The 95,441-nt window shown below is 63.3% G+C and carries 86 protein-coding genes and 1 riboswitch; of the genes, 44 read left to right on the top strand and 42 right to left on the bottom strand.

Going from position 1 to position 95,441, the window contains the following annotated elements; all coding sequences use genetic code 11:
- On the top strand, window positions 1–348 hold a 348-nt coding region (locus BN1134_RS20010), incomplete at its 5' end, for a substrate-binding periplasmic protein (RefSeq protein WP_042047165.1).
- 29 nt (window positions 349–377) lie between these two features.
- Here the strand turns inward: BN1134_RS20010 and BN1134_RS10310 are convergent.
- A complete protein-coding gene (locus BN1134_RS10310) occupies window positions 378–1,646 on the bottom strand; it encodes an O-acetylhomoserine aminocarboxypropyltransferase/cysteine synthase family protein (RefSeq protein ID WP_042047070.1) in 1,269 nt (422 codons plus the stop codon).
- A gap of 85 nt (window positions 1,647–1,731) precedes the next feature.
- Complete coding sequence (locus BN1134_RS19710) at window positions 1,732–1,890, bottom strand: hypothetical protein (protein WP_156991736.1); 159 nt, start codon at window positions 1,888–1,890, stop codon at window positions 1,732–1,734.
- 88 nt (window positions 1,891–1,978) lie between these two features.
- On the opposite strand from BN1134_RS19710, the gene sgrR reads away from it, so the two are divergent.
- Window positions 1,979–3,673: an HTH-type transcriptional regulator SgrR gene (sgrR, locus tag BN1134_RS10315; RefSeq protein WP_042047071.1), complete on the top strand. Its 1,695-nt coding sequence runs from the start codon at window positions 1,979–1,981 to the stop codon at window positions 3,671–3,673.
- Between the two features lie 355 nt (window positions 3,674–4,028).
- On the opposite strand, the gene spfP is transcribed toward sgrR, so the two are convergent.
- From spfP to bioH, 4 genes are all read right to left on the bottom strand, one after another.
- Window positions 4,029–4,076 carry a small protein SpfP gene (gene spfP / locus BN1134_RS20390; RefSeq protein WP_462101308.1) on the bottom strand — a complete coding sequence of 16 codons (48 nt, stop codon included), beginning with the start codon at window positions 4,074–4,076 and terminating at the stop codon, window positions 4,029–4,031.
- 289 nt (window positions 4,077–4,365) lie between these two features.
- On the bottom strand, window positions 4,366–5,127 hold the full coding sequence (locus tag BN1134_RS10320; protein ID WP_042047072.1) for a putative metalloprotease CJM1_0395 family protein: 762 nt from the start codon (window positions 5,125–5,127) through the stop codon (window positions 4,366–4,368).
- A 1-nt stretch (window position 5,128) separates the two neighbouring features.
- Complete coding sequence (locus BN1134_RS10325) at window positions 5,129–5,362, bottom strand: flagellar basal body rod C-terminal domain-containing protein (RefSeq protein ID WP_042047074.1); 234 nt, start codon at window positions 5,360–5,362, stop codon at window positions 5,129–5,131.
- Between the two features lie 70 nt (window positions 5,363–5,432).
- Window positions 5,433–6,200, bottom strand: coding sequence for a pimeloyl-ACP methyl ester esterase BioH (bioH, locus tag BN1134_RS10330; RefSeq protein ID WP_042047075.1), 768 nt, complete (start codon window positions 6,198–6,200; stop codon window positions 5,433–5,435).
- 39 nt (window positions 6,201–6,239) lie between these two features.
- On the opposite strand from bioH, the gene BN1134_RS19280 reads away from it, so the two are divergent.
- The gene (locus BN1134_RS19280) at window positions 6,240–6,965 is read left to right on the top strand and encodes a ComF family protein (RefSeq protein ID WP_084214775.1); all 726 of its coding nucleotides are present in this window, start codon (window positions 6,240–6,242) and stop codon (window positions 6,963–6,965) included.
- Between the two features lie 96 nt (window positions 6,966–7,061).
- Entirely contained in the window at window positions 7,062–7,640 is a 579-nt protein-coding gene (gene nfuA, locus BN1134_RS10340; protein WP_042047077.1) for a Fe-S biogenesis protein NfuA, read from the top strand.
- Window positions 7,641–7,702: 62 nt separating this feature from the next.
- On the opposite strand, the gene gpsA is transcribed toward nfuA, so the two are convergent.
- The 3 genes from gpsA to BN1134_RS10355 are packed head-to-tail and all read right to left on the bottom strand — an operon-like array spanning window position 7,703 to window position 9,664.
- Window positions 7,703–8,707 carry an NAD(P)H-dependent glycerol-3-phosphate dehydrogenase gene (gene gpsA, locus BN1134_RS10345; RefSeq protein WP_042047078.1) on the bottom strand — a complete coding sequence of 335 codons (1,005 nt, stop codon included), beginning with the start codon at window positions 8,705–8,707 and terminating at the stop codon, window positions 7,703–7,705.
- Window position 8,708: 1 nt separating this feature from the next.
- Entirely contained in the window at window positions 8,709–9,179 is a 471-nt protein-coding gene (secB, locus tag BN1134_RS10350; protein WP_042047079.1) for a protein-export chaperone SecB, read from the bottom strand.
- A gap of 53 nt (window positions 9,180–9,232) precedes the next feature.
- Window positions 9,233–9,664 (bottom strand): rhodanese-like domain-containing protein, encoded by a 432-nt coding sequence (locus BN1134_RS10355; protein WP_042047080.1) that lies wholly within the window; start codon window positions 9,662–9,664, stop codon window positions 9,233–9,235.
- Between the two features lie 207 nt (window positions 9,665–9,871).
- On the opposite strand from BN1134_RS10355, the gene gpmM reads away from it, so the two are divergent.
- The 4 genes from gpmM (at window position 9,872) to BN1134_RS10375 (ending at window position 15,165) form a co-directional block, all read left to right on the top strand.
- Window positions 9,872–11,401, top strand: coding sequence for a 2,3-bisphosphoglycerate-independent phosphoglycerate mutase (gene gpmM / locus BN1134_RS10360; RefSeq protein WP_042047082.1), 1,530 nt, complete (start codon window positions 9,872–9,874; stop codon window positions 11,399–11,401).
- 9 nt (window positions 11,402–11,410) lie between these two features.
- Complete coding sequence (gene envC, locus BN1134_RS10365) at window positions 11,411–12,700, top strand: murein hydrolase activator EnvC (protein WP_042047083.1); 1,290 nt, start codon at window positions 11,411–11,413, stop codon at window positions 12,698–12,700.
- A gap of 173 nt (window positions 12,701–12,873) precedes the next feature.
- Window positions 12,874–14,094 carry an ammonium transporter gene (locus BN1134_RS10370; protein WP_198133167.1) on the top strand — a complete coding sequence of 407 codons (1,221 nt, stop codon included), beginning with the start codon at window positions 12,874–12,876 and terminating at the stop codon, window positions 14,092–14,094.
- A gap of 60 nt (window positions 14,095–14,154) precedes the next feature.
- Window positions 14,155–15,165 carry a substrate-binding domain-containing protein gene (locus BN1134_RS10375; RefSeq protein WP_042047085.1) on the top strand — a complete coding sequence of 337 codons (1,011 nt, stop codon included), beginning with the start codon at window positions 14,155–14,157 and terminating at the stop codon, window positions 15,163–15,165.
- Between the two features lie 49 nt (window positions 15,166–15,214).
- Here BN1134_RS10375 and BN1134_RS10380 read toward each other — a convergent pair whose 3' ends face one another.
- The 3 genes from BN1134_RS10380 to BN1134_RS10390 are packed head-to-tail and all read right to left on the bottom strand — an operon-like array spanning window position 15,215 to window position 18,190.
- Window positions 15,215–15,856, bottom strand: coding sequence for a bifunctional 4-hydroxy-2-oxoglutarate aldolase/2-dehydro-3-deoxy-phosphogluconate aldolase (locus tag BN1134_RS10380; protein WP_042047086.1), 642 nt, complete (start codon window positions 15,854–15,856; stop codon window positions 15,215–15,217).
- 31 nt (window positions 15,857–15,887) lie between these two features.
- Entirely contained in the window at window positions 15,888–17,684 is a 1,797-nt protein-coding gene (gene edd, locus BN1134_RS10385) for a phosphogluconate dehydratase (RefSeq protein ID WP_042047088.1), read from the bottom strand.
- A complete protein-coding gene (locus BN1134_RS10390) occupies window positions 17,681–18,190 on the bottom strand; it encodes a gluconokinase (RefSeq protein WP_042047089.1) in 510 nt (169 codons plus the stop codon). The genes edd and BN1134_RS10390 overlap by 4 nt, the downstream gene beginning before the upstream one ends.
- A gap of 232 nt (window positions 18,191–18,422) precedes the next feature.
- Between BN1134_RS10390 and gntU the strand changes: the two genes are divergently transcribed.
- From gntU to BN1134_RS10410, 4 genes are all read left to right on the top strand, one after another.
- Window positions 18,423–19,763: a gluconate transporter gene (gene gntU, locus BN1134_RS10395; RefSeq protein WP_042047090.1), complete on the top strand. Its 1,341-nt coding sequence runs from the start codon at window positions 18,423–18,425 to the stop codon at window positions 19,761–19,763.
- A gap of 165 nt (window positions 19,764–19,928) precedes the next feature.
- Complete coding sequence (gene pssA, locus BN1134_RS10400; protein ID WP_042047091.1) at window positions 19,929–21,281, top strand: CDP-diacylglycerol--serine O-phosphatidyltransferase; 1,353 nt, start codon at window positions 19,929–19,931, stop codon at window positions 21,279–21,281.
- Window positions 21,282–21,379: 98 nt separating this feature from the next.
- On the top strand, window positions 21,380–23,449 hold the full coding sequence (gene recG / locus BN1134_RS10405; RefSeq protein WP_042047092.1) for an ATP-dependent DNA helicase RecG: 2,070 nt from the start codon (window positions 21,380–21,382) through the stop codon (window positions 23,447–23,449).
- Window positions 23,450–23,468: 19 nt separating this feature from the next.
- Window positions 23,469–25,502 carry an AsmA family protein gene (locus tag BN1134_RS10410; protein ID WP_042047093.1) on the top strand — a complete coding sequence of 678 codons (2,034 nt, stop codon included), beginning with the start codon at window positions 23,469–23,471 and terminating at the stop codon, window positions 25,500–25,502.
- 48 nt (window positions 25,503–25,550) lie between these two features.
- Here BN1134_RS10410 and BN1134_RS10415 read toward each other — a convergent pair whose 3' ends face one another.
- Complete coding sequence (locus tag BN1134_RS10415; protein WP_042047094.1) at window positions 25,551–26,453, bottom strand: bifunctional GNAT family N-acetyltransferase/hotdog fold thioesterase; 903 nt, start codon at window positions 26,451–26,453, stop codon at window positions 25,551–25,553.
- 52 nt (window positions 26,454–26,505) lie between these two features.
- On the opposite strand from BN1134_RS10415, the gene BN1134_RS10420 reads away from it, so the two are divergent.
- Window positions 26,506–27,150, top strand: coding sequence for a spermidine synthase (locus tag BN1134_RS10420; protein WP_042047095.1), 645 nt, complete (start codon window positions 26,506–26,508; stop codon window positions 27,148–27,150).
- On the opposite strand, the gene dtd is transcribed toward BN1134_RS10420, so the two are convergent.
- Genes dtd through BN1134_RS10435 form a run of 3 tightly spaced genes read right to left on the bottom strand, consistent with a single transcriptional unit; the run spans window position 27,141 to window position 28,865 of the window.
- Window positions 27,141–27,578: a D-aminoacyl-tRNA deacylase gene (gene dtd / locus BN1134_RS10425; RefSeq protein WP_042047096.1), complete on the bottom strand. Its 438-nt coding sequence runs from the start codon at window positions 27,576–27,578 to the stop codon at window positions 27,141–27,143. The two genes, BN1134_RS10420 and dtd, sit on opposite strands and share 10 nt — an antisense overlap.
- 60 nt (window positions 27,579–27,638) lie before the next feature.
- On the bottom strand, window positions 27,639–28,583 hold the full coding sequence (gene metA / locus BN1134_RS10430) for a homoserine O-acetyltransferase MetA (RefSeq protein WP_042047097.1): 945 nt from the start codon (window positions 28,581–28,583) through the stop codon (window positions 27,639–27,641).
- 48 nt (window positions 28,584–28,631) lie between these two features.
- On the bottom strand, window positions 28,632–28,865 hold the full coding sequence (locus tag BN1134_RS10435; protein WP_042047098.1) for a hypothetical protein: 234 nt from the start codon (window positions 28,863–28,865) through the stop codon (window positions 28,632–28,634).
- A gap of 64 nt (window positions 28,866–28,929) precedes the next feature.
- Here BN1134_RS10435 and BN1134_RS10440 point away from each other — a divergent pair, with 64 nt between their 5' ends.
- Window positions 28,930–30,069 (top strand): molybdopterin-binding protein, encoded by a 1,140-nt coding sequence (locus tag BN1134_RS10440; RefSeq protein ID WP_042047099.1) that lies wholly within the window; start codon window positions 28,930–28,932, stop codon window positions 30,067–30,069.
- A gap of 48 nt (window positions 30,070–30,117) precedes the next feature.
- Here BN1134_RS10440 and BN1134_RS10445 read toward each other — a convergent pair whose 3' ends face one another.
- Window positions 30,118–30,735: a c-type cytochrome gene (locus BN1134_RS10445; RefSeq protein WP_042047101.1), complete on the bottom strand. Its 618-nt coding sequence runs from the start codon at window positions 30,733–30,735 to the stop codon at window positions 30,118–30,120.
- A gap of 140 nt (window positions 30,736–30,875) precedes the next feature.
- Between BN1134_RS10445 and yihA the strand changes: the two genes are divergently transcribed.
- Window positions 30,876–31,520 carry a ribosome biogenesis GTP-binding protein YihA/YsxC gene (gene yihA, locus BN1134_RS10450; RefSeq protein ID WP_042047102.1) on the top strand — a complete coding sequence of 215 codons (645 nt, stop codon included), beginning with the start codon at window positions 30,876–30,878 and terminating at the stop codon, window positions 31,518–31,520.
- A 47-nt stretch (window positions 31,521–31,567) separates the two neighbouring features.
- Here the strand turns inward: yihA and BN1134_RS10455 are convergent, their stop codons facing one another.
- The 8 genes from BN1134_RS10455 to BN1134_RS10490 all read right to left on the bottom strand — a co-directional run bounded on the left by BN1134_RS10455 (window position 31,568) and on the right by BN1134_RS10490 (window position 40,527).
- Complete coding sequence (locus BN1134_RS10455; RefSeq protein WP_042047104.1) at window positions 31,568–32,533, bottom strand: ABC transporter permease; 966 nt, start codon at window positions 32,531–32,533, stop codon at window positions 31,568–31,570.
- A gap of 3 nt (window positions 32,534–32,536) precedes the next feature.
- Complete coding sequence (locus BN1134_RS10460) at window positions 32,537–33,640, bottom strand: ABC transporter permease (RefSeq protein WP_042047105.1); 1,104 nt, start codon at window positions 33,638–33,640, stop codon at window positions 32,537–32,539.
- Complete coding sequence (locus tag BN1134_RS10465) at window positions 33,637–35,193, bottom strand: ABC transporter ATP-binding protein (RefSeq protein WP_042047106.1); 1,557 nt, start codon at window positions 35,191–35,193, stop codon at window positions 33,637–33,639. The genes BN1134_RS10460 and BN1134_RS10465 overlap by 4 nt, the downstream gene beginning before the upstream one ends.
- 71 nt (window positions 35,194–35,264) lie before the next feature.
- On the bottom strand, window positions 35,265–36,263 hold the full coding sequence (locus BN1134_RS10470; RefSeq protein ID WP_042047107.1) for a BMP family lipoprotein: 999 nt from the start codon (window positions 36,261–36,263) through the stop codon (window positions 35,265–35,267).
- Between the two features lie 429 nt (window positions 36,264–36,692).
- On the bottom strand, window positions 36,693–37,283 hold the full coding sequence (locus BN1134_RS10475) for a sugar O-acetyltransferase (protein ID WP_042047108.1): 591 nt from the start codon (window positions 37,281–37,283) through the stop codon (window positions 36,693–36,695).
- Window positions 37,284–37,338: 55 nt separating this feature from the next.
- Window positions 37,339–38,592: an MgtC/SapB family protein gene (locus BN1134_RS10480; RefSeq protein WP_042047109.1), complete on the bottom strand. Its 1,254-nt coding sequence runs from the start codon at window positions 38,590–38,592 to the stop codon at window positions 37,339–37,341.
- A 61-nt stretch (window positions 38,593–38,653) separates the two neighbouring features.
- Complete coding sequence (locus tag BN1134_RS10485) at window positions 38,654–39,862, bottom strand: sensor histidine kinase (RefSeq protein ID WP_042047110.1); 1,209 nt, start codon at window positions 39,860–39,862, stop codon at window positions 38,654–38,656.
- Window positions 39,859–40,527: a response regulator transcription factor gene (locus BN1134_RS10490; RefSeq protein WP_042047111.1), complete on the bottom strand. Its 669-nt coding sequence runs from the start codon at window positions 40,525–40,527 to the stop codon at window positions 39,859–39,861. Before BN1134_RS10490 ends, BN1134_RS10485 begins: the two co-directional genes overlap by 4 nt.
- Window positions 40,528–40,606: 79 nt before the next feature.
- Between BN1134_RS10490 and BN1134_RS10495 the strand changes: the two genes are divergently transcribed.
- The 13 genes from BN1134_RS10495 to BN1134_RS10560 all read left to right on the top strand — a co-directional run bounded on the left by BN1134_RS10495 (window position 40,607) and on the right by BN1134_RS10560 (window position 53,798).
- The gene (locus tag BN1134_RS10495) at window positions 40,607–41,029 is read left to right on the top strand and encodes a DUF5666 domain-containing protein (protein WP_042047112.1); all 423 of its coding nucleotides are present in this window, start codon (window positions 40,607–40,609) and stop codon (window positions 41,027–41,029) included.
- Between the two features lie 71 nt (window positions 41,030–41,100).
- Window positions 41,101–41,583, top strand: a complete 483-nt coding sequence (locus tag BN1134_RS10500) for a hypothetical protein (protein ID WP_232300626.1) — start codon at window positions 41,101–41,103, stop codon at window positions 41,581–41,583.
- A 100-nt stretch (window positions 41,584–41,683) separates the two neighbouring features.
- Complete coding sequence (locus BN1134_RS10505; protein ID WP_232300627.1) at window positions 41,684–42,154, top strand: DUF350 domain-containing protein; 471 nt, start codon at window positions 41,684–41,686, stop codon at window positions 42,152–42,154.
- Window positions 42,155–42,161: 7 nt separating this feature from the next.
- Window positions 42,162–42,698 (top strand): DUF1190 domain-containing protein, encoded by a 537-nt coding sequence (locus BN1134_RS10510; RefSeq protein ID WP_042047114.1) that lies wholly within the window; start codon window positions 42,162–42,164, stop codon window positions 42,696–42,698.
- A 2-nt stretch (window positions 42,699–42,700) separates the two neighbouring features.
- The gene (locus BN1134_RS10515; protein WP_042047115.1) at window positions 42,701–43,855 is read left to right on the top strand and encodes a glutathionylspermidine synthase family protein; all 1,155 of its coding nucleotides are present in this window, start codon (window positions 42,701–42,703) and stop codon (window positions 43,853–43,855) included.
- Window positions 43,856–43,929: 74 nt separating this feature from the next.
- Window positions 43,930–44,042: riboswitch (TPP riboswitch) on the top strand.
- Window positions 44,043–44,304: 262 nt separating this feature from the next.
- A complete protein-coding gene (gene thiC / locus BN1134_RS10520; protein WP_042047116.1) occupies window positions 44,305–46,347 on the top strand; it encodes a phosphomethylpyrimidine synthase ThiC in 2,043 nt (680 codons plus the stop codon).
- A complete protein-coding gene (gene thiE / locus BN1134_RS10525; RefSeq protein ID WP_042047117.1) occupies window positions 46,344–47,954 on the top strand; it encodes a thiamine phosphate synthase in 1,611 nt (536 codons plus the stop codon). The genes thiC and thiE overlap by 4 nt, the downstream gene beginning before the upstream one ends.
- Window positions 47,944–48,726 carry a HesA/MoeB/ThiF family protein gene (locus tag BN1134_RS10530; RefSeq protein ID WP_042047118.1) on the top strand — a complete coding sequence of 261 codons (783 nt, stop codon included), beginning with the start codon at window positions 47,944–47,946 and terminating at the stop codon, window positions 48,724–48,726. The genes thiE and BN1134_RS10530 overlap by 11 nt, the downstream gene beginning before the upstream one ends.
- Window positions 48,723–48,929 carry a sulfur carrier protein ThiS gene (gene thiS, locus BN1134_RS10535; RefSeq protein ID WP_042047119.1) on the top strand — a complete coding sequence of 69 codons (207 nt, stop codon included), beginning with the start codon at window positions 48,723–48,725 and terminating at the stop codon, window positions 48,927–48,929. Before BN1134_RS10530 ends, thiS begins: the two co-directional genes overlap by 4 nt.
- A 1-nt stretch (window position 48,930) precedes the next feature.
- Window positions 48,931–49,698 (top strand): thiazole synthase, encoded by a 768-nt coding sequence (locus tag BN1134_RS10540; RefSeq protein WP_042047121.1) that lies wholly within the window; start codon window positions 48,931–48,933, stop codon window positions 49,696–49,698.
- Entirely contained in the window at window positions 49,695–50,840 is a 1,146-nt protein-coding gene (gene thiH / locus BN1134_RS10545) for a 2-iminoacetate synthase ThiH (protein WP_042047122.1), read from the top strand. The genes BN1134_RS10540 and thiH overlap by 4 nt, the downstream gene beginning before the upstream one ends.
- Window positions 50,841–51,242: 402 nt before the next feature.
- Window positions 51,243–52,190: a transposase gene (locus tag BN1134_RS10550; protein WP_042047123.1), complete on the top strand. Its 948-nt coding sequence runs from the start codon at window positions 51,243–51,245 to the stop codon at window positions 52,188–52,190.
- A 1,029-nt stretch (window positions 52,191–53,219) separates the two neighbouring features.
- A complete protein-coding gene (locus tag BN1134_RS10560; RefSeq protein WP_042047125.1) occupies window positions 53,220–53,798 on the top strand; it encodes a hypothetical protein in 579 nt (192 codons plus the stop codon).
- Between the two features lie 92 nt (window positions 53,799–53,890).
- Here BN1134_RS10560 and BN1134_RS10565 read toward each other — a convergent pair whose 3' ends face one another.
- Window positions 53,891–54,739, bottom strand: coding sequence for a PhzF family phenazine biosynthesis protein (locus tag BN1134_RS10565; protein ID WP_052449468.1), 849 nt, complete (start codon window positions 54,737–54,739; stop codon window positions 53,891–53,893).
- 434 nt (window positions 54,740–55,173) lie between these two features.
- Here BN1134_RS10565 and BN1134_RS10570 point away from each other — a divergent pair, with 434 nt between their 5' ends.
- Window positions 55,174–56,622: a chitinase gene (locus BN1134_RS10570; protein ID WP_084214776.1), complete on the top strand. Its 1,449-nt coding sequence runs from the start codon at window positions 55,174–55,176 to the stop codon at window positions 56,620–56,622.
- Between the two features lie 71 nt (window positions 56,623–56,693).
- Here BN1134_RS10570 and BN1134_RS10575 read toward each other — a convergent pair whose 3' ends face one another.
- Window positions 56,694–57,458 (bottom strand): helix-turn-helix domain-containing protein, encoded by a 765-nt coding sequence (locus BN1134_RS10575; RefSeq protein ID WP_042047128.1) that lies wholly within the window; start codon window positions 57,456–57,458, stop codon window positions 56,694–56,696.
- 377 nt (window positions 57,459–57,835) lie between these two features.
- Window positions 57,836–58,732: a LysR family transcriptional regulator gene (locus BN1134_RS10580; RefSeq protein WP_042047129.1), complete on the bottom strand. Its 897-nt coding sequence runs from the start codon at window positions 58,730–58,732 to the stop codon at window positions 57,836–57,838.
- 266 nt (window positions 58,733–58,998) lie between these two features.
- Between BN1134_RS10580 and BN1134_RS10585 the strand changes: the two genes are divergently transcribed.
- The 6 genes from BN1134_RS10585 (at window position 58,999) to recD (ending at window position 69,428) form a co-directional block, all read left to right on the top strand.
- The gene (locus tag BN1134_RS10585) at window positions 58,999–59,322 is read left to right on the top strand and encodes a hypothetical protein (RefSeq protein WP_042047130.1); all 324 of its coding nucleotides are present in this window, start codon (window positions 58,999–59,001) and stop codon (window positions 59,320–59,322) included.
- Window positions 59,323–59,368: 46 nt separating this feature from the next.
- On the top strand, window positions 59,369–60,055 hold the full coding sequence (locus tag BN1134_RS10590) for a pirin family protein (RefSeq protein WP_042047131.1): 687 nt from the start codon (window positions 59,369–59,371) through the stop codon (window positions 60,053–60,055).
- Window positions 60,056–60,072: 17 nt separating this feature from the next.
- Complete coding sequence (locus BN1134_RS10595) at window positions 60,073–60,465, top strand: DoxX family protein (RefSeq protein WP_042047133.1); 393 nt, start codon at window positions 60,073–60,075, stop codon at window positions 60,463–60,465.
- A gap of 115 nt (window positions 60,466–60,580) precedes the next feature.
- Window positions 60,581–63,874 (top strand): exodeoxyribonuclease V subunit gamma, encoded by a 3,294-nt coding sequence (recC, locus tag BN1134_RS10600; RefSeq protein ID WP_042047135.1) that lies wholly within the window; start codon window positions 60,581–60,583, stop codon window positions 63,872–63,874.
- Window positions 63,874–67,392 carry an exodeoxyribonuclease V subunit beta gene (recB, locus tag BN1134_RS10605; protein ID WP_042047137.1) on the top strand — a complete coding sequence of 1,173 codons (3,519 nt, stop codon included), beginning with the start codon at window positions 63,874–63,876 and terminating at the stop codon, window positions 67,390–67,392. Before recC ends, recB begins: the two co-directional genes overlap by 1 nt.
- On the top strand, window positions 67,389–69,428 hold the full coding sequence (gene recD, locus BN1134_RS10610; RefSeq protein WP_042047138.1) for an exodeoxyribonuclease V subunit alpha: 2,040 nt from the start codon (window positions 67,389–67,391) through the stop codon (window positions 69,426–69,428). Before recB ends, recD begins: the two co-directional genes overlap by 4 nt.
- A 201-nt stretch (window positions 69,429–69,629) precedes the next feature.
- Here recD and BN1134_RS19715 read toward each other — a convergent pair whose 3' ends face one another.
- Together BN1134_RS19715 and BN1134_RS19720 are read right to left on the bottom strand one after the other, a co-directional pair.
- Window positions 69,630–70,088, bottom strand: a complete 459-nt coding sequence (locus BN1134_RS19715; RefSeq protein WP_156991740.1) for an uL30 family ribosomal protein — start codon at window positions 70,086–70,088, stop codon at window positions 69,630–69,632.
- Between the two features lie 98 nt (window positions 70,089–70,186).
- Window positions 70,187–70,924 (bottom strand): hypothetical protein, encoded by a 738-nt coding sequence (locus tag BN1134_RS19720; RefSeq protein WP_156991741.1) that lies wholly within the window; start codon window positions 70,922–70,924, stop codon window positions 70,187–70,189.
- A gap of 220 nt (window positions 70,925–71,144) precedes the next feature.
- Here BN1134_RS19720 and dbpA point away from each other — a divergent pair, with 220 nt between their 5' ends.
- The gene (gene dbpA / locus BN1134_RS10615) at window positions 71,145–72,524 is read left to right on the top strand and encodes an ATP-dependent RNA helicase DbpA (protein WP_042047139.1); all 1,380 of its coding nucleotides are present in this window, start codon (window positions 71,145–71,147) and stop codon (window positions 72,522–72,524) included.
- Between the two features lie 67 nt (window positions 72,525–72,591).
- Here dbpA and BN1134_RS10620 read toward each other — a convergent pair whose 3' ends face one another.
- Genes BN1134_RS10620 through cstA form a run of 3 tightly spaced genes read right to left on the bottom strand, consistent with a single transcriptional unit; the run spans window position 72,592 to window position 75,989 of the window.
- A complete protein-coding gene (locus BN1134_RS10620) occupies window positions 72,592–73,599 on the bottom strand; it encodes a CobW family GTP-binding protein (protein WP_042047140.1) in 1,008 nt (335 codons plus the stop codon).
- A gap of 12 nt (window positions 73,600–73,611) precedes the next feature.
- Window positions 73,612–73,809 (bottom strand): YbdD/YjiX family protein, encoded by a 198-nt coding sequence (locus BN1134_RS10625; protein WP_042047141.1) that lies wholly within the window; start codon window positions 73,807–73,809, stop codon window positions 73,612–73,614.
- 56 nt (window positions 73,810–73,865) lie between these two features.
- Window positions 73,866–75,989, bottom strand: coding sequence for a pyruvate/proton symporter CstA (gene cstA, locus BN1134_RS10630; protein ID WP_042047142.1), 2,124 nt, complete (start codon window positions 75,987–75,989; stop codon window positions 73,866–73,868).
- 457 nt (window positions 75,990–76,446) lie between these two features.
- On the opposite strand from cstA, the gene tpx reads away from it, so the two are divergent.
- Window positions 76,447–76,950, top strand: coding sequence for a thiol peroxidase (tpx, locus tag BN1134_RS10635; RefSeq protein ID WP_042047143.1), 504 nt, complete (start codon window positions 76,447–76,449; stop codon window positions 76,948–76,950).
- Window positions 76,951–76,994: 44 nt separating this feature from the next.
- Here the strand turns inward: tpx and BN1134_RS10640 are convergent, their stop codons facing one another.
- Window positions 76,995–77,468 carry a hypothetical protein gene (locus tag BN1134_RS10640; RefSeq protein ID WP_052449467.1) on the bottom strand — a complete coding sequence of 158 codons (474 nt, stop codon included), beginning with the start codon at window positions 77,466–77,468 and terminating at the stop codon, window positions 76,995–76,997.
- A 136-nt stretch (window positions 77,469–77,604) separates the two neighbouring features.
- On the opposite strand from BN1134_RS10640, the gene BN1134_RS10645 reads away from it, so the two are divergent.
- Together BN1134_RS10645 and BN1134_RS10650 are read left to right on the top strand one after the other, a co-directional pair.
- Window positions 77,605–78,240, top strand: a complete 636-nt coding sequence (locus BN1134_RS10645) for a ribonuclease T2 family protein (protein ID WP_232300628.1) — start codon at window positions 77,605–77,607, stop codon at window positions 78,238–78,240.
- Between the two features lie 25 nt (window positions 78,241–78,265).
- Window positions 78,266–79,306, top strand: a complete 1,041-nt coding sequence (locus BN1134_RS10650) for an NAD(P)H-dependent flavin oxidoreductase (protein ID WP_042047144.1) — start codon at window positions 78,266–78,268, stop codon at window positions 79,304–79,306.
- Here the strand turns inward: BN1134_RS10650 and BN1134_RS10655 are convergent.
- From BN1134_RS10655 to BN1134_RS10680, 7 genes are all read right to left on the bottom strand, one after another.
- Complete coding sequence (locus BN1134_RS10655; RefSeq protein WP_042047171.1) at window positions 79,303–79,791, bottom strand: NUDIX hydrolase; 489 nt, start codon at window positions 79,789–79,791, stop codon at window positions 79,303–79,305. The two genes, BN1134_RS10650 and BN1134_RS10655, sit on opposite strands and share 4 nt — an antisense overlap.
- 55 nt (window positions 79,792–79,846) lie before the next feature.
- Window positions 79,847–80,365, bottom strand: coding sequence for a cytochrome b/b6 domain-containing protein (locus tag BN1134_RS10660; RefSeq protein ID WP_042047145.1), 519 nt, complete (start codon window positions 80,363–80,365; stop codon window positions 79,847–79,849).
- Window positions 80,346–80,720, bottom strand: coding sequence for a cytochrome b562 (locus BN1134_RS10665; RefSeq protein WP_042047146.1), 375 nt, complete (start codon window positions 80,718–80,720; stop codon window positions 80,346–80,348). Before BN1134_RS10665 ends, BN1134_RS10660 begins: the two co-directional genes overlap by 20 nt.
- 194 nt (window positions 80,721–80,914) lie before the next feature.
- Window positions 80,915–81,091, bottom strand: a complete 177-nt coding sequence (locus BN1134_RS20015; RefSeq protein WP_198133168.1) for a hypothetical protein — start codon at window positions 81,089–81,091, stop codon at window positions 80,915–80,917.
- Window positions 81,092–81,401: 310 nt separating this feature from the next.
- Complete coding sequence (locus tag BN1134_RS10670; RefSeq protein WP_042047147.1) at window positions 81,402–81,917, bottom strand: GNAT family N-acetyltransferase; 516 nt, start codon at window positions 81,915–81,917, stop codon at window positions 81,402–81,404.
- A gap of 101 nt (window positions 81,918–82,018) precedes the next feature.
- The gene (locus tag BN1134_RS10675; protein WP_042047149.1) at window positions 82,019–84,592 is read right to left on the bottom strand and encodes an alpha amylase C-terminal domain-containing protein; all 2,574 of its coding nucleotides are present in this window, start codon (window positions 84,590–84,592) and stop codon (window positions 82,019–82,021) included.
- A gap of 334 nt (window positions 84,593–84,926) precedes the next feature.
- Window positions 84,927–87,512, bottom strand: a complete 2,586-nt coding sequence (locus tag BN1134_RS10680; protein ID WP_042047150.1) for an alpha amylase C-terminal domain-containing protein — start codon at window positions 87,510–87,512, stop codon at window positions 84,927–84,929.
- Between the two features lie 375 nt (window positions 87,513–87,887).
- Here BN1134_RS10680 and ypfJ point away from each other — a divergent pair, with 375 nt between their 5' ends.
- The 4 genes from ypfJ (at window position 87,888) to BN1134_RS10700 (ending at window position 93,214) form a co-directional block, all read left to right on the top strand.
- A complete protein-coding gene (ypfJ, locus tag BN1134_RS10685) occupies window positions 87,888–88,736 on the top strand; it encodes a KPN_02809 family neutral zinc metallopeptidase (protein ID WP_042047151.1) in 849 nt (282 codons plus the stop codon).
- A gap of 290 nt (window positions 88,737–89,026) precedes the next feature.
- Window positions 89,027–90,319, top strand: coding sequence for an L-cysteine desulfidase family protein (locus tag BN1134_RS10690; RefSeq protein ID WP_042047152.1), 1,293 nt, complete (start codon window positions 89,027–89,029; stop codon window positions 90,317–90,319).
- A 119-nt stretch (window positions 90,320–90,438) separates the two neighbouring features.
- Entirely contained in the window at window positions 90,439–91,839 is a 1,401-nt protein-coding gene (locus BN1134_RS10695) for an L-cystine transporter (RefSeq protein WP_042047153.1), read from the top strand.
- A gap of 46 nt (window positions 91,840–91,885) precedes the next feature.
- Window positions 91,886–93,214 carry a CoA-disulfide reductase gene (locus BN1134_RS10700; RefSeq protein WP_042047154.1) on the top strand — a complete coding sequence of 443 codons (1,329 nt, stop codon included), beginning with the start codon at window positions 91,886–91,888 and terminating at the stop codon, window positions 93,212–93,214.
- Window positions 93,215–93,271: 57 nt separating this feature from the next.
- On the opposite strand, the gene BN1134_RS10705 is transcribed toward BN1134_RS10700, so the two are convergent.
- Entirely contained in the window at window positions 93,272–94,027 is a 756-nt protein-coding gene (locus BN1134_RS10705) for an outer membrane protein assembly factor BamD (RefSeq protein WP_042047172.1), read from the bottom strand.
- A 112-nt stretch (window positions 94,028–94,139) separates the two neighbouring features.
- On the opposite strand from BN1134_RS10705, the gene rluD reads away from it, so the two are divergent.
- The gene (gene rluD / locus BN1134_RS10710) at window positions 94,140–95,120 is read left to right on the top strand and encodes a 23S rRNA pseudouridine(1911/1915/1917) synthase RluD (RefSeq protein ID WP_042047155.1); all 981 of its coding nucleotides are present in this window, start codon (window positions 94,140–94,142) and stop codon (window positions 95,118–95,120) included.
- Window positions 95,121–95,441 lie beyond the last annotated feature (321 nt).

A 95,441-nucleotide genomic window follows, 5' to 3' on the forward strand; every position in this document is an offset into this window, starting at 1 on the left:
CAGTGGCGGGTGGGGGTGGTGCGTAGCTCGGCCTATCGCGAGCAACTGGAGCAAGAGGGGTTTGTGCTGCGCACGGTCAATCGGGAGGAGGACAAGTTCCAGATGCTGTTGCTGCGGCGGGTCGATCTGATCGCCGCCCCCGAGGCCGAGGTGCGCTTTCAGATGCGCAGGTTGGGCCGGGACCCTGAGTTGCTGGCGCCGGTCTCTGTCTATAGCAATTACTACGAATACTATTTCGCGCTCAATCGTCGCAGCGATCCCGAGCGGGCCCGACAACTGCAAGAGGCGCTGGAGGGCATGCGCCTGGATGGGGCGCTGGCCCGCCTGCAACAGGAGTGGCTCGAGTAAGGCGGGAGGCTGGAGCCCCCCGCAACGACTCAGGCTTGCAGCGCCTGGTCCAGATCGGCCAGCAGATCGCCGATGTCTTCGATCCCGACCGAAAGGCGGATCATCTCCGGTTTCACCCCTGCCTTGCGCTGCTCCTCTTCACTGAGCTGGCGGTGGGTGGTCGAGGCCGGGTGGCAGGCCAGTGACTTGGCATCACCGATATTTACCAGACGCTTGAAGATCTTCAGCGCATCGTAGAAACGCACACCCGCTTCGTATCCCTCCTTGAGACCGAATGAGAGCAGCGCCGAAGGGCGACCGCCCATGTATTGCTCGGCCAGCTTGTAGTGGGGATGCTCCGGCAGGCCCGCATAACTGACCCAGGCCACCTTGGGGTGCTGCTTGAGGTGATGGGCGACCCGCTGTGCGTTGTCGACGTGGCGCTCCATGCGCAGGCTCAGGGTCTCGAGTCCTTGCAGGATCTGGAAGGCGTTGAAGGGCGAGAGGGCCGCCCCGGTGTTGCGCAGCGGCACGGTGCGCACCCGGCCGATGAAGGCGGCGGCCCCGAACGCCTCGGTGTAGACCACGCCGTGGTAGGAGGGCTCGGGCTGGGTCAGTTGGGGGAAGCGCTCGGCGTGCTCGCTCCAGGGGAAGGTGCCGCCGTCGACGACGATGCCGCCGAGCGAGGTGCCGTGGCCGCCCACGTACTTGGTGAGGCTGTGCACGACGATGTCGGCGCCATGCTGGATCGGTTTGCACAGCACCGGAGTGGCGACCGTGTTGTCGACGATGAGGGGGACTCCCTTGGCGTGAGCCACCCTGGCCAGGGCGCCGATATCGACGATGTTGCCGGCCGGGTTACCGATGCTCTCGCAGTAGACCGCCTTGGTGTGCTCGTCGATCAGCTCGCCGATGGCGTCGGCGCTGTCGTCACGGGCGAAACGCACCTCAATACCCTGGCTCGGCAGCATGTGGGCGAACAGGGTGTAGGTGCCGCCATAGAGCTGGGGCGTGGAGACGATGTTATCACCGACCCTGGCCAGGGCCTGGATGGCATAGGTGATGGCAGCCGAGCCGGCCGATACCGCCAGGGCGGCGACGCCCCCTTCAAGAGCGGCCAGCCGCTGCTCCAGCACATCGTTGGTAGGGTTCATGATGCGGGTGTAGATATTGCCGGGGACCGCCAGATTGAAGAGGTCGGCCCCGTGTTGCGCGCTCTCGAACTCATAGGCAACAGTCTGGTAGATGGGAACGGCTACCGACTTGGTCGCCGGATCGCTGGAAAAACCGTGATGCAGGGCCAGGGTCGCGTCTTTCATGGAACATTCCTTATTCTTTGGACGGATAGACGTCCACTTTATGCTGATGGACTCTATCTGTAAACCACCGCTTCCGGCAAAGCCCTTACATCCGCTGGCGATACTCCTCCTCATCGACCCAGGAGAGATCCCACTGCATCAGCTGGGTCAGGTATTGGGCCGGGTCGCTCGGTGTGGCGTGCAGTCGGGCGCCGATGCTCCTGAAGTAGCGACGCCAGAAGGGAAGGGGGTTATTCAGTGTCATGGTCGTTCCTCCTCTTGGTTGGCATCAGTATTGGTTTAAAATAAGGAAGTTAAAACGGAAGTAATCTCACAGATGGATTTCCCTATTTATGCCGAGCGAACGTCTTTATCTCCACTTCACCCGCCTGTCACAGCAGTTGCCCACTGGTGAGGCGGAGCTGACTCTGCCTGAGCTGGCCGCCTTACTCTGCTGCACGCCACGCAATGCCCGCCTGCTGTTACGGCGTATGGAGCAGGCCGGCTGGTTGTGCTGGCAGGCCTCCGCCGGACGCGGCCACAGGGCCAGGCTCACCCTGCGGCGCAACCAGCAACAGATGCGGCAACAGCAGCTGGCGGCGCTGGTGGCTGAGGGCAAACTGGAGCAGGCGTTGCTCTTGGTTCAAGGGCGAACCGAGCAGCTGCTGCCGCACCTGTTGGCCCATGCCAGCCGCTCGGATCCTGGGGGGCGCCAGATCTTGCGGGTGCCCTATTACCGCCCTCTGCCTTATCTGGTACCGGATGTGCCGCTGCGCCGCTCCGAGGTGCACCTGGTGCGGCAGATTTTCAGCGGGCTGGTACGCAGAAATGAGGAAAATGGGGAAATCGAACCTGAACTCGCCCACCACTGGGAGCAGCTGGAGGCACGGCGCTGGCGCTTCTACCTGCGCCCGGCGGTACGCTTCCAACATGGCCGCCTGTTGCAGGCGGAGGATGTCTGTGAGTCGCTTGGCTCACTCTCGGGTTATCCCCTTTTTCAGCATCTGGAGCGAGTCGAGGAGATCTCGCCACGTGCGGTTGATATCCATCTGCGGGAACCCGACCCCTGGCTGCTGCAACTGTTGTGCGAGGCCCAGGCGCTGATCCTGCCGCGCGAGTGGCGCAGCCTGCCTGATTTTGCCCTGCAACCGGTGGGCTGCGGCCCGTATCGGGTGGTGTGTAACGACCCGCAGCGCCTGCAGTTGGAGGCGTTCGATGACTATTTCGGGTTGCGGGCCTTGCTCGATGAGATCGACATCTGGATGTTGCCCAAGTTGGCGGAGCGGTTGACCTGTCAGTTGCGGCTGGCTCCGGAGCGTGCCGATCTGGGGCAACGTCGGGCGGAGTCGGGTCTGGAAGCGGGCTGCTATTTCCTGTTGAGCGATGATCGCTCCCCCTGGTTGCGGGAGGAGTCATTGCGCCACTGGCTGGCGGCCACACTCGATCCCATTGCGTTGATGGCGGGCATGGCGCGCGAGCTGCAACAAATTCTCACGCCGGCGCTGGGGTTGCTGCCACATTGGCGGGATCTTCCCCTGCCGGCCAAGGTGGAGCGGCCCGCGACGTTGCCGGCCCGGCTGGTGGTGGCCTGTTTCAATCAGCATCTGGAGTTTCGTGAGTTGGCCGGGGCGATGGCCGGGTTGCTGGCATCCCATGGGGTTGCCCTTGAGTTGCGGGAGCTCGACTATTCCCGCTGGGCCAGGGGGGAGGATGAGGATGTGGATCTCTGGCTGGGAACGGTCAATCTGGAGCACGACAGGGATTTTGCCGCCTATTCCTGGTTGCAGGGGGTGCCTTTACTGCGGGCCGCATGGAGCAGCCTTGAGCCACTATGGGCTCAGTTGTCAGACTGGCGTAGCCAGGGGGCACGCCCAGGCCCCCGTCAGTGGCTGCGACAGCGACAGAGTGAGTCCCGTTTCCTGCCACTGTTTCATCACTGGCTGGAGTTGGAGAGTCGTAGCGGGGTACACGGCTTGCGCATGACGGCACTGGGTTGGTTTGATTTCCGACATGCCTGGTTAAAACCTGATAATGGCGGGGATGACTAGCATGATGGTGCGCGTTAATTATATATATTGGTTTTTTATTCGAATAAATAAACTTTTTTAAGAATTAGGTTTTTGGGATTGAGTCGTTACTACGTTTCATTGAAGGCGTTTTTAATTACGGTTTATGTAAGTGAATTTCATATGAGACCGGCAACAAAAAAAGACCGCAGCCTTGGGTGCAGGCTCCGGTCATTAGCATATGCATAAAAGTTTGAAAGAAGCTGAATCCTGAGGGCAAGCGGAGGCTGCGCTCAAGAAACCCATGAATTATAACACCCGGGATAGCTTTTTAAAGTATTTGCTCTAGAGAGGGAATAAAAAATCGCCCCGAAGAGAGACTCTTCGGGGCTGCTATTCAGCCACATTCAATTACGTGAAATAAAAGGTCTGAAAGATAGAACATCTTACCTCTGTACCCTACGCAGCAAAATGTACATCACGGCCATCGAAAATGAAAGTAATTTTTGTAACTTACTTTCACAAAACGTGACTGAAAATATTTTCATTAATATTCAATTAGATAAAAAAGACCCCGGGGGATTCCCGGGGTATGTACAAAGGTGACTTACTAGCACTTCCTCAACTGTAAAGTTAGTCAGCACAACGCAGGCAAAGTTCCGCTTTATCAGAAAAAAAGTTTTTAAAAATACCAAAAATGGAATGGGTTGATAGTAACTATATGATTTATATGGCTATGCTTGCGCCAGCTCATTGGCTGACTGGGGAAGGGCGGAACGCCGATAGTGCCCGGCGATGATGGCACCCCGCTGCTGTAAATAGCTGTCGAGAGCCCCACCTGAGAGCTGGAGGATGTTGCGTTGCTGATGCTCCTCACGGGCTTGTTGCTCTACTCGTGCGGCCTTGCTGGCCACGGCGAGATCCTGTGAGGAGGGGGAGATGGGGGCGAGGGCGGCCCGCTGTACTTGCTGCATCTTAGCGATGGTGGCTTCGAGATCACCGATGACCGCCGAGGTGTCGATACGCACTGAGCCTCCGGTCGCATAGCTTGCACCGTCCGGCCCTCTGGTCATGTCATAATTTGGTGTGCTCGCATAGCTTCCCCCTTGGCGCTGATGGGCCTGTTCGTGCTCGCGGACTTCCTTGTCCCGTTGTTGTAGCTGCCGCAGCAGCTTCTCCTGTGCAAGATCCCGTCTTTCATCCTCCTGAGAGCCACGCTCCTGTCCTTGCTGGGAAGAGCGCCCATCAGGGTTACTGCGGGAGGTGGTCTGGGCTGCGGGTGGTTCACGCGCCTCCCGCGTCGATGTAGAGGACTCCTGTATCGCCTGCCGAGCACCTTCTTGGCGCTCTTGGGTCGCCGCCTGCTGTTTTTCCTGGGGGGTCGCCTGTTGGACCTGCGGGATCAGCTCGGCCCGGCGATTATCACGCTGGGCCGACTCGGTGGGGACGTAGAGGTTGTTGGGGGGGAGGTAGGGGGAGGGGGTTGTGATGTTCATGTCACACCCGGATGTCGATCAGCGTCCCCATCATGTCGCTGGCGGTCTTGATCACCTTGGCGTTGGCGCCGGCTTCGAGCTCTCCGACTTTAAGATTGACCAGCTCGTCGGTGACATTGACCTTGTCACCTTCCGGAGTATTGAGTCGTGCGATGGCATCGGATGACTCTGCCACCCGTTGCTCGGCTCTTTGGTAGCCCATCACACCCGATGTCATGGCTGAATCGATGCGCATACTCTCTCTCCTCTGGCTGGATGGCACAATTATCCATCACGGCCTGAAAGAATTAAAGCGTGCTGGTCATTTATTCTCCTTTTAGACCCGCCAGTAGCTCGACAAAATCATGCGGGTGGGAGATGAAAGGGGCATGGGAGGCTTTGTCGAATACCCGGCTGTGGCTGGCAGGGTAGCGCTCATCAAGCAGGGGAATGACCGACTTGGGGACCAGTGAGTCGAGGCGGCCATAGATGCGTAGCCACTCCCCTTGCCAGTTGTGCATGTCCTCGCGCAGGTCGACGGTTTCCAGCAGTTTCAGCCCCGCGGCCAGCGCAAGGGGAGAGGGATGGGGCCTTTGGGCCAACCAGTGGCGCAGTTGGCGAATATCATTACGGGCATGCTCACTGCCCATGGCCTGAATGGCGAGGAAGCGCTCGATGGTTTGCATGAAGTCGCCTTGCAACATGTGCTGGAAACCGTGCAACACCTTGGGGGCAATGCCCGGCCACTCCTCTCTGGACATAAAGCAAGGGGAGCTGGCGACGGTGATGAGGCGTTCAACGCGTTCCGGCCGGGTCAGGGCTAACTGGCTGGCAACCAGCCCCCCCAGCGACCAACCGAGCAGGGCCGCGCGTTCGGGAATGACCTCGCTCACCGCATCGGCCAGCCAGGGAAGGGTGTAGTCGCATGTGTCGGGCACAGAGGAGGCGCCGAAACCGGGCAGATCGAGGATGTGCAGGTGGTAATGGCGGGCAAGTTCCGGAGCAACCCCATGCCATACCGCGCCGTTCATGCCCCAGCCGTGGAGCAGTACCAGTTCGGGGCCCTGCCCCATCCGTTCGACCGCGATGCTCATCTACACTCAAGTCCTGTTGCCACCATGGGATGGTGCCGCATGGTAAAGGGCTGGCTGGCGAAAGCAAGAGGGTTGCTGGGGGAGCCGCATGATTGGTGCGGAGACTGCCTGCTCTGTCGTCAATCGAGTGAGGAGGCACTGCTCTGCTCCTATTGTCGAATGGCGCTCCGGCAGGAAGGGCGCCATTGTCACGGCTGTGCGGCACCGCTGCCGGAGCTGGTGCCTCTGGATCGGTTATTGTGCGGCCGCTGTCAACGTCGCCCTCCTCCGTGGCAGCGCTTGCAGGTGATCGGCGACTATCGCGCCCCCTGGCCGGTACTGGTGTCTCGCTTCAAATATTCCCGGCAGTGGCAGCTTGCCCCCGTATTGGCCCAGTTGCTGTCCGATCATCTCGATCTCGGTGACCCGCCCGAAGTGCTGATCCCGGTGCCCATGCACTGGTGGCGGCGTTTGCAACGAGGTTTCAATCAGGCCGAAGAGTTGGCCAGAGAGGTCGGGAGGTGCACCGGTATTCCGGTAGATGGCTCGTTGCTGCGTCGCATCCGTCATACCCCGCAGCAGAGCCGGCTCAGTGCCGGCACGCGGCGACGCAACTTGAGAGGGGCCTTTGCGGTCCGCTCCCATCATTACCAGCATGTTGCCTTGCTCGATGATGTGGTGACCACCGGCGCGACGGCGGGCCAGCTGGCCCGGTTGCTATTAAATAGTGGGGTGGCGCGGGTCGAGGTATGGGCGCTTTGCCGTACGCAGCGGCACCCAACGTGATGTGACTTTGCACCCTGCATCGCGTCGCTACCCATCGCCAAACAAGAGGAGTATCATCAATACCCTAGCCATTTGCTCAGGTTTATGAGGACAGTGATGATCACTATTTCCGAAGCCGCCCAGGCTCATTTTCGCAAGCTGCTGGAGAAACAACCGGAAGGAACCAACATCCGGGTGTTTGTCGTCAATCCCGGTACGCCGAACGCCGAATGCGGTGTCTCTTACTGCCCTCCCGACGCGGTTGACCCGGATGATCAGCATCTGCCGTTTTCTGGTTTCGACACCCTGATTGATCCGCTCAGTGCCCCCTTCCTGGAAGAGGCCAGCATCGATTTCGTCACCGACCAGATGGGCTCCCAGCTGACCCTGAAGGCCCCCAACGCCAAGATGCGCAAGGTGAGCGACGATGCCCCTCTGGTTGAGCGCATCGAGTATGTGCTGCTCTCCGAGGTGAACCCCATGCTGGCCGGCCACGGCGGCAAGGTCACCCTGACCGAGCTGACCGAAGATGGTTTTGCCATCCTGCAATTCGGTGGTGGCTGCAACGGTTGCTCCATGGTCGATTACACCTTGAAAGAGGGGATCGAGAAGCAGCTGTTAGAGAAGTTCCCAGGCGAGCTCAAAGGGGTCAAGGACGCCACCGAGCACCAGCGTGGTGACCACTCCTACTATTGATGTGGTTGGTAACAAAAAGGCCCTGCCAGTTGGCGGGGCCTTTTGCATGGGGAGGCGGGCGATCACTCGTCCTTCTTGTCCCGGGAGAGCAGCGCGATGGCGGCGGCTTTCGGGTCTTTCCCCTCGTAGAGCACCTTGTAGATCTGCTCGCAGATCGGCATCTCGACGCCGCAACGGGCCGCCAGCAGATGCACCTCCTTGGTATTGCGATAGCCTTCCACCACTTGGCCAATCTCGCTCATGGCGGTGTCGACCGCCTTGCCGGCGCCAAGCGCCAGTCCGAAGCGACGGTTGCGCGACTGGTTGTCGGTGCAGGTGAGCACCAGATCGCCCAGTCCGGCCATGCCCATGAAGGTCTTGGCGTCGGCGCCAAGGGCCAGCCCCAGTCGCTGCATCTCGACCAGACCGCGGGTGATGAGGGCGGTGCGCGCATTGGCTCCGAAGCCCAGCCCATCGGAGAGGCCGGCGCCGATGGCGATGACATTCTTCACCGCACCACCGAGCTGCAATCCGACGAAGTCCGGATTGGTATAGACCCGAAACGAGCGGTCACAGTGCAATAGGTGCGAGAGATCCTCGGCGAAATCATCATGGGTAGCGGCGACCGAGATGGCGGTCGGCATGCCAGCGGCCAGCTCGCGGGCGAAGGTCGGCCCCGAGATGACGGCCAGCGGTATCGTTTCACCCAGGATCTCGCGGGCCACCTCTTGCAGCAGGCGGCCGCTATCCGGCTCGAGCCCCTTGGTGGCCCAGGCGATGCGGCTGTCAGGGCGCAGGAAGGGTTTGAGACGGGTCAGCACATCGCCAAAGACATGGCTCGGTACGACCAGCAGCAACACAGGGGCAGCCTGCACCGCCGCTTGCAAATCGGAGGTCAGTTGCAGCGCATCGGGAAACGGCACATCCGGCAGGAATGCCGTGTTGCAGCGAGCCTGCTCCAGCTCGGCCACGTGAGCGGCCTCATGGCCCCACAGCAGGGTGGGGTGGCCGTTGCGGGCTAAAGAAATGGCAAGGGCGGTGCCATAAGACCCCGCCCCCAAGACCGAGATTACAGCCTTGTCACTCATCTTAAGCGTCCGCAGTTGCCTGCTGGGCCTGCAATTGGGCCACATGCTGGGCGAACAGGGCGTCGAAGTTGACCGGTGCCAGGTTCAGTTGCGGGAAGGAGCCGCGGTTGACCATGGAAGCCACGGTTTCACGGGCATACGGGAACAGGATGTTCGGGCAGAAGGCAGCCAGGCAGTGAGCCAGCTGTTGCTCGGGCAGGTTACCGATGGTGAAGATACCGGCCTGATGCACTTCGCACAGGAAGGCGGTCTCATCACCCAGCTTGCAGGTCACGGTCAGGGTCAGCACCACTTCATAGATGCTGTCAGCCAGCAGGTTGGTCTTGGTATCCATGTCCAGACCTACTTCCGGTTGCCACTCTTTCTGGAACACGAGCGGGGTATTCGGCGCTTCGAAAGAGACGTCTTTGACGTAGATGCGCTGGATGTTGAATTCCGGTTGGACTTCCTGATTGTTGATTGCTTCAGCCATGTCGATTGATTCCTTGAGTTCAGAAAAAACGGGGCGAATTCGCCCCGGGGTGATCAGCGCTTCTTGGTGACCGGCAGATTGTCGGCGCGCCACTGAGCCATGCCACCCGCCAGGGTGTATACCCGCTTGAAGCCATGCTTGTGCAGGGCCCGTGCGGCGGCATTGGCGCTCATGCCGGTTTCGCATACCACGATAATGGGGTCATCCTTGTGCTTTTCAACCTGGCCCAGGTTGTTCTCCTGGATTTGGCTCATGATGAGGTTGTGCGCACCGGCTAGATGGCCACGACCGAATTCATCGATGGTCCGGATGTCGACCACGACGGCGTTTTCGCGGTTGATCAGCATGGTGGCAGCATGGTTGTTGACTGCTTTTACGGGAGAGAAGCGGGCGCGCATGGTGGTGTAGATCAGCGTGCCAGCCAGGCCAAACCAGGCTGCGGTCAGCAGCGGGTTGTTGGCCGCAAAATCAAGATACTCTTGCATCCTTCCTACAATCCAAATCCGGGACAAGGGCTCGAGTATACATGGGGGAGCCGTGAATATCAGCCATCCGTGGGGCAAAGCGAGAGCCAGCTCGCATCGGAGGGGGCTGTCCTGGCGGCAGATCAGGTGACTATTTCGGCAGATGTAGTAATATTACGGCCAGTTCAGCTTCCCGCATTTCATTCCAATCCGAGAGGACATAGTTTTATGTCAACAGCCAAAAAACCTCTGGTTCTGATCATCATGGACGGTTGGGGCTACAGCGATAAAACCGCGTATAACGCCGTTGCTGCCGCCAAGACCCCGAACCTGGATCGTCTCGCCCGTGACTACACCAGCACCCTCATCTCCGGCTCCGGCCTGGACGTTGGTCTGCCCGATGGCCAGATGGGTAACTCCGAAGTGGGCCACGTCAACATCGGTGCCGGTCGCATCGTCTACCAAGAGCTGACCCGCATCTCCAAGGACATCCAGGAAGGCGCCTTCTTCGACAACGTCGAGCTGGCCAAGGCCGTCGACGCCGCCGTGACCAAGGGCAAGGCCGTGCACATCATGGGCCTGATGTCCCCGGGTGGCGTACACAGCCACGAAGAGCACATCCTCGGCATGATCGAGATGGCTGCCCGTCGCGGTGCCGAGAAGATCTACTTCCACGCCTTCCTCGACGGCCGTGACGTACCACCGCGCTCTGCCCAATCTTCCATCGAGCTGTTCGACGCCAAGTTTGCCGAACTCGGCAAGGGCCGTTTCGCCTCCATGATCGGCCGTTACTACGCCATGGACCGCGACAACCGCTGGGATCGTGTGCAGCAGGCTTATGATCTGATGACTCAGGGCAAGGGCGAATTCACTGCCGCCTCTGCGACCGAAGCGCTGGCTGCCGCCTATGCCCGCGACGAGAACGACGAGTTCGTCAAGGCCACCCGCATCGGCGACGCCGCGCCGATGGAAGATGGCGATGCCCTCATTTTCATGAACTTCCGTGCCGACCGTGCCCGTGAAATCACCCGTGCCTTCGTGGATAGCGACTTCACCGGGTTTGCCCGTGCCGCTACCCCGGCGCTGAACTTCGTGATGCTGACCGAGTACGCCGCCGACATCAAGACCGCCTGCGCCTACCCGCCGACCGCCCTGGTCAACACCCTGGGTGAGTGGCTGGCCAAGCAGGGCAAGACCCAGCTGCGCATCTCCGAGACCGAGAAGTACGCGCACGTCACCTTCTTCTTCAACGGTGGCGAAGAGTCCTGCTTCACCGGCGAAGACCGCGAAATCGTGGCCAGCCCCAAGGTTGCGACTTATGACCTGCAGCCGGAGATGAGCTCCGAAGAGCTGACCGACAAGCTGGTGGCTGCCATCAAGAGCGGCAAGTACGACACCATCATCTGTAACTACCCGAATGGCGACATGGTCGGCCATACCGGTGTGTTCGATGCCGCCGTCAAGGCATGTGAAGCCGTCGACCACTGCATCGGTCGTGTCACCGAGGCCCTGGCTGAGGTGGGTGGCGAGTGCCTCATCACCGCCGACCACGGCAACGCCGAGAAGATGATGGATGAGACCACAGGTCAGGCGCACACCGCGCACACCAACCTGCCGGTACCGCTTATCTACTTCGGTCGCAAGGCCGAGGCGCTCGAAGGTGGCAAGCTGTCCGATCTGGCCCCCACCATGCTGACCCTGATGGGTCTGCCTGTGCCGCCGGAAATGACTGGCAAGCCCCTGATGATTTTGAAATAATTCCTCCCCATGCGGGGACGTGTCTTGATTTCAAAACAGTTACATCGCGTCGGCCTTCTGGCCGGCGCGCTGTTTTATTGCCTGTCTGCCAGTGCTGCCCCCAGTAGTGAACTGGGTAAAGTGCAGGGGCAGATCAAGGCGCAGCAGCAGACCGTCAGACTCGGCAAGCAGGAGTTGGCCAAGCTCGCCGCCCAGCTCAAGCAGGACGAGATGGTGGTGTCGAGTGCCGCCGCCAAACTCGATGAGACGCGCAATCAGCTCAAACAGAGCGAGGCGCGCATTCAGGAGCTGGCCAAAGAGAAGGTGGAGCTGGAGTCTCAGGCCATGAAGCAGAAGGCCCTGCTAGCCAAACAGGCCGAGAGCGCGTTTCGCTCCGGTGAACACGATTACCTCAAGGTGCTGCTCAATCAGCAGGACCCCAACCGCCTCAGCCGCACCCTCGATTTCTACGACTATCTGAACAAGGCCCGCATCGAGGCCATCGAGTCTTTGCGCGCCACTCAGCAGAAAATTACCGCCAACCAGCAGGCGAGTGAGCAGACGCTGGCTCGCCAGCAGGCACTGCTGGACGATCAGAAGCAGCAACACCAGAGCCTGCTGGCCAGTCAGCAGGCGCGTGAGAAGACCCGGCGTGAATTGCAAAAAGACGTGCAAAGCGACGAAGCCAAGCTAAATCAGCTGGTCAAGTCGGAGCAGAAGCTCAAGGCGCGTCTCGAGGCGCTGCGCAAGCAACAGGAAGAGGCCGAGCGGCGCGAGCGCCAGCGCATCGCCAAACTCAAGGCGGAGCAGGAGCGGCTGCGCAAGCAGGCCGAGCAGGCCAAGCGAGAGGAAGACCGTCAGCTCGCCCGCCGCCAGCAACAAGAGCTGGCCCAAGCCGAGGCGCAGACCCGGCGCTACAGCTCAGGTTTAAGCACCAGCCGGGCCCTGCGCTGGCCGGTGCAGGGGCCGATCCTCATCGCCTACGGCTCGCGCCGTACCGCCGAGCTGAAATGGAAGGGAACCCTGATAGGGGCGCCTGAAGGCTCCCAGGTCAAGGCGGTCGCCCCCGGCAAGGTGGTCTACGCCGACTGGCTCGATGGCTTCGGCATGTTGCTGGTGGTTGATCACGGCAAGGGCTACATGAGCCTCTACGGCCACAACCAGTCGCTGCTGCGCCAGGTCGGCCAGCAGGTGGAGCAGGGTGAGCCGGTGGCGCTGGTCGGCAACAGCGGCGGTCAGGAGCAGACCGGCCTCTACTTCGAAATCCGCTATCAAGGGGAAGCCATCAACCCCACCCGCTGGCTGGGGCGCGGCGGCTGATTGCCCCTTTCTGGTGCCACGCACAAAACTGGCGCCCCATCATGACTCGTTGCACGTATCAAGGGCCCGCAAATCGGGCCCTTTTTGCTGGCACGACTCCTGCTCTGTGACCCTCCTGGCAGTTCACCGCGCCCCGCGCGGCACATAACAACGATTCAGGATGGAGACACACAGTGCAGGACACCAACGCAATCGCCATGCTCACCCAGAGCGCGGACACCCTGTTTGTGCTCGGCGGCGCCATCATGGTGCTCGCCATGCATTCCGGCTTTGCCTTTCTGGAGCTGGGCACAGTACGCAGCAAGAACCAGGTCAACGCTCTGGTCAAGATCATCACCGATTTTGGCATCTCTACCCTGGCCTACTTCTTCATCGGCTACTGGATTGCCTACGGCCACACCTTCCTGGTCGATGCCCCGACCCTGTCGGCGGGGCAGGGGTATCAGCTGGTCAAATTCTTCTTCCTGCTCACCTTCGCCGCCGCCATCCCCGCCATCATCAGCGGCGGTATCGCCGAGCGGGCGCGCTTCTACCCCATGCTGCTCTGCTCCGGCCTGACGGTGGGGCTGGTCTATCCCCTGTTTGAAGGGATCGCCTGGAACGGCAACTACGGGGTACAAAGCTGGCTTGAGCACCACTTCGGGGCCCCCTTTCACGACTTCGCCGGCTCCGTTGTGGTGCATGCGGTCGGTGGCTGGATTGCTCTGGTGGCGGTGGCACTGCTTGGCATGCGCAAGGGGCGCATCCGTGGCGGCCATGCGGTGGGCTTTGCCCCCTCCAACATCCCGATGCTGGCCCTGGGTGCCTGGATCCTCACCGTCGGCTGGTTCGGGTTCAACGTCATGTCGGCCCAGAAGCTTGGCAGCATCAGCGGTCTGGTGGCGCTTAACTCACTGATGGCCATGGTGGGGGGCACCCTGGTGGCCATGCTGCTCGGCCGCAACGACCCCGGCTTCATCCACAACGGCCCGCTGGCGGGGTTGGTGGCGGTGTGCGCCGGTTCCGATCTGATGCATCCCATCAGTGCCCTGCTGGTGGGCGGGGTGGCCGGTGCCATCTTCATCGGGGCCTTTACCTGGTTGCAGCGCCGCCTGCCGCAGCTCGACGACGTGCTCGGCGTGTGGCCGCTGCACGGCCTGTGTGGCGCCTGGGGTGGCATCGCCGCCGGCATCTTCGGCCACACCTATCTCGGGGGGATGGGCGGGGTGAGCCTGATGAGCCAAGTGCTGGGCACCCTGCTCGGTATCGTCGTGGCCCTGCTCGGCGGCCTGCTGGTGTACGGCATGATGAAGCGGCTGGTGGGGTTACGATTGAGCGAGGAGGAGGAGTTCATCGGTGCCGATCTTGCCATCCATCACATTGCGGCCACTAACCGCGACAAGGCGCCCATCTGACGGCTGACTTGGGAGGGTAAAACGGGTATGTTACAGGTAACATTCCCCGCAGGACCCCCCATGAACGACACTCGCAAACGCCGCCCGACGCTTCAGGACATCGCCGATCGGGTTGGCGTGACCAAGATGACGGTCAGCCGTTATCTGCGCGATCCGGACGCGGTGGCCGAGGGTACCCGTGAGCGGATCGCCGAGGCGGTCGAGGCGCTCGGTTACATCCCGAACCGGGCGCCCGACATCCTCTCCAACGCCACCAGTCGGGCCATCGGCATCCTGATCCCTTCGCTCTCCAACCAGGTCTTCTCGGCGGTGGTGCGCGGCATCGAGTCGGTGACCCGCCCTGCCGGCTACCAGACCCTGCTGGCCCACTACGGTTATGATCCGGCCCGTGAAGAGGAGCAGGTGGCCTCCCTGCTCTCCTACCACGTCGATGGCTTGATCCTCTCCGACAGCCAGCACACCGAGCGCACCCGCAAGATGATCGCCACCGCCGGCATTCCGGTGGTGGAGATCATGGACTTTCCCGAGGAGCCCATCGACATGGTGGTGGGGATGGATCACCGGGCCGCCGCCCGCGCCATGACCGAGGCCATGCTGGCGCGCGGGCGCACGCGCAGTGTCTATCTGGGGGCGCGGCTAGACGTGCGTACCCGGTTGCGGATGGAGGGGTATTACGATGCGATGCAGGCGGCCGGGCTGGAGGGGCGTCACCTGCTGACCGGCGATGCCTCCACCTTCACCCTGGGGGGCGATCTGCTCGATCAGGCGCTGGCGCGCTGGCCGGATCTCGACGGCCTGTTCTGCACCAACGATGACATGGCGGTGGGGGTGATACTGCGGGCCCAGGCGCGCGGCATACCTGTGCCCCAGCAGATCGCGGTGGCCGGGGTCAACGCCCTCAACATAGGGCGAGCCATCTCGCCGCAACTGGCCAGCATCGTCACTCCGCGCGAGGCCATTGGCTGTGAGGCGGCGACTCTGTTGTTGGCCCGCCTGGCCGGGCAAACGGTGACGCGGCGAATACATGACATCGGCTTCACCCTGTTTGAAGGGGAGAGCCTCGGCGCATAAAAAAACAGGCCACCCAGAGGGTGGCCTGTTGGCATTGGCGCAGTGGCGATCAGCGCTGAGTCAGGGCGACGGCCTCGCGGGAGAGACGGGTCACTTCGTCCCAGTTACCGGCCTTGATGGCATCGGCCGGCAGCATCCAGGAGCCGCCCACGGTGGCGACGCACTTGAGGGCCAGGTAGTCGGCCACATTCTTCGGGCCAATACCGCCGGTGGGGCAGACCCGCACCTGGGAGAGCGGCGCAGTGATGGCGGCCAGCGCCTTGGTGCCGCCGTTGGCTTCGGCCGGGAAGAACTTGATGTGATCGTAACCGGCTTCCAGCGCCTGCATCACTTCGGAGGCAGTGGCCAGACCGGGGATGAGCGGAGCCGTCCCCTTGGCGGCGTGGGCCAGCAGTGCCGGAGTCATACCCGGGGAGATGACGAAGCGGGCGCCGGCGGCAACGGCGGCGTCATACTGCTCGGCGTTGATGACGGTGCCAGCACCGACCATGGCTTCGGGCATCGCCTTGGCGATGCGCTCGATGGCGGCCAGGGCTACCGGGGTACGCAGGGTGATCTCGAATACCGAGATGCCGCCAGCCAGCAGGGCCTGCGCCATCGGAACGGCCTGCTCCAGATCGGAGATGACCATGACGGGCACGACGGGGGAGGCGGCGAACACCTCGGCGGGGGAGACTTTCCAGTTTTTCATGGTGGTTTCCTTATTGCTGCCGGATGGCGGCTTATTCGAAGATGGTGGCGCCACACTCGGCGCTGGACACGGCGCGACGCATCACGCCAAACAGTTCACGACCCCAGCCTTCCTGCTCGGCGCGAAGATCGATGGCCGCCGGCTCGCGGCCAGTCAGATCGCTCAAGCACATCAGGCTACCCTGATCCGCATCCAGACGCAGCAGGTCGCCGTCGCGCAGCAGGCCGATGGCGCCGCCATGCAGGGCTTCCGGGGTGACGTGGATGGCGGCCGGGATCTTGCCCGAGGCGCCGGAGAGGCGGCCGTCGGTGACCAGCGCCACCTTGTGACCGGCCTTTTGCAGGTTACCGAGCACCGGCATCAGCTTGTGCAGCTCGGGCATGCCGTTGGCGGCAGGGCCGTTGTGGCGCACGACAATGATGGCGTCCTGGTTCAGCTCACCCGCCTTGTAGGCGGCTTCGACCGCGTGCTGGGAGGAGAAGACCCGGGCCGGGGCCTCGACCAGACGATATTCGGGAGCCACGGCGGAGACCTTGATCACGGCGCGACCCAGGTTGCCTTCAAGCACCTTGGTGCCACCGCTGACCTGGAACTGGGCGCCGGAGAGGGCCAGAACGTCCGGGTTGCTGCTTTCGCCGACGGTTTCCCAGACCAGCTTGCCGTTTTCCAGATGCGGACGCTTGAGGTAGTCGGCCATGGTGCCGAACACCGGGGTGGCGTCCATGTGCAGCAGCTTCTGCTCGGCCAGACGGCGCAGCAGGCCCGGTACGGAGCCGGCCTCTTCAAAGGCGTTCACATCGGCCGGGCCGTTCGGGTACATGCGTACCAGCAGCGGCACCACGTCGGAGAGATCGCTGAGATCATCCCAGGTCATGATGAGGCCGGCCTGACGGGCGATGGCCACCATGTGGATGCTGTGGTTGGTGCTGCCACCGGAGGCGAGCAGGGCCACCAGACCGTTGACCAGGCTGCGCTCGTCGAGCACTTCGGCCAGCGGGCGGAACTGGCTGGAGCCCCCCACCATGGCGCTGATGCGCTGGGCGGCTTCACGGGTCAGCGCATGGCGCAGTTCGCTGTGGGGATGGACGAAGGCCGAACCCGGCAGCATCAGGCCCATCGCCTCGAACACCAGCTGGTTGGTGTTGGCGGTGCCGTAGAAGGTGCAGGTGCCGGGCGCGTGGTAGGCGCCGCACTCCATCTGCAACAGGGCGTCACGGCCCACTTCGCCGGCGGCGTACTGCTGGCGAACCTTCACCTTCTCGTCGTTGCTGATGCCGCTGGCCATCGGGCCGGCCGGCACGAAGGCGGTCGGCAGGTGGCCGTGGGAGAGGGCCCCCATCAGCTGGCCCGGGGCAATCTTGTCGCACACGCCGAGCAGCAGGGTGGCGTCGAAGGTGTTGTGGGAGAGCGAGAGGGCGGTGGCCTGAGCGATGAGATCGCGCGAGAACAGCGACATGTCCATCCCCGGCTGGCCCTGGGTCACGCCGTCACACATGGCCGGCACGCCGCCGGCGACCTGGGCGCTGTGGCCCAGCTCGGCCAGCGCCGCCTTGATGATGTCCGGGTAGCCCTGGTAGGGCTGGTGGGCGCTCAGCATGTCGTTGTAGGCGGTGACGATGCCGACGTTGGCGCGGGTCATGTCGAGGATGCGCCCCTTCTCGTCGTTGCCACAGGCGGCGACGGCGTGGGCCAGGTTGCCACAGGCCAGGGCGGCGCGGGTCTTACCGGTGGCGGCCATCTGCTCGACACGGGCAAGATAGGCGGCACGGCGTTCCTGGCTGCGTTCGCGGATACGCGCAGTCACCTGCGCAATGATGGGATGGATCATGAGTGGGCCTCCAGGGCGTGAACGGCTCGTTCTACCACTTCATCGAAGCAGCAGTCGATATCGATGCGAATGACCCCGACTTCGCCTTCCGGCCGTTCCAGGGTGTCAAACTGGCTCTTCAGCATGGATTCCTTCATGAAGTGCCCCTTGCGGGCCTTCATGCGTTCGAGAATGAGATCGTAGTCGCCATCGAGGAACAGGAAACGCACCGTGCTGTTGCCGTCGCGGATCTGGTCACGGTACTGGCGCTTGAGGGCGGAGCAGACGATGACCCCGACTTCGTTCTTGTGCTCGAGGCTGTAGGCGGCATCGCGGATGCGCTCGAGCCAGGGGGCGCGGTCGTCATCGTTGAGCGGGTTGCCACCGGCCATCTTCTGGATATTGGCACGCGGGTGCAGGTCGTCTCCGTCAATAAACTTGGCGCCGATCATCTGGGCAATTTTCTCTCCTACAGAAGATTTACCGCTACCGGAGACACCCATCACGATAATGCTCTTTCCCGCCATTGTTTGACCTCTATCTCAATTTTAAAAAAAACATCAGTTGAATGGGTTCTAACTTATCACGTTACCGGTAACATGTTACCGGTAACAACTAGAAGTGTGAAGTCTCCCACAGAGTGACATCGCTCATGACCGTCCCTCCTCTACAGGCTGGCCTTCCCGGATCGAACCGGTAGGGACTCAGAGTAGCTGACGGCTATCATGGCCAATAACCTGGTATAAGGAACGCAATTCAATGTCCGATATGTCTCTGATCATGACGGCGGCCGGCTCCATCGTGCTGCTGCTGTTCTTGGTGATGAAGGCGCGCCTGCACGCGGTCGTCTCGCTCATCCTGGTCTCCATGGTGGCGGGCCTTGCCGCCGGCATGAACCCTGCCGACATTGCCAACACCATCCAGAAGGGGATGGGTGGCACGCTCGGCTTCGTCGCCGTGGTGGTGGCCCTCGGCGCCATGTTCGGCAAGGTGATGGAAGTCACCGGCGCCCTCGACCGGGTGGCCCAGACCCTGCTTGGCAAGTTCGGCGCTGACCGTGCCAGCTGGGCCATGGCGTTGACCGGTTTTGTCTGTGCGCTCCCGCTCTTCTTCGACGTGGCCGTGGTGCTGCTGATTGGCGTGGCCTTCGCCATCGTTCGTCGCGGCGGTGGTACCGTTGTCAAGATCGGTATCGCGCTGCTGGCCGGTATCGCCACCTGCCAGGCGTTCCTTATCCCGGCGCCGGGTCCGATCCTGGTCGCCTCGCAACTGGGGGCTGACTTTGGCTACATGATCCTGTTCGGCCTGATTGCCTCTGTGCCTGCCCTGATCCTGGCCGGCCCGATGTTCGGTTCTTTCATCAGCAAGATTGTCGATGTGCCGCTGCCGGAAGATGCCCAGAACAGCATCCATGACCACGGCGACAACCTGCCCTCCTTCGGGCTGGCCATGGGCCTCATCGGCCTGCCGCTGCTGCTGATCGGCCTCAAGACCATCGTCGGCCGCTTCGTCGAGGCGGGCACCTCCCTGCACAACTGGCTCGAGTTCATCGGTCACCCCTTCACCGCCATTCTGGTTGCCTGTCTGGCGGCATTCTACCTGCTCGGCATTCGTCGTGGTCTCTCCCGTGACGAGGTGATGAACGTCTGTGGCAGTGCCATTCAGCCGGCGGGTGTCATCATCCTGGTGACCGGTGCCGGTGGCGTGTTCAAGCAGGTGCTGGTGGACTCCGGTGTCGGCGCTGCCCTTGGCAACATGCTGGCCGATTCCGGTCTGCCGGTGGTGGCGCTGGCCTTCATCCTGGCGGCAGCGGTGCGCGTGATCCAGGGCTCTGCCACTGTGGCCATGCTGACTGCCTGTGGTCTGGTGCTGCCGATGCTCGAGCCGCTTGGCCTGAACGGCGCCCAGTTGGCCGCCGTCACCGTGGCCATCGGTGGTGGTGCCATCGTGCTCTCCCACGTCAACGACTCCGGTTTCTGGCTGGCCAACCGTTACCTTGGCCTGACGGAGAAACAGACCCTGCAGACCTGGACCGTGATGGAGACCATCATCGGTACTACCGGCGGTATCATGGCCATGATCATCTACAGCTTCCTGTAAGAGACGGCTAGGATCTGACGAAGCAAAGGCCCCGCCAGCGGCGGGGCCTTTGCGTATTTGCCACTTTTGTGATGATTCCTGCTTGGGCCTGCCGGCGCAGGTTGCTAGAATTGCCCATTCCCCGCTTCGAGTGGAACGCGTAACGCAGTGATTTCAGGTTTCTCTATGCATTTACCGGCACATTATCGACAGCAGCTCGATCGCTTGCCCAAGATCGCCGTGGGCGCCGATCATTTTGACGTGCTCTACAGCGCCAAAGATTTCAAGCAGCGCATCCTCGATCTCATCGCCACGGCGCGCCAGCGCATCTACCTGGTGGCCCTCTACCTGCAAGATGACGAGGCAGGCCGCGAGATCCTCGATGCCCTCTACGCCGCCAAGGCGCGTAATCCCGACCTCGACATCAAGGTGTTTGTCGACTTCCACCGCGCTCAGCGTGGGCTGATCGGCAAGGGTAAGCAGGGGGGAAACCACCAGCTTTACCAGGCCAGGGCTGCCGAGCACGCGGAGCACATCGAGATCTATGGCGTGCCGGTCAAGGGGCGCGAACTGCTTGGGGTGCTGCACCTCAAGGGCTTCGTGTTCGACGATACCGTGCTCTATTCGGGCGCCAGCCTCAACGACGTCTACCTCTATCAGCAGGAGCGTTACCGCTACGATCGCTACCACCAGATCGAGAGCCAGGAACTGGCCGCCGCCATGGTGCGTTACGTGGATGACTACTTCCTCGCCAGCGATGCGGTGCAGCGGCTCGACAAGCCGGCGATCCCGACCGCCAAGCAGCTCAAGGGGAGCATCCGCCGCTTTAAAGGGCAGCTGACGCGCAGCCATTACTACTTCAACTCCAGCCTACCGCTGGAGCAGGAGTTTGCCGTTACCCCGCTGGTGGGGCTTGGCAAGCGCAACAACCAGCTCAACCGGATGATCCGCAATCTGGTGCGCAGCTGCGAGCGTGAGATCTTCATCTGTACTCCCTATTTCAACCTGCCCAAGGAGCTGGCCCGCGATATCGAGGGGCTGTTGCGCCATGGCCGCAAGGTGACGATCGTGGTGGGCGACAAGACCGCCAACGACTTCTACATCCCGCCCGAGGAGAAGTTCTCCACCATCGGCGGGCTGCCTTATCTGTATGAGGCCAACCTGCGCAAGTTTGCCCAGCGCAACCAGCATCACATCGACAGCGGTCTGCTTAACCTGATGCTGTGGCGCCATGAGCGCCACTCCTATCACCTCAAGGGGATCTTCGTCGACGGTGGCGAGTGGGTGCTGCTGACCGGCAACAACCTCAATCCGCGCGCCTGGTCACTGGATCTGGAGAACGGGCTGCTGCTCAAGGATGCTCAGCATCTGCTCTCCGAGCGTTTTGAGCGTGAACGCGAGTGCATTTTGCAGCACACCAAACGGGTGGCCAGTTTCAGCCAGGTGGAGCAGATCAGCGACTATCCGGAACAGGTGCGTCGCCTGATGGCCCGCATCCACAGGGTGAAGGCCCACCTGCTGCTCAAGCGCATCATCTGACGCAGCGCTGACCCAAGCCCTGTCCCAAAGGCCTCCCGTTTTCGGGAGGCCTTTGTTATTATCTGGACGTATTTACAGTACTGTCGGGCATCTGGTTGATGAAATTGGATAAAATCCCGCTGGACAGCCTGAAGGGCGTGGGCGGCAAGATGCAGGAGAAACTGGAGCGGCTGGGTCTGGCCACGGTCCAGGACCTGCTGTTTCACCTGCCGCACCGCTATGAGGATCGCACCAAGGTGTGGCCCATCGGCGATCTGCTGCCCGGCGCCACCTGTGCGGTGGAGGGGGAGATCCAGGACAACCAGCTGGTGATGGGGCGCAAGCGGATGCTGGTGTGCCGCGTCAGCGACGGCAGTGGCACCATCACGCTGCGTTTTTTCAACTTCACCGCCGCCCAGAAAAACAGCCTCACCGCCGGGCGCCTGATCCGCTGCTTCGGCGAGATCCGCCCCGGCAAGTTCGGCCTTGAGATCATCCACCCCGAGTACAAGCTGCTGGGGGAGGAGCAGGCCGGCCAGACCGAAGAGGCCCTCACCCCCGTCTACCCCACCACGGAGGGGCTGCGCCAGCTCACCCTGCGCGGCCTCACCGATCAGGCGCTGTTGCTGCTGGCCGAGCACGGGGTGGAGGAGCTGCTGCCCCCCGGTCTCTACCCGACCCAGGTCTCGCTGGCTCAGGCGCTGCGCCTGCTGCACCGCCCCCCGCCCGACGTGGCCCTCGATCAGCTCGAGAGTGGCCGCCATCCGGCCCAGTCCCGGCTGGTGATGGAGGAGCTGCTGGCCCACAACCTGTCGATGCTCAAGGTGCGCGAGCAGGCCCAGACCCAGGCCTCGGTGCCGCTGGCGCCGGCCCCGGCGCTGGTCGACAAGCTGCTCGCCTCACTCCCCTTCGCGCCGACCGGGGCCCAGCACAGGGTGGTGCAGGAGATCAGCCGCGATCTGCAACGCAGCCACCCCATGATGCGGCTGGTGCAGGGGGACGTGGGCTCGGGCAAGACGCTGGTGGCCGCCATGGCGGCCTTGCAGGCGATCGGCAACGGCTATCAGGTGGGGCTGATGGCACCGACCGAACTGCTGGCCGAGCAGCACGCCGTCAACTTCGGCCGCTGGCTGGCGCCCCTTGGCATCCAGGTGGGCTGGCTGGCCGGTAAGCAGAAAGGCAAGGCGCGCGAAGAGGCGCTCAAGGCGATTGCCGACGGCTCCGCCGCCATGGTGGTGGGCACCCACGCCATCTTCCAGGAGCAGGTCAACTTCCATCGCCTCGGGCTGGTCATCATCGACGAGCAGCACCGCTTCGGGGTGCACCAGCGTTTGGCTCTGCGCGAGAAAGGGGAGCGCGACGGGGTGCATCCGCACCAGCTCATCATGACCGCCACCCCGATCCCGCGTACCCTGGCCATGACCGCCTATGCCGATCTCGACACCTCGATCATCGACGAGCTGCCCCCCGGGCGAACCCCCGTCACCACGGTTGCGGTGCCTGACAGCCGCCGTCAGGATGTGATCGAGCGGGTGCGGCTGGCCTGCACCGAGGGCAAGCAGGCCTACTGGGTCTGCACCCTGATCGAGGAGTCCGAGGTGCTCGAGTGCCAGGCCGCCGAAGAGACGGCAACCGAGTTGCAACGGCTGTTGCCGGGGCTGCACATCGGGCTGGTGCACGGCCGGATGCGGCCGATCGAGAAGCAGCGGGTGATGGAGGAGTTCAAGGCCGGCATACTGCAACTGCTGGTGGCCACCACCGTCATCGAAGTAGGGGTGGACGTGCCCAACGCCAGCCTGATGATCATCGAAAACCCGGAGCGGCTGGGGCTGGCCCAGCTGCACCAGCTGCGCGGCCGGGTCGGGCGGGGGGCGGTCGCCTCCCACTGCGTGCTGCTCTACCACGCCCCCCTCTCCAAGACGGCCCAGAGCCGGCTCGGGGTGCTGCGTGAAACCAACGACGGCTTCGTCATCGCCCAGCGCGATCTCGAGCTGCGCGGCCCCGGCGAGCTGCTCGGCACCCGCCAGACCGGGTTGGCCGATCTCAAGATCGCCGATCTGGTGCGCGACCAGCCGCTCATCCCCCAGGTGCAGAAGCTGGCGCGCTACCTGATGGATCAGCACCCCGCTCATGTCGACCCGCTGATCCGCCGCTGGCTGGGGCTGCGGGAACACTACTCCACCGTCTGACTCGAGGAGGAAGGCATCGATGAATTCCTGGCTACGCGCCCTCTTATACACCCTTGCCTTCCTGCTGCTACTGGTCTGGGTCGCCCTCGGCCTGTTCGATGCCGATCGCGCCAAGGAGCCGCTGGCCCGCTGGCTGTCGGCCCAGAGCGGGGTGCCGGTCTCCATCGGCAAGCTGATGTTCAACCCGCTGCACCCCTACACCCTGCTCGCCGAGCAGGTGCAGGTGGGGGAGGCGCTGACCCTCGAGAAGCTCTATGTGGAGGTGGAGTCGGTCGACTGGCTGGAGCGCGACGTGCGGCTGGCCCACCTCGACCTCATTCGTCCCCGGGTCACCCTGCCGCTGCCACAGGGGCTGCCGAGCCTGCCGATCCAGCGCCTCAGCGTGGTGGACGGGCGCATCGATCGCCTCTCGCTGACCGGCCCGCTCGGCAAGGTGATGGGGCTGTCGGCCGGCATCCGTGACTGGCAGTTGATCGACCCGGTGCGCCCGCCCCAGGCCAACCTGACCCTCAACATCAATGCCCTCGAGACCCCCTGGTTGACCCTGTCGCGCCTCAGCCTCAACGGGCGATTGGAGGGGCAGAAGCTGTCGGTCGAGCGGCTGGTGGCCAACGCGTTCGACGGTCTGGTCGAGACCGACATGGTGCTCGATTGGGGCGAGCGTAGCTTGCAGCTCGACCGCTTCAAGGGCACCGGCATGAACATCGAGCTGGGCGACATCCAGCGCCTTGAATTCCCCCTGCGCCAGGTCACCCTCAGCCATGGTGAGTTGGCCCAAGTGAGCCTTAACGCCCTGAGCCAGGAGCTGGCCTTCAACGACATCAACGTCAGCCTGGGAGGGATAGTGTGGCGTCAGGGGCAGGCCCCGACGGGGTTTGTGCATGGCCGCCTCGGTGAGATCGGTCGCGGCCTGTTCCAGCTCGAGGGGATCGACACGGATCTGGCCATGTACCCGGATCGCATCGATGCCGAGCTCAAGGGCAGCGCCTATGACGGCCACTTCAATCTGGAGCTGAGCCTGGCCCCCGCCCGCAGCGAGTGGACGGTCAAGGATCTCTCCCTGAGCGGCATGGAGCTCTCCCTGCCCGAGGGGTGGTGGCAGAGCTGGCTGGGGTGGCAGCCGGCCCGCCTCGACGTACGCCGGGTGGCGCTCGACAAGATGCGGGTGCTCTCATTTGATGACGCCATTCCGCTTTCGCTGATGAACTGGCAGCTCTATCTCAACGATCTCAGCCTCAAGGGGCGCGAGGTGGCGCCGCTCATCGGCCGCGCCCGCCTCGAGAGCCACTGGGAGGAGCTGGTGTGGGATGGCCTCTCCAGCCGCAAGGGGGAGCTGCTGCTCGAGCTCTCCCCCGAGCAGTGGCAGCTGCGCAACCTAGAGAGCCGGCTGCCCGATGATGGGCAGCTCACGCTCTCTGGCAGTTGGGGCGTCGTGGCCGGGCAGGCGGGGGCCGTCACCCTGGCGGCGAGCGGGCTCGACCTGGCCCAGTGGGGCAAGATCCTGCACGCCCCGGTCTCGCTGGTCGGCAAGGGGGATCTGACCGCCACCCTCGGCACAGCGGACAGCAGCCGCTGGCGCGAGACCCTCACCGGCCCGTTTGCCCTGACGTTGACAGAGCCGTTCTGGGACGGGATCAAGATAGATCCGCTGCTCGACGCGTGGTTTGCCGCGGCGCAGCCGCCGACCCTCGATGCCGGCGGGCTGTGGCAGGCGATGCAGGGGGGAGACACCCCCTTCTACCGCCTTGCCCTCAAGGGGGAGGCGAAAGAGGGGACGCTGACGCTGGAGGGGGCCGCGGCCAGCACCATCACCCACCTCATTGCCGCCCGTGGCGGGGTGAACCTGGTCAAGGAGGAGTGGGCGCTCGATCTCGGCGTGCTCGACAGCAAGGGGTGCAGCGAGCTGACCGGGCTGTGGCGCGGGCCGCTGAGTGCGCCCTCCCTGGATTGGCGCTTCCCGAGCGAGGGGAGCGAGTGCGACTGGCAGGTGCTGGACGTGGGCTATCCGGCCCAGGGGCGCACCAGCCGGCTGCGGCAGACGCCGGCTCCGTGAATGCAAAGAGGCGCCCAAGGGCGCCTCGTTCATGAGCGGGATGCGGCCTCAGCGTTTTTTCGGGGGCTGCACCACGTACTTGCCGGTGAACTCGGCGGCCAGCTTGCCACCGCTGTAGAGCTGCACCGACAGCTGGAAGCGGGCCGACTCGTTGTTGCGCAGTGGCAGCAGGGCGGCCGGCATCCCCTCGCGGGCGACCCGCGCCTCCGGCGAGGCCTTGACCGGCCGGTAGTAGCGGATGCTGCCCTCGGCCAGTACCGTGTCGCCGAGCAGCCCCAACTCCTTGAGTTGCAGCCAGATGAGGCCCCAGCCGGCCAGCACGCACTGGCTGTAGATGCTGCCGGCGAACATGGTGTCGTGCACGTTGAGGTTGGCGGCCAGGTTGGCGCCAAGGTGGAAGGAGTGGCCGTCGTAGTGGGTGATCTGCATCCCCATCTTCTCACTGATGGGAATGCCGCGTGACCAGCGGGTGGCCAGATCCTGGCACCACTCGGGGCGGTACTGGATGGTTTGCAGCGGGGCGAGCGACTTGATCATCTGGCGGTGCGGGATGCGGCCGAACGAGACCGGCCCTTCCCCCACCTCGAGGAAGCCGCACTTGCGGTAGAACTCCACCGCCTCCTGACGGGCGTTCATCACCAGTCGTTTGACCTTCTCGCTGCGGGCCAGCGCCTCGAGATCCTCGACCATGCGGGCGCCGAGCCCCTGGCCGCGGTACTCGGGCAGCAGCCCCATGAAGCGGATCTGCGCCTCGTCCCCCCCGACAAAGAGCCGGCCGACGGCGATGGGGCGCCCGTCCGGGTCGAGCATCATGCGGTGCAGTGCGACCGAGTCATACTCGTCGCGTTCCGAGCCAAGGGGCAGGTTGAAGGGTTTGCGCAGCAGCTCCCAGCGCAGCTGGTAGTAGGCGTTGAGTTCTGACTCGGTTTCTGGGGTGACCACCCGGTACATGGGTCATTCCTTGGGTTACACTGGTGTCACCCCATCTTGCCCCATCCACCTCATGAACTTCAATCTGGAAGGACGCCACGCCGACACCTTGCTGCACCTCTCCCAACATGGTGGCCGCCGCCTGAGCGTGCTGCAAAATGCCACCCACCGCTGGCTCGAGATCGATGGTGTGGTGCAGTCGGTGCAGAGCCTGAGCGAGCCGGCCCGCTTGTGTCTGCCGCACCAGCAGGTGTTGTGCCGTGCCCTTCCAGAGCGTGCGCAGCGCATTCTCGAGCTGGGGTTGGGGGGCGGCGACATGACCCGCCACTTGGCGACCCGCTGGCCAGGCGCCACCCAGTGGTGTGTCGATCTCGACGGTGAGGTGATTGCGCTCTATCGCGACTTTTTTCAGGGGGAGGAGCGGCCCCAACTGCACCATGGGGATGCGCTGGCGTTTTTACAGCAGGGGGAGGGGTGCTTCGATCTGGTTCTGCTCGATCTCTTCAGCCAGGATGGCAATCCGCCGCTGCTGTTCCAGCCCGCCCTCTATCAGGCGCTGGCGGCGCGCCTTGAGGGGCGGCTCATCATCAACCTGCTGCCGCGAACCCACCTCGAGCTGGAGCGGGTGCGCGAGCTGTGCCGCCAGTGGCTGGCGCCGGGGCGGCTGTGGCCGGTGCCCGGCTACTGCAACCAGATCTTGATGCTCGACTACACCTGAAGCCAGAAGGTGACCGGGCCGTCGTTGACCAGCGAGACCTTCATGTCGGCGGCGAAGCGGCCGGTCTCGGTGTTCAGGCCACCGGCGCGGGCCTGTTCGACGAAGTAGTCGTAGAGGCGCTCGGCCTCGCTCGGATGGGCACCGCCTGAGAAGCTCGGGCGCATCCCCTTTTTGGTGTCAGCGGCCAGGGTGAACTGGGACACCACCAGCAAGCTGCCGCCCGTCTGCTCCACGTTGAGGTTCATCTTGCCCGCCTCGTCACTGAAGATGCGGTAGCCGCGCACCTTGTGCAGCAGCTTGTCGGCATGGGTTTCGGTGTCGCCCTGCTCGACCCCGAGCAGCACCAGCAGGCCACCTTTGATGGCGCCCACGACCTCCCCCTCGACGACGACACTCGCCTCGCTCACCCGTTGAATCAATGCAATCACGAATCGGCTCCTGCTGGCCTGAAAAGAGAGGGCCGAGCATAACAGCCCGGCGCTCGCCGGTCAGTTCTTGTGGTCGTAGGTGAAGACTTTGCCGATATCCTCGAGCCGATAGCTGGTGAGCTGGTAGACGTAGTAGTTGAGCCAGTTGCTAAACAGCAGGTGGCCGTGGCTGCGCCAGGTGGCGCGCGGGGGGTTGGCCGGGTTGTCGTCCGGGTAGTAGTTCACCGGTACGCTGGGCGCGAGACCAGCGTCGAGATCGCGACGATACTCCTGATCCAGGGTCAGCGCATCGTATTCGGGGTGGCCGGTGACGAACACCTGGCGACCATCGCGGGTGGCGGCCAGATAGACCCCCGCCTCTTCGGATTCGGCGAAGATCTGCAGATCGGTATGGGCGCGGATGAGATCCCCATCGAAGGCCGCATAACGGGAGTGGGGGGCGACGAACTCGTCATCGAAGCCGCGCAGCAGCGGCTCGTGTTCCACCAGGCGCTGATGGCGGTAGACGCCGGAGAGCTTCTCGCCGTGGGTCTGCTTATCCATGCCGTAGAGCACCTTGAGGGCGGCCTGCACGGCCCAACAGAGGAACAGGGTGGAGGTGACATGCTCGTGGGACCAGCGGATGATCTCGCCGATGCGCTGCCAGTAGACCACGTCCTCGAACTCCACCAGGCCGAGCGGGGCCCCGGTGATGATCATGCCGTCATAGTTATTGCTGCGTACCTGCTCAAAGTCGTTGTAGAAGTTCTCGAGGTGGGCGCGCGGTGTGTTGCGTGAATCCCGATCATCGATGCGCAGCAGATCCACGTCGACCTGCAACGGGGTGTTGGAGAGCATGCGCAGCAGCTGGATCTCGGTTTCGATCTTCTTCGGCATCAGGTTGAGGATGAGCACCCGCAACGGACGGATGTTCTGAGTCACGGCGCGTGACTCGCTCATGACGAAGATGTTCTCTTCCCCCAGCACGGCGGCGGCGGGCAATTGATCCGGAATCTTGATGGGCATGCTTACTCCCTGTACTGCATCGGTAAATATGTCTGGACATCCAGAAATCTATAATAAACTGAGGCGAGTGTCATCAATCCCTTTGAGTTCGCCCTGCCCTTTGTCTAGCATAACGGCCAATCTGGCTGGGGATGGCTGGTTGTGGCGCTCGCCCAGCGCCGGCAGATTGACCACCTCATCCGGTTTGCTCCGCCCTGTTTGCTCATCAGAAGCGACCCATCCATGGCACTGGCTCAGCGTGATACCGGGGAGTGCAAGAAAGGGGCGGTTGTGGTCGGCCATCTGCGAGCCTCTCAATATCCACCCGGCAGGGTGACGTCGAACATCTTCCACGCTGAGGTCTTTCATGCATATCGAACTGGTGAGTACGGGCGATGAGATCGTCACCGGCCTGGTGGTCGACACCAATGCGGCCTGGTTGTCGGCCCTGCTGCTTGAACAAGGGTGGCAGGTGCGCCGCCGTCATACGGTGGGCGATGATCTGGAGGCGATCACCCAGGTGCTGGCCGAGGCGGCGGCCCGCAGCGATGTGGTGCTGGTGTGCGGTGGCTTGGGTCCCACCTCGGACGATCTCACCGCCGAGGCGGCAGCGCGGGCCTTTTCGGCCCCGCTTGAGCTGCGTGAGGCGTGGCTCGAGGTCATCCGCGCCCGCTACGCCAGCCGTGGCCGCGTCATGGCCGAGAGCAATGCCAAGCAGGCCTGGCTGCCGCGCGGCAGCAGGCTTATCGACAATCCGGTCGGCACCGCCTGCGGCTTTCGCGTCGATGCCGGTGCTTGTCGCCTCTACTTCACGCCGGGCGTGCCATTCGAGTTCAAGCAGATGGTGCAGCAGCAGATCTTGCCGGAGCTGGCGGCGGGGCAAGATACCCGGCTGCGCCGCTTCTACACCTTCGGCGTGCCCGAATCGACTCTGAGCGATGCGCTGGATCGGCTCGAGTGGCCGCAAGGGGTGGTGCTCGGTTATCGCTCCAGCATGCCGCTCATCGAGCTCAAGCTGATCGGTCACGAGGTGGATGACGGCGCAATGGGGCTCGCCGAGGCGCAGTTGCTTGCCCATATCACCCCCTGGTTGGTGGGTGAGGGGAGTGAGCCCCCTTGGGCGCACATACTGCGTGGCCTCAAAGGGGAGCCGCTTTACCTGTTGGAGTGTGCCAGTGGGGGCGCCTTGCAGCGCATGTGCCGTGACTATCCACACCTGCATGCCCGCTTCGAGGCGACGTTGGGGGCCGATCCGGCGGCGCTGGTGCCCCAACCGGGGCGGTGGGCGCTGCTGGTGGGCGAAGAGAGCGAGCAAGGGGTGGCGCTGGTCTTGCAAGATGGCGAGCGGCGCTTCGAGCAGTTGGTGCTGGTGCGCCATCCCGATCGGCCGAGCCGCGAGCGCATCCTGGCCTTCTGCGCCCTCGACATGCTGCGCCGCCATCTGGCCGGACACTCCCCTTTTGGCGAGTATCAGACCCTGACGCGCACCTTGTCGCGGGCGTCCTGAAAACAACAGCGGGAGGCCTTGGCCTCCCGCGTCATTGATGGGATGCGATCAGTGCAGGCCGACCACGTATTGCGCGAGCACCTGGATCTCTTCGTCGGTCAGCTTCCTGGCAACGTCGCGCATCATGCCGTTCGGATCGTTGTCGCGGGTACCGGAGCGGAAGGCTTCCAGCTGGGCCTTGATATAGGCCGGGTGCTGGCCGGTCAGGTTGGGGTACTTGGCCTGTGCCAGCCCTTCACCGCGGGGGCCGTGGCAGGCGATGCAGGCCGCCAGTGAGCGGGAGGTATCCCCTCCCATGTAGAGGGCGCGGCCCTTCTCCACCACGTCATCGGGAACGGCCACGGGAGTGCGCTGCTGCTCGGAGAAGTAGGCGGCCAGATCGTCCATGTCTTGCTCAGAAAGCGGCAGTGCCATGGGGCCCATGACCGGCGCGACACGTCCGGTTTTACCGGAGGCGGCGGCTTTGAGTTCAAGCAGCTGTTTCTTGAGGTAAGCGGGGTGCTGGCCGGCAATTTTGGGATAGATGTCGGCAGGGCTGTTTCCGTCAGCCCCGTGGCAAGCAATGCAGGTCGCAGACTTGGCCTGGCCTGCGGCGGCATCGCCAGCAGCCTGTGCCATGCCTGTCGCACTTGCCAGCAAAGCAAGCGTGATGGCGAGGTTCTTCATGGCGCTCCAACTTCTCGTTATAAGGCTTCCAGATCCCATGCCGCGGAAGGCATGTTAAACTACGCGATTAAGCGACGTCATTTTACACCGTTTTACAAAAAAGTAACGCCATAACCCGCTCTTTCAATGGGGAATTTACCTTGGATAAACAAGTTTTGAATTTTCGCAAGGTCCACTTCGTGACCAGTGCGCCGGACATTCGCCATCTGCCTAACGATGGTGGTGTCGAGATCGCCTTTGCGGGTCGTTCCAATGCGGGTAAATCCTCGGCCCTCAACACGCTGACCCAGCAAAAAAACCTGGCCCGTACCAGTAAAACGCCGGGCCGTACCCAGCTCATCAACCTGTTCGAGCTGGAGCCGGGCAAGCGGCTGGTGGACCTGCCGGGTTATGGATATGCCCAGGTGCCGCTCGAGATGAAGATCAAGTGGCAGAAGAACCTGGCCGAATACCTGCAGCGCCGCGAGTCCCTCAAGGGGCTGGTGATCCTGATGGACATCCGCCACCCGCTCAAGGAGACCGACCAGAACATGCTGGAGTGGAGCGCCCACCGCAAACTGCCGGTGCTGCTGCTGCTGACCAAGGCCGACAAGCTCAACCCCGGCCCGCGCAAGACCCAGCTACTCAAGGTGCGCAAGGACGTGGCGCCGCTTGGTGATCACATCCGGGTCGAGGCCTTCTCGTCCCTCAACAACTTGGGGGTCGATACCCTGGCCGAGGTGCTGACCGGCTGGTATCTCGATGAGCAGCCTGATGACGAGCAGGTCGAGCTGGCGGCCGAGTAAGGTTCGTCACTGAGATGAAGCAAGGGGGCCATGGGCCCCCTTGTTGTTTATTCCCGCTCCTTGACGTAGGGGGTGCCGAGCGCTTTGGGGGCCACCGCCTTGCCGATGAAGCCGGCCAGCAGGAACACGGTCAGCACGTAGGGCAACGCCTCGATGGCCTGCACCGGGATCGGAAAGTCGCCGATGGCGACCCCTTGCAGGCGGATGGCCACTGCGTCGAGAAAGCCAAACAGCAGGCAGGCGGCCATGGCGCTCCATGGCCGCCATTTGCCAAACACCAGGGCCGCCAGCGCCATGAAGCCTTTGCCCGCGCTCATGTTGGGGATGAACTGGGCGGTCTGGGCCACCGAGAGGTAGACCCCGCCCAGCCCTGCCAGCAGACCGCCGATGATGAGCGCGGTGTAGCGCATCCGCACCACCGAGATGCCGGCGGTGTCGACGGCGGCCGGCGCCTCCCCCACGGCGCGCAGGCGCAGGCCAAAGCGGGTGCGAAACAGCACCCACCAGGCGAGCGGCACGGCGGCAAAGGCGACGTATTCCAGTAGGGAGTGGCCGCTTAGCAGCTCGCTGTAGAGCTGGCCGACGACGGGCACATCGGCCAGCGCCTTGGCGTAGGGCAGATCGATGGGGGCGAAGCGGGCAGCGCCGGAGAGCGCCGGGGTCTGTCCCCCTTGATCGAACCAGAAACGGCCGAGCGTCACGGTCAGGCCGGTGGCCAGTATGTTGATGGCCATGCCGCTCACCACCTGATCGCCGCGATGGGTGATGGTGGCAAAGCCGTGCAGCAGGGCCAGCAGGATGGCGATGCCCACCCCGGCCAGCAGCCCCATCCAGGCCGAGCCGGTGACGGCGGCGGCGGCCGCGCCGGCGAAGGCGGAGGCCAGCAGCTTACCCTCGAGGGCGATGTTGACCACCCCGGAGCGCTCGCAGAACATGCCGGCCATGGCCGCCAGGATCAGCGGTGGAGCGGTGCGGACGGTGGCGTCCAGCATCAGGATCAGCGTTTCGAACATGGCTTAGGCCCCCTTCTTGTTCGCCAGGGCGAGATAGAGCTGCTCGACCCGAGGTTGCAGCATATGTTCCAGCGCGCCGCAGAACAGGATCACCAGCCCTTGCAGCACCACCACTATGTTGCGATCCACCCCGAACTCGAAGCTGAGCTCGGCGCCCCCCTGATAGAGGAAGCCAAACAGCAGGCTCGCCAGGATCACCCCGACCGGGTGGTTGCGCCCCATCAGCGCCACCGCGATGCCGGTGAAGCCAAACCCTTCCACGAAGTTGAGCTTGATCTGGTGCAGCTCGCCTTGCAGCACGTTGAGGGCGAAAAAGCCCGCCAGCATGCCGGAGATGAGCATGGCCAAGATCACCACGCGCGGGTAGGGGATGCCGGCATAGGAAGAGGCGCTCTGGCTCGCCCCCACGGCGCGGATCTCGTAACCCCAGCGGGTGTGCCAGATGAACAGCCACACCAGGGCGGCGCAGATCAGCGCCCAGATGAAGCTGATATTGAGCGGGCTGGTGGCCATCTCCACCCCGAACCGGGCGCCGATGTCGCTCAGCTTGGGCAGCCAGCTCGCCTCGGCAAAGACCCGGCTCTCGGTGGCCATCGAGCCGGCCGGTTTGAACACCTCCACCAGCAGGTAGGCCATGATGGCCGAGGCGATGAAGTTGAACATGATGGTGGTGATGACGATGTGGCTGCCGCGCCGGGCTTGCAACCAGGCCGGGATGAAGGCCCAGGCCGCGCCAAACAGGCCGCCGGCGATGATGGACAGCGGCAGCAGCAGGGCAAACGGCAGCACGTCGCCGAGCAGCAGGCAGACCAGGCCCACGCCGAGGCCGCCGATGTAGGCCTGCCCCTCGCCGCCGATGTTGAACAGCCCCGCGTGGAAGGCGATGGCCACGGCGAGCCCGGTGAAGATGAAGCCGGTGGCGTAGTAGAGGGTAAAGCCTATCCCCTCGCCGCTGCCGAAGGCGCCGCTCCACATGATCTCCACCGCCTCGAGCGGGTTGATGTCGAGATAACTGAACAGGATGGCCGAGATCAGGAACGCCAGGGTGACGTTCAGCGCCGGCAGCAGGCCGACCGAGATCCAGGCCGGAACACGGGCTTGACTCATGAGTGGGCCTCCGCGGCAATCTCATCGGGAACGATATTGGCCATCATCAGGCCGAGGGTCTTCTCGTCGGCGCGTTCGGCGTCGAGTTCACCGACGAGGCGGCCGTCGGCAATGACCAGGATGCGATCCGACAGGCTCATGATCTCGTCGAGCTCCACCGACACCAGCAACACCGCCTTGCCCTTGTCGCGCATGGCGATGATCTGCTGGTGGATGTATTCGATGGCGCCGATGTCGACGCCGCGGGTCGGCTGGCCGACCAGCAGCACGTCGGGGTCCTGCTCCACCTCGCGGGCGAGCACCAGTTTTTGCTGGTTGCCGCCGGAGAAGTTGGCGGTTCTGAGGGTGGGGATGGGGGGACGCACGTCCCACTTCTCCATCTTGGCCTGGCAGTCGGCGAGGATGGCCCCCTTGTCCTGCAACAGCCCCTGGTTGTAGCCGGGCAGGTGGTGGTAGCCGAGGATGAAGGCCTCCTGCGCCTCGAAGCGGTTGATGAGCCCCATCTTGTGGCGATCCTCGGGCACGTGGCCGAGCCCCATGGCGCGTACGCTGCGGGGGCTGGCGGGGGCGCTCGGGCTCACCTGCTGCTTACCGATGGTAAAGCTGCCCTGGCTCGGTGTGAGGATGCCGCCGAGCAGGCTGAGCAGCTCGGACTGGCCATTGCCGGAGACCCCGGCGATGCCGACCACCTCGCCGGCGCGTACCTCGAAGCTGACCGACTTGACTCGCTCCACGCCGCTGTCGTCGACGAAGCTGAGATCCTGCACGCTGAGCAGCGTCTGGCCCGGTTGGGCCGGCTGCTTGTCGACCTTGAGGCGCACCTTGCGCCCCACCATCAGCTCGGCCAGCTGCTCCTTGTTGGTGTCGCAGGTGGCCACGTGGTGCACCATCTCGCCGCGGCGCATGATCGATACCCGATCGGTGATGGCCAGGATCTCGCGCAGTTTATGGGTGATGAGGATGACGGTGGTGCCCTGATCGCGCAGTTTTTTCAGCACCTCGAACAGGTGATCCGCCTCTTGCGGGGTGAGCACCCCGGTCGGTTCGTCGAGGATCAGGATGCGGGCGCCGCGATAGAGCGCCTTTAAGATCTCGACCCGTTGTTGCAGCCCCACCGGCAGATCCTCGATCTTCGCGTGCAGCGGCACCTCGAGCCCGTAGTCACGGGCCAGCTCGCCAAGCAGCTGCTCGGCGGCGGCCAGGCTCTTGCCCAGATGCCAGCCATCCTCGGCACCGAGGATGACGTTTTCCAATACGGTGAAGTTGCTCACCAGCATGAAGTGCTGGTGCACCATGCCGATGCCCGCCTTGATGGCGTCCTGCGAGCCGTGGGGGCGAAACGGCTTGCCGAGCACCCGCATCTCGCCGCTGTCGGCGTGGTAGAAGCCATAGATGATGCTCATCAGGGTCGATTTGCCGGCCCCGTTTTCGCCGACGATGCCGTGGATTGAGCCACGGCGAACCTGCAGGTCGATATGCTTGTTGGCATGCACGTCGCCGAACCGCTTATCGATACCGCTCAATTCGATGGCATAGCGATCTGTCTGGTCCATGATGCAATCCTTGCCAGTCATGAAGAGAAAAGGGAAAAAACCGGCCCGAGGGGGCCGATCTGGAAGGGGGATCAGTATTTACAGGTGCCGTCGGCCATGTAGTCGTGCACCTTGACCTTGCCGGCGATGATATCGGCCTTGATGGCGTCGGCCTTGGTCTTCATCTCGGGGGTGATCAGCTTCTCGTTGTTTTGATCGAGCGCCCAATCCACCCCGCCTTCGGCCAGCCCCAGGTTCTTGATACCCGGTTTCCAGGTGCCCTTGGCGGCATCATCCCAAGTCTGGTAGGCGGCCAGGCCCACCGACTTGACCATGGAGGTCAGCATGGTGCCCGGTTGCAGGTGGTTTTGGTTGGAGTCGACGCCGATGGCCAGCTTGCCCTCATCCTTGGCTGCCTGGTAGACACCGATGCCGGTACCGCCGGCGGCGGCATAGACCACGTCGGCCCCCTTGGCGAACTGGGACTTGGCCAGCTCCGCCCCCTTGGCCGGGTCGGCAAACGCCGCCGGGGTGGAGCCGGTCATGTTCTGGAACACTTCGATCTTCGGATTGACGTACTTGGCCCCCTGCTCGTAACCGCACTCGAACTTGCGGATCAGCGGGATGTCCATGCCGCCGACGAAGCCGACCTTGCCGCTCTTGGAGGCCATGGCCGCCAGCGCACCGACTAGGAAGGAGCCTTCATGCTCCTTGAAGATGATGGACTGGACGTTGGGCTTGTCGACCACCATGTCGATGATGGTGAACTGGGTGTTGGGGAACTCGGTGGCGGCCTTCTCGACGGCCGATCCCATGTTAAAGCCGACCGCCACGATCGGGCCGTTGCCACGGCTGGCCAGGCGGCGCAGACCTTGCTCGCGCTGGGCTTCGTTCTGGGGTTCGAACTCCTTGACCTTGATGCCCTTCTCCTTGGTGTAGACCTCGACCCCGTTGCGGAATACGGCTTCGTTGAAGGACTTGTCGAACTTGCCGGCGGTGTCATAGATGACCGCCGGTTGGGAGGCGGCCTGGGCGGACAGGGCGGCGAGAGTGAGGGTGGCCACGGTGGCCAGTTTGAGTGCGGTTGTCACGATCGTATCCTTGATTGTTATGGTTTCCGTAGCCTGCCATGGCAGGCCTGTCAGGCTTGCGCGATTACTGTAAGTGAGGCGCTTGTAGGGTCAAGCCTACACCCGGAGAAAAACGTTTGCGCTAACGGTTTGAAAAATAAGCGCATGGCAGCGCAACATCCGATTTTTGGCGGGTTTGCCAGGTGTTTGTGCTGGTGTGAGCCGATGGAGTATCGCGTTTGCTATGTGAATCATAGGCTTGGCGATGAGCATCAGGGCAGGCGCCTGATTAATTAACGGCGAGCAGGGGAAATGGCTGCCATGTCTTCGCATCCATGACGTGCGTTGGCTGAGGGGCGGCCTGTGCGCGGCGCCGGGCTCTCTGTGGGGGCGGTCAACGCTGCCCCTTGCCCAGCCTGCGCCTCTTTCCCCGCGAGATGAGGAAGCGGCCTAACCGAGCGAGCGCTCGTCGCGTGGCTCGCCGTGTTGCAGGGTGCGCACCACTCGGGCCGGGTTGCCCACCGCCACGCTGTCGGCCGGAATGTCTTTGGTCACCACGGCTCCGGCGCCGATGATGCTGCGCGGGCCTATGGTGACGCCGGGGCAGAGAATGGCGCCGCCGCCGATCCAGCAGTCGTCACCGATGCGCACCGGCTGGCCGAAGGCCTCCCAGCGGCGGCGATCGCGATAGTCCATGGAGTGGGTGGCGGTGTAGATCTGCACGTTGGGGGCGAGCAGCACATGGTGGCCGATGTGCACCTCACAGACATCGAGGATGGTGACGTTGAAGTTGAAAAAGCACTGCTCGCCGAGGTGGATATTGCGGCCAAACTCGCAGGTGAAGGGGGTGCTGATCCAGCACGAATCGGGGCAGTGACCGAACAGTTCGCGGCACAGCGCCTTGCGTTCGCGCTCCTCGCTGGCTGGGGTGGCGTTGAGGCGGGCCAGCAGCGCCTGACCGCGGATCCGATCCTTGGCGACCTCTTCACTGTCGCTGTCGAGCAGCCCGCCCGCCAGAATGTTATCCCAGTCACTTGCCATCACTGTCTCCTCTTGCGCTGCCATGGCCTGGCATGATGGTGAAACGATGTGGCCGTCACCACCCCAGCAGTGGCAGGGTCAGCAGGGCCGAGAGCAGGTAGGGGAGCAGCACCCGCCAGCCGAGCCCTTTGCCACCGATCACCAACGCCAGTACCCCCTTGACCAGCGAGTTGACGAAGCCGGCCAGCAGGATGGCGCGCGCCGCCACATCGAGATCCAGCCCCCGGCTCGCCAGATGGGAGAGGGAGAGGGTGATGGCGTCCACATCGGCCAGCCCGGAGGCGGTCGCCAGCAGGTAGACCCCTGAGTCCCCCACCGTCTGTTGCAGCAGGGTGGCGAGAAAGCCGATCACCGCCAGCAGCAGGCCGAACTTGAGGGCGGTGAGCAGATCGAGCGGGTTGCGGGTCTTGGCCTGCATCGGCTCCGGCGCCTCTTCGCGGCGGTACCAGAACCAGAAGGCGCAGCCATAGACCACGGCCGCCAGGGTGAGCAGCGACCAGGTGAGGCGCTGGGCGAGCGGCACGTGGATCACTAGGATCAGCGCCCACACTCGCAGCCACATGGTGGCACTGGCGAGCAGGATACCGTTGGCGAGCAGCCGCTCCAGGCCGCTCTGCTCGCGGTTGAGACGGGAAAATTGCAGCGTGAGCGCAGTGGAGGAGGCAAACCCCGCCAGTATGCTGGTGAGCACCAACCCCTTGCGGGTACCAACCAACCGCACCGCGAAGTGACCGCAGAAGGAGATGCCGGCGATCATCACCACCATCAACCAGATCTTGAAGGGATTGAAGGCCAGCAGCGGCCCCATCTCGCGGTTCGGCAGCACCGGCAGCAGCACCAGCGAGATGAGCAGAAAACGCAGGGTGGCGTGGAACTCGGTCTCGCTCAGGAACAGCAGCCCTTTGTGGATCTCCCCCTTGAGCCCCATCAGCAGGGCCGCCAGCACGGCGCAGGCGACGGCCTCGCTCGGGCCGAGCAGCACCGCCGTCAGGCCGAGCAGGTAGGTGAGCACCATGGCCACCGAGCTGGTGAGGCCAAACTCCCCCTGCGAGCGCTGGGAGAGCCAGACCGAGAGCCCGACCCCGGCCAGGATGGCCACCAACCCCAGCAGGGGCAGGGTCGCCCCCAGGCTTGGCAGCAACAAGCCGCACACCCCGCCGAACAGGCCGATGAGGCCATAGGTACGCATGCCGGCGATGCGCTGGTTGTCCTCCAGCCGGCGGGTTTGCCAGCCCCGCTCCAAGCCGATGATGAGGCCGATGGCCAGTGATACCAGTGCGCCGTAGAGCGATAAATCGGTCAGATCCATGGGGCCTCCGTTGCCATGCCCTGATGATGGCACAGGGCCTGGCCGGTGTGAGTGCGGCCGATCACGATCGTCCGTCGAGGCGGGCGGTGAAGAGGCCCGCTTCGAGCCGGGTCTCGATGTGCCAGCCGAGTTTTTCGCAGATGCGCTCGATAATGGTCAGGCCGCAGCCATAGCCGAGCACGGTATCCGGCGCCACCTGGGTTGGATTGCGAACCGTGAGTACTCCCTCTTTCAGCTGCACCTCGATCCGCCCCTCGGCATAGCTCAGGGCATTTTTCAGCAGGTTGTCGATGGCGATGGTGAGCAGCGAGAGGGGGGCATGCAGCTGGCTCTGATCGAGCGTGAGCTGCACCGTGATGGCCTCGCGACTCAGCAGTGGTTGCAGGCGGGAGAGCTCGGCCTGGATGAGGGGGGCCACCTCTTGGGCGGGGCGTTCAATCTCCCCGCTGCGCCCCAGCAGTAGGAAGGTCTCGGTCAGCAGCGCCATCTCGTCGGCGCCAGCGCGAATGCGCGCCACCGCGCGCCGGGCTGGGGGCGGCAGCTCGGCAATCTTGTCGAGCAGGGCGGCTGAGCCCTGGATCACCATGTTGGGGGTGCGCAGCTCGTGGCTGGCAAAGCGGCTGAATTCGCGCTCGCGGGCGAAGACCGCCGCCACTTCGCGCTTGCCCGACAGCAGGGCCAGCTCGATCTCGCGCAGCTCCTGCCAGGGGGCATCCGGGGTGAAGTCAGCCTGCTCCGGCGTCAGGTGGGCCACCCGCTGGCGCAGTCGCTCCAGCGGCCGGGTGATGTGGCGCACCAGCCAGAAGCCAAAGCCAAGCGCGGCCAGCAGCATGCCGACCCCGATCAGGCGGGTGGTCGTGTGGAGCGTCTCTTCGTAGGGGTCGAGGTAGTCGTCGGCATCGTCGTTGAACACCAGATAGAGCAGCCCCTGGCCCGAGGGGTGGTGCGCCACCAGGAAGTGCTTGTCCTCGTCGCCGAGTTCGTGCTCGTAAAATCCGGGTTTGGCGTACGGGGTGAGCCAGGGGGGCATGCGGCCGGCCTCGCTCCAGTAGCTGGAGAACTGGCGCGGGTTGGGGGCGGGGGCCGCCTCGCCCAGCCGCCGCCAGTCGTCGTCGTAACGCAGGGTCTCGGCCTCCAGCCAGTGGCGCAGGCTCAGCTCCTCCATCTTGTCCTCGGCCACCATCATCAGCCCGGTGGTGAGCAGCAGAAACAGCAGGCCGGCCCCGCCGAGGGCGAGGATCAGGTGGCGGCGCAGGCTCGGCAGGCTCATGGTGCCACCAGCCGGTAGCCCTGGCCGTGCACCGTCTCCAGCATGGGGGTGTCGAATGGCTTGTCGAGGGCGCCGCGCAGGGCATAGATGTGGCTGCGCAGGGCGTCGGAGTCCGGCTCCTCGTCACCCCAGATGGTATCGAGCACCTCCTGGCGGCTGACCACGGCCGGGGCCCGGCGTGCCAGCAGGGTCAGGATCCGAAACGGGATCTTGCCAAGGCGCAGCTCGATGCCGGCGCGCTCAGCCCGCCCACAGGCGGGATCGAGGGTGAGATCCCCCACCGAAATCTGGCCCACGTCGCCGCGCGGGCCACGCAGGGCCAGCGCTTGCAGGCGCACCTCCAGCTCCTCCATGGCGAACGGTTTGACCAGATAGTCGTCGCCACCGGCGCGAAAGCCGGCCAGCTTGTCCTCCAGACTGTCGCGGGCGGTGAGGAAGATGACCGGGGTGGCGATCCCCTCCTCGCGCAGGCGGGTGACCGCGCTCAGGCCGTCGAGGCGTGGCATCATCACGTCCATGATGATGACGTCAAAGCGTTGTTCGGCCAGCCGTTGCAGCGCCGCCTGACCGTGATAGGCGCAGTCAACCGTGTGGCCGGCCAGCTCCAGATAGTCGAGGATGGTCTCCATGACCTGCGGATTGTCCTCCACGAGCAGGATCTTCATCGTGTTCCTCCTTTCACGTCCTCTTCACGCGATGGCTGCCATGCTGCCTCCATCGTTAACCGACAGAGAGGATCATCCCATGCTCAAACGTATTTGTCCCCTGCTTATGCTGCTTCCCATGCTGGCCAGCGCTGCTGTGCCGCCCGAGTTCAAGGTCACCGGTCTTGCCAGCTGGCAACTGGGTCGCCTGATGATCAACGGCATCCCCTTCACCCTCGACAACCGAACCCGTTTCGACGACGGTCTGACCGAAGACACCCTCGGCGGCACCTGGGTCGAGCTGGAAGGGGTGGTACAGGGGGAGACCAATCTGGTGCACGAAATTGACCGTGCCGACCGCCAGCACGATCACGACATGGATATCGTCGGTACGGTGCAAGAGGGCCGGTTATGGGGCTACGGCGCCAGCGACGACAGCCTCAACCCCTTTGAGGGGCGCTGGGCCGATCTGGAGTGCCGCTTCGATGGCAAGGTGCTCTCCGCCTGCCGCCGCGATGACTGACAGAATCGCCGAGGTCGGGCCCGCCCGCAGGGATCTATGATTGGGGTCCCTGACTGAGGAGGGCCCGGAGCATGGCTGGATGGAGACGAAAGGGGGCGAGCGCAATGCTCGCCCTGCTGCTGCTCGGCACGGCGTGTGGTGAGGAGCTGTGGTTGGTCGAGCTGGAGGCGGATGACGGTCTCTGGCTCCACTTCAAGGGAGCGGCGCTCGAGCGCGGCAGTGCCCCGGTATGGCAGGGGAGCCAGCTGCTGGGCCATGAGTTAAGGCCAGGCACCCGCTTGGCCCTGTGGCAGGAGGCCGGAGTGGCGAGCCGCATTACCGTGCCAGACCCCGCCGAACCGCCGCCAGCCGATTGGCAGCGTGGTCAGGATCGTCTGCGGCTGCGCACGGGCAACACCCTGCAACTGGCTCGTCTTGGCACCGTCTTGCTGCACGAGGAGGTGCGCTGGGTCAACGGTTCGGCCGCCGATCTGCATCCCGGCAGCGAGTTGGTGCTGATCCGCTCCGCAGAGGGGCAGTTGCGCCAGATTGACGTCATCAATCCGGAGGAGTGATGCCGCATCCTTCTATTGGAGTGAGGCTCCCTGATCCCCTATTGGCAGGGCCTGTCCTGGCTCTGCCTCCCACCCTTATCCCGTTGTGAAGGGGGCCATTGTGGCCCCCTTTGCCTTTATCTATGATGTTGCCTTCTTTTGTCACTGGAATGGCAAGATGTTCTCCCAACTGCTCGGCTCCCTGAGTGGAGTGCTCCCCTTTATCGCTTACTTTTTGTTGGCCATGGGGCTGCTGGCGATCTTCGTTCGCCTCTATACCTGGCTGACTCCACACCACGAATTTGCCCTGATCCGCGCCGGTAATCCGGCGGCGGCCACCGCGTTTGGCGGGGCTCTCATCGGCTTCGCCCTGCCGCTCTCCAGCGCCATCAGCCACTCCCTCTCCCTGATCGATTGTGCCATCTGGGGGGCGATCGCCCTGCTGGTGCAAGTGGCCGCCTTTCGGGTTATGCGACTGTGGCTCACTGATCTGAGTGAGCGGATTTCCCGCGGGGAGATGGCCTGCGCGATTTTGCTGGCTTCCACCGCCCTGTCGGTGGGGCTGCTCAATGCCGCCTGCATGACCTACTGAGGTATCCATGAAGAGCAGCAACAAGCGCAGCAGCAGGGTGGCATTGGTGATGATGGTGCCGACAGCCTCCCTATGGTTACAAGGGTGCAACGAACGCCCCGAGCTGGCCTATGTCTACACCTCGGCCGAGGCCTGTGCCGCTGTTCCGGGTAATGATCCGGCTCGGTGCCAGCTGGCCTTTGCAGAGGCCAGCAGTCGTCACCTCCTGCGGGCGCCCCGTTATCCTGACCGGGTAGAGTGTGAGGCGGACTTTGGCGCGGGAGGGTGTGAGGATAAGGTGCCGCGGATGAGGGGGATTCTGACCAGCGGTGTTGCCATCGGAACAGACCCTGTCCCTGGGATCCCGACCCAGGCGCTCTATCAGCGCATTGATGAGCCCTATACACTGCGTACGGCGCAAGGGGTACGCCTCCCTGCGGGCAGCAGCCTGGTGCGGGTTTGCCAGAGTGCAGTGGCGTTGGCGCCGACCCAGCAGGTTCGGCGGGGTGGTTTCGGGGGAGAAGCTGCCCGGCGTGCCAGTCACTGCCAGAGTAGCGGGGGTTAGACATGGAGCGCATCTCCCTGCCCGAGCGGCCGGACTGGCGTGAGCGGGCTGCTGAGCTTGGCTTTGAGTTTCATACCTTCGATGGCGAGCCCTATTGGGACGAGAGCGCTTGCTACCGTTTTGGCTTGCGCCAGATAGAGGATGATCTGGAGGCGCCTACCGAGGAGCTGCATCAGATGGCCCTCTCGCTGGTGGCGAAGATTGTGGTCAGCGAGGCGCTGCTGACTCGACTCGATATCCCCGAATACTGCTGGCCTGCCCTGGAGGCGTCCTGGCGGCGCCGGGATCCCCATCTCTATGGCCGGCTGGATCTTGCCTATGACGGGCATGGGCCCGCCAAGCTGTTGGAGCTTAACTACGACACCCCCACCTCGCTCTATGAATCGGGCTTCTTCCAATGGATTTGGCTGGAAGATCAGGTCTGTCGGGGTGTGCTGCCGGCCGGGGTCGATCAGTTCAACTCCTTGCAGGAGAAGCTCTATGGCGCCTTCGTCGCCCGAGGCAATGGCGGCCCACTGCATTTCACCTGCGTGGGCGAGAATCTGGAGGACAGGGGAAATCTCGACTACCTCATCGATATCGCCTTGCAGGCAGGCTGTGATGCCCGCTTTGTCGATCTGGAGGATATTGGCGAGCTGGGAGGGCAGTTGGTGGATCTCGGCAACGAACCCATCCACGACATGTTCAAGCTCTACCCCTGGGAGTTCATGGTGCGCGAGCCGTTTGGCCAGACACTGCTGACCAGCCAGACCCGCTTTATTGAGCCCGCCTGGAAGATGATCCTCTCCAACAAGGGGATACTGCCCTTGTTGTGGCAGTCCTTCCCTGACCACCCCAACCTGTTGCCCGCCTTCTTTGACTCGCAACCCACCAGCCCGATGGCACCGGGCTGGGTGCGCAAGCCCCTCTACTCCCGGGAGGGGGCCAATATCGAGCTGGTGGATCATCAGGGAGCACGCCTGCACGAGCCGGGCCCCTACGACGACTCGGGCTATGTGCGTCAGGCATTTCACCCCTTGCCCTGCTTTGCCGGCAGTTACACCCTGATCGGCAGTTGGATGGTCGGCGATGCGGCGGCCGGTATCGGCATCCGCGAGGACGCCACCCTGATCACCAAGGACAGCTCCCGCTTCTTGCCCCATATCATCCTCGACTAGTTAGGCACCATGGAGGGGGCAAGTGGTCGGCATTGTTAATGGCTTGTACTTTAAATTTCCCCGCTTATACTGGCCCCATCTTGTCGGAGTGCTGACCGTCGAACGACGCAAAGCTGAGACCGTTCATTCGGGATCCGTGGAACCTGATCAGGTTAAAACCTGCGAAGGGAACAAGGGTAACTTGCGGGTTACCGCGCCGGGAGAGGGACAAGCTTCTTCCGCTCATCGAAGGGATCACCCTTGATGGGTCAGGGCGCACAGGAGGGAGTCAGTCCCGTCCGGTTGTCCATCGCCTTGCCCACCGAGGGCAGCACAACCGGAAGCAGCAGAGCGGAGATCCATCCCGCGCACTCCCTCCTGACATGAACACCCCGCCGCAAGTTCATCTTCTCCTCGAACTCCAGACAAGCAAACACCCATAACTTCAACCAGTTAATGTGAGTTTTGCTATGTCTACTTCCGTATCTGATACCAATAAATCCAGCCGCCGCGAGCAGCGCTCCAGCGCTCAGACCTTTATCGATAACCTCAAAGGGATGGCCCACCCCAACTCCCGCCGCATCTTTATCGAAGGCTCCCGCCCCGACATCCGGGTGCCCCTGCGGGAGATCCTGCTGGCCGACACCTTCGTCGGTGGCACCAAGGAAGCACCCCAGTTTGAACCCAACGAGCCGGTGCCGGTCTACGACACCTCGGGCCGTTATGGGGAGGAGGGGGTCGCCATCGACGTGCGCCGCGGCCTGCCACGCCTGCGGGAAGCCTGGGTGCGGGAGCGCGCTGACACCGAGGCGCTGGAGGGGCTGAGCTCCACCTTCACCCAGGAGCGCCTCGCCGACGAGGGGCTGGATCACCTGCGCTTCGAGCATCTGCCCAAGCCACTGCGCGCCAAGCCGGGCCGCCGGGTCACCCAGCTCCACTACGCCCGCGCCGGCATCGTCACCCCCGAGATGGAATTTATCGCCATTCGCGAGAACATGGGGCGCGAGCGGGTGCGCTCCGAGCTCTTGCGCACCCAGCATCCGGGTCAGGGCTTTGGCGCCAGATTGCCGGAGAACATCACCCCCGAGTTCGTGCGCGATGAAGTGGCCGCCGGGCGCGCCATCATCCCCTGCAACATCAACCACCCGGAAGCGGAGCCGATGATCATCGGGCGCAACTTCCTGGTGAAGATCAACGCCAACATCGGCAACTCGGCAGTCACCTCCAGCATCGAAGAGGAGGTGGAGAAGCTGGTGTGGTCGACCCGCTGGGGCGCCGACACCGTCATGGATCTCTCCACCGGTCGCTATATCCACGAGACTCGCGAGTGGATCTTGCGCAACAGCCCGGTACCCATCGGCACCGTGCCCATCTATCAGGCGCTGGAAAAGACCAACGGCATCGCCGAAGACCTCACCTGGGAGCTGTTTCGCGACACCCTGCTGGAACAAGCCGAGCAGGGGGTGGACTACTTCACCATCCACGCGGGTGTCTTGCTGCGCTTCGTGCCCATGACCGCCAAGCGCCTCACCGGCATCGTCTCCCGTGGCGGCAGCATCATGGCCAAGTGGTGCCTGTCGCACCATAAAGAGAACTTCCTCTACGAGCATTTTCGCGAAATCTGCGAGATCTGCGCCGCCTACGACGTCAGCCTCTCTCTGGGTGACGGTCTGCGTCCGGGCTCCGTCTATGACGCCAACGACGAGGCCCAGTTCGCCGAGCTGCGCACCCTGGGCGAGCTGACCCAAATTGCTTGGGAGTACGACGTGCAGGTGATGATCGAGGGCCCCGGCCACGTGCCCATGCACATGATCGAGCGCAACATGACCGAGCAGCTCGAGCACTGCCACGAGGCGCCCTTCTATACCCTGGGTCCGCTCACCACCGACATCGCCCCTGGGTACGATCACTTCACCTCCGGCATCGGTGCGGCGCTCATCGGCTGGTACGGCTGCGCCATGCTCTGCTACGTCACCCCCAAGGAGCACCTGGGCCTGCCCAACAAGGAGGACGTGAAGCAGGGGCTGATTACCTACAAGATCGCCGCCCACGCCGCCGATCTCGCTAAGGGCCACCCGGGCGCCCAGATCCGCGACAACGCCATGTCCAAGGCGCGCTTCGAGTTCCGCTGGGAGGATCAGTTCAATCTGGCCCTCGACCCCGACACCGCCCGCGCCTATCACGACGAGACCCTGCCCCAGGAGTCCGGCAAGGTGGCCCATTTTTGCTCCATGTGCGGCCCTAAGTTCTGCTCCATGAAGATCACCCAGGATGTGCGCGACTATGCCGCCAAGCTGGAAGCCGTAGAGATCAAGCTGGTCGGCATGGATGGCCAGCAGGAGCGGGTAGTGGCCGAGGTGGAGAGCGGCATGGCCCGTAAGGAGACGGAGACCTTCAAGCAGGCCGACGTTGAGAGCGGCATGGCGCGGATGGCCGAGACCTTCAAGGAGACAGGCGGCGAGATCTACCACCAGGCGGCGACCCTGAAGCAGGCCGCAGGGGAGGAGGCGTGAGTAGCACAAGCGGGGCTGTCAGCCCCGCCGACCTGCCGCTCGTGACGGCGGCTCCGCGTCCTGTGGTCTGGACCATCGCCGGTTCCGACTCCGGCGGCGGCGCCGGCATTCAGGCCGACTTGCACACCATGCACGATCTCGGCGTGCACGGCTGCTCGGTCATCTCCGCCATCACGGCCCAGAACTCGGTGGTGGTGAAGATGGTCGACCCGGTCTTGATGCAGACCTTCACCGCCCAGATCGACGCCCTCAGCGTCGATCTGCCGCCGGCCGCCATCAAGATTGGCCTGCTGCCGACCCGGCTGCACGTCGAGGTGCTGGCCCGCCGCCTGGCAGCCATCGATGCTCCCTTCGTGGTCTATGACCCGGTGGCCATCGCCAGCAGCGGTGCCCCGATGGCCGAGCCCAATATGCTGGAAGCGGTGCGCGAGCAGCTGCTGCCGCGCCTCTCTCTCATCACCCCCAACGGCCCCGAGCTGGAGGCCCTGACCGGCCTGCCCGCCAGCAGCCCCGAGCTGGTGCGCCTCGCCGCCCGGCGTCTGCGCGAACTCGGCGCCCGCGCCGTGCTGGTCAAGGGGGGCCACCTTGCGTGGAGCGGGGAGCTGTGTCTGGACTACTACCAGGACGAGACCCGCGAATTCTGGCTGGCGGCGCCGCGCCTCGATACCCGCCACGGTCACGGCACTGGCTGCGCTTACGCCAGCGCCATCGCCGCCGTGGTGGCGCAGGACTATCCGGTAGAGGACGCCATCACGCTCGCCCGTGCCTATTTGCAGCAAGGGTTGGCGGCGGCGCAGGGGGTGGGCGCTGGCCCCGGCCCCATCGCCCACCTCGGCTGGCCAGACAATCTTGCTCACTTCCCCCGCGCCGTGCTGGCAGATTCAACGCTCGATCGCCGCTTCGGCCTGTATGAGACAAGCCGCGCCCGGCTGCCGCAGGGCCCCTTTGCGCCGACCGAACAGCATCTGGGTCTCTATCCGGTGGTCGATTCGGTCAAGTGGCTCAAACGCCTGCTGGAAGCCGGGGTTAAGACCATACAGCTGCGCATCAAAGACCTGCCCGCCGCTGAGGTGGTGCCGGCCATTACGGATGCGGTCGCGCTCGGTCGCCGCCATGGGGCGCGGCTCTTTATCAACGACTACTGGCAGCAGGCCATCGAGGCGGGTGCCTGGGGCGTGCACCTGGGGCAGGAAGATATGGAGACCGCCGATCTCGCCGCCATTCAGGCGGCCGGGCTGCGCCTTGGCATCTCCACCCACGGCTACTTCGAGCTGATGCGCGCCCGCGAGCTGGCCCCCTCCTATATCGCGCTGGGCCATATCTTCCCGACCAACACCAAGGCCATGCCTTCGCGCCCACAGGGGCTGGTGCGGCTGCACCGCTACCGCGCCCTGATGGCGCAGTGGCCGACGGTGGCCATCGGCGGCATCAGCGAGGAGCGGGTGGCGGCGGTCAAGGCAAGCGGGGTCGGCAGTATCGCGCTGGTCTCGGCCATCACGGCGAGCGATGACTGGCAGGGGGCGACCGAGCGGCTGCTCGCCGCCGTGGGGGCGGGGGATGAGCCGCGCTCGGCCAGCGTGATGCGGGAGGCAGAACATGCTCTCTGATGCGGCTTCTCTTAGTGACAACGAGTATCTCAGATACGGCCGCCAGCTGATGCTGGCGGAAGTGGGAGAGGAAGGTCAGGCGCGGCTGAAAGATAAGTCTGTGTTGATCGTGGGCCTCGGCGGGCTCGGCTCGCCGCTCGCCCTCTATCTGGCCGGGGCCGGGGTCGGCACATTGTGGCTGGCCGATGGCGATACGGTCGATTCGAGCAATCTGCCGCGCCAGATCTTGTTCGATAGCGAGGCGGTCAACCACTCCAAGGCGGAGCTGGCCCGCGAGCGGTTGGCCGCCCACAACCCGCTGGTGGAGCTGATCGCCATCAACCAGCGGCTCGATGCCGCCAGTCTGCCGGAGTTTGTGGCCGAGGTAGATCTGGTGCTCGACAGCTGTGACAACCTCGCCACCCGCCAGGCCATCAACGCCGCCTGCGTGGAGCAGGGCAAGCCCTGGATCTCGGCCGCCGCCGTGGGCTGGCAGGGGCAGTTGATGGCGCGCACCCGCACGGATCACGCCTGCTACGCCTGCCTCTATCCGCCCGGCACTCAAGTGAGCCAGAGCTGCGAGAGCAGCGGCGTCACCGGCCCCTTGGTCGGTGTGATGGGCTCGTTGCAGGCGCTGGAGGCGCTGAAAGTGTTGCTCGGTCTGCCGAGCCCGGTGGCGGGCACCTTGCGCCGCTTCGATGCGCTGGCCCATCAGTGGCAGTGCCTGCGCTTGCCCGCCGACCCCGACTGCCCGGTCTGCGGCAGCACCAAGAATAAGGAGAGCAAGGCATGACCTTGACCGTTCGACTCAATGACAAGGAGCAGGCCATCGCGGCCGGCCAGAGTGTCGCCGATCTGCTGGTGACCCACGACATCAATCCCCAGGGGGTGGCGGTGGCCCTCAACGGCGCCGTGCTGCCCCGTGGCCGCTGGGCCGAGACCCCGCTCAACGAGGGGGACGAGATCCACCTTTTTACCGCCATCGCCGGAGGCTGACATGCTGACCATTGCCGATCACACTTTTTCTTCGCGCCTCTTCACCGGCACCGGCAAGTTTGCCCGCCCGGATCTGATGGCCGCCGCTATCGAGGCGAGCGGCTCCGAGCTGGTCACCATGGCCATCAAGCGGCTCGAGCCGGGCAAGGCCCACGACGATATCCTCACGCCCCTTCGGCAGCTCGGGGTCAAGCTGTTGCCCAACACCTCCGGCGCCAAGAGCGCCGCCGAGGCGGTGTTTGCCGCTCACCTCGCCCGCGAGGCGCTGGGCACGAACTGGCTGAAACTCGAGATCCACCCCGATCCCAAATACCTGCTGCCCGATCCCATCGAGACGCTGAAAGCCGCCGAGCAGTTGGTCAAAGAGGGGTTCGTGGTGCTGCCCTACTGCGGCGCCGACCCTGTGCTGTGCAAACGGCTCGAAGAGGTGGGCTGCGCCGCCGTGATGCCGCTCGGCGCGCCGATTGGCTCGAACCAGGGACTGGTGACCCGGGAGTTTCTCTCCATCATCATCGAGCAGGCCAAGGTGCCTGTGGTGGTGGATGCGGGGATAGGCGCCCCGAGCCACGCGGCGGCTGCCTTTGAGCTGGGCGCCGATGCGGTGCTGGTGAACACGGCGATCGCTGTCAGCGGCGACCCGGTCGCCATGGGCCGCGCCTTTGCGCTGGCCTGTGCGGCAGGGCGCGGCGCCTATGAGGCGGGCCTCGGCGCGCGCGGCGTACAGGCGCAGGCCTCCAGCCCGCTCACCGATTTTCTGGGGGCGCTATGAGACACTTCGATCCCATCGAGGGGGATAGTTTTCTCGATAGATGGCGCGAACTTGAGTGGGACGACGTGGGCATGCAGGTGCGCTCCAAGACGGCCGCCGATGTGGAGCGTGCCCTGAGTGCCCCGCGCCGCACCCTGAGCGATTTTATGGCGCTGATCTCCCCTGCCGCCGAGGCGTATCTGCCGCAGATGGCGGCCGAGGCCGAGCGCCTGACCCGCCAGCGTTTTGGCAACACGGTGGGCTTTTATGTGCCGCTCTATCTGTCGAACCTGTGCGCCAACGACTGCACCTATTGCGGCTTTTCCATGAGCAACCGCTTAAAGCGCAAGACCCTGAGCCTGGAGGAGGTTGAGCGCGAGTGTCAGGCCATCAAGGCGCTCGGCTTTGACAGCGTGCTGCTGGTGACCGGTGAGCACGAGACCAAGGTGGGGCTCGCCTATTTTCGTGAGGTGATGCCCCTCATCCGCCGCCACTTCAGCACGGTGGCGATGGAGGTGCAGCCCCTCTCCCAGGCCGAATACACCGAGCTGAAAACCCTCGGCCTCGACGCCGTCATGGTCTATCAGGAGACCTATCACGCCCCCACCTATGCCCGCCACCACCTGCGCGGCAACAAGCAGGACATCGAGTGGCGCCTCGCCACACCGGACAGGTTGGGCCGCGCCGGCATCGACAAGATAGGGCTGGGGGCGCTGATCGGGTTATCGAGGGATTGGCGCGCCGACAGCTATTTCGTTGCCGAGCATCTGAGCTGGCTTGAGCGCCACCACTGGCAGAGCCGCTATTCCCTCTCTTTCCCGCGCCTGCGCCCCTGCACCGGTGGGCTGGAGCCGGAAGTGGTCATGTCGGATCGCCAGCTGGCGCAGCTGATCTGCGCTTGGCGCCTCTTCTCGCCCACCCTGGATTTGTCGCTATCGACCCGCGAGTCGGCGACCTTTCGCAACGGCGCGGTGCGCCTTGGTATCACCCAGATGTCGGCTGAGTCGCGCACCCAGCCGGGGGGCTATGCCGAGGGGGATAAAGAGGAGCTGGAGCAGTTCGCCATCCACGACGATCGCCGGGTTGGCGAGGTGGCGGCCGCCGTGCGCCAGGCGGGGTTGCAGCCGGTGTTCAAGGATTGGGAACCCTTCCTGGGCCGATAGAGGCGGCCAGGCCCCCCTTTGCTAGTGGCATCCCGGCGTTCAGCCAGACTCCGTGCCTGTGGCAAGCAGGCACGGCTGCGCCGTGCAATCGTAGGGTCGATTAGCCGTCAGGCGTAATCGTCCGCTTTGTGGTGTGTCTGATGGATGGCACGGCTTTGCCGTGCAGGACGCGAGGCCGCTGGCCTCGAAGGGGTTTCGCCCGCCCTTCGGGCTTGGGCGAGTAACTTTTCTTTGCGTGGCCAAAGAAAAGTCACCAATCGAGCGGCCACCCCCGCTTATTCGCCCGACTTACGTCGGGTTCCTTCGGCTCACCAGCTTGTCGGCGAGTTCTGGGACACCCACTATTTTGACAGGGGTGTAGTGGTCTGCTTGGCTTAAGCGACAGCGCAGAGGGAACTCGCCATGACCATCGCCCGTTCACGTCAGATCAGCTTGCAGGATACGCCTTATTACCATGTGGTGAGCCGCTGTGTGCGACGCGCCTTTCTGTGCGGGCAAGATGCCCACTCTGGGCAGAGTTATGAGCATCGCCGCCAGTGGGTGGTCGACAGGCTGGGCCAGTTGTCACGGCTCTTTGCCATCGGTATCTGCGCTTACGCTGTGATGAGCAACCACTACCACTTGGTGCTGAACGTGGATGCTGAGCAGGCGCAGGGGTGGAGTGAGCGGGAGGTGGCCGAGCGCTGGGCCGGGTTGTTTCAATGGCCGTTGCCGGTGCGACGCTGGTATCAGGGGGATGCCTTGATTGAGCCAGAACTCGCTGTGGTGCAAGGGCTGATAGCGCAGTGGCGAGAGCGACTCTACTCCATCAGCTGGTTCGTTCGCCTGCTCAATGAAGGGCTGGCTCGCCAGGCTAATCAGGAAGATGGCTGTAAGGGCCACTTCTGGGAGGGGCGCTTCAAGAGTCAGGCCCTGCTGACGGAGTCGGCACTATTGGCCTGCATGACCTATGTGGAGCTCAACCCGGTGCGAGCAAAATTGGCTGAGACACCGGAGGAGAGCGACTACACCAGCATCAGCCAGCGCCTTGGCCGTGCTCAAACCACCGAATTGCCACCCTTGTTGCTCCCGTTTGCTCAAAAGGGTGAATCCAGGTCACTCCCCTACACCTTCACCGACTATCTGATTCTGGTCGACTGGACCGGTCGTGCTATCCGGAGTGACAAGCGGGGTTATATTCCCGAGGCGCTTTCCCCCATTTTGCAACGGCTACAACTCGACGGCGACGACTGGCTCAAGCAGGTGACATTGTTCAAACGAAGTGGCATCCGGGCCATCGGCCACGGTGTGGCCCGTGAGCGCTACGCCCACCACTGTGGGCAGCGACGATGTCATCAGCCTGGAGTTTGAATCCTTTTAGTGCCGCTCGGTAACACCGTATTACCAATGCTTGTGTGGCATGACTCACCGCTATTGTCTCCGTGTGGATTTCGTATCTACAACAGCCATATCGTGAGCATTTAGCCACCTGCTCCCTGGCGGTAGCGCAAGTCCAGAGTGTGTGATGAGGGGCGTCAAGCTCCTATGTCATGAGTCTACGCCTCATACAAAAAGGTGGGTGTCCCAAAACATAATGAGCCTACGCCTCATACAAAAGGTGGGTGTCCCAAAATGATGCTTGTGTGGCATGACTCACCGCTATTGTCTCCGTGTGGATTTCGTATCCACAACAGCCATATCGTGAACATTTAGCCACCTGCTCCCTGGCGGTAGCGCAAGTCCAGAGTGTGTGATGAGGGGCGTCAAGCTCCTATGTCATGAGCCTACGCCTCATACAAAAAAGGTGGGTGTCCCAAAACATACAAAAAGGTGGGTGTCCCAAAATGAAGAGTTGCCGGACGCGAAGAGATAGGCATTAAATATGATGTTATTGGTTGTTAGGCTTATTGCGGGATGTTACCCCCTGTCGGGGTGGGAGCGTTTTATCGATAGGAGTTTCATATATGGGTCATCCTTGATGCTTCTGTATCTGGTTCTCTATTATCTTTTTCCCTCCGATCTGGTCGGTCGCTCCATCCATCTGGGGCGGTTAGGCCAATATTTTCCGGTTGTGTCATACGCTGCCATCTTATTTGGCGCCGCAGTTTTCCCTTTCGACAAGGGGCGATATATCCCTTGGCTTGGTGCTGGCGGCCTGGTGATCGCCTCCCTCTGTCACCTCATTTTCGCAGTGTATTGATGGCATGGTGGCAACCGATGAGCGGGTTGCCCTCTTATTTGTCGTGGGGCCCTGCTTCGCCAGCCTCTGTCGCCCGGTGGGGGCGGGGGCATCGACCCTGCCGGGGTTTGTCTCTAGCATGGGACGAGGTGGGGCCACGGCATCGCCTTCGGGCGGTGAACGAGGTTCGTCACATGGACTTCTGATAAAGAGAGAAAACGATGAAGCTGCGTAGCGTGTTGATGGTGGGGGCCCTGTTGCTGGGCGGTTGTGCGGTCAATCCCTATGGCGGCAGCCCGGCGCCGGTGGGCGAGACGGCACCGCCGGTAAAACAGCCGGATAAGGTGGTCACCGAGCCGGAGGTCAGCACTGCGCAGCCCACGCCGGTGGCGCCGCTCGGATTGGCCCAAGCGATGGCCAATGCCGTGGTACAGGCTCCCGAGGTGCGGGCGCTGACGCGGGGGGATAAGCCGGTGCTGCTGCTGGCGCCGCCCCAGAACAATACTCAGAGCCAGGTTGATACCGATGCCATGGCGGCGGCCATGCGCCCACGCATTCAGGCGGGTGGGTTTCGCCTGGTCGATGCCGACCGGGTGGCGGCCATCACAGGCCAGCTTGAATACCAGCAGGGGGGGGTGAACCCGGCCTCCCTGGTGCGGCTCGGTCGTCAGACCGGTGCCGGTTACATGCTCTATGGGGATCTGGGGGAGGCGGCGGGTCGCTACCAGCTCGCCATGAGCCTGATGGATCTGAAAAGCGGTGAGCTGATCTGGAGTGGTAGCCGCTCCGCCCAGCGCTGAGCCTACCGATGGGGGCTGCGGCCCCTTGACGTTATGGGATACCTTGCAAGGCACCGCCTGCTCTGATGTGGGCGGTGCCTTTTCGCACATGCTTAGTCAACGAGATTGATATCGGCCACCTTGACCACATTGGCACTGACGAAAATATTCGCGATTTCCCCGTCGTGCTCAGCGATGGTGACGTTAATTTCACTCGGTCGACCCAGGAAGCGCCCCTGATGCAGGGTCAATTCATGGCTGTTGATTAATCCATGTTTGAATAAATAGGCGGCCGCCGGGCCGGCGGCGCTGCCGGTGGCAATATCTTCAACGGCGCCCTGATTATCCCACGTTCTTCCTTCCCGATTATCCACGTCAAGCACATAAAGAAATTTGGCCCCCAGTGGCGCAATCAGCGGGGCTAAATCCTTCACCTTGAAGACGATATGTTCCAGTTGGGGTGATGCCACCGGCAGGATGACATAAGGCAATCCGGTAGAGATGACCTCGGCGCCGATGTTCACCTCGCTCGGCGGCGTCAAATTGAGCGCGGCATACAGCGTTTTGGCTTCTTGCTCCGATAAGGTGCGGATGAACTCCGGTTTGCCTTGGCTCATGGTGGCCGTGAAGGTGTCTGCCGTTTTCAGGCTGGTGAGGGGAATTACTTTGCTCTTGGTGTGTACGCGCCACTCATGGCGTGGGCCATTTCCATAGTGGTGATGCAAATGGTATGCAAGGCCGAGTAAAGGGTGGCCGGCAAAATCCAGCTCCTCTTCAATGGTGAAGATCCGGGCGTGGAATTCACCGCCCTTCACCTGAATAAAGATCGACTCGAATTGCCGCATTTCTTGTGTCCATGCGAGCATATCGGCAGATGAGAGATGATCGACGTCAGAGAAAATAGTCAGGCCATTTCCATTGAGTTTTTTAGTTGAGAAAACATCGACAAGTTCACATTTCAACGTCATTTTCCTCGGTTGGCTCGATGCGCGAAGGTTTTTAAAACGGCTTCTTTTGTTGCGTGGGCCCGGTCACCTCTCCCTTGCAACCCTTGTCGACGATAAGGTGCGTGCTTCCGCTGTGTCAAAGCATAATTATTCATTTATTGCTTTCCCTCCATCGGGATGAAAGGGCATAAGCCGCAGGCGCTGGCTGATTATGCGGGCATGGCGCTCGCCATCAGAGCCGCGCCAAGGGGAGGGGCCTTTTAACCATGGGAGGGGATAGCTGAGCTGATACTCATTGTTTTTCAATTAGATAAGCCAGAGGTGGGTAGTGAGGGAGCCAGGTGCGAGTCTGCTCACAAAATCAGCATGATTCTTAATTCCTGTCGTGAAGTTAGTGGGGCAGGTGCCTATGCTCGGGGGGCCAAGAAAACAACGATAAGGAAAGTCCCATGTTTAAACCCACCCGCTGCGGCTGGTTGGTGGCCGCTGCCTGTGCGCTGCCCGTCCATGCCGCCATGAATATCCAGCCTGACCCGCAAAACCCCGGCGGTTATGTCATACCGCAAGCCGATGTGCAGGCGGTGGAGCAGCAGAAGACGGCCAACCCCATGTACGGCATCTGGGCCAAGGCCCTCGAGACCCGCGCCAACGCCGTGGTCGATGCCATTGAGCCGGGGCAGGCCTCCAACCCCGACAACGTGAAGCGGGCCGAGCGGGTGTTTCCGGCCTCGGAGTGGGAGTTCCTGACCCAGATGGCGGCGCCCGAGTACACCTATGTGCGCTTCCTGCGGGCGGTGGGCAAGTTCCCGGCCTTCTGCGGCGATTACAGCGACGGGCGCAACGCCGACGCCATCTGCAAGAAATCCATCGTCACCATGTTTGCCCACTTTGCTCAGGAGACCGGTGGCCACATTGCCAAGGAGAACGTCTCGGACAACCCGCTCGGGCTCGAGGAGTGGCAGCAGGCGCTGGTGCACGTGCGCGAGATGGGCTGGTCGGAAGGGCAGACCGGCTACACCACTGGTTGCGGCCAGAATGACTGGCAAAACAAGAAGTGGCCGTGTGCCAGCGGCCAGGGCTACTTCGGGCGCGGTGCCAAGCAGCTCTCTTATCACTTCAACTACGGCGCCTTCTCCGAGGCCATGTACGGCGGCGATGCCAGCGTACTGCTCAACAACCCGGGGCTGGTAGCCGACTCCTGGCTCAACCTCGCCTCGGCCATCTGGTTCTTCCTCACCCCGCAGGCACCGAAACCCTCGATGCTGCACGTGGTCGATCGCACCTGGAAACCCTCCCAGCGCGAGCTGGATGCCGGCATCGGCTACGGCTTTGGCACCACCATCAACATCATCAACGGCGGCATCGAGTGCGGCGCCCAGAACAAAGACAAAGGGCAGCCGGTTAACCGCATCCGCTACTGGGAGGGGCTGGCCGCCCACTACGGCATTCCGCTGCTGGCCGACGAGAAGAACACCTGCTGGCAGCAGACCCCGTACGGCAGCCTGAATCTGAACGGTGCCAGCGACGTGCTCTACACCAACTGGGACGGCAACTGGAAGTACTACGCCGATCGTCCCGGTGGCTACTCGTTCGAGTGCGAGTTGGTGGGCTACCAGACCGCCTACTCGGCGCTGGTGAAGGGCGACTATGAAAAATGCGTGACCAACTTCTACGGCTCCCACGCCGGCTGGCCCAAGGTGCGGCTGGTGGATAAGCTCGATCCGCCCACCACCGAGCCCAGCCAGCCGCCGGTCGGTGGCGTGCCGCTCTGGGAGGCGAGCAAGGTTTATGTGGGTGGGGACAAGGCCAGCTATCAGGGGGCCGTCTATCAGGCCAAGTGGTGGACCCAGGGGGATGAGCCCACCAAGGGAGGCCCTTGGGCGCTGGCGCCCCAGTGATCCGCGAGTGTTAAGGCGCCCATTGGGCGCCTTGTTGTTGGGTGCTCGGAGCCCCTGCTGCGGCTTGGTTTTCAGCTGTCGATGTTGGGGATCAGATCGTCAAAGCTCTGGTAGCCGCAGTCGGCCAGTTGCAGCGACATGGTGTAGGTCTTGCTCCCCTCGCGTTGGCCGACCGCCGGGCGGTTGAGCTTGAGTTCGCTGTGCCAGTACTCCTTCATCCGCTCGATCAGCGCCATCGCTTCATGTTCTTCCAGGTGCAGCTGGCACAGCGCCATGTAGTTGTTGGTCTTGTGCATGTTGTCGACCAGGTAGTCACCCAGCATGGTCATGGCCTGGCGCGCCTGCTGGCGGGCGAAGCGGCTGTGTTGCTCGAAGGTGATCCGCTCGCTGATGAGGAAGTGGTAGCTGTTGTCGATACCCAGTTGCAGTATGCCGAGCTTTTCCAACTTGCGCAGGTAGAGGTAGCAGGAGGCGTCGGTGAGGCCGTACTCACGCCGCAGGTCGACCAGACTTTTCTCGCGCCAGAAGATGTTGGCGAGAAAGGCGTAGAGACCGGGCTCGTTGTGGAAGGCGTCATCCTGCTCCTTGGTGAAGACGGCGCGCCGGCTCTGGGCATCCTGGGTGCGTTCCAGCAGCTCCTCGAAGGAGAGTCCCACCAGATGGCAGATCTCCAGCAGGGAATCGAACGGCAGCGAGGGCTTGTTCATCATCCGCTTGACGGTGGCGATGGAGACGCCAAGGGCATCGGCCAAGCTTTGATAGCGGATCCCCTTGTCGTTCAGGATCTTCTTCAGGGTCTCCAGTATGTTGTTGGCCAATACCTGGCTATAAGGCATGCTTTCGTTCCCTTTATGCATATTTATTGAATTATTCCGCTAAAACATGAGGGGCGAGATAGACAGATTCTGATACCAGTATGTGGATACCTCAGCGCCTGCTTTCGTCTCTTTACCCAATATCAACGGATTGGCCAGACCAGTGTGATCATGAAGGAGCAGTTAGTGATACCGGGTGGTGCACTTTCCTCTACTTCAAAACAAAGTGCTGGTTATGAATATTACATCGTTCATACTTTGTCACGTGGTCGATTTCAACGCCTTCCTGGTTGTGTCATCGGCCGTTTGCTTCCAATTTAAGGGTTTTAAACCGCAAGGTTTTTATTCTTTCCTGGCAAATTGAGCGGATCCCGACGGGGCTCCGCTTTTTCTTTTGTTCATTTTGCGGCCCACAGCCTCGGGATCTCCCGCACCAGCCAACTCTTGGCCTTGCCCATGACGTCGCGGCGCCATGCCAGCACCACCTGAAGCTGGTGGCGGTACTCCGGGCTGATCACCCGCAATCGCCCGACATCGATATCCTCTTTTACCCAGCGCAGCGGCATGGTGCCTACCCCGATCCCGGCCAGCAATGCGGCCCTCTTTTCCTCCATGGTGCTCACCGTCAGGCGCGGCTGTTTGTCGAGCAGGCGATAGGTGAGTGCCGGTTTGCGCAGGGCGGTGTCGGCCACGGCAATGGCGCGGTAGCGGCGCAGCGTCTCATCAGAGAGTGGCTCCGCTTCCTTGTGCAGCGGGTGATCCGGGTGGGCGACATAGAGCATCACATCTTCAAACAGCAGCTGGTGCTTGATGCCGGACATCATGCTGTCCGAGTTGAGGCTGGCGATCAGCAGATCGGCGCGGCCATCTTCCAGGCACTCCCAACTGCCGGCCAGCACCTCGGCGCGAAAGCGCAGTCGGGTGTCGGTCTGCTCGGCCAGTTTCTCGACCAGCGGATAGAGGTCGGGAATGGCGACCAGGGCATCGACCGCGACCGTGATGTCGGTCTCCCAGCCGCGTGCCAGCGCCCTGGTCTCACCGACCAGCTGTTCGGCGGCCTCGAGCAGTACCCGGCCGCGCTCGAGCAGCATGCGTCCGGCCGGGGTGAACTTGGTGCGGTGGCCGCTGCGGTCAAACAGCACGGCATCGAGCTCATCTTCAAGTTTTTGCACCGTATAGCTCAATGCAGAGGGAACCTTGCCCAGCTCCTCGGCGGCGGCGGCGAAGCTACCGCGTCGCTCAATGGCGTCCAGCACCCGGATGGCCTCCAGTGTTAATGCCCTTTCCTTACCCATCTAAACACCTTCAAATAATTTGAATCTCTATGCCAGATTATCTTGCTAACAACATTCGTCAAGACTCCCTATCATGCCCTCATCGCTTAGGACGAACCGACAAGTGACCTGAATAGCGCTGTTGAAGGGGAGGTTAAGGCTCATACATGAACCGAGACCAACCAGATTGTAGCAACAACATTTTTGAATGGTCTCTTGGCAAGGATGCATTGGACAGCTCGCCAATGCGACGCTGGCAATGACATGTAACGTGAGAGATTAAAGAGATGAAAAAGCAAATCGCAATCGCCCTGCTGGGCATGATGGGTTCTGTTGCCGCACAAGCTGCTATTCCGGCTGAGGTTCGCGCCGCACCAGGCATGTTGTTTGTCGACTGGCAAGCCACCGCCGCCCTCGAGGGGAAAGCTAATCCGCTGCTTGAGGTGCGCAATGAGTTTGGTGATGTGATCGCCAGCACCCATGCCAGTCTGACCGGTCGCCAGGTGGTGCGTCTGCCCGCCAAGACCCAGGGCACTTTGACCCTGAATGTAGCGGGTCAGCGCGACACACTGCGCATGCCGTTTGGCTTCGGTAGTGGCAACCAGGGTTAAGACCCCCCGCGAGAAGATAAATTAACGAATTTAAGGAGGCGTTCACATGATCGCAATGAGACCGGCACAAGAACGTGGGCATGCTAACTTCGGCTGGCTGGATACCCACCACACCTTCTCTTTTGGGCACTACTATGACCCGAAGTGGATGGGTCACTCCGCGCTGCGCGTCATCAACGAGGATCACGTGACGCCGGGTAGTGGTTTCGGTACCCATCCCCATGCCAACATGGAGATCCTGACCTGCGTACTCGAGGGTGCCATTGAACACAAGGACAGCCTGGGTAATGTAGAGCGGATCCCGGCCGGGGAGTTCCAGCTGATGAGCGCGGGTTCCGGTATTCGCCACAGCGAGTATAATCCGTCTCCAACTGAACCTCTTTCGTTCCTGCAAATCTGGATCGAGCCGAATGAACATGGCACGACCCCCGGTTATCAGCAGAAGCGGATTGAGGCTCAGCCCGGCATGACGCTGGTGGCCTCCCCCACGGGTGAGCAAGGATCGTTTACGATTCGCCAACAAGCCAGAGTCTGGCGGTTACAATTGGCTGCAGGTGAGAGTCTCACCTGGGCTCTGCAGGGACGTAACGGTTACCTGCATATGATATCCGGGGAGCTGACCACTGGTGGTCTCACTGCCCAAGCCGGCGACGGGTTGTTCAGTCGCGATGAACCCAACTGGGAGCTCATGGCCGAGTCCGCCACTGAAGCCCTTTTGTTTGACCTGCCATGAGAGATGAGGAATTGAAAATGGAAAAGATGAAAGATATCGCCCTGCTGCTGAGTCGTTTTCTGCTGGCCCTGATGTTTGTGGTCGCAGGTTGGGGCAAGATCAGCGGTTACGCCGGTACTCAGGGTTACATGGAAGCGATGGGCGTGCCCGGTTTCCTGCTCCCCCTGGTGATCCTGCTCGAGCTGGGCGGTGGCCTGGCCATCATGGCCGGTTTCTTCACCCGTACTCTGTCGGTCTTCCTGGCTGGCTTCACCCTAGTAGCGGCGTTCATCTTCCACTATCAGCCGGCTGACCAGATGCAGATGTTGATGTTCATGAAGAACATCTCCATCGTCGGTGGCTTCCTGGCCCTGGCTGCCGCCGGTGCCGGTGCCTTCAGCCTCGACAACAAGCTGGGCAAGAACTGGTAAGCGACTGTTTACGAGGATTTTCCAAGGCCTTTAGCCGGAGCGAAAGCTCCGGCTTTTTTGCATCTGGCGCGCCAATCCATGACAATCCGGCCATTGCCTTCGATGGGGATTGTCCATGTTCACCCTCTATCACTCCAACCAGCTCGACGTGCTCAAGGCCCTACTGGTCGAGCTGGTGCGCCGCGACCCGCTGACCGATCCGTTCGAGCGCGAGCAGATCCTGGTTCAGAGCCCCGGCATGGCCCAGTGGCTCAAGCTGGAGCTGGCGAGCGCCTTCGGCATCGCCGCCAACATCGACTTTCCCCTGCCGGCCAGCTTCATCTGGCAGATGTTCATCGAAGTGCTGGGCGACGTCCCGGCCCGCAGCCCCTACAACAAGCAGAGCATGAGCTGGCAGTTGATGATGACGCTGCCGACCCTGCTCGAGCGACCCGATTTCGCCCCCTTGCGCAGTTACCTCTCCCCGCAGGAAGAGTCCCCCGAGCAGGTACGCCTGTGGCAGCTGTGCCAGAAGGTCGCGGATCTGTTCGACCAGTATCTGGTCTACCGCCCCGACTGGATCGAGCGCTGGGAGCGCGGTGAGGGGCTGCCTGCCGAGCTTGGCGAGGTGGCCGGCCAGGATTGGCAACCCGTGCTGTGGCGCGAGCTGGTGGCCCGTACCCTGCAACTGGCCGACAGCGGCTATCACAGGGCGAACCTGTTCGAATCCTTCATTCAGGCGCTGCAAAGCGGCGCCCCTCTGCCGGGACGGCTGCCCAAGCGGGTCTTCGTCTTCGGCATCTCGGCCCTGCCGCCCGGCTATGTGGAGGCGCTGCGGGTGCTCGGCGAGCGCATCGAGGTGCACCTGTTTGTCACCAACCCGTGCCGCTACTACTGGGGCGATCTGCTCGATCGCAAGACCATGGCCCGCCTCGAGCGGCGGCTGCGCCCCGGCACCGACCTTGAGACCCTGCAAGGGGAGAGCAACCCACTGCTCGCCTCCATGGGCAAGCTCGGGCGCGACTACCTGCACCACCTGATGGGGCTGGAGCCGCCGGAGGTGGAGGCCTTCGTCGACATGACCGACGACACCCTGCTGCACCGCCTGCAAGGGGATGTGCTGGAGCAACGCGATCGCGGCGCCGTGTGCGACGACCCCGACTCGAGCCGCCACAAGACGGTGCTCACGGCGGGCGATCACAGCTTGCAGATCCACGCCTGCCACAGCCCGGTGCGCGAATTGGAGGTGCTGCACGATCGCCTGCTCGATCTGTTCGAGCGTGACCCGACCCTGACCCCGAAAGAGGTGGTGGTGATGATGCCGGACGTGGCCGGCTACGCCCCCTTCATCCAGGCGGTATTCGGGGCGCGCGGCCAGATCCCCTTCTCCATCTCGGATCGGGCGGCGAGCCAGGAGAGCCCGCTGCTGCAAAGTTTTTTGGCGCTGCTGCGCCTGCCACGCCAACGCTTCGGGGCGGGCGAGCTGCTCGCCCTGCTCGAGGTGCCGGCGGTGCTGCGCCGTTTTGCCCTGACGGTGGAGGAGTTCGACACCCTGCGCCGCTGGGTGCAGGAGAGCGGCATCCGCTGGGGGCTCGACGATGCCTACCCGGAGCGCTTCGACCTGCCGGCCCTGTCGGGCAACTCCTGGCTGTTCGGCCTGCGCCGCATGCTGCTTGGCTACGCCATGGGGGAGGGGGAGCCGGTGGCCGGCATCCTGCCCTATGCCGAGATCGAGGGGCAGCAAGGGGTGACGCTCGGCAAGCTCGCCGCCTTCGTCGACACCCTGGCCCACTTCCTGCCGCTGCTGGAGCAAGCCCGCTCCCTGCCCGAGTGGCACCGGCTGCTGCACGCCCTGCTCGCGGCCTGCTATGACCCGGATGAAGACGAGGAGCGCCACATCCAGCTGGTGCGCGATGCCATGGCCAGCTGGCAGGAGACCCTCGGCGAGGTGCGCTTCGACGAGCCGATTACCCCAGCGCTGCTGCAAGATGTGCTCGGCCAGGCGCTGGCGGCCCAACGCTCGAGCCAGCGCTTTCTCGCCGGCCAGGTCAACTTCTGCACCCTGATGCCGATGCGATCCATCCCGTTTCGCCAAGTCTGCCTGCTCGGCATGAACGACGGCGTCTACCCGCGCACCTTGCCGCCCATGGGGTTCGACCTGATGGCGCTCGCCAGCCGGCGCGGGGACCGATCGCGCCGTGACGACGACCGCTACCTCTTCCTCGAGGCGCTGCTGAGCGCCCAGGACGGCCTCTACATCAGCTATCAGGGCTTCAGCGTGCAGGACAACAGCGAGCGTGAACCCTCGGTGCTGCTGGCCGAGCTGCTCGACTACCTGCGCCAGGGCTTCGTGTTGGCCGGTGATGAAGCGCTGCCTGACGACGAATCGGGCCGGCGCCTGTTGCAGGCGCTGGTGACGGCGCACCCGCTCACCCCCTACAGCCGCGACTACTTCTTTCCCAAAGATGAGCGCCTCTTCACCTATGCGGCCGACTGGCTGCCGGCGCTCACCCCCAAGGCGGGGGCGGGCAACTTCCAGAGCGGCGATCTGCCCCTGCCCCCCGAGATGGAAGGGGGCGAGTTGGAGCTGGCCGAGTTGCTGCGCTTTTACCGCAATCCGGCGCGCTACTTTCTCAACCGCCGCCTCAAGGTGTGGTTTGAGCTAGATGACACCCGCCTCGAGGAGAACGAGCCCTTCGCCCTCGACGGGCTGGAGAACTATCAGCTCAAAGATCAATTGCTGACCGCCCACCTGAATGAAGGGGGCACAGAGCGGCTGCGCGAGCGGCTGCGGCTGGCCGGTCAGCTGCCCCAGAGCTGGTTCGGCCCCCTGCTGCTCGATGAGCTGGACGATAAGATGGCCGGGCTGGCCGAGCGGGTACGCCCGCTGCGATCGGAAAAAACGCCGGTGGAGATCGACATCCCCCTGCCTCAAGGGCGGCTGCTCGGCTGGCTCGACAGCGAGCAGGGCAAGCAGCTCATCGTCAAACCCGGCAGCTTCCACGGCCGCGACTGGCTGCAAGGCTGGCTCAGGCACTTGTGCCTGTGCCTGTCGCGCTCCCCCGGCGAGACCCTGCTGCTCGACGGGCTCAAGAGCTGGCGCCTGCCCGTGCTTGCACCCGAGGTGGCCCGCCGCCACCTGCTCGCCCTGGTCGACGACTGGGTGGCGGGGCTGCGCCACCCGCTACCGCTGTTTCCCAAGAGCGCCTGGAGCTGGCTTGGCGAACAGGAAAAAAGCGGTGACGAGGAGAAGGCGCTGCGCGCCGCCCGCACCAGCTTCGAGGGGGGCTGGCAGCTGATGGGCGAGGGGGAAGACCCTTACATCCAGCGCTGCTTCCCCGCACTGGACGAGGCGGTGATGAGCCAGCTCATCGCCCTCGCCCGTACCCATCTGTTGCCCCTTTATCAGGCGCTGGAGGAGATCGACTGATGTCCCGCACTCTGGATACCCTGCGCTTTCCCCTGTTTGGCGAGCGCCTGATCGAGGCCTCCGCCGGCACCGGCAAGACCTACACCATCGCCGGTCTCTACCTGCGCCTGCTGCTCGGCCACGGCCCGGCCGATGAGGAGGGGCAGCTCACCGCCCACGCCCGGCCTTTGAGCGTGACCGAGATTTTGGTGGTGACCTTTACCGAGGCGGCCACCGCCGAGCTGCGTGACCGCATTCGCGGCCGCATCCACGAGGCGCGCCTGGCCTTCCTGCGCGGGCAAAGCGGCGATCCCTTGTTGGCCCAACTGCTCGGCGAGGTGCCGGATCACGACGCGGCGGCGCGCCTGCTGCTTGCCGCCGAGCGGCAGATGGACGAGGCGGCGGTCTTTACCATCCACGGTTTTTGCCAGCGGATGCTCAAGAGCAACGCCTTCGAGTCTGGCGCCCTGTTTGAGACCGAGTTTCTCACCGACGACAGCCAGCTCAAGTTGCAGGCAGTGAGTGATTACTGGCGCGCTGACTTCTATCCGGCCGGGGAGTCCCTGGCCCGCGCCCTGCGCCAACATTGGAAGAGCCCGGCCGATCTGCTGGCCGATATTCAGGGCTGGCTCGACAACCCGGAGCTGGAGATCCTGCCGCCGGCCGGCGACGAGACCCTGCTTGCGCGCCACGAGCGGGAGATGGCCAGGGTGGCGGCGGTGAAGGCCCAGTGGCGCGACCACCTCGATGCCCTGCGCACCCAGACCGAGGGGGTGGTGAGCCGCTACACCGGCAAGAACTACGAAGGCTGGCTTGAGAAGATTGGCCTGTGGGCCCACAGCGACGAGCACGGCTATGCCCTGCCCGATCCCCTGGCCCGCTTTGCCCGCTCGGCCCTGCTCGAAAATCTCAAAAAAGGGGAGAAGGCCCCGGATCTGCCGCTGTTCGCTGCCATCGAAGAGCTGGTGACCCGCCCCCCCGCCATCGACGATCTGGTGTTGCAGCGGGCTGCCCGCGAGGTGCACAAACGCATGGGGCGCGCCAAGCGCGAGGCTTATCAGCTCTCGTTCTCGGACTTGCTCGGGGATCTCGACCGGGCGCTCACCTCGCCCTTGGGGGAGCGGCTGCGCGAGCGCATCCGTGCCACCTACCGGGTGGCCATGATCGACGAATTCCAAGATACCGACCCCCAGCAGTACCGCATCTTTCACGCCCTCTACGGCGGGCAGGAGGAGACGGCGCTGCTGATGATCGGCGACCCCAAGCAGGCCATCTACGGTTTTCGCGGCGCCGACATCTTCACTTACATCCAGGCTCGCCGGGCTGTGAGCAGTCACTACACCCTGGGGCGCAACTGGCGCTCGAGCCAGGCGCTGGTGGGGGCGGTCAACGCCCTGTTCGAGCGCGCCCGCGCTCCCTTCATCTATGACCAGGACATCCCCTTCCTGCCGGTGGCGGCTCAGGGCAAACCGCAGGGGCTGACGCTGGCGGGGGCCGAGGCGCCGGCCCTGTGCTGCTGGTGGCTGGCAGAGAGCCCCACCATCAACAAGGGGAGCTACCAGTCGCGCATGGCGAGCGCCACGGCGGCGGAGATCCACCGATTGCTGACCCTGGCCCGCCAGGGGGAGGCTCACCTTGGCGACGCGCCCTTGCGCGCCGGCGACATCGCCGTGCTGGTGCGTACCGGCACCGAGGGGCGGGTGGTGCAGCAGGCCCTCTCGGCGCTCGGCATCGCCTCTGTCTATCTTTCTAACCGCGAGAGCGTGCTCGATAGTGCGGAGGCGCGCGAGATATTGCTGATCTTGCACGCCTGCCTGCACCCGAGCGACGAGCGGGCCCTGCGCGCGGCGCTCGCCACGGGCCTGTTCGACCTCGACGCCAAGGCGCTGGACGCCTTCAGCCGCGACGAGAAGCTGTGGGAGGCCACGGTGCAGGAGTTCACCGACTACCGCCGCCAGTGGCGCCGGATCGGGGTGCTGGCCATGCTGCGCGCCCTGCTGCACCGGCGCAAGCTGGCCGCCAGCCTGCTGGCCGGCCCGTTCGGGGAGCGGCGCCTGACCAACTACCTGCATCTGGCCGAGCTGCTGGAGCAGGCGGCCAGCGAGCTGGACGGGGAGTATGCCCTGCTGCGCTGGCTGGCCGAGGCGACCCGGGAGGGAGGGCAGGCCGAGGAGCAGGTGCTGCGCCTCGAATCCGAGCGCAAGCTGGTGCAGATCGTCACCATCCACAAGTCCAAGGGGCTCGAATACCCCTTGGTGTTCCTGCCGTTTATCTGCGCCCACCGCGAGAGCGACACCCCCCTCTATCACGAGGGGAGCCGCACCCTGCTCGATCTCAGCCGTTCGCCGAAGGCGCTGGAGCAGGCCGAGCGCGAGCGTCTGGCCGAAGATCTGCGCCTGCTCTACGTGGCACTGACCCGGGGCGTCTACGCCACTTGGCTCGGGCTGGCGCCGGTGCGCTCGGGGCCGGGCAAGTCGACCAAGACCGATCTGCACAAGACCGCCATCGGCTACCTGTTGCAACGGGGCGAGGAGGGGGAGGCAACGCTGATGGCCGAGGCGCTGACCACCCTGGCGCGCGAGGTGCCGGGAGTGGTGGTGGGTGAGCCGTCACTCGCTCGCCCGGCCCCGCTGCCCGCCGAGCACGAGGCGGAGGCCACACCTAAGGTGCGCAGCTTCGGTGGGCGCATCGAGCGCGACTGGTGGGTCAGCTCCTACTCGGCGCTCTCCAGCTCCGGCAGCCACCACGATCGCGGTGTACTGGCGACCCCAGGTTTTGACGCCGAGGTGGCCCGCGAGCGCGGCGAAGAGATGGCGCCGGAGCGCTCCATCTTCACCTTCCCGCGCGGCGCCCGGCCCGGCACCCTGCTGCACACCCTGTTTGAGGAGATCCCCTTCGAGCTGGCGCGCGATCCCGCCCGTCACGACGAGGTGGCCCCCCAGGTGGCGGCCCTGCTCGAGCGCGACGGCTTCGAGCCCGAGTGGAGCGAGGTGCTGACCGCGCATCTGGCGGCCGTACTCGGGACCGAGCTGCTGCCGGGGCTGCGGCTGGGTGAGGTGGCCCACCATCAGGCTGAGCTGGAGTTCTTCCTGCCCATGGAGCGGGTCACGGCCGAGGGGCTCGATGCGCTGCGAAGGGCCCACGATCCCCTCTCGGCGCGCGGCAAGCCCCTCGCGTTTCAGAGCGTGCAGGGGATGCTCAAGGGCTTTATCGATCTGGTGTTCGAGTGGCAGGGGCGCTGGTACGTGCTCGACTACAAGTCCAACTGGTTGGGGCAGAGCCCCCTCGATTACGGCGGCGCGGCCCTCGAGCAGGCCATGCTCGATCACCATTACGATCTGCAATACCAACTCTACACCCTGGCGCTGCACCGGCTGCTGGCCCACCGCCTGCCCGATTACGATCCGGCCCGCCACCTGGGCGGCGTCTTCTACCTGTTCCTGCGCGGCATGCCCGAGGCCGGCGTCTTCCACGCCGCTCCCGCCCTTGAGCTGGTGCACGCCCTCGATTCACTCTTTAACGGCGAGGAGGCAGCATGAGCACGCCCATCCATTCCGATAGCCCCTTGCTCACCCGGCTGCGCGCCCTGGCCGAGGCAGGCCGCGTGCGCCAGCTCGATCTGCAATTTGCCCGCCTGATCGAGAGCCTGGGGGGCGAGCCGGAGCTGGTGCTGGCCGCCGCGCTCGCCTGCTTCGAGCTGGGCCGTGGCCACATCTGCCTGCCGCTGGATGCCATCGAACGCCCGTTCGGGCTCGACGGTGACGAGCGCGCCGCCCTGCTCGAGGGGCTGGCCCCCTTGGCGACGTGGCCGGCGCGTCTGGCCGCCTCGCCCCTGGTGGGGGACGGCAGCCACAGCGCGCCCCACACGCCGCTGGTGCTCTGGTGCGGGCGGCTCTACCTGACCCGCTACCACGACTTCGAACGCGCGGTGGCCGCGCGCTTGCGCGCCCTCTCGGCGCGGGCCGAGTTCCCCGACATCCGCGCCGCGCTGGATCGCCTGTTTGCCCGCGACTACGGGCGGCTGTTCGCGGCCTTGCTGCCCCTTCGCACTGCCCCGGATTTCTCGGTGCGCCACTTCCTTGAGAAGTACCTGGACGTGGTCGAGGGGGCCGCGCTTGCCTGGGACGAGATCGCCGCACTGCTCGCCTCGGCCCAGAGCGGCGCCGAACTTGCCCCCCTCGATACCCTGATCCCGCCCTCGGCCTGCTCCAACGGCCAGAAGCTCGCGGCGGCCACCGCCGCCGGTCGCCCCTTTGCGGTCATCTCGGGCGGCCCCGGCACCGGCAAGACCACCACGGTGGCCAGGCTGCTCGCCATCCTGGTCGAGACCGGGCTGCGGGCCGGGGCGGCGCCGGCCATCCGGCTGGTGGCCCCCACCGGCAAGGCGGCGGCGCGCCTGACCGAGAGCATAGGGGCGGCCCTCGGCGATCTGCCGCTGAGCCCCGACGTGGTGAGCGCCATCCCGACCGAGGCGGGCACCCTGCACCGGCTGCTCGGGGTGATCCCGGGGCGCAGCCAGTTCCGCCACCACGCCGGCAACCCTTTGCATCTGGACGTGCTGGTGGTGGACGAGGCCTCCATGGTGGACTTGCCCATGATGGCGCGCCTGCTCGAGGCGCTGCCACCGCAGGCTCGCCTGATCTTGCTTGGCGACAAGGATCAGCTCGCCTCGGTCGAGGCCGGCGCCGTACTGGCCGATATCTGTAGCTTCGTGACGCAGGGGGTGAGCGAGGCGCAGGCCAACTGGCTCGCCGCCCAGAGCGGCTACCTGGTGGCCGGCTCGGCCGCCGGCGCCCCGGTGCGCGACAGCCTCTGCCTGCTTAGCAAGAGCTGGCGTTTTGACGAGCGCTCCGGCATCGGCCGGCTGGCGCGCGCCTGCAACGGCGGCGATCCGGCCGCCGTCGAGCGGGTGTGGGGGGAGGGGTTTACCGACATCGCCCTGCACCCCTGGAGCGCCGAGCGCTACGAGGCGCTGATCCAGCAGGCGGTCGATGGCTATCGCCCCTATCTGGCGGCCCTGCGCGAGGGGCTCGCACCCAAGGCGGTGTTCCTGGCCTTCAACGGCTTTCAGATCCTCTGCGCCCTGCGCGAGGGGCCGTTCGGAGTCGAGGGGCTCAACGAGCGCATCGAGGCGGCGCTCAACCGGGCGCGGCTGATCGCCAAAGAGGGGGAGTGGTACGCCGGACGCGCCGTCATGGTGGTGCAAAACGATCACGGTATCGGCCTTTACAACGGCGACATGGGTCTGTGCCTGCCGGATGAGGAGGGGCGCCTCAAGGTGTGGTTCGAGCAGGCCGACGGCGGCGTGCGCAGCCTGCTGCCGAGCCGTCTGCCGCCCCACGAGACGGTGTTTGCCATGACCATCCACAAGTCTCAGGGCTCGGAGTTCGCGCACACCGTGCTGGTGCTGCCCGATGCCCCCAGCCCGCTGCTGACCCGCGAGCTGGTCTACACCGGCATCACCCGCGCCAAGGCCCGCCTCGATCTCTACGGCGATCGCGCCCTGCTGGCACAGGCGGTGCGCAAAAAGACCGAGCGCTATTCGGGATTGGCGCAGAGGTTGGGGCAGGGTTAGATGTTAGGTTACTGACAAGGGGGAATGCGAGGTCGATGGCTTTGATGGGGGCGGGTGGCTTGGCGGTTCTTTGCCAAAGAACCGTCTCCAATTAAGGCGCTCACTCCTGTTCTCGCGCCAAATCGTGTGTAGAATAGCTCCTACTGACCTCTACCTTGCGATCGTTAGGCAGTATTCAAAGTGGTAGATATCAGGTGATGACTATATCGATATATTATTTATTATTTCCACACTCAGAGTGTCATTATCCGCTATGCATAAGAATGACCTGAGCATGACGTTAGAGAAAAGTTCAACACGATCAAGTAAGGCATTACAAGCTCTGCGGACTAATACTGGATATTGTTTTCCATTAGCTTTTGCAACTCCGGCGTAGTAAAGATAACCAACCCTCAGTTTAGGTATATGTTGGAAACCGTCTGGGTATAATATTTCATTCCCACACTCCTTAAACACCGGTTCGCAAAGCAGTAATTCATGTACGACACTCTCGCTCACTATTATGTTTAGTGAGCCTTCAACAATATCATTCCAATTCATGCTTTTTTTCATTTTATCAGCACGGCTTGGGTTTAATTTCATGATCACAGCCTCTCCGGGAGGCCCCATGTTTACATTATGCTTTGATGACCTAGCCTGCACTTTTCCTGAGAAGATCAAATTCTATTCCTTAATTTCTGTACATGATTTATATTAATTGTCGGTTGTGACTACTAAGCTGAAGGAGGTCCTGAGTATAGTTAATTAACCACTATGCGTTATTTCAACTGCGGTACGCCATTTATATGTTCAAGCCATTTATTTATTGATGTTTTCTGTTTTTCTGTAATTCTCCCTTTAGATATTATTGTCTTTCTGACGCCAACTAAAAAAGCAGTTTTTTCTGATGGTAACTTCTCGATGCCCACATCAATCCAGAATAAATAGTTATATATCTTTTGCAATGTTAAGGGGCTTAGATTATCTGGCGCTTTGGCTGAAATATTGTTTATATGTTGAATGTCAGACCTAGAAAGTCCCTGAGAGTTAAGTTTTTCGTAGTATTCCTTTAGGACTGAATATGAGCATTTAAGTTCATTTACGAGCTTATTTTCTCTTAGCATTAGGTACTCAATGGCTTTTTTTTCTTGGTTATCCTCACCATTACCTCTTTGTCCGCCAGTACTACAACTACCTTCGCGATCTTTTGTGGATAAAGTAAACTTAGTTAGATCTGGTATTCCTGATATAGCACCTTCACCTGCCTTATTTTTTGCACACGTCGGTCCAGAATAATATAACAATCCTGTTTCTAAATCTTTTAGGATATAGGCTTTTAGGGAAGTTAGATATTGTGGACAAAAATCACACTTCCTGGAAGTTTCAGTCAAATCACGTCGAATTACTTGATAAGGCAAAATATCATCCTCGATGCATGCTTGTGCTGGCTGGCTATCACCAGAAGGTGTCTGTCCTGGCCAATTACACTGAACTTTAAATAGGCGAAATGACAGCACAGATTAACTTCAGCCATCCTGGATAATCGCCGCGACCATGGTATCGGATGGATCTTTAAAGAGAAGATCGTTGCCGTAAAAATGCCGAGTGGATCGCGTTATGGCACGATGAGTTTGAGCTGAGGCTGACGGTTAGGTTGAACATCATGAAACCTGCGCGTTTTCCCGCCAAGTCTGCTATGCTCCGCGGCCGTCCTTCTGGCCCAGCGAGATACCTGCCGTGAACCACACCGACTTTGCCCAACTGGGGTTGCCCGCCGCCCTGCAAGATAACCTCGATGCCCTCGGTTATAAGGAGATGACTCCGATCCAGGCCCAGAGTCTGCCGCTGGTGCTGGCTGGCAAGGACGTGCTCGCCAAGGCCAAGACCGGCAGCGGCAAGACCGCCGCCTTCGGACTGGGGCTGCTGGCGGCGCTCGACGTGGGCCAGTTGTCGGTGCAATCCCTGGTGCTCTGCCCGACCCGCGAGCTGGCCGATCAGGTGGCCAGCGAGCTGCGCCGTCTGGCGCGCGCCATGCCGAACGTCAAGCTGGTGACCCTGTGCGGCGGCGTACCGACTGCGCCCCAGTCCGCCACCCTGGGCTTTGGCGCCCACATCGCCGTCGGCACCCCGGGCCGGGTGCTCAAGCACCTGGAGCAGGGCACCCTGCGCCTCGAAGCCCTCACCACTCTGGTGCTGGACGAGGCGGATCGCATGCTCGACATGGGCTTTGGTGAGGATATCCACAAGGTGATCCGCTTCGCCCCGCGTGAGCGGCAGACCCTGCTCTTCTCGGCTACCTACCCGGACGAGATCGCCAGCATGAGCCGCGGCGTGCAGCGCAACCCGGTCGAGGTGAGCGTCGAGGCCATCCACCAGGACGCCGCCATCGCCCAGCAGCTGTTCGAGGTGGCGCCGGGCACCCGTCCCGAGGCGCTGGCGCGCCTGCTCAGCCACTACCGCCCCGCCTCCTGCGTGGTGTTCTGCAACACCAAGCGGGCCTGCGGCGAGGTGAGCGACTATCTGGTGAGCCGTGGTTTCTCGGCCCTGACCCTCAACGGCGATCTCGAGCAGCGCGAGCGCGATCAGGTGCTGGTGCGCTTTGCCAACGGCAGCGCCTCCATCCTGGTGGCGACCGACGTTGCCGCCCGTGGCCTCGATATCAAGGAGCTGGGCGCCGTCATCAACTACGAGCTGACCTATGACCCCGAGGTGCACGTGCATCGCATCGGCCGCACCGGCCGTGCCGGTCAGCAGGGGTTGGCGCTCTCCCTCTATCAGCCGAATGAGGCCCAACGCGTGACCCTGATTGAGGAGTACCTCGGCAGCCCCCTGCCGCAGGGGGAGTTGGCGGCGCTTAGCAGCGAGCTGCACCCGGTGGCGCCGGAGTTTGCCACCCTCTCCATCGGCGGCGGTCGCAAGCACAAGCTGCGTCCGGGGGACATCCTCGGTGCCCTGACCGGTGAGACCGGCCTGCCCGGCGATCAGGTGGGCAAAATTCAGGTGCAGGATCAGTTCTCCTACGTGGCGGTGCGCCGCGCCCAGGCCAAGGCGGCCCTCAAGCGCCTGAGCGAGGGCAAGATCAAGGGCAAGAGCTACCGGGTGCGCCTGCTCGGCTAAACGGGCGGCAAAGAGAAGGGGCCTGACGCGTGCGTCAGGCCCCTTTTGTATGGGCGCTCGGGCGGGATCAGATCGCCGCGCAAGCGGCAAAGCCTTCGCGCAGCGGCTCAACGGGCAGGTAGCGGCCGATGATCACCAGCCGCGAGCGGGGCGGCGTCTCGCCCCAGGGGGAGCCGTAGTCGAACCCCACCACCTTGTGCACCCCCTGCACGATCAGCCGGCGCGATTCACCGGCGATGGCCAGCACCCCCTTGTAGCGCAGCATGTCGTTGCCGTGCTGTGCGATGCACTGCTCCATGAAGGCGCCGATGCGCTTGAGATCCAGCTCGCCCCCCTCGAACAGCTGGGCCTGTATGGTGTCGTGCCAGGAGCGGGTCTGCCCCGAGAGGGGGGCGAAGGCCTCGCCGCCGGCCCGCACGATGCGCACTCCCTGGCTCAGGGGCAGCTCGTCGCTCAGGGTGAAGGCGTCGATGTCGAGCCAGAGCGCCGGGGGGCAGGCCCCCTGCTGCACGTCGATGATCTCGGCCTTGTGGTTGATGCGGTGGATGCGGGCGAGGGCCGCAGCGCGAGTCGCCTCGTCCACGCTGTCGCACTTGCTGAGCAAGATGCGATCGGCAAAGCCGAGCTGGGCTGCGGCCACCGGGTGCTCGTCGAGCTGGCGGGCGATGTGCTGGCAGTCGGCCAAGGTGATGACGGCATCGAGGCGCAGCGCCTCGCGCAGGGCCTCTTCCACGAAGAAGGTCTGGATGATGGGGCCCGGATCGGCGAGGCCGGTGGTCTCGACGATGAGCCGCTCGAAGGCCAGCTCGCCACGCGCCCGGCGCGCCAGCAGATCGGTGAGGGCGGCGGCGAACTCGCCGCGCACGCTGCAACAGACGCAGCCGTTACTGAGCTCGACCACGCTCACCCCCTCGCCCCCCTCCAGCAGGGCGCCGTCGATGTTGGCGGCGCCGAACTCGTTCTCGAGGATGGCCACAGGGGGCCCTTGATGGTGGCGCAGGAAGTGGTTGAGCAGGGTGGTTTTGCCGGCGCCGAGAAAACCGGTCAGCAGGGTGACCGCAATCGCCTGGTTCATGGGGATTCCTATCTAGCAGCAGCGACCGCCGTTCTTGCCGCCGTAGCGGGCATCCTGGCGTTCGCGGAAAAACGCTTCGTAGCTCATGGGGGTCTGCTCTGGATGAGTCAGCCGCATGTGCTGCACATAGTTGTCGTAATCGGGCACGCCGACCATCAGCTTGGCGGCCTGTCCCAGGTATTTGCCGGCCTTGGCCAGGGTGTCGAACATGCTTGCTCCTCGTTTGCTGTCGATGAGGGCCGGCCCCAGGGGGCCGGCCTGCTGACTTACTTCAGGCTGGGGGCCAGATCGCCGTCGTCATCCGTGTCGGACGGAGCGGTCTTGTCCGCCGGCATCGGCTGATACGGGGTCTCGTTGGCGCTCGGCTGCGGGTTGCGCAGCGCCTTGAGCGCGGTCTTGAGCGAGAACAGGGCCAGCACCACCACCACCACCATGAAGAACAGGGTGAGGCCGGCGTCGAGGCGGTTGTTAAACACCAGCTGGCTCAGCTGCGACTCGGTGTACTGGGGCGGGATGGCGCCGCTGTCGATCATCGCCTGGAACTTGTTGGCGATGGCGAGGAAGCCCAGCTTCGGGTTGTCGCTGAACACCTTCTGCCAGCCGGCGGTCATGGTGCAGATGAGCAGCCAGCTGGTCGGCAGCAGGGCCACCCAGGCGTAGGCGTGGCGCTTCATCTTGAACAGCACCACGGCGCACAGCAGCAGCGCCATGCCGGCCAGCATCTGGTTGGCGATGCCAAACAGCGGCCACAGGGTGTTGATGCCGCCGAGCGGGTCGACCACCCCCTGATGCAGGAAGTAGCCCCAGGCCAGCACGCACAGGGCGGTGGCGAGCAGGTTGGCCGGCAGCGACTCGGTGCGCTTGAGGGAGGGGGAGATGACCCCCAGCAGATCTTGCAGCATGAAGCGGGCGGCGCGGGTGCCGGCATCCACGGCGGTGAGGATGAACAGGGCCTCGAACAGGATCGCAAAGTGATACCAGAAGGCGACGTTCATCAGGCCGCCGAGGGCCCCGTGCAGTATGTAGGCCATGCCGACCGCCAGGGTCGGGGCGCCGCCGGCGCGCGAGATGATGCTCTGCTCACCCACCTCGCTGGCGATGCGGGTCAGGGTCTCCGGGGTGATCTGGAAGCCCCAGCCGCTCACCACGGAGGCGGCGGAGACCACCACGTCGGCGGTGCCGGCCGGCGCCAGCACGGCCATCGGGCTGTTCATGGCGAAGTAGACGCCCGGATCGATGACGCAGGCGGCCACCAGAGCCATGATGGCGACGAAGGACTCCATCAGCATGCCGCCGTAGCCGATGAAGCAGGCCTGGTTCTCGTTGGCCAGCATCTTGGGGGTGGTGCCCGAGGAGATGAGGGCGTGGAAGCCCGACACGGCGCCACAGGCGATGGTGATGAACAGGAAGGGGAACAGATCCCCGGCCCACACCGGGCCGGTGCCGTCGATGAACTGGGTCAGCGCCGGCATTTGCAGGGTCGGACGCATGATCAGGATGCCGATGGCCAGCCCGACTATGGTGCCGATCTTGAGGAAGGTCGAGAGGTAGTCACGCGGTGCCAGCAGCAGCCAGACCGGCAGCACGGAGGCGACGAAGCCGTAGCCGACCAGCATCCAGGTGAGCTGCACCCCGTTAAAGTCGAAGTAGGGGGCCCAGGTTTCGCTCTCGGCGACCCAGCCGCCGGAGATGATGGCAAACATCAGCAGCACTAGGCCTATCACCGACACCTCGCCGATGCGGCCGGGGCGCAGGTAGCGGGTGTAGATCCCCATGAACAGGGCCAGCGGAATGGTGAAGGCCACCGTGTAGGTGCCCCACGGGCTGTGGGTCAGCGCCTTGACCACTATCATCGCCAGCACCGCCAGGATGATCACCATGATCATGAAGGTGGCGACCAGGGCGATAACCCCGGCGGTATTGCCCATCTCGGCCTTGACCAGCTCGCCGAGGGAGCGGCCGTCACGGCGGGTCGAGACGAACAGCACCATGAAATCCTGCACCGCGCCGGCCAGCACGACCCCGGCCAGCAGCCAGAGCATGCCGGGCAGGTAGCCCATCTGGGCGGCCAGCACGGGGCCCACCAGGGGGCCGGCGCCGGCGATGGCGGCGAAGTGGTGGCCGAACAGCACCTTCTTGTCGGTCGGCACATAGTCCAACCCGTCGTTGTGGCGCACCGCCGGCGTCATGCGGGTGCCGTCCACTCCCAGCACCTTATGGGCGATGAAGAGGCCGTAGTAGCGATAGGCGATGAGATAGACACACACCGCCGCCACCACGATCCAGAGGGCGTTGATCTGTTCACCGCGATTGAGGGCGATATAGCCGAGGGCGAAGGCACCGAGCAGTGCCAGCACCACCCAGCCGAGGTGTTTCCCGAACTTCTCCATAAGTCACGTCCGTTATTGAGGTGTTACATAGATTGGTTGTTGGCATTTGCATCTTTATAACAATCGTCTACGCGCCTCAATCGGCTTCTCCTGTAACTGAGCGCGGTCACGCGATATTTTCCCGAGAATGCTGAGGGGATCACAAACTGGAGGTGCGTGGCTAAAACCCCATGAATTAGCGGGGGTTTTACTCGAGGAAAGGAGATCGCCCCGCGCTGCGGTGACCGCATCAGCCGCTGCCAACCGGCAGCGAGCCAGTGAAAAATAGGGCGACACGCGTCACGGCGCCCTGCGCGGCTCGGGTGAGCTGGCCCGAACCGCTGGCGGGCCGCGATGGGTGGCGCCGCTCCTGCTCTTTCGGGTGGCTTTCTCCCTTCATTTTGCGGGTGTTTTGCCGGCAAGCCTGCGCCTATACTGGCTCCCCGACGATACTAATAAACCTTCACAAGGATTGATCATGAGCAACACCGTCACTTTGCAAGGCAACCCGGTTTCCGTGGCTGGCGCCTTCCCCGCCGCCGGCCAGCAGGCCAAGCCCTTCTCCCTGGTTGGCAAGGATCTGGCCGACGTGACCCTGGCCAGCTTTGCCGGCCAGCGCAAGATCCTCAACATCTTCCCGAGCGTCGACACCTCGGTGTGCGCCGCCTCGGTGCGCAAGTTCAACACCGAAGCCAGCGCGCTGACCAACACCGTCGTGCTGTGCATCTCCGCCGATTTGCCGTTCGCCCAGGCCCGTTTCTGCGGCGCCGAGGGGCTCGACAAGGTGGTGACCCTCTCCACCCTGCGCAGCGGTGACTTCATGCAGGAGTACGGCGTGGCCTTCTCCTCCGGCCCGCTGGTGGGGCTGACGGCCCGCGCCATCGTGGTGCTCGACGAGCAAGACAAGGTGCTGCACAGCGAGCTGGTGGCCGAAGTGACCGAAGAGCCGAACTACGCCGCCGCGCTGGCCGCCTTGGCCTGATCGCCTCCACATCTGCTCAAAGGCCCGCCATCTGGCGGGCCTTTTTATGGCACCAGCGTCACCTCGGGGGCATCCAGGTGGTGCATCCATTCGCGCAAGATCAGCAAGGTGGCGGCGAAGCCGGGGTGGATGGGTAGTTGTCCCGCCGCCAGGGGATCTCCCTCGGCCATGGCGGCGAACTGCTGGAACAGGCGCTCTATCTGCACCAGGGTGAAGTGGCTACCCCCCAGCTGGCTGCTGAGCGGCTCTTTGCTCTCAAGCAGCAGCACGGCCCCGCGTGGCAGGAGGGGCAGATGGGCCATCAGCACATCCTCCACCTCGGCAATGGCCTGCTCCAACTCAAGGGGGGAGGGGGGCGAGCGCCGTAGCGGCAGACTCTGGCGGCCAAAGGGCAGCGGCAACCGCTGCACCGCCTCCCCCTGGCGCGCAATCTGCGCCTCGGCCCCTTTCTCATCGAGGATCAAGCGGATGGCGGCCCCGTGGCGCGCAGCCAGCTGCATCAGTGTGTGGTCGGTCATGGTGGTTCTCCCTTGCTCGGTTCTTTGGTGATACACCCGGGGCGGCCCTTTGCCCAGCCCCCTGCATTTGCGCACTTGCCGGATGGCCGCAAGCGGTTACCATGGCTGCACATTCATGACCTGCATGGAGCCCCTTGTGCGCCACATTCTTGTTCTTCTGTTAGGGGGCTTGCTCGGTTCCCAGGCCTTGGCGGGGGATCGCCCGGCCAGTTTTGACTTCTATGCCCTTGCTCTTTCCTGGTCGCCGGAGCACTGCGTCGCCCGTCGCAACGACAACCAGTGCGGCCGGGGTTACGGCTTTGTGCTGCACGGCCTGTGGCCGCAGCGTGAGCGCGGTTATCCGGCCGACTGCCCTGGTGAGCCGTGGGATGCGGCCATGGGCAAGGCGTTTCCGGCCCTCTATCCCAGCGCCCACCTCTATCGCCACGAGTGGAAGAAGCACGGCACCTGCTCGGGTCTGCCGCAGCGCGACTATCATGCCCTGGCCGAACACCTCAAGGGGCGGCTGGTGATCCCCGAGGCCTACCGGGCGCCGGCGCAGCCGCTGCGCCGCAGCCCGGCTGCGCTGCGCCGGGATCTGCTGGTGGCCAACGACTGGCTCAAGGAGGAGAGCATCGCCCTCTCCTGCGGAACCGGTGGCCGCTTTTTGCGTGAAATTTATCTTTGCCTGACCCCGGACGGCAAGACGGCGCGGGCCTGCTCGCAGGAGATGCAGCGGCGCGAGGCGCGCCTGTGCGCCCAACCGGACTTTCTGCTGCGCGCGGTGCGCTAGCGGCGTTCACATCAAGGAGGATGTCATGACGCTCACCTCACTGCTGGGCTGTGCCCTGCCGATCATTCAGGCTCCCATGGCGGGGGTGCAGGATCATCGGCTGGCGCTGGCGGTCTGCCGTGCCGGCGGACTCGGCTCGCTGCCCGCCGCCATGCTGACGCCGGCGGCGCTGCGCACCGCGCTGACCGAGTTGCAGGGGGCAACCTCGGCGCCGTTCAACGTCAACTTCTTCTGTCACCGCGAGGTAACGCCGGACGCTGCCCATCTAGCGCGCTGGCGTCATGCGCTGGCACCTGGCTACGAGCGGCTCGGGATCCCGCAAAGCTGCATCGTGCCCGGCCCATCGCGGCAACCTTTCGGCCCCGAGCAGGCGGCCCTCATCGAGGCGCTGCGCCCGGCCGTGGTGAGCTTTCACTTTGGGCTGCCGGCCCCTGAGCTGCTGGCGCGGGTCAAGGGAACGGGGGCCAAGGTGCTCGCCTCGGCGACCACGGTCGCCGAGGCCCGCTGGCTTGAGGCGCACGGCGCCGACGTGATCATCGCCCAGGGGCTGGAGGCGGGGGGCCATCGCGGGCACTTCCTCGCCGAGGATCTGACCTTGCAGGCGGGCTTGTTCGCCCTGCTGCCGCAGATCGTCGATGCGGTGCGCCTGCCTGTGGTGGCGGCGGGCGGGATCATGGATGCCCGTGCGGTGCGGGCGGCGCGCAGTCTCGGGGCGGCCGGGGTGCAGGTGGGGACCGCCTTTTTACTGTGTGACGAGGCGACTACGTCGCCGCTGCACCGGGCGGCGCTGCTCGACCCGGCGCGTCACAGCGCCATCACCAACCTGTTCACCGGGCGCCCGGCCCGTGGCCTGCACAACCGCCTGATGGGCTGGCTCGGCCCCCTCTCGCCGCTCGCGCCCCCCTTCCCCCACGCCAGCGCCGCGCTGGCGCCGCTGCGCAGTGTTGCCGAGGCCGCCGGGCGGGATGACTTTACGCCGTTGTGGGCGGGGCAGGGGCACAGTGCCTGCCGCGCCGTGGCGGCGGCCGAGGTGGTGGCATTGCTGGCCGCTGGCTGGGACGTTTAGGGGAGCAGGGTCAGGGCTCGGCGGGTCGAGGGGAAGGCGAAGCGCTCCGGCGCCAGGGCCTGGCGCGCCACCCAGTGCAGCTCGGCCACGTCATCGGCCGCGCGCAGCTGGGGTTTTTCCGTCAGCATGACGGCAAACACCGCATCGCAGGTGCAGTAGTCGATGCCATCGAAGTGATAGGTGTTGGGAAAGGAGCCGAGATAGCGCAGTTGCTCCGGTGCCGGCTGCCAGCCGATCTCCTCACCGAGCTCGCGCAGGGCCGCCTGCTCCAGCGACTCGCGCGGGTCGACGAAGCCACCCGGCAGATCCCACAGGCCGCGACCCGGCTCGCGGGCGCGCACCGCGACCAGCAGCTCATCGCGCCAGCACAGGGCGACCTTGACGGCAGAGGCCACGTTGTGGAAGTAGTGAAAACCGCAGTGGCAGCGCAGCTCCTGCTCGGACAGGCGCGCCAGGGTGGCGTGGCCACAGGATGGGCAGTGCAGCATAAGGGGCTCCCTCTCAGGTGATAGGGAGCCCAGTGTGTCATAGCCGGCGGGGTTAGTCGCGTCCGGGCAGCATGCGGCGCACTAGGTTGCTGCGCTGGCGCCACGAGGTGAAGAGCAGGGCGGCCAGGTGCAGGGCAATCAACCCTTGCAGCAGCCAGACGCACCCTTCGTGCCACTCGTCGGCGCCCCAGCCGAAGCCGGCTTCGGTGTTTTGCAGCCAGCCGGTGAAGGCGGTGGCCAGCACGGTGAGCCATAACGCCCACACGGCCAGCTTGCCACTGCCGTGATGGCCGGGGGCGGGCGGCTGGCGATCGCGCAGAGCCTCCCGCTGCTGGCGCAGCTCGGTCAGGGTGGGCCAGAGGGCGCCGAGGCGGGCATATTTGCCGGCAAAGGTGGCGCCCCACAAGAGGCGCACCCCGATCAGTACCATGACCAGATAACCGAGCTGCTCGTGCAGTGCTTCGCCAGCCTCGTCGAACCAGAGGTTGACGGCGCAGCAGAACACGATCCCCCAGTGTACGACCCTGACCAGGGGATCCCAGCGAAAGGCATCAACCCTTCTGCTTGGCATACTTGTGATACTCCTTCTTCAGGTCATTGACCTTGGCCAGGTGGGCGCGCGCTTTTTCCTGATCGCCGCTCTTGAGGGCGGCCAGGCTGGCATCGAGCTCGGTCTGCACCTCGTCCAACCCTTCCAGAAACTTGGCCTTCTTGGCGGCCGGCATCTCGCGGCCCTTGGCCTTTTCCACCTCATCCTTCATCTGGGTGATGAACTTCTCCATGGTGGCCGGGTCATCGGCCTTGACGGCCTGCTTGTAGTTGAAACCGATCTTCTTCATCGGTTGCTCGAGATCGCCTGCCAGGGCAGGCAGAGTGAAGGCGCCCAGCAGCAGGGGCAGAAGCAGGGAACGAACAGTTTTCAACATGATGATTTCCTTATGGTTGCACGACATGCGAGTTATTCGTTTGAGAATCATGCGCGAGGATCGCACTGCACATCATGCCACGGCAAAGGGTGAAAGGTTCGTGAAAAGTACGTCTTTTTTGGTAAGGAAATGGCGAAATGGTTACGAGGGTGTAGAGAGGGTGGGTCGCCGTGAGCTGCGACCCAAGCCGGGGATCAGACGAGATCTTCGATGGAGAACTCGCCGGGCAGGCCATCGCACTGGATGGCATAGCCTCCGCGGTAGCAGGTGCTGAACTGGATCAAAAAGGGGTGATCGGACAACACGTCGTGCAGGGGAAGTTCAAGCGGCTTGCAGCGTCGCAACGGCTTGCGGGTGGTGATCTTTTTCATGGTATTTCTCACAAATAAATAGGTGTTGATGACTCCTCTGTTCGCAAAAACGGCACCTGGGTGGCGTGGTTCAGGATCCCTTTCCCGCAGATAACGGGACAGTGCAAGGGAGGAATGGATCGCGTTGACTCCGACAGGGAGTCGGGCCGGTTCAGACTGGGGGATTGTGAAAAACTGACAAACGTGGCGGCGGGTATGGCAGGGGATAACACAAGCGGGCCGTCTTGACTGGCCGGCGCGCATTCTGCGGTGCTTCCCCACAAGATGCAAGTACTATTTGCTGGTTTTTTGTTCGCAGCTACCAGTGGCGTCAGGCGCCAGGCCGCTTGTAGTAGTAGGCGGTGGCATGGGGGCGGCCATCCGGTGAGAGGGCATAATCTGGGATTTCGCCGCACTTTTGCCAGCCTTGCCGTCGGTAGAGGTGCTCGGCATCCGAGCCAGCTTCGGTGTCGAGTACCAGTAGGGTCAGCCCAAGGCGGCATGCTTCCTCTTCCAGAGTAGCGAGCAGGGTGCGGGCGATACCGAGACCGCGTGCCGCTGGGTGGACGAACAGCTTTTGCACCTCCCCTCTGTGGCGACCGTTGTCTTTGCCGCACGGGGCGAGCTGCACCGTACCCAGGATGGCGCCATCACGGTGTGCCACCCACAGATGCAGCCCGAGCGGTAGCTCGTGGGCCACCCCTTGCCAGTAGGTGTCGGCTTGATGGGCATCGAGGGAGGCCATAAAGCCAATGGAAGCACCGCCCTGCACGGTCACGATCAGCAGGTGAGCAAGGGCGCAGGTATCTTCTGTGCCAAGGGTATTGAGTCGGGAGATCTGTACCATGAAAAGGGCCTCCTGCCCTGATGGGGAGGAGGCCATGTTAGCGTCCGGCGCCGCTGGGGCGCCAGTGCCCTGTCCGGTGGGGCTTTGCCCCCCCGCCTTGGTTACTGGGCGCTCAGGGTGTAGGCCAGGGTCTGGTCGTTGAAGCGCACCACGTAGGCACCCACCACCGAGGTGGTGATGTCGGCGCCAGTCAGCTCGGCCACGCCATCTTTGTTGGTGTCGCCGTAGTTCTGGGTCCAGTCGCCCAAGACGTCGAACTTAAAGCGCTGGCCGCCGTTGGCATCACCGGCACCGGTGAAGTTGACGGTGGCCTGCCACAGGTGATCGCCGACCAGGGTCATGGGGGTGGTGCCCCAGCTATTGGTGGTGCCGCGAATGTTCAGGCTGGCAAGGTTCTTGGCATAGCTCACCGTGACCGGGGTCAGGCTGTATTGCAGGGTCTGGTCATTGAAGCGTACGCGGTACTGGCCGGTGACTGTGGTGTAGATGTCGGCTCCGGTCTGCTCGGCCACGCCATCTTTGTTGGTGTCGCCGTAGTTCTGGGTCCAGTCGCCCTTGACGTCAAACTTGAAGCGCTGGTTGGCTTGACCGTCGAAGGTGACTAGGGCTTCCCACTGATTGTCGCCCACCAGGGTCATGGCCAGGGAGCCCCAGCTGTTGGGGGTGCCACGGAAGTTCAGGGTCGGCAATACGCTGGTGTAGCTGCCGTTGACATCGGTGACGTTGACGGTGGCGCTGGCGCTGGAGGTCAGCCCCTCGGCATCGGTCACGGTCACTGTGATGGTGCGGCTACCCAGGGTGTCGAACAGCACGGTCTCGGTCTTGGCGCTACCGCCGGTGGACCAGCTGTAGCTCACCACGCCGGCATCATCGCTGGAGGCCGAGGCGTCGAACACCACGCTGTCACCGAGCTTGACGCTGAGGGTCTTGGGCGAAATAGCGGCGACCGGGGCTTGGTTGCTGGTCAGCGGCGTGACGGTATAGCTCATGTCGCTCTCTTTGAGGGAGATGCGATAGGTGCCGGCACCGCTGACATAGATGTCCTTGGTGCTGCCCTTGTCGGCAATGCCGTCCCCTTCGTTGTCGCCGTAGTTTTCGGTCCAGTTGCCGAACACGTCGAACTTGAAGCGCTGGGCACCGGTGGCATCGCCGGCGCCGGTCAAGGTCACGGTGGCGGACCAGACGCGGTTGGCATCGACCGTCATGGCGGTGTTGCCCCAGGCGTTGTAAGTACCGCGGATGTTCATGCTGCTGAACTTGTTGCCCACGATGACACTGCTGCATGGGGTGGCCTTGGTGCAGCCCGCCACGATGGCGACGGCCTTCATGCCGGGCACATTGAGGCTGGCCTTGCCGCTGCCATCGACCGTGATGTAGCTGCCGCTGCAATAGCTGTCACCGCCAAGGATGTTGCAGTACTCGCCAGCCGGCAGGCCGGTCGGGACGGTGGCCACCAGGCTGCCGCTCTCGTTGTTGATGGCGACAAAGCCCTTGTCACCGCGACCGAAGGCGATCTGGTTGTTGCCGTTATCCCACCAGTTGCTGACCGGTTGGCCGTCGGTCTTGTTGTGGAACATGGCCATGTTCATGATGGTCGGGCGACGCTGTTCGCAGTTCCACTGGGCGTCGGTACAGGGGGTGCTGGAAGGCGCGCCCTTGTCGGTTTCGTACTTGCCCATGTCGGCGAAGCGGTAGCCCGACATCACCTGTTTCCAGCCATAGGGCCAGGCCATCATGAAGGTGTTGGCCAGTTCATAGCGGGCACCGTTCATGAAGGTGAGCATGCCGCCACCGCCGTGGCCGCGTTCGCGATCGTGGTTGACCACGAAGACGAAGGCGCTGTTTGAGGGGAGCAGGCCCCAGCTCTCGCCCAGGGTCTTGAGGTTCTTGATCTGGCCGTTGAAGTTGGCGGCCAGATCGGTGCCGTATTTGAAGTCGGTGACCCTATCGATGTAGGTGTAGCGGTTGGGTTGGATATCGGGTGACTCGCCGCCGGCGCCGATCACTTCCAGATAGGCTTTGGGTGTGCCGGCCTTGTCGAGGATGGCCTTCACATCGGCAGGGGCCATGTGTTTGGCGGCATCGATACGAAAGCCCGCCACGCCCCAACCGAGCAGGGTCTTCATGTAGGTGGCGATCTGATCCTGCACGTAGGAGGAGCCGGTGTTGAGATCCGGCATGCCATAGAGGGCGCCGTTCCAGACGTTGCTGCTGTCGCTGTAGGTGGTGATGTCACCGCTGTGGTGGAAGTCGTTGTAACCGAACTGGGGATACTGATACTGCCCCGAGTTGTAGCTGCTACCGCCGGTACCGGTACCGGTACCAGAGGCGAGCTGGTTAAAGACGGCATCGGCATAGACCTTGACCCCGGCTGCGTTACAGCGGGCGATCATGCTCTTGAGTTCGGCCTCACTGCCGCCGAAGCTGTTGAAATTCTTGAAGCTGACCGGTTGGTAGACGGTCCACCAGTACTCGCTCCCCTGCTTGTGTTCGGCCGGCGGCGTGATCTGTACTCCCCCGAATCCCTTGGGGCCGAGTACCTTCTCGCACTCGTTGGCGATGTCGTTGAACTTCCATTGGAACAGGTGGACCATGACGCCTTCGGCGGCGGCACTGTGGCTAAATGAGCCCAGCACGGCGGCCAGCACGGCGGTTCGAAACAGTGTGCTTTGCATGACGATTTTCCCTTCGACTTTGCTGTTATTGATTTATCACTGCATGAATATCGAACGAACTACGAACAACTCTCGTTCGGCTCAGTAGCATCAATGAAATTGACGAGGTTGAAAATTGAGCAGCTGGAATTAGTTGAGATCTGTGAATGAAAATGCTTTCAATCGGCTCTTTCTTGTGGGGGTATAGGAAAGTGCTGAATATTGCGTTTTGTCGCTATTACCCGTTGGGCATCTGATGAAAAGCATTCAGGCCGCATAAAAAAGGCCTCCTGCCCAGAGAGGGAGGAGGCCATGTTATGGCGCTAGACTTGGGGTGTGGCCACCCCGATAGGCGTTACTGGGCGCTCAGGGTATAGGCCAGGGTCTGGTCGTTGAAGCGAACCAGATAGGAGCCGGTCACCGAGGTGGCGATGTCGGCGCCGGTGCGCTCGGCCACGCCATCCTTGTTGGTGTCACCGTAGTTCTCGGTCCAGTCGCCCTTGACGTCGAACTTGAAGCGCTGACCGCCGTTACCATCACCGGCACCGGTGAAGTTAACGGTGGCTTGCCACAGGTGATCGCCGACCAGAGTCATGGGGGTGGTGCCCCAGTTGTTGGTGGTGCCACGCAGGTTCAGGCTGGCAAAGTTCTTGGCGTAGCTGGCGCTGACCGGGCTCAGGCTGTACTGCATGGTCTGGTCGTTGAAGCGTACGCGGTACTGACCGGACACGTTGGTGAAGATGTCATCACCGGTCTGATCGGCGATGCCGTCCTTGTCGTTGTCACCGTAGTTGTGGCTCCAGTCGCCCTTGACGTCGAACTTGAAGCGCTGGTTCGCCTGACCGTTGAAGGTCACGACTGCTTCCCACAGGTTGTCACCCACCAGGGTCATGGCCTGATTGCCCCAGCTGTTGGGGGTGCCGCGGAAGTGCATGGTCTGGAAGACGCTGCTGTACTCGCCGTTGTCATCGGTGACGGTCACGGTAGCGCTGGCCTTGTCGGTCAGCCCTTCTGCGTCGGCGACGGTGACGGTGACGGTGACAGTTCCGATGCTATCGAACTGGACGGTTTCGGTCTTGCCGCTGCCGCCGGTGGACCAGCTGTAGCTTTCAATGCCTGAATCGTCGCTGGAGGCCGAGGCGTCAAACACCACACTTTCACCTACCTTGACGCTGATATCCTTGGGCGAGATGGCCGCAACCGGGGCCTGGTTTTCATCCAGCGCCGTGATGCTGTAGCTCATGTCGCTCTCCTTGAGGGAGACGCGATACTTGCCGGTGCCGTTGAAGAAGATGTCCTTCTGACTGTTCTTGTCAGCGATGTTATCCCCTTCGTTGTCGCCGTAGTTCTCAGTCCAGTTGCCAAACACGTCGAACTTGAAGCGTTGGGCCCCGGTGGTATCACCGGCACCGCTGAAGGTGACGATGGCAGACCAGACGCGATCCTCACTCACGGTCATCGGCGTGTTGCCCCAAGCGTTGTGAGTACCGCGCAGGTTCATGCTGGAGAACTTGTCGCTTCCAATGATGGGGCCATCACCGCTGCAAGGTGCATTCTTGGTGCAACCGGCCACGATGGCGGCGGCCTTCATGCCCGGCACGTTCAGGGTGGCCTTACCGCTGCCGTCGACCGTGATATAGGAGCCGCTGCAGTAGTCATTGCCGTTCAGGATGTTGCAGTACTCGCCAGCCGGCAGGCCGGTCTGTACCGTGGCACTCAACTCGCGGTTTTCGTTGTTGATGGCGACAAAGCCCTTATCACCGCGGCCGAAGGCGATCTGGTTGTTGCCGTTATCCCACCAGTTGCTGACTGGCTGACCGTCGGTCTTGTTGTGGAACATGGCCATGTTCATGATGGTCGGGCGGCGCTGTTCGCAGTTCCACTGGTTGTCGGTACAGGGGGTGCTACGAGGACCGCTCTTATCGGTTTCGTACTCTGACATGTTCTCGATACGGTAACCCGACATCACCTGCTTCCAGCCATAGGGCCAAGCCATCATAAAGGTGTTAGCCAGGTTATAGCGGTCGCCGTGTTGCCATGCGGTGAGCATGCCGCCGCCGCCGTGGCCGCGTTCGCGGTCGTGGTTGACAACGAAAATAAAGGCCTTGTTGGAGGGGAGCAGGCCCCAGCCCTCGCCCAGCGTCTTGAGGTTTTTGATCTGGCCCTGGAAGTTGGCAGCCAGATCGGTGCCGTATTTGAAGTCAGTAACGGTATCGATATAGGTGTAGCGGTTGGGCTGGATATCGGCCGATTCACTGCTAGCTCCGATCACCTCCAGATAGGCCTTGGGATTGCCAGCCTTGTCGAGGATCGCCTTGATATCGGCGGGCGGCATGTGCTTGGCCGCATCGATACGGAAGCCTGCGACGCCCCAGCCGACCAGGGTCTTCATGTAGGTGGCGATCTGCTCCTGCACGTAAGAGGACTCGGTCTTCATGTCCGGCATGCCGTAAAGGGCACCATTCCAGACGTTGAAGCTGTCACTGTAACCCTTGATGTCGCCGTTGTGGTGGAAATCATTCGGGCCGAACTGGGGATACTGTTTATTGCCTGCGTGGTAGTAGCTGCCCCCGGTCCCGTTACCAAAATCGGCCGCCAGCTGGTTGAATACTGCATCGGCGTAAACTTTGACCCCTGCAGCGTTACAGCGGTTGATCATGCTCTTGAGCTCGGCCTCACTACCGCCGAAGCTGTTGAAATTTTTGAAGTTGATGGGTTGGTAGACCGACCACCAGACGTCACTGCGGTTCTTGTGCTCGGCAGGAGGGGTGATCTGCACTCCTCCAAACCCCTTGGGGCCGAGCACTTTCTCGCACTCGTTGGCGACGTCGTTGAACTTCCATTGGAACAGGTGAACCATGACACCTTCGGCCACTGCGTTGTAGCTGAATGAGCCCAGCGCGGCAGCCAGAATGGCGGTTCGAAACAGTGTGGTATGCATGACGATTTTCCCTTCGACTCTGCTGTTGTTTGTTGGTGTATCACTGCCAAAATTTCGAACGGACTACGAACAACCCTCGTTCGGCTCAGCACCTTAATAAAAATCGTTTGCTAAGAAAATCAGATCGCGGTTATTTGTTGTGAAATGTGAATGAAAATGCTTTCAACGTCGGCGATCATGCGGGATCTCTGTCGAGTGACGAAGAGTTTTCAGACGAGCGTTGTCGGTGTGGGATGATGCACGCTTCGTGGAGACGATCCGTCGACAGGAGGTGACGCAGAGGGTGACAAAGTGCCACCGGTTTGGGTGAGGCGGCTTGGGGGGAATCGCCGTGGCGCCTAATATAAGCGGCCAATGAATCAGTGAGGTGCGGATATGCGGATGGACGATCGGCGCGAGAGCGCCAATGTGGAAGATCGCCGTGGACAGGGGGGCGGCCGCTCTGCGTTACCGCTGCGTGGCAAGGGCGGAATTGGGGTGCTGATCCTGGTGCTGGTGGCCGGTTATTACGGTATCGATCTGACGCCTCTGCTGGGCGGCGGGGCTCCGGGTCAGGTGCAGCAGCAGGCGATCTCGCCACAAGATGATGAGCTGGCGCGCTTTACCTCCAAGATCCTGGCTTCGACAGAAGACTCCTGGGAGAGCCTGTTTCGTCAGGCGGGCAAACAGTACCAAGCCCCCAAACTGGTGCTCTATCGTGGCGCGACCCGCACCGGCTGTGGCCAGGGGCAGGCGGTGATGGGGCCGTTCTACTGCCCGGCCGATCGCTCCGTCTACATCGATCTTTCGTTTTATCAGGAGATGCGCGACAAGCTGGGGGCGGGCGGTGACTTTGCCCAAGGTTATGTGGTGGCACACGAGGTGGGCCACCATGTGCAGACCCTGCTCGGTATCGAACGTCAGGTACGTGAGCAGCAGCGCGGCCTGAGCCAGACGGCCCAGAACAAACTCTCGGTCAAGATGGAGCTGCAAGCCGACTGCTTTGCCGGGGTGTGGGGCCACTATATGGAGCGTGAGCAGGTTCTTGAGGGCGGAGATCTGCAAGATGCCCTCAACGCCGCCGAGGCGATCGGCGACGATCGCTTGCAGCAGCAGGCGCATGGGCGGGTGGTGCCGGACAGCTTCACCCACGGCAGCTCGGCCCAGCGCTATGAGTGGTTCAAGCGTGGCTTTGACAGTGGCAAGCCCGAGGTGTGCAACACCTTTGCCAGCAAGGGAGCGTGAGGCCTCTTGTCACCGACCTGAAAACGGAGTCTGCGGACTCCGTTTTTTGTGGGATTCACACGGATGACCCCGGCAGGAGGGGCATTGTCTCCGGGTGGCGCATGGTGCCTCGCCCTGCCTCAAAAAAATTTGAGCCTATTGTGTGGGCATCGGATTGAGTCGCGTCAACGCCATGGTTACCATGGCGTGTATCAGCACCCATGGCTTCAACTTTTGTTGAGCCAAGGCCCTGTGGCCCCACAGAGTGCCGGGGCGCGGCGCCCCCATTACACGCAGAACACGAGAGCCCCATGATGCAACAATGGTCCGATTTCATCGCGCTGCTCCGGCGCGAGGTAGTGCCCGCCCTCGGTTGTACCGAGCCCATGTCGGTCGCCTTGGCGGCGGCCAACTGCCGTCAGTTGCTGGGGGAAGAGCCGCAGCGGATGAGCGTCTGGGTCAGCGGCAACCTGTTTAAGAACGGCATGGGGGTCGGCGTGCCCGGCACCGGCATGATCGGCTTGTCGGTCGCGGCGGCCGTCGGCGCCGTAGGGGGCAACCCGCAAGGGGGGCTGGAGGTGCTCAAGTCCCTCACGCCGGAGCAAATTGCCCACGCCAAGACCCTGCTGCCGTCGATCTCGATCGATGTGAAGGCGGTGCCGGATGTGCTCTACGCCGAGGTGCTGGCCGAGGCTCATGGCCACACGGCGCGGGTCATTATCTGCACCGATCACACCCGCATCACTTTGATGGAAAGAGATGGGGAGGTGCTGCTGCAACAAGACAGTGCCCCCGGCGTGCAGGTGCAGCCGGCTCAATCTCATCAACCGGCCATGACCCTGCGCCAGATTGTCGAGTTTGCCCTAGCGGTGCCGCACGCCGAGATCGCCTTCATCCTGGAGGCGGCCCGTCTCAACCAGGCCCTTGCCGACGAGGGGTTGCAGGGTTATGGCCTGCGTATCGGCCAGATCTTGACGGAGCAGGTCGAGCGCAAGCTGCTCTCCGATGACCTGATGACGCTCGCCATGCGCCTCGCCTCGGCCGCCTCGGATGCCCGCATGGATGGCGCCATGCTGCCGGCCATGTCCAACTCCGGCTCAGGCAACCAGGGAATTGCCGCCACCATGCCGGTGGTGGCCGCCGCCCGCTTTCTCAAGGCCGATGACGAGCAGCTCACCCGCGCCCTGGTGATGAGCCACCTCATCGCCATCTACATCAAAACCTACCAGAACAAGCTCTCGGCCCTGTGCGCAGCCAGTACCGCCGCCATGGGGGCCGGCGCCGCCATCACCTGGCTGCTCGGCGGTCAGTACGAGCAGATCAGTCACTGCATCAACAACATGATCGGCGACGTTTCCGGTATCATCTGCGACGGTGCCGGCAGCGCCTGCTCGATGAAGGTCTCCACCTCCACCTCGGCGGCGGTGAAATCCTCCCTGCTTGCCATCAACAACCTGCGGGTAACCCAGAGCGAGGGGATAGTGGAAGAGGATGTGGACAAGACCATTGCCAACCTGGGGCGGCTCTCCCGGGAGGGGATGCTCGACACCGACATCGAAATCATCAACATCATGCGGACCAAGCAGAAAGGCCACACCTCATGATGGCGGGCGGCCAGTCCGCCCCGCGCTTTCAGGCGGATCTCCGCCGATGACAACCACCGACGCCCGTTGCCACGGGCGTCTCTCATTACGGGCACAACCCGTTTCTTAGGGGACAAACCATGACTCTCAGCGTCATAGGAAATCTGGCCATCCTGGTCATGTTGCTGCTTTTTCTCTACCGTTTGCAGCAAAAACACGTGAGCTTCACCCGCCGGGTCTTCTCCGGTCTCGGTCTTGGCGTCCTGCTCGGGGCCGGCCTGCATCTGCTCTATGGCAGCGGCTCGCCGATCATTGCCCACACGGTCGACTACCTCGACATCGTCGGTAACGGCTATGTGCAGTTGCTGCAGATGATCGTCATCCCGCTCATCATGGTCTCCATCATCGGCGCCATCCTCAAGCTCAGCGGTGGCAGCTCGCTCGGCAAGATCAGCGCCATGACCATAGGGGTGCTCATCTTCACCACCATGCTTGCCGCCGGGGCCGGTATCTTGATGTCCAACCTGTTCGGTCTCACTGCCGAGGGGCTCACCGCTGGCGCCGCGGAAACCGCGCGAGGGGCGGCGCTGCAACACTCCCTCGGCAGCGTGGAGGGGCTCTCGTTTGCCAAGCTGGTGCAGGAGTTCATCCCGGCCAACCCCTTCCTCGACATGACCGGTGCGCGCAAGACCTCCACCATCGCCGTGGTGATCTTCTCCATCTTCATCGGCCTCTCGGCTACCGGCATCGCCCGCAAGAAACCGGAGATCTTCGCCCGCTTTGACAGCTTCATGGAGGTGGCCCACGCCATCGTGATGCGCATGGTGACTCTGGTGCTGCGCCTCACTCCGTATGGCGTGCTGGCCCTGATGGCCAAGGTGGTCTGTGGCGCCAACTATGCCGATATCCTCAACCTACTCAACTTCGTGCTCGCCTCCTATGGCGCCATCGCCATCATGTTTGCGGTGCACCTGCTGCTGGTCTCTCTGGTCGGTCTCAATCCGCTGCGTTTTTTCAAGAAGATCCTGCCGCTGCTGGCGTTTGCCTTTACTGCGCGCACCAGCGCCGGCTCCATCCCGATGAACGTACAGACCCAGACCAAGGCGCTGGGCGTGCCGGAGGGGATCGCCAACTTTGCCGCCTCGTTCGGGGCCACCATCGGCCAGAACGGCTGCGCCGGCATCTACCCGGCCATGCTGGCGGTGATGATTGCCCCCACCGTGGGCATCAACCCGCTCGATCCCGGCTTCATCATGACCCTGATCGCCATCATCACCGTCAGCTCCTTCGGGGTCGCCGGGGTCGGCGGTGGCGCCACCTTCGCCGCCCTCATCGTGCTCTCCTCACTCGACTTCCCGGTGGCTCTGGCGGGCCTGCTCATCTCCATCGAGCCGCTCATCGACATGGGGCGCACCGCCCTCAATGTCTCTGGCTCGGTGACCGCAGGCACCATCACCAGCCGCCTGCTCGGTCAGACCGACATGGCCCTGTTCAACCGCGATGAAGCGCCGGTGCTGGACGGGGAAGAGTCAGCCGTTTAACCCGATGTCGCGGGGCGTTCGCGCCCCGCCCTTACAGGAGTCAACCATGCGTATCCTGATCATTGGCGGCGAAGCTGCCGGCATGAGCGCGGCGGCCAAGGCGCGCCGCCTCATCAAAGAGGCTGAGATCGTCGTCTACGAGGCCTCCGAGGTCATTTCGTTCGGGGCCTGTGGCCTGCCCTATTTCGTCGGTGACGACTTTCAGAACCCCGAGTTCATGGCCGAGTTCAGTGTCGAGCAGTTTGCGGCGCGCGGTATCGAGGTCAAGACTGGCCACCGGGTCTGCGCTCTGGACCCGGTCCGCCAGACCCTCACCGTCGAGCATGATGGCGACACCTTCGAGGATCGCTACGATCGCCTGATGATCGCCACCGGCGCCCGCGAGGTGATGCCGCCCATCCCCGGTATTACCCTGCCCGGCGTGTTCGGCCTGCGTCGCATGGCCGACGGGATGGCCCTCAAGGCCGCCGCCGAGGATAAGGCGCGACCGCGTGCCGTGGTCATCGGCTCGGGCTTTATCGGGCTGGAGGTGGTCGAGGCGCTGGTGCATCAAGGCAAGCAGGTGCGGCTCATCGAGCTGGCCGAGCGGGTCATCCCCGAGGCGTTTGATGCCGAGATCACCACCCACATCGAGCAAGAGCTGCGCGAGCAGGGGGTTGAGCTGCACCTGGGTGAGCGGGTCGAGGCCCTGCTCGGAGAGGAGGGGGTCACGGCCGTGCGCACCGATAAAGGGGAGTACGAGGCCGATATCGTCGTGGTCTGCACCGGGGTTCGCCCCAACACCGCCTTTCTCGAAGGCACCGGCATCGCCCGCCTCGGTAACGGGGCCATCGAGGTGGACAGACAAGGGCGCAGCTCGCTGCCGAATGTCTGGGCCGCCGGCGACTGCGCCAGTGTCTGGCACAGCGTGAAACAGCAGCAGGCCTATGTGCCGCTGGCCACCATCGCCAACAAGCTCGGCCGCCTGGTGGGCGAGAACCTGGCCGGCGGCAGTGCGGAATTCCCGGGCACGCTCGGCTCAGCCGCCCTCAAGGTGCTGGGGCTGGAGGCGGGGCGCACCGGTCTCTCCGAGCGCGAGGCGCAGCAGCTCGGCCTTGACTATCGCAGCGTAGTCATCAAGGACAAGTGCCACACCAACTACTGCCCGGGGCAGTCTGATCTCTACGTCAAGTTGGTGTACGAGGCGGGCAGTCAGCGTCTGCTGGGGGGGCAGATCCTCGGTCGCAAGGGGGCGGTACACCGCATCGATGCCCTGGCGGTCGCCATCACCATGGGGGTGACCACGGCGCAGTTAGGGGTGCTCGATTTTGCCTATGCGCCGCCCTTCTCACGTACCTGGGATGCGCTCAACGTGGCGGGCAACGTGGCCAAATAACGGCAAACACCCATAAAAAAACCGGAGCCTGTGGCTCCGGTTTTTCATTGCCCGGGTTTAACCGCGCGCCAGACTGTTGTCCGGGTAGTTCTTGGCCAGCACGGCACGGGCGTTTTGGGCCAGGCCGGGCATTTTCAGCGCTTCATAAGATTCAACCATGATCTCGAGGGCGCGTTCGGCCTGCGGGGTGTCGGGGAAATCCTGCACCAGCTGCTTGGCGCGGTTGGCCGCCGCCACCAGTGCATCACGCTTGACGTAGTACTCGGCCACGCTGAGATCGTACTTGGCCAGCCGGTTCTTCAGGCCGATCATGCGGGCACGGGCATCCGGGGCATATTGGCTGTTGGGGTAGTTTTGCAGCAACAGCTTGAAGTCCTGGAAAGCCTGATGGGCGTAACCGGGGTCCTTGTCATCCCGATCGATGCCGAGCAGATCCTGGAAGAAGTTGTAGTCGGCCGCCATGTTGGTGAGACCACGCATGTAATAGACGTAGTCGATGTTCTTGTGCGCCGGATTCAGGCGGATGAAACGGTCGATGTTGGCGATCGCCTGGGCGTTGTCATCCTGCTTGTAGTAGGCATAGATGAGATCCAGCTGCACCTGGGTGGAGTAGGCGCCGAACGGATAGCGTGAGTCGAGCGCTTCGAGCAGCTCGACCGCACCTGCGTAGTTGCCGGTGTCCAGTTTGACGCGCGCTTTCTGATAGAGGGTCTCCGGCGGCTCGTCCGGTACTTTGGGCTTGGAGCTGGAGCAACCCGTGGCCATGACGACGGCCAGGGCCAGTGATAACAGCAGGCTAGACTTCTTTACCATCAACAACATCCGGTCCATTTCCACGAAATGGGCAAAGTATCCGTTATGCTTGGCTAAAAGAAAAGCTAGAATATCCCGTTCTTCGAATAGATAACTGCTCCAGAGACGTTAGATGAGCCAGCAAATTGAACTGACCGGTGAATTCCAGGATCACCAATATGGACAGCGCCTTGACCAGGCGTTGGCCGAACTCTTTCCGGACTACTCCCGGACCCGCATCAAAGAGTGGATCTTACAGGACAGAGTGACCCTGGATGGTCAGGTGGCCAACACTCCGCGCGAGAAAATCCTGGCCGGGCAGAGCGTGTACATTCGCGCCGAGCTGGAAGAGGATACCCGCTTCGATGCCCAGAATATCGAACTCAACGTCGTGTTTGAGGACGAGCACATCCTGGTGATCGACAAGCCCGCCGGTCTGGTGGTCCATCCGGGGGCCGGCACCCCGGACGGCACTGTGCTCAACGCCCTGCTGCACCGCTACCCCGGTATCGGCGAAGTACCGCGTGCCGGCATCGTGCACCGTCTCGACAAGGACACCACCGGCCTCATGGTGATCGCCAAGACAGTCCCGGCCCAGACCCATCTGGTGGAAGACTTGCAGGCCCGACAGATCACCCGTGAGTATGAGGCGATCGCCATCGGTCACATGACCGCCGGCGGCACCGTCGATGCCCCCATCGGCCGCCACCCGACCCAGCGTACCCACATGGCGGTGGTGCCGAACGGTCGCCCCTCGGTCACCCACTACCGGGTGCACGAGAAGTTCCGTGGTCACACCCGCCTGCGTCTGCGCCTGGAAACCGGCCGTACCCACCAGATCCGGGTACACATGGCTCACATCAAACACCCGCTGGTGGGCGATCCTGTCTATGGCGGCCGCCTGCGCCCGCTGCGCAACGCCACGCCCGAGCTGACCGAGGCCCTGCGCGGTTTCCGCCGTCAGGCTCTGCACGCCACCATGCTGCAACTGGCTCATCCCATTACCGGTGAGATGATGCAGTGGCACTCTCCCACCCCACAGGACATGGTGGCGCTGATGGAGGTGCTGCGAGCCGATACCGAGGCCAACCCCAACGATCTGGTCTGGATGTAAGCGCTGATAGCAACGAGGGGGCGAGCCCCCCTCTGCGCTATCTGTGTCCCCTGTGGTGTTAGCTGGCCTCGTCCTGAGGTCGGCCATCTTCCTTAGATAGCCCTCTTCCCTTCTTGCGCGTCTATCACCTCTTTCTACCATCCCTCTCACACCTCCCTGCGCCTGCCGGTCTCTTCATCTTGCTCGGGGATGATTTCCCGCCATGGCGGCGATGCGCCATGGGCAGGGTTTGTGATCGCCGATGACCAGCACCCAGATGTCAGCGGGGGCCGGTCGGCAGGAGTGATGGAAGAGGGGGGGGGGAAGCATGAGGCGCCAGCG

The sequence above is a fragment of the Aeromonas simiae genome (assembly GCF_000820125.1).
Taxonomy (GTDB): domain Bacteria; phylum Pseudomonadota; class Gammaproteobacteria; order Enterobacterales; family Aeromonadaceae; genus Aeromonas; species Aeromonas simiae.

Bases quoted from the DNA above. Each gene is read 5' to 3' on its own strand.
- BN1134_RS10310 (WP_042047070.1), bottom strand. From the start codon at position 1,646: ATGAAAGACGCGACCCTGGCCCTGCATCACGGTTTTTCCAGCGATCCG.
- BN1134_RS19710 (WP_156991736.1), bottom strand. From the start codon at position 1,890: ATGACACTGAATAACCCCCTTCCCTTCTGGCGTCGCTACTTCAGGAGC.
- sgrR (WP_042047071.1), top strand. From the start codon at position 1,979: ATGCCGAGCGAACGTCTTTATCTCCACTTCACCCGCCTGTCACAGCAG.
- BN1134_RS10320 (WP_042047072.1), bottom strand. From the start codon at position 5,127: ATGAACATCACAACCCCCTCCCCCTACCTCCCCCCCAACAACCTCTAC.
- BN1134_RS10325 (WP_042047074.1), bottom strand. From the start codon at position 5,362: ATGCGCATCGATTCAGCCATGACATCGGGTGTGATGGGCTACCAAAGA.
- bioH (WP_042047075.1), bottom strand. From the start codon at position 6,200: ATGAGCATCGCGGTCGAACGGATGGGGCAGGGCCCCGAACTGGTACTG.
- BN1134_RS19280 (WP_084214775.1), top strand. From the start codon at position 6,240: ATGGTAAAGGGCTGGCTGGCGAAAGCAAGAGGGTTGCTGGGGGAGCCG.
- nfuA (WP_042047077.1), top strand. From the start codon at position 7,062: ATGATCACTATTTCCGAAGCCGCCCAGGCTCATTTTCGCAAGCTGCTG.
- gpsA (WP_042047078.1), bottom strand. From the start codon at position 8,707: ATGAGTGACAAGGCTGTAATCTCGGTCTTGGGGGCGGGGTCTTATGGC.
- secB (WP_042047079.1), bottom strand. From the start codon at position 9,179: ATGGCTGAAGCAATCAACAATCAGGAAGTCCAACCGGAATTCAACATC.
- BN1134_RS10355 (WP_042047080.1), bottom strand. From the start codon at position 9,664: ATGCAAGAGTATCTTGATTTTGCGGCCAACAACCCGCTGCTGACCGCA.
- gpmM (WP_042047082.1), top strand. From the start codon at position 9,872: ATGTCAACAGCCAAAAAACCTCTGGTTCTGATCATCATGGACGGTTGG.
- envC (WP_042047083.1), top strand. From the start codon at position 11,411: ATGCGGGGACGTGTCTTGATTTCAAAACAGTTACATCGCGTCGGCCTT.
- BN1134_RS10375 (WP_042047085.1), top strand. From the start codon at position 14,155: ATGAACGACACTCGCAAACGCCGCCCGACGCTTCAGGACATCGCCGAT.
- BN1134_RS10380 (WP_042047086.1), bottom strand. From the start codon at position 15,856: ATGAAAAACTGGAAAGTCTCCCCCGCCGAGGTGTTCGCCGCCTCCCCC.
- edd (WP_042047088.1), bottom strand. From the start codon at position 17,684: ATGATCCATCCCATCATTGCGCAGGTGACTGCGCGTATCCGCGAACGC.
- BN1134_RS10390 (WP_042047089.1), bottom strand. From the start codon at position 18,190: ATGGCGGGAAAGAGCATTATCGTGATGGGTGTCTCCGGTAGCGGTAAA.
- gntU (WP_042047090.1), top strand. From the start codon at position 18,423: ATGTCCGATATGTCTCTGATCATGACGGCGGCCGGCTCCATCGTGCTG.
- pssA (WP_042047091.1), top strand. From the start codon at position 19,929: ATGCATTTACCGGCACATTATCGACAGCAGCTCGATCGCTTGCCCAAG.
- recG (WP_042047092.1), top strand. From the start codon at position 21,380: ATGAAATTGGATAAAATCCCGCTGGACAGCCTGAAGGGCGTGGGCGGC.
- BN1134_RS10410 (WP_042047093.1), top strand. From the start codon at position 23,469: ATGAATTCCTGGCTACGCGCCCTCTTATACACCCTTGCCTTCCTGCTG.
- BN1134_RS10415 (WP_042047094.1), bottom strand. From the start codon at position 26,453: ATGTACCGGGTGGTCACCCCAGAAACCGAGTCAGAACTCAACGCCTAC.
- BN1134_RS10420 (WP_042047095.1), top strand. From the start codon at position 26,506: ATGAACTTCAATCTGGAAGGACGCCACGCCGACACCTTGCTGCACCTC.
- metA (WP_042047097.1), bottom strand. From the start codon at position 28,583: ATGCCCATCAAGATTCCGGATCAATTGCCCGCCGCCGCCGTGCTGGGG.
- BN1134_RS10435 (WP_042047098.1), bottom strand. From the start codon at position 28,865: ATGGCCGACCACAACCGCCCCTTTCTTGCACTCCCCGGTATCACGCTG.
- BN1134_RS10440 (WP_042047099.1), top strand. From the start codon at position 28,930: ATGCATATCGAACTGGTGAGTACGGGCGATGAGATCGTCACCGGCCTG.
- BN1134_RS10445 (WP_042047101.1), bottom strand. From the start codon at position 30,735: ATGAAGAACCTCGCCATCACGCTTGCTTTGCTGGCAAGTGCGACAGGC.
- BN1134_RS10455 (WP_042047104.1), bottom strand. From the start codon at position 32,533: ATGTTCGAAACGCTGATCCTGATGCTGGACGCCACCGTCCGCACCGCT.
- BN1134_RS10460 (WP_042047105.1), bottom strand. From the start codon at position 33,640: ATGAGTCAAGCCCGTGTTCCGGCCTGGATCTCGGTCGGCCTGCTGCCG.
- BN1134_RS10465 (WP_042047106.1), bottom strand. From the start codon at position 35,193: ATGGACCAGACAGATCGCTATGCCATCGAATTGAGCGGTATCGATAAG.
- BN1134_RS10475 (WP_042047108.1), bottom strand. From the start codon at position 37,283: ATGGCAAGTGACTGGGATAACATTCTGGCGGGCGGGCTGCTCGACAGC.
- BN1134_RS10480 (WP_042047109.1), bottom strand. From the start codon at position 38,592: ATGGATCTGACCGATTTATCGCTCTACGGCGCACTGGTATCACTGGCC.
- BN1134_RS10485 (WP_042047110.1), bottom strand. From the start codon at position 39,862: ATGAGCCTGCCGAGCCTGCGCCGCCACCTGATCCTCGCCCTCGGCGGG.
- BN1134_RS10490 (WP_042047111.1), bottom strand. From the start codon at position 40,527: ATGAAGATCCTGCTCGTGGAGGACAATCCGCAGGTCATGGAGACCATC.
- BN1134_RS10495 (WP_042047112.1), top strand. From the start codon at position 40,607: ATGCTCAAACGTATTTGTCCCCTGCTTATGCTGCTTCCCATGCTGGCC.
- BN1134_RS10500 (WP_232300626.1), top strand. From the start codon at position 41,101: ATGGCTGGATGGAGACGAAAGGGGGCGAGCGCAATGCTCGCCCTGCTG.
- BN1134_RS10510 (WP_042047114.1), top strand. From the start codon at position 42,162: ATGAAGAGCAGCAACAAGCGCAGCAGCAGGGTGGCATTGGTGATGATG.
- BN1134_RS10515 (WP_042047115.1), top strand. From the start codon at position 42,701: ATGGAGCGCATCTCCCTGCCCGAGCGGCCGGACTGGCGTGAGCGGGCT.
- thiC (WP_042047116.1), top strand. From the start codon at position 44,305: ATGTCTACTTCCGTATCTGATACCAATAAATCCAGCCGCCGCGAGCAG.
- BN1134_RS10530 (WP_042047118.1), top strand. From the start codon at position 47,944: ATGCTCTCTGATGCGGCTTCTCTTAGTGACAACGAGTATCTCAGATAC.
- thiS (WP_042047119.1), top strand. From the start codon at position 48,723: ATGACCTTGACCGTTCGACTCAATGACAAGGAGCAGGCCATCGCGGCC.
- BN1134_RS10540 (WP_042047121.1), top strand. From the start codon at position 48,931: ATGCTGACCATTGCCGATCACACTTTTTCTTCGCGCCTCTTCACCGGC.
- thiH (WP_042047122.1), top strand. From the start codon at position 49,695: ATGAGACACTTCGATCCCATCGAGGGGGATAGTTTTCTCGATAGATGG.
- BN1134_RS10550 (WP_042047123.1), top strand. From the start codon at position 51,243: ATGACCATCGCCCGTTCACGTCAGATCAGCTTGCAGGATACGCCTTAT.
- BN1134_RS10560 (WP_042047125.1), top strand. From the start codon at position 53,220: ATGAAGCTGCGTAGCGTGTTGATGGTGGGGGCCCTGTTGCTGGGCGGT.
- BN1134_RS10570 (WP_084214776.1), top strand. From the start codon at position 55,174: ATGTTTAAACCCACCCGCTGCGGCTGGTTGGTGGCCGCTGCCTGTGCG.
- BN1134_RS10575 (WP_042047128.1), bottom strand. From the start codon at position 57,458: ATGCCTTATAGCCAGGTATTGGCCAACAACATACTGGAGACCCTGAAG.
- BN1134_RS10580 (WP_042047129.1), bottom strand. From the start codon at position 58,732: ATGGGTAAGGAAAGGGCATTAACACTGGAGGCCATCCGGGTGCTGGAC.
- BN1134_RS10585 (WP_042047130.1), top strand. From the start codon at position 58,999: ATGAAAAAGCAAATCGCAATCGCCCTGCTGGGCATGATGGGTTCTGTT.
- BN1134_RS10590 (WP_042047131.1), top strand. From the start codon at position 59,369: ATGATCGCAATGAGACCGGCACAAGAACGTGGGCATGCTAACTTCGGC.
- BN1134_RS10595 (WP_042047133.1), top strand. From the start codon at position 60,073: ATGGAAAAGATGAAAGATATCGCCCTGCTGCTGAGTCGTTTTCTGCTG.
- recC (WP_042047135.1), top strand. From the start codon at position 60,581: ATGTTCACCCTCTATCACTCCAACCAGCTCGACGTGCTCAAGGCCCTA.
- recB (WP_042047137.1), top strand. From the start codon at position 63,874: ATGTCCCGCACTCTGGATACCCTGCGCTTTCCCCTGTTTGGCGAGCGC.
- recD (WP_042047138.1), top strand. From the start codon at position 67,389: ATGAGCACGCCCATCCATTCCGATAGCCCCTTGCTCACCCGGCTGCGC.
- BN1134_RS10620 (WP_042047140.1), bottom strand. From the start codon at position 73,599: ATGAACCAGGCGATTGCGGTCACCCTGCTGACCGGTTTTCTCGGCGCC.
- BN1134_RS10625 (WP_042047141.1), bottom strand. From the start codon at position 73,809: ATGTTCGACACCCTGGCCAAGGCCGGCAAATACCTGGGACAGGCCGCC.
- cstA (WP_042047142.1), bottom strand. From the start codon at position 75,989: ATGGAGAAGTTCGGGAAACACCTCGGCTGGGTGGTGCTGGCACTGCTC.
- tpx (WP_042047143.1), top strand. From the start codon at position 76,447: ATGAGCAACACCGTCACTTTGCAAGGCAACCCGGTTTCCGTGGCTGGC.
- BN1134_RS10640 (WP_052449467.1), bottom strand. From the start codon at position 77,468: ATGACCGACCACACACTGATGCAGCTGGCTGCGCGCCACGGGGCCGCC.
- BN1134_RS10650 (WP_042047144.1), top strand. From the start codon at position 78,266: ATGACGCTCACCTCACTGCTGGGCTGTGCCCTGCCGATCATTCAGGCT.
- BN1134_RS10660 (WP_042047145.1), bottom strand. From the start codon at position 80,365: ATGCCAAGCAGAAGGGTTGATGCCTTTCGCTGGGATCCCCTGGTCAGG.
- BN1134_RS10665 (WP_042047146.1), bottom strand. From the start codon at position 80,720: ATGTTGAAAACTGTTCGTTCCCTGCTTCTGCCCCTGCTGCTGGGCGCC.
- BN1134_RS20015 (WP_198133168.1), bottom strand. From the start codon at position 81,091: ATGAAAAAGATCACCACCCGCAAGCCGTTGCGACGCTGCAAGCCGCTT.
- BN1134_RS10670 (WP_042047147.1), bottom strand. From the start codon at position 81,917: ATGGTACAGATCTCCCGACTCAATACCCTTGGCACAGAAGATACCTGC.
- BN1134_RS10675 (WP_042047149.1), bottom strand. From the start codon at position 84,592: ATGCAAAGCACACTGTTTCGAACCGCCGTGCTGGCCGCCGTGCTGGGC.
- BN1134_RS10680 (WP_042047150.1), bottom strand. From the start codon at position 87,512: ATGCATACCACACTGTTTCGAACCGCCATTCTGGCTGCCGCGCTGGGC.
- ypfJ (WP_042047151.1), top strand. From the start codon at position 87,888: ATGCGGATGGACGATCGGCGCGAGAGCGCCAATGTGGAAGATCGCCGT.
- BN1134_RS10690 (WP_042047152.1), top strand. From the start codon at position 89,027: ATGATGCAACAATGGTCCGATTTCATCGCGCTGCTCCGGCGCGAGGTA.
- BN1134_RS10695 (WP_042047153.1), top strand. From the start codon at position 90,439: ATGACTCTCAGCGTCATAGGAAATCTGGCCATCCTGGTCATGTTGCTG.
- BN1134_RS10700 (WP_042047154.1), top strand. From the start codon at position 91,886: ATGCGTATCCTGATCATTGGCGGCGAAGCTGCCGGCATGAGCGCGGCG.
- BN1134_RS10705 (WP_042047172.1), bottom strand. From the start codon at position 94,027: ATGGTAAAGAAGTCTAGCCTGCTGTTATCACTGGCCCTGGCCGTCGTC.
- rluD (WP_042047155.1), top strand. From the start codon at position 94,140: ATGAGCCAGCAAATTGAACTGACCGGTGAATTCCAGGATCACCAATAT.